Genomic DNA, 84,258 nt, shown 5'->3' on the forward strand with positions numbered 1-84,258 from the left:
ATTTTGTAAGATGTTATCCCTGCGAAAGACAACAGGCTTTTTTTGATGCACATATTCATGGCTTTGCATTTTTCGGGGGAGTATTTCCTGTTTTAATTTATGACAATCTTACAACAGCAGTTCAAAAGTAACCGCTCAATAAACCCCATCTTCAAAACTATAAAAAGACCATTTATAATACAAGCCATAACAACCACAAAAATAAAGGCTTGTAACAATGAAACCAAAATCAAATCGCTCAAATGCAGATTTAAAAAACTTTTGGAAGACCCATATATCAAAATGGGAGATATCCGGTCTGACTCAGGCAGAGTATTGCAGAATAAACAATCTTAAAAATACCAGATTTACTTACTGGAAATTAAAATTTAAAAAAGAAAATCTTCCGCTCTCTGTTGTAGAAATAAGCCAGGCTTCAATAAATAAGGTTTTTAATATTAATAAAAACTCAATCATAACTTTGCATTCAAAATCAGGTTTTCACCTGAATATTCCTGATGATTTTTCCAGCGATACTTTAAAACAAATTCTTTTGGTTTTAAAGGAGGTATAATGCTTGAACTTGCAGCAGTTTTAAGAGTGTACCTGGTTCTTGGGGCAACAGATATGAGAAAATCAATAAATGGCTTAAGTCTTCTGGTGTCAGAGTATTTTAATCTTGACCCGTTTTCAGGGCATATGTTTGTGTTTTCCAATAAAAAGAGAAATATAGTTAAAATTTTATACTGGGATACAAACGGTTTTTGTCTTTGGCATAAAAGACTTGAAAAAGATTTTTTTAAATGGCCGTCTTCAAAAGAAGAAGTAATTTCAGTAGGAAAAAAAGAACTTATCTGGCTTATTCAAGGTTTAAATATTCATCAGACAGATGCCCATAAAAAATTAAAATATAAGGCTGTTTTTTAAACAAAACAGTTGTAATTTCGACTGGTTATGATATATTTTTTTTATGACTGCTACAGATAAAAAACATATAGAAACCGCTGATAGAACAGAAGAATTGATAAAATCTTTTTTGCTTAAAGAAGAGAAATATCTTTCAGAAATTGATCTTTTGAAGGAACAGATAAAACTTCTTAAAGCAGCTCTTTTTGGTAAAAAAAGTGAAAAAAAGCCTGTTGAAAACGACAGGCAGCTCACTTTTTTTGATTCCATAAAAGTTCTGCCTGAAAATATATTATCAGATGATGAAGAAATAGAAATAAAACCGCACACAAGAAAAAAACGTGGTCGTAAACCCATACCTGATAATTTACCAAGAGTGGAAGTAATCCACGATATAGACGAAAAAGATAAAAAATGTGAATGCGGATGTATGAAAAGCTGTATTGGTCGCGAAGAGTCTGAACAGCTGGATATTATTCCTGCAAAAATAAGAGTCATAAAAAATGTCCGTTTAAAATATGCATGCAAAGCCTGTGAAGGTGTTGAAAGTAATGGCCCCACAGTTATTACAGCACAAATGCCTGAGCAGATTATTCAAAAATGTATTGGAACTCCAGGACTTATTGCACATGTTCTTATAGCAAAGTTTGTAGATGCTCTTCCTTTTTATCGACAGGAAAAACAGTTTTCAAGGATTGGAGTAAAAATCCCCAGAGCAACCATGTGCAATTGGGCCCAAAAAATTGCAGACAGTTTTGATCTCTTGCTGGAGATAATGAGAAAAGAAATTTTATCAGGGCCTTTAATCAATATTGACGAAACTACAGTTCAGGTTATTAAAGAACCTGGAAGGTCAAGTCAGACAAAATCATACATGTGGGTATTTCAAGGAGGTCCTCCTGAAAAAACGTGTATAATTTTTGAATATCATCCTACACGTTCAGGCGATGCTGCATCAAAGTTTGTTAAAAATTATAAAGGCGTTGTGCAAACAGATGGATATGCCGGCTATAATTTTTTAGATAAACTTGAACATATTATACATGCAGGCTGTTTTGCACATTCACGCCGTAAATTTTGTGAAGTAATAAAAGCTGCAGGCAAATCTAAAGGCGGAATTAAAAAAAAAGGCTATGCTGACCAGGCTATAAATTACATACGCAAGCTTTATAAAATTGAAAAAGAAGCAAAGCTGGAAAATATTACGGGTGATGCTCTTTATAAATTAAGACAGGAAAAAACAAAACCTGTTCTGTCAGAATTTAAAGAATGGCTTGATGCTGTTTCCAAAATAACTCCGCCCACCGGACTGCTTGGAAAAGCAGTTAATTATACCTTAAATCAGTGGCACCGCCTTATTGCATATGCAGATACAAGCTGTGCTTCTCCTGACAATAATCTTGCAGAAAATGCTGTCCGTCCATTTGTTTTGGGCCGTAAAAACTGGCTTTTTTCCTATACTCCTGAAGGAGCATCTGCAAGTGCTGCATTATACAACATTATTGAAACTGCAAAAGCAAACAATATTGAGCCCTACTGGTATCTTCGCCATCTGCTGGAAAAACTTCCTGATGCACTTCATGAAGAAGATTATAAAGCTCTTCTTCCTCAATACATTAACAAAAATGTATTACCGGATATAAATTCTATTTCATAAATTTTTGGGTTTGAATAGATGGGGTTTATTGAGTGCTTACACCTAAAGTATAAACCTCGCAGGTTCCCAGGCTTTGATTTAGACTCGAACTCGTTGCGGGCTCGTTTCCCAAGCTCCAGCTTGGGAGTATAAGTAGCTGAAATAATAGGTTTATTTGTGCTGACCCATAGGTTTTGGAAAATCAGGCATCAAGGGTGTTAATGATTAAGACTGGAAATTTTTGGATAAATTATTTATAAAATAAAGTAAGTTTGATTAGCTGAAAAATAAGTGCTATTTTTTTTAGCAGTTATTTTCTATAATCTGTTTAAAAAAGATTAGAAAGAAAACAAGATCGTCCATGTCTGATTTGAATATAAAAAAAAGTTTTATCAATGCTGTTCTTGTTTTGTTTGTTTCAGTTGCAGCTCTTGGAATTTCTCTTTTTCTTTATATTTACTGGTTTGTAACAGTAAAACAAGGAATTATCGGTCTTTCTGAAAAATTTAATCTTCATAATGAATATATTTTCGGGCCGGAAACCTGGAGTGTAATTCTTATTCTTTCGCTTCTGGTTGCTTTGATTATTTTTGGACTTTTTGTGATTTATATTTATTTTCAAAAAATGTTTTTGCTTTACAGGCTCCAGAGAAATTTTTTTAGGGGTTTTACCCATGAGCTTAAAACACCTGTTACTTCAATTTCTCTTTATATAGATACATTCTCAAAGCATGAGCTGGATAGAAGCTCTCAACTTAAATATTTGGAATATATGCAAAAAGATGTAAAAAGGCTTTACTCTCAGATTCAAAGAATTTTAAATCTTGCAAGACTTGAAACTAAAATTGACAAACTGAGCTTTGATAGAGTTAATTTAGGTGATTTTATAAAAGAGACATATAATTCATATAGAAATATAAAAATGAACCTTGATCTTAAAGTTGAAGAAAAAGATATTAATATTGATATAGATAAAGGTCTTTTTCAAATGCTTTTAACCAATATTTTTAATAATGCCATAAAATATAATGATAATAAACCTAATTTAAAAGTAAGTTTTAAATTAAAAAAGAAAAAGTTGTTTGTGTTTTTTTCCGACAATGGAAAAGGTTTAAAAAAAAGGGAAAGTAAAAAAATATTCAGGCAGTTTTATCAAGTAGATAAAAATGAAAAAAAACAAGGAACCGGTCTTGGGCTTTATCTTTCGCAAATGATAGCAAAAAGGCATAAAGGAGTTTTATCCGCCAAAAGTGAAGGGCTGAATAAAGGAACAACAATTATTTTGGCTCTTAAGTTGAGGAATTAAAATGAAAAAAATCTTGGTAATTGAAGATGAGGTTCATATTGCAGATGGAATAAAACTTAATCTTGAGCTTTCAGGTTATCAATGTTTTATTGCAGATACAGGTTACCAAGGGTTGAAAATTTTTGAAGTGGAAAAACCTGATCTTGTTATTCTTGATTTGATGCTTCCAGATATTGATGGAATGGAAATTCTAAAATTTTTTAGGATTAAAAACAGGATTATGCCTGTGCTGATTTTATCTGCAAGGGGAGAAGTCGAAGACAGAAAGATCGGATTAAGTTTCGGCTGCGATGATTATATGTCAAAGCCTTTTGACCTTGAAGAACTTGAATTGAGAGTAAAAAGACTTTTATTTAGATACGAGAACACAAAGAATGAACAAAAGAACTTTCAGTTTGGAAAAAACATTATTGATTTTAAAATGAGGCAGGCTGTTACTAAAAACGAGAAAATTTCACTTACTGAACAGGAAATCAGCATTTTAAAATATCTTATTGATAACTCAGGTAAACCTGTAACAAGGGAGGAGATACTTATAAATGCCCTTGGCTATGAGGTTGATGTACAAAGCCGTACAATTGATAATTTTATAGTAAGATTTAGAAAATATTTTGAAAAAAACCCAAAAAAGCCAAGTTTTTTTAAAAGTATAAGGTCTGTTGGATATATGTTTGATCCAGAAGAAAAGAATTAATTATCAAACCTGTTGAGGTAAACAACCATACTTCCGCTTGCCTTCATGGAAATATTCTCCCATTTGTAAGCCAGCACTTTTTTTTCATTAATCATTTCTTTTACCAAATCTTCTGTTAATTGTGGGATAACCGCACCAAATTCAGAATGTTTACCTTTACCTGTTATAATTTTTAATGTGAAATAGCCTTCCTTAAATGAGGATAGAATAAAGTTTTCAAGCTTGAGTTTTGCTTGGATAAAAGTAAACCCATGAAGATCAAGGGTCAGTTCGGGTAGGGGATATCTTGAAAGCCTTTTCTCCAGTGAGATAGGTTTTGATTGAGGTGCTCCTTGTTTTTTTGCATTTAAAAAAGCCCTCTCATTGTCTGCTGGGTGTTTTATTAATTTTTTTTCTTTAGTTGAAATAAAAAAGTCATTTAAGTCAGATGCTTTTCTTATAATCTTAATACCGTGTTTGTTTTTTAAACTTGAGGTAATTGTTTTTTTCTTTTTGATCTTAGGCTTTACAGGAGTTGGCTTGACTTTCTTTTTACCTGTTTGTTGAAATTTAGGGTTTTTGAAAGCTTCTTCCAGGTTTTTTTCGTTATCAATAATAGGAATTTGATTTTTATTTGTCTGGATAGTTTTTTGTTTTTGAATTTTTTTAGGTCTAAAGTGTTTTTCTTTTTTTGGTCCATAATCCTTAGTTTTTTCAGAATTTTTATCTAAAATTAAATTTTCAGATTCTTGAATAAATTCTTTAAATTCTTTGTCTGAAATGATAGGAATTGATGTTTTTAGTAGGTTTTTTTTGTTTTCGTAAGGTTTCATTCCTTTAGAAATAATTTGTTCTTTTTTGTGAAAGGGAAGTTTTTTTCTTATTAATTTAAGTATATTTTTTTTCATAATTATCAAATGCTGTCAAAGTTTCCTGCTAGTATTTCTCTTGGTTTGGATCCCTGGGCAGGGCCTACAATATTATCTCTTTCCATATATTCAATTATTCTGGCAGCTCTGTTAAAGCCAATCCTTAAATGCCTTTGAACAGCTGAGATTGAAGATTGCCTTGTGCTTGTAACAAATTGAACAGCCCGGTCATAAAGGGGGTCGTAATCATCATCTGGGTATGATTCATTTTCAGTTTCAAAGTTTTCGGTCACATCATCAATATATTCAGGTTCCATTTGGCTTTTAAGAAAATCAATAACATTTGTAACTTCTTTTTCAGAAATATATGCTCCGTGGAGCCTTCTGATTCTTGAAGTTCCCGGAGGAAGAAAAATCATATCACCATTTCCAAGAAGGGCTTCAGCTCCGTTTGTGTCAAGGATTGTTCTTGAATCTGTTTTTGAAGAAACCTGAAATGATATTCTTGTGGGAAAGTTTGCTTTTATTACCCCTGTAAGTACATCAACAGAGGGTCTTTGTGTTGCAAGGATAAGATGAATTCCAGAAGCCCTTGCCATCTGGGCAAGTCTTGCAAGTGCAGTTTCAACATCTCTTGAAGACACCATCATCAGATCTGCAAGTTCATCAATTATTATTACAATATAAGGGAGCTTTTCTTCAGAAACAGCATTATATTGAGCTATGTTTCTTACTTTTTCCATTGAAAGGAGATCGTATCTTTGCTCCATTTCGTTTACTGCCCAGTTAAGTGCATTTGTGGCTTTTTTCATATCAGTTACAACTGGGGTGATAAGATGTGGAATGTCATTATAGAGTGAAAGTTCAATTCTTTTTGGATCAATCATTAAAAGCTTAACTTCCTCAGGTGAACATTTGTACAAAAGGCTTGTTATCATTGAGTTTAGACAGACACTTTTACCGGTTCCTGTAGCTCCGGCTATAAGTAAATGGGGCATTTTCGAAAGATCTGAAACAAAAGGATTTCCATCTATATCCTTTCCTAAGCATAAAGGCAGTCCACCCTTGGTTGTTTCAAAAACTTCAGACTCAATAATTTCTCTTATTCTTACTATTTCTCTTTTTTTATTTGGAACTTCAATTCCAATGACATTTTTTCCGGGGATAGGTGCTACTATTCTTACACTTAAAGCACTTAATGCAAGGGCAATATCATTTTCTAGATTAACAATTTTGCTTATTTTTATCCCTGGAGCAGGTTTGTATTCAAAAGTTGTTATTACAGGGCCCGGAGCAATTTCTTTTACTTCCCCTTTAATGGAAAAGTCCTCAAGTTTTTTTTCTAGCTTTCTTGCCTGATCCTTGAGAAATTTTGTATCAATATCTTCAGTTTCTCTTGAGGGAGGAATCAAAAAATCAGCAACTGGTCTTGCTGTATACGAGTTTTTCGATTTTAAGACACTGGGCTTTTGAGCTTTCTTGTCTATTTTCCAACCTTCTTTTTCACTGATTTCTTTTTCTTTTATATGGGTACTTTGAAAAGTTTCTTTTATTGGTGAATCATTTTTTAAAACCAGAGAGTTGTTTTCGTTATTTTTTAAATCTTCATTTTGCTTTTGGCTGATAGGTTCTTCTTTGTCCTTTCTATGGCTTTGTCTTATAAGAGGCTCTTTTTTATCTTTAAACACTATTTTTTCTATGGTGGTATCAGCCAAACTTTCTAGTGAATCAAGTTTTTCTGTTACAGAATCAATAAGGTTTTCATATTTTATTTTAGCTTCTATATATTTTTTTGAAATACTTAAGCCTGCAAGTATGAGAGCAGGCATGGCATTTGATGTGAGGTGACTTTTTGGCATGTTATTAAAAGCACGATTGATTTCTTTTAAAATCATACCCTCAACCTGCTTTGGGTTTTTCACCTTGTCTTCTGCTTTAAATTTATATTTTGAACCAGCTAAGCTTATTTCTATTATTCTATTGTCATCGGAAAGATTGTTGCTTTGCATGTTTAAATTCCCAAACTAAGATTTTAAAGAGTTATTTTTAACATTAAAGAGTAGTTATATCAAGGGTAGAACAGGGTTAGTGAAATCATCAGATTTAAACTATGATTTCCAATTAGAAACTCTTTGCAGATTTTTTATTAAAAGGTATTCTTTTATAAAATATAAAAACTAAAAGGAGAAAAAGTTTTGGCAGAATATAAAAGGATTTATTTAAAGGATTATAAGGCGTTTGAATACGAAATTCCAAGGGTTGATTTATGGATAGATTTTTTTAACGATAAAACAATTGTTAGATCAAGACTTGAAGTTTTTTCAAAAAGCCATGGAAAAGAGCTTCCCCCCCTTGTATTAAAAGGTGAAGAACTTGAAACAATAAGTCTTCTTATTGACTCAAAACCTCCTTTAGCAAAAGAATTTGAAATTAAAGAAAAAGAACTTGTTGTTTATCCTGAAAAAAAGAATTTTACAGTGGAAACTGTTTGTGAAATTCATCCTGAAAAAAACACCTCCCTTGAGGGTATTTATAAATCAGAAGGTTTTTTTTGCAGTCAGTGTGAAGCTGAGGGTTTTAGAAAAATAACCTGGCATCCTGACAGACCTGATGTATTATCTGAGTTTACCTGTACTATTACAGGTGACTTGAAAAAGTTTCCTGTTTTATTATCCAATGGAAATCCTGTGAGCAAAGGATCTTTTTTCGATGGTAGACATTTTGTAAAATGGGAGGATCCTTTTTTAAAGCCATCCTATCTTTTTGCAGTAGTTGCAGGCGATCTTTATTGTGTTGAAGACAATTACAAGACTATCTCAGGGAGAAATGTTTTATTAAAATTTTTTACAGAGCCGGAAAATAAAAACAAGTGTTTTTATTCAATTGATTCCCTAAAAAAAGCAATGAAATGGGATGAAGATGTTTTTTCAAGGGAATATGATCTTGATATTTATATGATTGTAGCAGTGAGAGCTTTTAATATGGGTGCAATGGAAAACAAAGGACTTAATATTTTTAACTCAAATTATGTTCTTGCAGATGAGACTACAGGAACTGACGATGATTTTTATAATATTGAGTCTGTTGTGGCGCATGAATATTTTCATAATTGGACTGGAAATAGAGTTACTTTGGCAAATTGGTTTCAATTATGTCTTAAAGAAGGACTTACTGTTTTCAGGGATCAGCTTTTTTCCTCAGAGCAAGGGCATGGACCTAGTTCAAGAATAAAAGATGTAAGAATGCTTAAATCAAGGCAATTCCCTGAAGATTCAGGTCCTTTTTCACATCCTGTAAGGCCTGAATCCTATTTGGAAATGAATAACTTTTACACTGCTACAGTCTATGAAAAAGGCGCAGAAATAATAAGGATGATTTATCATTGGCTGGGTAGAAAAGAGTTTTTAAAGGGGATGAACCTTTATTTTGAAAAATATGATTTAAAGGCAGTAACCTGTGAAGATTTTATTGATACAATGTCAAAATCTTCAGGCAGGGATCTTTTTGAATTTATGAGATGGTATGAGCAAAGCGGGACACCTTTTGTAAAATTTGATTTTAATTATTTTGAAGATTCTAAAAAATTAAAGATTCATGCTTTCCAGGAAACTAAAGAAACACCTGGACAAAAAGGAAAAAAACTTTTTCCCATACCTGTTAAAACAGCTTTTTTTGATGAAAATGGGAATCAGCTTGAATTTTTGCTTAAAGGGGAAAAGTTTCCAAAAAAGGAAGCTGTTTTTCTTTTAACTAAAAAAAACAATGAATTTGTGGTTGAAGGAATTTGCAAGAAACCGGTGGTATCTGTTTTAAGAGATTTTTCTGCTCCTGTTCGTTTTGATGCTGGATATAACCTTTTGGATGATCTTTTTTTAATGTCCTATGATACAGACCCTTTTAATCGATGGGAAGCATCACAAAGAGCAGTTTTTAAGTTGATGGGAAAAACTTATTTATCTTTTGATAAAAATGAAAAACCTGATTTAGATGAAAAATTCTTTGAAGGCCTTTTATCTATAATAAAAGACAAAGTATCTGACAAATCACTTCTTGGAGAGATTTTGACTTTCCCTTTAGAAGCAGATATTTGTGAGGAGCTCCTAAGCTGGGGTATTAAAATAAAACCTTGGGTGATATCCAAGTCTTATTTGTTTTTTTTAACTGAAATTGCAAAAAAATTTGAAAAAGAATTTTTCAATCTTATCAAGGAAAATATGGGAAAAGCCTATTCTTTTTCAAAAGAAGAAATGTCTAAAAGAAAGCTTAAAAATTCTGCTTTAATTTTTCTTTCAAAGCTCGATTATAGTGATTTTATTTATGAAATGTATAAAAAAGCTGATAATATGACAGATATTATTTCCTGTTTAAAAGCTCTTGCTTCCTATGAAAATGAAAAATCAGATCTTGCCTTAAAAGATTTTTATAAGAAGTGGAAAAATGATCCTGTTGTAATTGATAAATGGTTTTCTGTTCAGGCTGGGAGCTATGGTGAAAACACCTATGAAAAGGTTGTTGAGCTTATAAAACATCCTCTTTTTTCAGTAAAAAATCCAAATAGATTAAGAGCTGTTGTTGGAGTTTATTCAAATAATTTTTCAAAATTTCATAGAAAAGACGGACAAGGGTACAAGTTTGTTACAGATTATATAATAAAACTTTCATCAATAAACCCTCAAATTGCAGCAAGGCTGGTATCTTTTTTAAGTAATTTTAAAAACTTTGAACCTAAGACTTCAGAAAAGATGAAGGAAAATCTTAAAAGAATTTATAAGAAAAAAAATCTTTCAAAAGATGTTTATGAAATGGTCTCTAGGGCTTTGAGTTAAATATTCTATTTGAAATAAAACCTTAGCTGAGTTTAAAACCAGCCTGTTTTTAAAAGATATGGAATTGATAAAATAAACAAATTGCCTGTTATATGAATTGTAGATGGAACAAAAATATTTTTTGTATACTCATAGGAACAAGCAAAAACAACTCCTCCTGTAAACTGGATAATAGGAATTGAGCTCTGGTTTAAATGGAAAAAAGAAAAAATTAAAGAGCTTAGAAATACTGAAACAATTATTTTTCCATTTTGTCTTAAAAAATTGTACAAAATTCCCCTGAACAAAAGTTCTTCTACAATTGGACCTATAAGTCCTCCTGCAGCTAAAAGAAGAATCAGATTTTTAAAGTCAGGACTAAGAGGGGAATTAAATAAATAAAAAATATTAAAATTAAAAAAAAAATTTAAGAAGAAATATATTAGGAAAAACAAAATCCCTAAGAAAAAAGAGAGGTAAACTCCTTTTTTTATACCATCTTGGATGTAGTTTTTTTTCAAAAACCAGTTTACTTTTTTTACTGAATAAAAAAAATATCCAAGGATTAATAAGTCAAGAGCTCTTAAAATTAGGGTAATTGACAGATTGGAAAAATTTTTAACTGCCTGAGGTACAAAAAGTTCAATTAAAAAAAAAAGCCCAAAAATTATTGAAATTTCATAACCATTTATTTTAAAAGAATTTTTTTCCCGTAGTTGTAGGCATACCATTGGACATACCAGTCTTTTATTTTATAATAATCAGAGTTAAGAAATTCAGAGGCCATTTTGTAGTGTTTTTCATAAAAGGGGCTTATTGTCCCTATTCTTTGATAGGCTTTGCATCTTACATTTATATTATCATCCCTTGTTTTTTTTATTATTTTATCAAGGTCTTTAGGGGTTTTTATAGGAAAATTAAGTACTGCCCAATATCTTTCCGCATCATAGGATGAATTTAGGTTTTTGTCGGAGACAGGGAATTTAATCTTGTTTTGATAGATATATTTAAGTGCATTTATTCTTTTAAATTTGTTGGTTGAATTAATTTCTTTTTCAATTGTCAGTTTCTCATTGAAAGAGGAGTTAAAGACAGGAAATAAAACAAGATAAAGTATTAAAATAAATGAAACTGAAGTAGATATTTCAGAGGTTTTATTACTGAATATAAGTTTGAACAAAGTTTTTAAAAAGATTGAAAAACTAAAGATCAGTAAAATTGGAAGAAAAATAACAAATCCAACAATGGTTATTTTAATTAAAAAAGGACTTTGTTGTTTTTCTGCGATTTTAATTATAATTTTATCAGTGTCTGAAAGAAAAGATTTGCAATCAAAGTCAAGTTCAAGGTTTTTAGTTTTGAGATTAACTTTGTTTTTAAATTTGAATATTTTAATATCTTTTTTTACATTTTTATTTTTAAGGTGAAAATAATTATATTTTTCAAGGACTGATTCAAGGTGTTTTTGTTCTGAGTGGTTAAATCCAATCAGCTGAGCTGTTTTAAGCTGTTTTTTTAAGGGTGATTTAATAATTTCAGCTGGATAAAGGGTGAATTTGTAGTAAAAATTATTTATTGCCTTTCCAAAAGAATTTGTTAAAAGGACTTTATCTCTGAAATCTGAAAAAAAACTGTTTCCATTATATAAAAAAGGAATGATAGCCAGGGCAATTATGGGTAAAATATATATTTTGGTAAAATATATATTTGGCTTAAGCTTTATGGTTAAAAAAAAGGATAAAATTCCAATCAAAATATTGGCAAAATAGTCGCCAAGCAAGTATCCAATAAGGATTAAGAGGAAAATATAAAATATTATTAGAAAAGTTTTTAGTTTGTTTTTTGATTTGGAATATAAAAAACCTAAAAAAACACCTGTAAAGGTAAAAAACACCCCAGCGGTAAATGTAAAGAAAACAGCCGAAAAAAATCCAGTGGAAAACATTTCAAGCCCTTTTGCCGCAAGGCCAGCAGGGCTTATTAAAATGTTGTTTTCAATTTTTAGGGCCTTTGATTTTTCTAAAAGTTCCTTGTTTGATAAAAATATAAAAATTGTCCACAATATATGGGCTGTAAAAAGAGAAGGTAGAAAAATTAAAAACAATTTGTTTTTTGTTTTATCTACCTGAGTCAAGGTAGTTGTCCTTTAGAGTTGAATAATATTCTGCTGTTTTTTTTATAAGCTCTAAAATATTTTCATCAAGGCGTTTTTTGATTTTTGCAGGAGCACCTGCTGCAAGTGAAAATTCCTCTATAATTGTGTTTTCAAGAACAATTGCCCCTGCAGCAATTATAGAGCCTTTTTTTATAACAGCATTGTTCATTATTATTGCTCCCATTCCAATTAGAACATCATCCTCAATTGTACAGCCGTGGACCACAGCATTGTGTCCTATAGTTACATTGTTTCCAATTGTGAGAGGAGATTTATGGTCACAATGCAAAACAGAATTGTCTTGAATGTTTGTATTTTCTCCTATGGTGATCTTGTCCATATCAGCTCTTATCACTGTGTTAAACCAGACAGAAGAGTTTTTCCCAATCAATGCATTACCTATAATTACCGAACCTTTAGCTATGAATACATTTTCTTTTATTTCTGGTTTTGTTTTAGCAAATGATAAAATATTCAATCAGATTCTCCTTTAAAATAATTGTTTAAAAAGCTTAAATACTAAGTGTAGAAATTTGTTTGACGAACAGTGTTTGTGGTTGTAAAGTATTTTTATGCATTAGCTGTATTCAATTTTATACCATAAAATAGAGTTGATGATAATTTAAAAATTAAAGAGGCCTCTTTTTCAGGAGGAGTCTTAAATTAAGATATTTATTAAAATTTAAACTTAAGGGGTGTTTAGCTTATGTCAGGAAAACCTGATGCAAGGATTCAGTTATTAGAATTCAAGGCAATCAGCTATGCAATCTCAACCTATGAAGATTTAAGTCTTCTTCATAGACATCTTGTAGAAGGTGTTTGCAGTGCTTTTCGGATCAAGGCATGTTCAATAAAGCTTTACGATGATCGCGAAAAAGAGCTGATCAGGGTTGCAAGTAGTGGATTCAGCCGTAATTATTTAAAAAATGAGCCAATGATTGTTCAGGGAGAAAATCAGGACTGTCTTAATGGTGCGGTTATTTATTATGAGGATTTAAGAACTGATAAAAGACTGATTAACCCTGAAGCAGCTGAAAAAGAAGGGATTGTATCTATGCTTGCTGTCCCTATTCAATATGGGTCGGCAGTACTTGGGATACTTTATATGTGCCATGATAAACCTTGGATTCTTCATGATGATGATCTTGATGCATTTACTGTTTTTACAAGACATCTTGGATTGAGAATTGAATACACAGGTTTAAGAAACTTTTTCGAAACAGTTAAGGCTGCTGCAGGAAACCTTCCTTTAAGAATGATTGGAGAAGTTGTTTAATGACAAAAGTTCATCTGGTGTATGATACCAGTGATTTTTTTGCCATAAAAGCAGGTGATGTTTTAGTCCTGGATGGTAGAGAATTTGAGGTTACAGGAAACGAAAAAGAAAGAAGGTTTGGAGTTGAAGATCCTAAATTCTGGGTAAAAAGAGTTATTGAGACAGAAACAGGTGAAAGGAAACTGGCAAAACTTACTTATTTAGAAAGCTTCATCACTTCAATGGGAGGAGCAAAAATAAAGTGTTTCAGAAATCCGGCAAAAGAAGGTAAAATTATTGAGCTTATAAAAGGGCATCCTTATTTTATGCAGGGAGAAGTTTTCTGGGATACTAAAAATAACAATATCAGAGTCCTTGATATTGTCAGGGGAACTAATTTTTTTGTTTTTATGGAGCAGTATCAGAGGATGCCCCATGAAAAATATTTTAATGAAATTCTTCCTCAAATTCTTGAAAACCTTGTAAAAGCCTTTGATGCAATTAAAATTCTTCATATAAATGGATTCAAGCATGGTGACATAAGAAATGATCATATTATAGTTGAAAGAAAAACAGGAAATTATGTCTGGATAGATTTTGATTATGATTATGATTCTCCTGAAAATCCATTTGGCCTTGATTTGTTCGGTATGGGAAATATTCTTCTTTATGCTGTAGGCAAAGGGTTTCATAATCTTTATATGATAAAAAACGATACATACACTTATGGAGATTTTTTTGGAAAAGTTGAAAGAGGTGATTTTTCTCTTTTAGACAGGAGCAGGTTTGTAAATTTAAGAAAATTATATCCCTATATTCCAAGAATGCTCAATAACATCCTGCTTCACTTTTCCATAGGAGCCCCAATTTATTACGAATTTGTTGATGAAATACTTGAATCCCTTAAGGGATATTTGGAATCCCTGTAAATTAGGAGGAAGTTTTGAAAAATAAAATCCTTGTACCGGTTAACAACTATGAAACTTCCAAGGCAGTTTTAGACTATCTTATCGGGTTAAATCTCTGTCCGGATAAGTCTGAGATTACTCTTTTGCACATCTTACGTATCCCTTCGGGTGGTGAGGAGCTTATGGGTAAAAAATATATGGAAAATGAACCCGAAAAAATTAAAGCCATGATGATTGAATCAAAAGAAGATCTTATTAATGCTGGTTTTTTTGAATCAGCAATTAATAATGAAGTGGTGCTGGGAAAGTTTTCTACGGTTGCAGACGGAATAATTGACTATTTTAAAAATAATCATTATACAATGGTTGTTATTGGAAGAAAAAAATTGTCAAAAGCTGAAGAATTTGTTTTGGGTGATGTGAGTATTAAGCTTGTAAGGGCATTGGAAAACACAGCTGTAGTTGTTGTTAAGACAATTTAATTTGCTGGGAATTAAAAATTTGGGGTTGTTTTTGCTTAAGATTCTAGCTTAAACTTAAAAATTTCCTAAAATTTATTTAGTTAAGCCAGTATTTTCTGTTACTGAAACAAAATTCTGGCTTTTAGTAAACCATCAAGTGTTTTTTTATTGTTAAGCTTTTTATCTTTAATAGATATTTTTTTAAGTTACAGAATTAAATCTTCTATAAAATCAACTAGTTGATTGAGGTTTTGACAGGGTCTTACTTCGTTTACATGTGCCTTGTAGGTATACATTTCACTGTCCCCTGTGTCCCAGCTGTTAAGCGGTTCCGGGTTGAGCCAAATTATCCTTCTGCATTTTGCTCTTATTTCTTCAAGGATTTCGGCGTGTGGATTCATATAGTTGGACCTGGCATCTCCAATAATAATAAGAGTTGTTTTAGAGTTCAGCTCATGCATATGATTTGTTTTAAAATCATCTAAAGTTGTTCCGTAGTCGGTGGGGACATCATATTCAATATCAGCTTCAGACATTATTTTGTCTATGGCATCGTTGACTTCATTATTGTCAAAAATATCTGTAACATCACATACTTCTGCAACAAAAACATAGCTTTTTACTCTTGAGAAACAGTCCTGAAGGGAAAAAAGAATATTTAGCATAAATCTTGCCGCTGACCATACTGAGCCTGAAATATCGCAAAGGGTAACAATTTTTCCTTTTCTCAGGGGCTTGTCTTTAAAATGTATATTAATAGGTATTCCCTGGAATTTATTGGCATCCTTTAAGGTTTTTTTAATATCAAGCGTGCCTTTTTTTCTGGACACAAATCTTCTTGAAGCAATATCTTTTAGTTTTCTAACAAGTTCTTCGATTACATCTCTTGTGAGTTCAACTTCATGAGGACTGAGGTTTGCAAAAGGGATTTCACCAATGTTTTTGTATTTTTTGTCTGTGTTTTTAACGGCTTTAAGGCCTATATTATCAGGCCTTGGTTCCTTTGTTAAAATTTCGTATGCTTTGTCCAGGAGACTTGCAAAATGTTTTTCAACATTTTCTTTTGATTCAGGCTCAGCGTTTTCTCCAAAGCCGTTGACAAGCTCTAAAGTCCTGCTTCTTAACTTGTTTATTTTAAGCATTACTTCAAGTCTTAGTGCAAGCTGTCCCATATTGGATTTCAAGGCTGCCTGATGCTTTTCCATTCTATTGTGAATATCTGTTATTTCTCCAAGATAGTCCTGGGGATCTCCTGATAAAAACTCCATTAAAACATCAAATAAAGGATCTTTTTGATCCAGGGCAAAATCCTTAAGAGATTGAAGTACTTTGTTTTTAATCTCGGTATCTTCATTTTGATCTGAATCTATTTGAATATTCATTTCATGGAAATAAAGATCGTATAAAGCTTCAAATCGAGGACTGTCTCTTTGTGTTTTGACAAAATTAGTTTTTAATACAGTTTTAAAACTAGGTTCGTCTGTAGGATCAATCAGCTTTAAATGCTCAACACAATCAAGGGTTTGAGCTGTGGAAATATAAAAATTTGCCGCCCTGCAGCAGGCAGTGAATTTCAAAATTATTTCAAGCATTATTTTACTAAACTTTCAATGTTTTTTCTTACAAGATCTTCATCTCTTTTATATTTACAAATTACATTAAGAGTATCACTTAACACTTCAGGTGTAATTTCATCTATGCCAAGTGCAAGAAGAGCTTTTGCCCAGTCAAGAGTTTCTGAAATACAGGGCTTTTTCTTAAGGTCCATTTTTCTTAAGTTGCCTATTGTTTCAACAAGCTTATTAAGAAGATCTTTTTTTATTCCTGGCACTTTCATTTCAACAATTTCGCGTTCTGTGTGGAGCTCAGGGTAGTCAATATACAAATGTACACATCTTCTTTTCAGAGCATCACTCATGTCACGATAGTTGTTTGATGTCAAAAAAACAAAAGGTATTGTTTTTGCCTTCATTGTTCCTATTTCAGGGATGGTTATCTGATAATCACTTAAAAGCTCAAGTAGAAAGGCTTCAAACTCAGGGTCTGATTTGTCAACTTCATCAATCAGAAGGACAACAGGGTTGTCAGATGTAATCGCCCTTAAAAGGGGTCTTGGCTGAATAAATTTTTCAGAGAAAAAAGCATCTTCTTGACTTGCTATTTTATCTACGGCTTCACCTATTGTTAAAACATCGGTTATGAGGTGATCTATTTTGTCTTTTACCATTTGGGTGTAAAGAAGCTGCTTTGCGTATTCCCACTCATAAAGAGCTTTTGTTTCATCCAAACCCTCATAACACTGCAATCTTATAAGATCTCTTCCCATGCATCTTGATACTGCTTTTGCAAGTTCAGTTTTTCCAACCCCTGCAGGCCCTTCAACCAAAACTGGTTTTTGAGTTGCCTGGGCCAGAAAAATCACAGTTGAAATTTCTCTTGAGGGTATATAATTTGAAGACTCAAGTCTTTCTTGAACATCTTCAATACTTTTAAAATCCATTTTAACTCCGACTTTTATAAATTTTTAAAAATTACAACCTTCATTATCAGTCATAAAAACAAAGGTAAAGCAATAACTATTATAGATTTGAGACCATTATTTTATTTTAAAAGTTACTCAGCTAAAAAAATTCTTAGTTTAAACAGCGATAACCAGGTTTTTTAACCATAATAATTAACAAAGTTTACTTGTCTTTTTTTAATTAGAGCAACTGACTTTTAGGCAGGTTTGATTTTCATATAGACTTTACCCTGGAGTTTTTGGGATGGACAGTTAAACCTGGTAAGCTTCAGTTTGAATTAAAAAAAGCTGCCATGAAAATAAAAGAGCAGCTTTATAATTTGGGTTATAAATAACTACATTGAAGGAGAGGTAAATAAGGAGCCAACAGGAATTTGTTTTTCTGATTCAATTATCAAAACAGAGGAGGTCTTTTCTCTTGAGTCCACAACAACAAAAGAACCAATGGGAATAAGCTCTGTGAATTTATTTTTTTTATCAATATTTACAATTTGTTCTTCAACTATTGAATAAATTTGACCTCTTTCAACTCCGTCAGATGTGCCCGCATTTATAAAGCCCACAAAATGGTCACCTAGGTAGATTGCCCCTTCTTTTTCCTTGATGATTTTTCCTTTGAGGCCTGCAACGCTTGGCTTAAGGAAGATGTCAGAGGATATTTTATTAAACTCTGTGATAAGGTCGCCGTTTGCAATTGGTCTGTATGAGTTGGTTATAACTGCACGGAGGAGCTTTCCTTCTTTTTTAAGAATTTCAATTGTTCCTGCAAGATTATACTGATAGCCTATGAATATTTTTTTATTACTCGGATCAAAAACTTTTATAGGTTTTTTGTAAATTGCGTATTTCTCTCCAATAAGGAATTTTTCTGAGCTGCTTTCTGCAATGATATATATTTCATCAGTTGTTGAGTACATATCAACAGGTGTTACACCCCTTTGAATGATAGCATCGGGCTTTATTTCTTTTATGGATATATAGGGAAGTTTGTTGATTTTTCTAAAGACAAAGTTTGGTTTTTTTTCTTCTTTTTTTATTTCCTGAATAATTTGTGAAATTTTTTGCTTCTTTTTTTCTTTTATTTCTGCAATGGCATTTTTATTATAGAGTGTTATTTGTTGCCCCGGATATATCCAATGGGGGTTTGCTATATCTGTGTTTTCAGCCCAAAGCCCCGGCCAATACCAGGCAGAATCGAAAAATTTCTGTGAAAGTCCCCAAAGGGTGTCCCCTTTTTGTACAGTGTAAGTTATTGTTGTTTTTTGCTCAACTTCTTGGGCATTCAAGCTTGAAGCAGAAATAAAAACAACTGCTGAAAGAAAAAAAATTGAAAAGAAAAGAAAAGGAATTTGTTTTGCTATTAGGCGGCTCATAAAAAAGTCCTGTATTTTTTTATTTTGGCAAGTTTTGTTTAAAAAATTAAACCATTCTACCTTAAAAAAGTCAACCTTAATTCAGTGTTTTTAAGGAGTGTGGGATGTTTGCAAAAAAGCGTAAAATTTTTAAAGAATATATTTTTTAAATAATTGGACGAAAGCAGGGAATTTGATTAAGTTCAAAGTAAAAATTTAATCTTAAGATTTTTAAAGGTTAAATTTAAAGTCAGAATAAAAATTATAAATTTAAGGGTTTGAAATTATATGGAAAAAATAGCTGGATTAATTTTTGAAGCCAGGCTTTTAAAAAAGCTTCCAAGATCAGGGTACTCGTTTTTGGGTAATGGGAAGGAAACTGTGGCAGAACATTCTTTTATTATCTGCATAGTTTCTTACATTCTTGCTAAAATGTGCCCTGAAGCAGATGAGAAAAAAATTGTTTTCATGTCTCTTTTTCATGATCTTCCAGAGGCTAGAACTGGTGATATTAATTATGTTCAAAAGAAATATGTTACAAAAAATGAAGATAAAGCTGTTGACGATATGGTTTCAGGACTTTTTTTTGGTGAAGATATAAAAAGATTGTTAAAAGAGTTCAATTCAGGAAAGACTCTTGAGTCAAAGCTGGCAAACGATGCTGACCAAATTGCTTTTTTAGCAGACTTGAAAGCTCTTAAAGATAAAGGTGCAAAGGCTTCGTCAAAGTGGATTGAGGCAGTCTTTCAAAGGCTTAAAACCAATGAGGGTAAAAAAGTTGCTGAGGCACTTTTAAACTCTGATTCCGATTCCTGGTGGCTTGAAAATTATGTTGACTGAAGCGAAAAAATAAACAAAAATTGTCTGAATACTTGTTGTTTATATAAAAACTCATTTAGAATAAGATTTAATTTGTTTATTGAAAACTTGTGTTTTTACTTTAGCAAACCCATTTGTTTTTAATTTGTTTGGATCGAGATGCCCAGCCTTTTAATAGATAAATCAGAATATATTATGCTTAAGGATTCACATAAGAAGCTTGATGAAGCAATGAATCAGGTTGGGAATCTTGTTGCAGAAAGAAAAAAATATTCCGCCTTTGCAGAAAGTTTTAAGAAAAAAGCTAAGTCTGACAATTTAGCCGCTTTAGAAACTTTGGAGTTGATATCTTCACTTATTGTAAAAAATGATAGTTTGTATTCCAAAAAAGTAGCTTTTTTTGCTAAATTAGTAGGCGAGGAGTTAAAACTTGGACTTTCTCGGATAAATAAAATTGAAGTTATTTCAAGACTTCATCTTGGAGGCCTTTTATTTGCAGTAAATAAAGGGGATGGCTTGGTTTTTTATCCTGAGAAAGTTGTTTTTATTCTTGAAAAATTTTCAGAGTTAAAAAAAATAGCTAAATATTTTAAGGAGCTTGACGAATGTTTTGATGGAAGCGGGCCAAACTCCAAAACAGGAAGAAATGTTAGTATTGAAATTAGAATTGTAAGGACAGCTGCTTTTTATTACAATTTTTATTATAAAAATTTTACAATAAATCAAATAATTGAAAAACTTAATTTTTTTTCAGGTAAAGCTCTTGATCCCTATTGTGTGTCAATTGTTTTCAAGTTGCTTCAAAAAAAAGATTTGTTTTCAGCAATTAAGGTTAAAGCTGTTAATGTTGATAAGTTAGAGCCTGGAATGGTTTTGAAATCAGCTGTTTTTTCTAAAAGAGGAGCCATGCTCCTTCCTTCAGGTACAAAGCTTGATAGAAAAATTATAGATAAAATTATTTCTTTTGATTTAAGTGAATCTGTTGCTGATACTATATTAATACTCAACAATTGATAGGGGTTTATATGTTTTGTTCAGTTGAGGTTTATATTTTAACTGAATAAATGGAATAAAGGTGAGTTCTTGTACATTAATTAATAATAAATAAATTTCCAGGAGTGTTTTATGGATATTACCTCCATAATCGGAATTGTGGCAGGTTTTTCGGCTATTATCGGAACAATAATGCTTGGAAGCGGTATTGGGCTTTTCATTAATATTCCTTCCATAATGATTGTTTTTGGAGGAACTATTTCTGCTGCACTTGTTGGATACCCTTTGCCTGACTTTATGAAGCTTATTAAGGCAACATCAAGGGTTTTTAAGTTCAAGATTGAAGATCCCCAAAATTTAATTGACAGGCTTATAGAAATTTCCAACAAAGCAAGAAAAGGAGGCCTTTTGTCGATTGAAGGCGATATTAATTCAATTGAAGATCCTTATTTTGCAAGTGCACTTCAAATGACTGTTGATGGAGTTAAAACAGGGGATATTGCCCAGGTTATGCAGAAAAAAATGGCAATGGTTCAACAGGAAAATAAAATTGGAATCAGTATTTTTTCTTCTCTTGGTGCCTATGCCCCAGCTTTTGGTATGGTGGGAACTTTAATAGGCCTTATTCAGATGCTCGCCAGTCTTGATGACCCTTCCTCAATAGGTCCTAAAATGGCTGTCGCCATGATAACTACATTTTATGGCTCCATTTTGGCAAATCTTTTGTTTTTACCTATGGCAGATAAGCTAAGACAGAGAAATACTCAGGAAATTACCAATATGAACCTTTTGTTTGAAGGAGTTATTTCAATTCGTGAAGGTGAACATCCCAGGTTGATGGAAGAAAAACTCAAAGTATATCTTATGAATAAAAAGAACAGTGCTGATTCTGCTGCACAGGCAGGTTAAATAATGGCTGAAAAAGAATCCAGTGAAGAAGAAAAAAGTTTCGGGCTTTCAGAGGGAAGTATAGAAGAGGATGAAGGTTCTGGAGGTTCTCCTGCATGGATGGCTACTTTTGCTGACCTTGTAACCCTTTTAATGTGTTTTTTTGTCCTTCTTTTTGCAATGAGCACAATTCAGGAAGAAACTTTTAAAGAGCTTGTTCAGTCTTTAAGAAGTGCTCTTGGAGTTCAGACCATTCCCGAAGCAGGGACTAGAGAAGGTCTTGTGATGCAAAGTGCCAAACCTGATGACTCAAAACCTGAAAAGCAGGCTGTAGACGAAATGGGGGCAATGATTCAAAAGGAAATTCAAGATATTGTAACTGATGTAAAAGAACTTATTATGTTCAATAAGCTTGCTGGAATGGTGGATGTAAAGGAAACAGAAGAAGGTGCAGTGATAACGATTTCAGATCTTGTCCTTTTCAAAACAGGGCAGGCTCAAATAACAGAAGACGGCCTTGACATTCTTCAAAAAATTGCCGGGGTGCTTAAACAGTTTCAATATCCAATTGAAATTGCGGGGCATACAGATAATATCCCCATAGACACAAATGAGTTCCCTTCAAACTGGGAGCTTTCTTCAAGAAGAGCAACAGAGGTTGTACGATATTTTATTGGTAAGGACCTTAATCCTTATTCCCTTTCAGCAGCTGGTTATTCAAGTTTTTGCCCTGTAGATACCAATGATACTGAAGACGGTAGAGCAAAAAACAGAAGGGTTGAAATAGTGTATAGAAGGCAGGCCATAGAAAATACATTGTACAGATAAATATTTGAAAACCAGGTCTTTTATTGATTTTTTTACTGATTTTTACAAAGGGCAATTTTTTTATTTGATTAGCCAGTTTTTTTGTTTCAGCCTGGATTAAGCCAAGGTCTGGTCAGGTATAATTCAAAAGATTTTGTAAAAGTCGGTATCAATATATCCCTTGATTTTAATAGCACTAAACTATAGCATTATTAAGCTGATTTTAATATGCTGGGCAGTTTATTAGTGGTTGATTCAAGGGTTTCATATTTTTCCATAAAAAAAGATTATAATAGGAAACTTTTCTGGACTTTTAACCAAGGCAAGTTTGTAAATAGAAAGAAACAAAAACAATGAAGCTTCATATTAACGATGCTGCATCGCTTTTAAATCTTCCGGTAAAGACTCTTAAAAGGTGGATCAGACAGGGCCGTATTCCTATTAACAGAGCAGGAGACACCTGTATATTTAAAAAAGAAAAATTGTATGATTGGGCAAAACGCAACAATCTTTCCATTTCAGACAAAAAAAATTTTGATGAAAAAAGTGTTGAAACAAATAATCAAATTTTATCGGATGCTCTGATAAAAGGGGAATTTTTGTATGAAGTCCAGGGACAGACTAAAAAGGAACTTTTTTTGTCTGTGATAAAACAGCTTGGAATTGAAGACAGTGAAAATGAAAAGGAGTTTTTAAAGCGTCTTATTGAAAGAGAAGAACTTTCCTCAACAGGAATAGGCAGGGGCGTTGCTATCCCCCATCCAAGAGAGCCCATGGCCAAGCTTTTTTCTTTTCCCCTTATTGTTGTTGTATTTCCTGAAAAACCAATTGAATTTGGGTCTATTGATAACAAAGATGTTTTTGTACTTTTTTTTATCATATCAAGAAATGTTAAAGAGCATTTAAAACTTCTCTCAAATCTTTCATTTTGCCTGAGGCATGAAAGTTTTATCAGTTTTTTAGAGAAGAAGCCTTCCATGGATGAAGTAATTAGCAAAATAGAAGTTTTTGAAAATCAGCTTTTGGGCCAATAGGAGAGAATTGCTTTGAGAAGGTTGTTTTTAAAAAAGCATGCACAATCAATTATTTTCAGGTTTGATGAAAATTTTCTTTTGCTTATAATGGCAGTTATTGTGGGATTGTTGGGAGGTCTTGCTGCTGTTTTTCTTAATTATTCCCTTGAATTTTGTTATGACCATCTTCATTTTCTCCGCCAATATTGGTGGGCTTTTTTTGTGCCTGGGGTTGGAGCGATTCTATCTTCTGTTTTTTTAAAAAAAATTATAAAAGACGATAAAGGGCATGGGGTTCCAGATGTTATTTATTCTGTTTCAAAAAAAGGCGGTCTTTTAAAGGTAAGAGCTATTTTTTCAAGGCTTATATCCAGTATTCTCACCATAGGAAGCGGGGGCTCAGCAGGTCCTGAAGCTCCTATTTTATATAGTGGTGCCTCAATTGGCTCAAACATCGCCACCCTTTTTTCACTTAATGAAAGGCAGAGGATAACTCTTTTAGGTTGCGGTACTGCAGCAGGAATTTCAGCAATATTTAATGCTCCTGTGGCTGGGATAATTTTTACTCTTGAGGTCATTTTAGCTCAATGGAACACCATTTATCTTGTACCTGTTGCAATAGCTTCAGTTACAGGAACAGAATTGAGTAGATTTTTAAGAGGAAATCAAATCCCCTTTAGTAATAGTGGATTTGATATAGGACTTAACGAGCTTTTTGCTGCTGTTTTTCTTGCTGTTATAACTGCTATTGTTTCAGTGTTTTTTACAAGAGCAATGGAAAAAAGCAATAAGCTGGCCAGTTTTTTTGAAAAAAAATTAAGTCTTCCTTTTTTTGTCAAAGCAGGTATTGGGGGCTGTGTTGTGGGAATAATAGGTTATTTTATTCCAGATGTAATGGGACAAGGGTATCATTCCATAAGAGATCTTATTTCAGGGACATATAGCACAGGGCTTGGAATAGTAGGTCTTGTCCTCCTTGCCAAAGTAATTGCCACATCAATTACTCTTGGCTGGGGGGGCTCAGGCGGAGTCTTTGCCCCTTCTCTTGTGATAGGAAGTTTGACCGGAGTTGTCTTTTACCGATGTTTTACAATGATTTTTCCTGAAACTAATCTGGTAAGTGAAGGATTGTTTGCTTTACTTGGAATGTCGGGTGTGATGGCTGGGGTTTTACAAGCTCCTCTAACAGGTGTTTTTCTTATAGTTGAAATCACAGGGGGCTATGAAGTTATTGTCCCTCTTATTATAGTTTCGTCCTTGTCTTCAGTGATATGCAGATATCTTGAGCCTGCGTCTATTTACTTAAAAGAGCTTGTTGAAAAAGGCACTCTTTTGAGGTCTGGAACAGATGCAAAAGTTCTTTCAGATCTTAAAGTGGAGGAAATTTTAGAAAAAGACTGCCTTGAACTCTATAACGATATGAGACTAAAGGAAGTTATTTATCTGCTTAAGGTTTCCAGAAGAAATTTCTTTCCTGTTCTTGATAGAAAAACCAATGATTTTCTAGGAGTTGTTCACCTTGATGATATAAGGCCCTATCTCCTTGATTCCCTTATGTATGAAACAGTTTTTGTTTATCAGATAATGAATACTGAAACACCGGTAATTTCTCGTGATGTTGAGTTAAGAGATGCCCTTAGAATAATGGATGATTTTGAATTGTTTAGTATTCCTGTTCTTGAGGGGAAAAAGTTTTTGGGAGTAATATCCAAGGCAACTCTTCTTGATCAATACAGAAGGGAACTTATGGTCCAGACTTCAGAAATTTAGAGCTAAAGCATCTTGTGAATAAGGTTTACAGGGGATTTAAGAATTCTTTTTGCCAGATTCCCAAATTGGGGAGTAATATCTGAAACGTAAAACTCTCTTTTTCCACTTGTCCCTATGAGAAGATTTGTGTTTTCATGGGAATTAACAAAGTCTTCAACCTGTTGTGCAATTGCAGTTGAAGAGTCAATTGTTTTCACTCTTTTACCTGCCTTGACTGAAATAAGTTTTTTTAAAATTGGATAGTGTGTACAGCCAAGAATAAGGGTGTCAACCTGTCTTCTTTTTAAAGGCATGAGGTATTTTTTTAAAATTCTTTTTGTTTCCGGGGTGTTAAGCAATCCTTCTTCAATAAGCGGAACAAGTAAGGGAGATGAATTTGAAAAAACTTTTATCTTGGAGTTGATTTTATTTATTTTTTTTTCATAAACAGCACTTGAGATAGTAGCTCTGGTTCCTATTATCCCTATTTTTTGATTTACAGTTGTTTTTACTGCCAACTCAACAGCAGGGGTAATCACTTCAAAAACAGGTACCTCATATCTTTTTCTTAAAAGCTCTGTTGCAGCACTTGAAGCTGTATTACAGGCTATAATGATAATTTTAGCCCCTTTTTCAATTAAAAAATCTGCATTTTCTGCTGAATAACTTTTTATTGTCTCTGGACTTTTAGAGCCGTAGGGGGTTCTTGCTGTATCGCCGAAATAAAGAATGTCTGAATTGGGAAGCCTGTCTGTTATAGCTTTTACAGTTGTCAGCCCTCCGATCCCTGAATCAAAAATACCTATCATTAGTAAAACCTTTTATTTTGCAAATTTTTCAAGTTTGCCTAGTTCTTCTTTGGTTCTGGTTGTTTTAAGAGATTCAAGTATAAAACTATTTAGCTCGGCTCTGCTGCTTTGTTTTTTTATACCGGGGCATGCTTCAGCCATTTGTTCCCAGTTTTCCGGGACTTTGATTACAGCAGGAATAAAAGGCCACTCTCTGCACATTCTGGGTTTTACAGGGTGGATTGAGCAGTTTTTATTAAAAAAGATGCATTTCCCATCTTTGCCACAGGCTATCATATACCTTCCGGTTGAAGAAAGGCAGAGATATTCTTTTTTAAGTTTTTCTATGGTTATATTCAAAAAACTTGCAATTTCTTCTATTTTTTTTTTATCAACATAGGTTCCGCCTTGACCTGAGCAGCAGTCGCCACATTGGGAACATTCAAAAAAATTAGACATTTTTTTATTTGAAATCATATCTTTTTTCCATTGCTCTTTTTAAAGTAACTTGATCAAAATATTTTAAATCTCCACCCATGGGAATTCCAGAGGCTATTCTGGAAATTTTTAGATGGCTAAATATTTTTTTTAAATTTTCTGCTATAAAAGAGGCAGTTGCCTCTCCTTCAACGCTTGTACCCGTAGCTATTATTACCTCATTTATTTTTTCTTCAGGTACCCTTTTGAAAAGCTCTTTGAGTCTTATTTCGTCTGGACCAATTCCGTCCATGGGAGAAAGGGCACCCTGTAAGATATGGTATAATCCGCTATATGAGCTGCTTTTTTCTATGGACGCCATGTCAGCCGGTCTTTCAACAACACAAATAGTTTTTTTATCTCTTTTTTCACTGGAACAAATTTTGCATATATCCTGATCTGTAAGAGCAAAGCACTTTTTACACATTTTTGTATTTTTTTTTAGCCCTGCTATGGCAGCTGCAAGCTTAACAGCTTCATTTTCCGGAGTTTTAAGCAGGTGAAGAACAAGTCTTTCAGCTGTTTTTTCTCCTATGCCGGGAAGTTTTCTAAATTCTTTAATAAGCTTTGCAACAGATTCAGGATAACCGTACATCAAGTCTCCAAAAGCAAACAATTGCTTTTACTTAGTTTTTGGCTAAGTATTTTTTATGTTAATTAAAACGATAAACAAAATAAAGATTTTTAGTTTCATTTTTTTCAAAGAGTCTTTATTTGAATAATTTAGCGCTTGATTTATGTTTAATAAGTTTTACATAAGGCCTGGAATATTCATTCCCCCGGTTACTTCTCCCATTGCCTTTGAAACCATTTCCTGGGATTTGTTAAGCCCGTCATTTACAGCAGCAATAACAAGATCTTCGAGCATTTCAACATCCTCAGGATCCACAGCTTCTTTTTCTATTTTTATGGAAACAATGTTTTGCTTTCCATTGACAACAACTTTAACCATCCCGCCTCCAGAACTTGCCTCAACAGTTTTGCTGGCAACTTCTTCTTGCATTTTAGCCATTTTAGCCTGAAGTTTTTGAGCCTGCTTCATCATTTGGCCCATATTACCGCCCATTCGTTTCATTAATTATCCTCCATAAAAATATTGTTTTTGTGTTTATCGGCAATTTTTTCACTGATAATTTTACCATTAAGCTTATCTTCTATTTCTTTTACAAGCAAATCGGTTTTTGCAAATGATAAAACTTTTTCATCTTCGTAGTTTTTTTTGGATTCAGGATTGTTTTTAATATGATCTTCAATTATTTTTAAACTTATATTTTCATCAAAAATTTTGCTGGATATTTTTTCAACCAGATCTTTTTCCTTCTGAATTCTTTGAATATGATAATTTGTCCCTTTTGCTCTTATTTCCAGAGTATTTTCTTTTTTAGAAACAAAATCTGAACTGTTCTCAAAAAGTGTTCCTCCGGATGGGTTTTCCTTTTTAAGTTGTTTTATGCAAAGCACCCATTTTTCTTTGTCAGAAAGAGTATTTATTGGCTTTGTTTCTGGCATAGGTTTTTTTTCAGAAACAAACCCTGGTTCTTCAGTTTTTTCATTTATTGTTTTTATTTTATGGCTCTGCCTTATCGGGGTTTCAGGCTTTTTTTCCAAAACCTGAAATTTTTCTTTGGGTTCTTTGTTTTTAAGATTTTCCAGTGTTGAAATAAGGGATTCAATTTCTTTTGATTCTGGAATTTCACAAAGTTTGAAAAATATTATTTCAAGAAGGATTCTAATGTTTTCAGTCTGACGGACTCTTATTTCTTCTTTAAGGAGAAGATCTAAAAGTCTTATAAAATATGAAATTTCAAAGCCTGAGCTTATATTTGCAAGTTCAGCCTTGTAATTATCAGGAAGATCACTCAGATCCGCTGATTTGGGGCTTAAATTTATAAGTATTATATGCCTTAAATATTCAATTGTTTTTTGGTAGAAAATTTTAAGGTCAACCCCGGAAAAATAGAGGTCATTTATTGTTGCTGCTATCAATTCTCTGTTTCTTAAAAATAAAGCTTCAATTGTATTTTTTGCAATTGAAAAAGAAGGGGTTCCAAGAATTCTTCTTATTTGCTCTGTTGAAACTTCATTGGTTGAAGATGAAGAGATCAGTTGATCAAGAAGACTTATGGAGTCCCTTACAGAACCTTCTCCTGCTGATGCTATTTCAGCGATTGCCTCATTTGAGGTTTTTATGCTTTCAAGCTCACAGATATTTATTAAATGATTTACAAGAAAGTTAAGAGGCACTCTTTTAAGGTCATGACGTTGGCACCTTGACATTATGGTTACAGGAACTTTGTGAGGCTCTGTGGTGGCAAAAAAGAACATTATATGGGGAGGTGGTTCTTCAAGTGATTTTAAAAGTGCATTAAAAGCTGCGATTGAAAGCATATGAACTTCATCTATTATATAAATTTTGTATTTGGAATAAGACGGTTTATATTGGAGATTATCTCTTATTTCTCTTATTTGCTCAACATTGTTGTTTGATGCTCCGTCTATTTCAATTATGTCAGAAGTTCTTCCTTTAATTATTTCAAGGCATGATCTGCAATTTCCACATGGATTTGAAGTTGGTCCGTTTTCACAGTTCATACATTTGGCAAGTATTCTTGCTATGGAGGTTTTCCCTGTGCCTCTTGGACCTGTGAATATATGGGCATGGGCTACTCTTTCAAGGCTGATTGCATTTTTAAGCGTAGTTGTGACATGCTCCTGGTATACAACAGAATCAAAATCAACGGGACGGTATTTGCGGGCAAGTACAAGATATGCCATAGGTTTGTTTTTAATCCCATAATAAAAAAAGCTGACTTTTTAAATCAGCTTTGATTTGCTAACAAGGTGGCGGAGAGAGAGGGATTCGAACCCTCGGTACCCGTTAGAGTACACACGCTTTCCAGGCGCGCACCTTCAGCCAGCTCGGCCATCTCTCCATAAATCATTTCAACAATCTTGTATAAACTTCACCGGCTGAAATGTCAATATAAAATCTTTTGTTTAAATCAGCTAATATGTTTGAAGGTTAATTCAAAGATAAATATTTTGATTAATAAAGTTTTTGGCTGTTTAAAAAGGTGTTGAAAAAAGATTTATTTTGTTTTAACTGTTTTAGAATACATTTATGGAAATAAAATAATTAATCAGGAAATTTAAATGGTTATTTCATTTGAAGAACCCAAAGGGTTCTCTTTGATTGAACTTGTTGTTTCTTTGTTAATAATCACCATACTTCTTGGAATTGCAGTGCCAGGGTTTAGTTATCTTGTGTCTTGGTACAGGGCAGAATCTGCTGTGGTTGAGTTTTCTTCAGGAATTGAAAAAGCTAAATATCTGGCAGTGAGCAAGGGTTGCACAGTCAAAATTTCTCTTTATATGGATGATGATATTCAAGCTCCTGGTTTTTGTATCTATATTGATAATGATGGGAACAACCTTGTTTCAGAAGCAGATGAAGTTATTTACAGGCACTTTTTTAAGGGTGTGAAAATAAATAAACTTGAAACCACAATAGACGGCAATTCAAAACCCCTTTATTTACATAAATCAGGGTTTGTAAAAGGGGGAACTCTTTGTATTGAAATGCCTTCTGGAAAGACTAGAAAAGTTGTATTGCAAACCCCTTCAGGAAAAATTCGGATAACAACTGAAGGATGATTGGAGTTATAATGAAAAACAAAGGATTTACTCTCATAGAACTTCTCATGGCAATCCTTGTCTTTTCAATAGTATCTGCAGTTATCTCCTCAACTTTTAAAAATGAATTAACTGCATATGTGAATCAAAAAAAATTCTCTGAAATGATGAGTCAATTAAGAATTTTATCCCATTTTATTTCCAATGATTTAAAAACATCAGGTTTTAATCCCATAGATGCTTCTGGTGTTGAAATAGAAGTAGCAGAAAAAGATTATTTTTCTTTTGTAAGGGTAAATGATGAATTTAAAACCTCAGGAGACCTTAAAAGAATTGCCCTTTATAAGTGCGGTGATAAAATTTTGAGGTATGTTGCCAATACAGAAACCGGGTTTGACTGGGAAATGCCAAGTCTTTCCAGCCTATGTTCCTCAGCATCTTACAAATATAGAACTCCGGATGAACTTGCCTTTGGAATCTCTGAACTGGAATTTTTGTATTATAACCGGGATGGGAATTTAATTTCACAGCAAGGGCTTGATAATCAAGATAAAAATTTGTTTTCAAAAATATCTTCAATTGAAGTTTCAATTAAATCAGAAATAAATTATTGGGGTAAAAAACAAAAAACTGAATCATTTCGGTTTTTTGTTCAATGCAGAAACCTGGGGATTTAGGATGAAGGAAATTGTAAAAGAAAAAGGATTTACCCTTATTGAAGTAATGGTGGCCTTAATTATTTTTTCAATAGGGATTATTGCTGTTATCACTCTTCAAATCAGTGCTGTTAAAGCAAATTCCAATTCCTATTATTATGATTTGGCAATCAACTCAATGAATAACAGAATAGAAAAAATTATTGCTCAAAATTATGAAAATCTTGTTTCTCAGCCAAAAGAAATTCCTGATTTTTCAAATCCCCAATTTATGGCATCCTGGAAAGTAACCGGGGATAGTCCTGAGCCGGGAATAAAACAAATAGATATTGTTGTGAAGTGGACAAAGGACTCTAAAAAGCATGAATTAGTTCATAGGTTTTATAAAAAGGAATATTAAATTTAACAGGTAAAGAGATGAGCTGTTTAAAAAATCAAAAGGGTTCAGCAATGCTTATTGTTCTTATGATGCTTGTTCTCATTACTATCATAGGTTTTGCTGCAATAAGCGACTCGTTTTTTAATCTCAAAATTTCTTCTTTTAGGAAAAAGCACTCGTCTGAGATTTATTTGTGTGAAAGTCTTGCCATCCAGGGTGTCTCCTTAATTGAGTCAGAAGAAAAAGACAGACTTAGGGATTGCGTTGTTGACTGGGTTTATCAAAATGATTCTAAAGTCGTTGGAAAGCTTGGACTTAAAGATAAAAAGCCCAAGTATTTCATGGACTCATATCTAAAAAAGTTTTTCTCGCCTTCTTCAAATATTTCCATTGATTATAAAAATACAGATTTTTCTCCTAAAATAAACGGAAAGATAATTGCCTTTTATAATGGACTTTCAGAATCAGGTTCCCAGGATATTGGCTCTAAAGACTGTGTGCATGATTATACGATTGTAGGAAGATACGAAGTTTTTAAGGATAAAAAACAATTGAGTATTGATTCGGTTAAAATGATGGAGATTGGTGTGAGAAGAAAATTTTAAAAGGAGATTTGTTGTGAAAAATAAAATTTTTTTAATTGGAATTTTTTTTCTTGTTTTTTATTCGCAAAACTCAATCTCTGTAGAAATCTCAGATTTCCCCATGATTTCGTCAATAAAAAAACCTCCGGCCCATCTTATGTTTATAATTGATAATTCTGGAAGTATGAATTGGGAAACAATGATGAAAGGAGAAGCTGAAGGAATTTTTAAACCTGAATCAGGTTTTCAGGAATATTATTATATTTTTGAAAAGGGTAATTCTAAATTAAAAGGACTTTCAAAAAGATATATAAAACCAAGGTTTTTTGCTTTTAATAAAATTTATTATAATCCAAAATCTGACTATATTCCCTGGCCTGGAACCAAGAACTATTCTTCCCACTCTGCTGATCTAAGATACCCAAAAATTATCAGGTTTAATGATGATTCTGAAAGTTTTTCAGATATTTTCAATCACTCAAGCTCCATTGATCTTTTCGGAAGTTATTTTGACCTTACAAATGGAAAGTTCAATATAGTTGGAGATGATGGGGATGATGGGGTGGTTAAAAAAGGCAGCTGGAGTGAAAAAGAATATTTTTCGGCCTATAAGTCAAAGTTCAGCATAACTTCAGATCCAGGTGCTTATATGGAAATTTATTTGGAGTTGCCTTCAGATGGGACATATTCTTTTACTGGATACTGGCCTTTTTTAGCTGGGGATTCATCAGGTGAAGTTGAATTTGAGATTTTGGTATACAAAACCGGTGACAATATAAGCAATGGGGTAATACTTAAAAATCAAAATGGAAATGCCGGAGGAAGATTGGGTATAGACGGCGGGCTTGGAAATAAAAACGGCAACCTGGGTGATTTTGCAATTACAAAAGACCAAATAAACAGCAACGGACCTGATATAAAAGTAATTCTAAGAAAACCAAAAAATTCAGATCCAGATTCTTTTGTCAAGGCTGATAGAATTGACGCAGTTTATCAATATGGGGGAACAACCGGATTTACAGGAACAAATGATTTTGTAGCTAAAATAAATAATGCAAATTATTTTACCTGGGACGATATAAATGAAAATAATATTTATGATCAGGGAGAATCTTTGTACCTGGTGAACTTTGTTCTTGATGAATCTGGAGAAGATATTGAGTGGATAGATCCAGGAGGTAAAAAAGGGCAGGGTAAGGTAAGAAGAGAGTATTTTCAGGTTATTGAGAGTAAAGGAAAATTTACAAAAGATTTTTATCTTGATGATGGAATGGGTTTGGGAAGTGGAGAACTTGTTCCTGTACCGGATTTACCTCATCATGCAAAAAGATTTAAGTATTCCAAGGAAAATGGAAGCCTTGTTTATTTGACTGCTAAAGAAGATTTGCAAAATTTTGCAAATTGGTTTGAGTTTTATAGAACCAGACTTTTAGCGGCAAAGTCTGCCATGGCAAGATCTGTTTATGATTTATCAGATGCTGTTGTTGGTCTTTATACAATCAACAAATCTCTTAGCCAGCCAGGTCTTGGAGTAAAAACTTATCTGCCTTCAACCTATATTGCTGATAATGGTGATATTGACCAAGGGAAATATTATGAAGAAAGAGGCGGCTTAAGTTCATGGAAGGATTCTTTTTCATCAATCAGTTATAATGGAAGCTCAAGACAAACCAACGCAGTTGATAAACATTCAGACTATAAAGCTTTTTGGAAGATAAATGATCTTGAAGAATCCGGGGAATTTAAGGTTTATATAAGGTGGTCAAAACATAAAGGGTTTTTTGGAGGATTTTTTGGAGGAATATATTCCTCAGAAATGGATCCCAAAACAAAATATCGTGTTTATAAATACAAGAATGGCAATATTGATAATAAAATTTTGGTAAAAGAGATGACTATTAACCAGAACGGAGGAACAAAAAATCAATTTAAAGATGAAATGCTTCCTGATATCTGGAATTATTTTTGTGATATTGAGCTTTCTGAAGGTGAAAAAGTTTTAGTTGAACTTCAAAGGGGAACTGGAAATAAATATCAGTATACGAGTGCCGATGCAGTCAAAGCTGTTTCAAAAAACAGTTCTTCCAATATAGATAATACCAATGAACTTTTAGATATGATTTATAAGTTTGAAGCAGTTGGAGGTACTCCTCTAAGAAGGGCTTTAAAGGATGTTGGCCAATATTTTAGCACTGAAGAATCACCTCCAGCAAAATCAGGACTTGGCAATAAATCACCTTTTTCAAGTGAAGGTGGTGAATGTCTCCAGGCCTTTGCTGTTTTAATGACAGATGGATACTGGAATGGAAAGAATTTTTCCATTGGAGATTATGATAATGACGGAGTTTCAGATACCCTTGCAGATGTTGCAGCCAAATATTATGGGGATCTTGATCCAGATAAAGAAGGAAAGGTTCCTACAAATAATTGCGATTCAAATAGAGAACAGCATCTTGTTACCTATTCTGTTGCATTCGGAGCCTCAGGAAATATAAATCCCTTAGATTATGATCAATGCAATCTTGCTGATAAAATAACAGGAGCACCGGTCTGGCCTGGTGGTGATAAAAATTTATGGACAAATGAAAAAATAGATGATCTTTTTCATGCTTCAATAAACAGCCGGGGAGCTTTTTATAATGCTTCTGACCCCCAAAAACTATTTGAGGCTCTGACTTCAATAATAAAAGATGTGGAAATAAGATATAACACAGGTTCTGCAGTGTCTTTAAGTTCCCATAAACTCAAGTCAGGAACAAAAGTTTACCAGTCTTTTTATAACACAGGCAATTGGTCCGGCTGGATTGAGGCAAAGGAGATTGAAAAAAATCAGGAAGGAATCTGGGAAGTTTCAGATAAAAGTTTATGGAATACTAATGATTATTTTACCAAGGGCAGGTTTGTTCCCATAGCAAGAAAGATTTTTATTAAAGATCCTTTGGGTGAACCTGTTGAATTTAAATATTCCGAATTTTCAGATTCAATCAAATCAAAAATCAATCCCCTTATTTCAAGCACTGTGGCTGAAATAAGGCAAAAAGCTGAAGAAGATATTAAAAAAACAGTTAATTACATTAGAGGAGAAGATCTGCCCGGTTTCAGGGAAAGAAATATTGTTTTGGGAGATGTTATTAATTCATCACCAATTAAATGGGGAAACACTATTTATTTTGGAGCAAATGATGGAATGCTCCACGCTCTGGATGAAAAAACAGGAAAAGAAAGATTTGCTTTTATTCCTTCTTTTGTGATTGAAAACCTTCCCTTGCTTACTGAGACTAATTACAATCATAAGTATTTTGTTGATCACACTCCTGTTATTGAAAGAATTTCAAAATTCAATGGGGATATTTGTAAAACAGAAGATATTTTGGTAAGCGGGCTTAGAAAAGGAGGAAAGGGTTATTTTGCCTTATCTCTTAAAAATGATAAAATAGATGTAGATAAGATAACCATGTCAACCACTGAAAATCTTTTAGATATTTTTAAATGGGAGTTTCCTTCAATTTCAGATCCTGGCGAGGAAGATTTAAAAGATATGGGATTTAGCTATAGCAACCCTGTAATAGTAAAAAGTAATTTAAAAGAACATCCTTTTATTGTTGTTTTCGGGAATGGCTATAATAGTGAAAATGGTAAATCTGTCTTATTTATTCTTGATGCTTTTACAGGGGAATGTATTAAAAAAATATCTGTGGGAAATCAATTAGAAAATGGAATGAGTACTCCGGCTGTGGTTGATAAAGATAACAATTTTACTGCTGATTATGTGTACGCTGGAGATCTTCAGGGTAATTTATGGAAATTTGATATCACCAGTAAAAATCTTGATGACTGGGGCTGTTTTTATTCTGATGGGAGCGGTAATGGAGTTCCATTGTTTACAGCAGGATATGGTCAAATCAACCAGCCTATAACAACTAAGCCGGATATAGCAAAACATCCGTTATATCAAGGATATATAGTTCTTTTTGGAACAGGCAAGTTTTTGTGCAAAGATGATATGGATGATAAATCAACTCAGTCTGTTTACGGTATCTGGGATTATGGAAATAAAAAGAATCAGTATTTAGGCCAAATTAAAAGGGCTGATTATTTAACAGGTAAAACAGGGACTTCAAATATTTCTGATGTCTATCTTCTTAATCAGTCTGTTGCCCATAGTGATAAAGATTCAGACGTTCAAAGCGAAAGTCAATATGAAAAAGTCGAAACTCTTAGCGATAAAAAAATTTTATGGGAAATTAAAAAATCTGATTCTTCAAAGGATGGATATCAGGAGCTTGCTCCGGGTTCCCATTTTGGGTGGTATTTTGATTTGCCTGATTTGGGTGAAAGAATTGTGGAAGATCCAAAAGTTGTTTCAAATAAATCTGTTTTTATTTCCTATGTACCTGAAGCAGCAGAAAAGATGTGCACTTCAGGAGGATATTCCTGGTTTCATGAACTTGATATATCCAGCGGGTCAAGGCTTTCCTCTCCTGCTTTTGATATAAATCGTGACAATAAAATTAAATCCAATGAAATAAATGAAGATAATGAAGAAAAGCTCAATGATGTTTTAAAAGTTGAAATAGACGGTGAATATAAATATCTTTCTCCTTCAAGACTTAAACTCTCCGGGATGGTATTTGCCCCTGCCATTGTGACCTCAGAAGATAAAGAAGCCAAGATCCTTGGAACAAGTGAAGGTAAAATCAATATTATAAGTGAAAAAAGGCAAAGACTGGGAATGTATTATTGGAGGATTAGATAAAAAATGGAAAGAAGAAGTAAGCTTGTATTTGTTTTGTTTTTTATAGTAACCTGTTTTAGCCCATTGTTTTTATATTCAAACGAAATTGTTTCTCCTGAATATGAGAAGGGTAATTTCTTTTATTATACATCAACAGGAATTATTAACAGCCATACATATAATTATTTTGTTATTTCAGACCAGAATTTCAAAAAAAGCAGGGCTGTTTCCTTTCATGGAATGAAATTCAGGCATATTTCTCCTTCAGAGTTTACAAAAGGGTCTTTTGTTGGCTACAAACTTAACAAAAACATGGAGTTGACAGATATTTATCTGATTAAAAAAAATTAAAGCTCAAATTAAATTAAGCATTATTTGATTTTACATTTTTAAAGCTGCTTTAAAGTAGCTTTTTTCTTTATAAAATCTTGGTTGTATTCAGGATAAAAATTTTAATTCTTTAAATTTCCCCGGAGATTAAATGGAAATCAGCTCAAATTTTTTCAGTCCGAAAAAAATAGCGGAAATTATGGTTAAAAGAAAATTACTTTCAGAAAAGTCTGCAAAATTTTATCTTGAGAACTTTGATTTGGAGTTTAAAAAAATAAGGAAGCAAACCAACTCTTTTTCTTCTGCATTTGAAAAAACCATTGCAGTTGATATCCTTGTTTCTTTTGGTTTTTTTACCCATGATAAATCCGGGAAAAAAATTAATGAAGACATGGTTTATGAAAGTCTTGCCGATTTCTGGGGATATAAGTATTTAAAAGTTGACCCTCTTAAACTTGATATTGGAAAAGTAACATCTTCCATTCCTAAAAATATGGCAATTAGACATCTTATGCTTCCAGTTGAAAAGACAGGGGGGCAATTGATAGTGGCAACTCCCTATCCTTTTAATATGGAGGCTTTTGATGATATCAGCAGAATAAATACTGGTAAAGTCAAGGCGGTTGTAAGCTCAAAATCTGATATTATAAGACTTATTAACGAGTTTTATGGGTTTCAGAAATACATTGATGCTGCTGAAAACCAGTTTGTGGAAGCCCGGGTTGACCTTGGTAATCTTGAACACTATGTAAAACTCAAATCAATGGATGAACTGCCTGCCAATGATCAGCATATAGTAAATGCAGTTAATCATATGATAAGCTATGCTTTTGATCAAAGGGCAAGTGATATTCATATTGAGCCTAAAAGAGAAAAAACAATAATAAGACTTCGTATTGACGGAGTTTTGCACCCTGTATACAAACTTCCTAAAAAAGTACACAATGCAATTATAAGCAGGATTAAGGCGATGTCTGGTCTTGATATGGCAGAAAAAAGAAGGCCCCAGGACGGAAGAATAAAAACTTCAAAAAATAATGTTGAAGTTGAAATGAGAATTTCAACTCTTCCGGTTGCTTTTGGAGAAAAAGTTGTTTTAAGACTCATGGATCCCGATATTCTTTTTCAGGATCTTCCTTCCCTTGGTTTTGATGGCAGAGAGCTTGAGCAGATTGAAAAATTTATTTCAAGTCCACATGGTATAATCCTTGTCTGCGGTCCAACAGGAAGCGGTAAATCAACAACCTTGTATTCTGCCTTAAAAAAAATCTCAAAACCGGAAATAAATATTACAACCATAGAAGATCCAATTGAAATGATTCATGAAGACTTTAATCAGATAGCAGTAAAACCTTCTATTGATATGACATTTGCCAGGGCCTTAAGGCATATTTTAAGGCAGGATCCAGATGTTATAATGATTGGTGAAATGAGGGATCTTGAAACTGCAAAAAATGCTGTTCAGGCTTCACTTACAGGACACTTAGTGCTTTCAACTCTTCATACAAATGATTCCCCATCAACTATTGTAAGACTTCTTGATCTTGGTCTTGAACCGTTTTTGGTTAGATCAACTCTTATAGGCATAGTGTCCCAAAGACTTGTAAGAAAAATATGTGATGAGTGCAAATATTCCTATGAAGAAGATGTAGCAAATCTTGAGTCCGAAGGAATTTTTACAGGGCATAAAATAAAAGCAGTTCTTTATAAGGGAAAAGGATGCTCTAAGTGTAGAGGTACAGGTTATTATGGAAGAACAGGTGTTTATGAAATCATGAAATATTCTAAATCTTTAATGAATCTAACAAGATCAGATGTTTCTCCTTCAGAAATTAAAAAGGCGGCAATTTCAGAAGGGATGACTGAGTTATATAAAAATGCTGTTAAAAAAATGCTTGATGGAAAAACTACAAAAGAAGAGGTTTTAAGGGTTGTAAAGATTTCTTCTGATGAATAATAATTTTAGTTGACTCAAGAATTAAGTTTAGGAGCAGATGAATAATTTATATTAAGTTTTAAAGTTTGTTGTATTTTCAATTTAGTACTTTTATTTTTGCAGTTACAGGGTAGTGATCTCCAGGAGTTTCCTTTATAATTTTAAAAGCTTCAATCTTTATGTCTGGAGAATGAAAAATATAGTCAATTCTTGGTTTAATTGGAAAGCTTATTTTTTTATATGTTCCCGAGGACAGTCTTTTGAAAATAGGGGCGGCATCTGAATAAAATTTTTTTATTGTTCTTACTGAAGAAGAAAAAGAAACAGTGTTAAAATCCCCTGCAATTATAGTTCTTTGTCCAGGTTTTCCTGCTTTTTCAATAAGCTTTTCAGCTTCATGTTTTCTGGGATTTTCACAAGAGACTTCTTTAGCTAAAATTTCTATTATATCTTTAAAACTCAAGCTTACATATCCATTATTATCCCTTGACTTGTTTTTTATGTATTCAAAATGAACGCAGTAAACTTTAAGTTTTTTTTTATCAGGCATTTCAACTTCGGTTTTGAGAGCTCCTGATATATTCTTTGAAAAAACAATCAGTTCATGGCCTGAGAGTTCAAAAGAACTTAAGATTGCAAGGTTTTTAAGGTTTTGGGAGATTTGGGCTGAATGGATTCCGTGTTTATAATCCAGCCTTTTTTTAAGGCTGGAATAATTATTGTAAAAAATTTCCTGGATAATTAAAATATCAGGGTTTTGTCCGTTTTTATTTATGAGAGCCTGGATCTCTGATGCTTTTGGTAGGGAGCGGTCGCTGTCTCCTGTGTTCCAGGTCATTATGGAAAGGGACTGGGCATTGCAAAAGGATGATAGGCTTAAAAAAATAAAAAAGTAAAAAATTTTGAAGTTGTTGATTTTTTGATTTTTAGCCATTTAAAAACTTTATGTTTAATGGTTTTAAAGGTTTAAATACAGGAACTAAAAGAATTAAGCTACTAAGGTAGCAATCTTTACAATACCCAATTAATTAAGTCAGAGTTGCTAAAATATACTTGGTTTTATCTGTTAATTCAGGAGTTTTTATCTTTCAACCAGAATCTCCTATTTAATGCCTTTGTCATCAATTTACCTGTAAATTATTAGATCTTTACTGTTGTTTATATATTTAATTTTAAGAAGTTCAATCTTTTTATCTGTTTTTAAGGGCTAAATAAAAGCTCCTATCCGCCCAGTTTTGCCATGCATTTTACACATAGTCTTGTTTCTGGCATGATTTTAAGCCTTTTTATATTGATTTCTTCTCCGCATTTATCGCAATATCCAAAGTCAGGATCTGAGTCAATTCGTCTTAAGGCAGCCTGGATGTTTTTAATTTTAATTTCTGTTTTTAAAAGGGCTGAGTCATTAATGCTTTTACTTTGAATTGCTTCCATTCTTGTAAGCCTTCCAATTGAGACATCAGGTTCAACTGGCTTTGTAATTGATTTAAGAGCCTTTTTTACTTTCAGATTTTCTTCAAGCTGAGTTTTAAGAATTTTTTTAAGTATAATTATTTTATTTTCAGGCATAAATACTTTTTATTTAAGTGTTAAATAAGTGAAAAGATAAAATTTTTATTTGGTTCAATTGTTAGGTTTGGGCTATTTTAACCCCTTTTAAAAAAGCTTCAATGTTTTTATCCAGAGTTTTTTCTGAGTAATACTTTTTGATTGTATTAGTAAAACTTTGCTGGTTAAATCCCCTGATGATTTTAAATCCCGAAAGAACCCCGGAAATTATGGAGTTTGATAAAAGATGATGACCTTCTTTTATCCCCATTTCTGTAAAATTATCAAAGATAGTTTTTTTTGATAAAAGATTGATTTTTTCTTTAAGAACAGACGTTTCAGGATAATTGATTTCTCCTGAAAGTGCATTTGCAAAAACTAAGGGTTTTGAGTTTGATATTGTTGTTATATTTTTATTTCCATAGATTAAAAGCACTCTTAATGTTTCAACAGGCTCAAGTCCTATTATGATATCAGCTTTTTTTAAAGGAATTACTGGAGAATATATTTTCGAGCTGCCTATTCTCAAATGGCTCATAACAGAACCTCCCCTTTGGGAAGCTCCAAAGGTTTCACCAATGGTTATATATTTATTTTCTTTGATAACAGATTCCCCTATAAGTCTTGAAAGGGTAACATTGCCCTGACCTCCAACTCCAGTAATTACAATATTTAAACTTTTTTCGGGTTTAGAGCTCATTTCCTGCCTCCGTTTTTATTATTGAATTGTGAAAACAGATATCTGCACAAAACCCGCATCCAACACAAAGAGTTGGATCTATTTCAGGTTTTTTTGATTCCATATTTAAAAAAAGAGCAGGGCACTTAAATACTTTTGTGCAAAAATTAAAGCATCCGCAATTGTCACCCACGCATTTTTCATAGTCTATTTTAATTTTAAATTTTTTTTTGTTTTTTCTTTGGGGGCTTAAAGCACAGGGATGTCTTAGGATTATCAGTTTTACACCTTGTTTTGAAATTATTTCAGGTATTTTTTCCTGACATTGTATAAAATCAAAGGGGTCAAGAAGATAAGTGTCTGCACCGCAGGCTTTGGAAATTTCTTCAATTTTCAAAGGGATTCCACTAAAATCAATTGCTGTGCCTTTTTCTCCTGGGTGGGGTTGAAACCCTGTCATTGCAGTACCTGAATTATCTAAAACTACCATTGTCATTTCACTATTATTGTGAACTGCATTTATCAGAGGAGGGATTCCTGAATGGAAAAAAGTTGAATCTCCGCAAACACTTAAAACAGTTTGGGCAAATCCCTGTTTTTTCAATACTCCAAATCCTGAGGCAATTCCTGTTCCTGAGCCCATACTGTGGATTGTTTTTAAAGTTGAATAGCCAGAAGGAAGCATTCCAAGAGTATAGCACCCAATATCACCACAGATAAAACCATCTTTGTCATCAAGTTTTAAGGCATTATTCAAATGAAAAAAAGAGGCTCTGTGGGGACATCCTGGGCAAAATGTCATTTCTCTACCCGGGGTTAAATTTAAAAAAGCTGTTTCAATTACTTTTTTATCATATTCTTCATCTGAGTTTGAATAATTTATATCAAAAATTTTTGTTAAAGCTTCAATAATTATATTAGTATCAGTTTCACCGACACTGGGTATATGTCCTGATTTTTTACCGTAAAACTTAATTTTTTTATCAAGTGATAAATTGTCTGCATAAATAGTTTTTACTCCTTCTTCGATAAAGGGAAGTACTTGTTCAGCAAACATTATACTTTTGGTTTTTAAAAAGATTTCATTTAAAAGATTTTCCGGTAAAGGGTTGGTTGAAACAAGTTTTAAAACTCCGACTTTTTGATGAAGATTCAGTTCTTCAAGAGCTTCCATTGAATATAAAAAATCAACAGAACTTGTGATAATTATAAGTTCTGGATTTTTAGGACCAATATATGTGTTTAAATTTTTTTCTTTGAAAAAAGCCTCACAATTTTCAAGTCGATTTTGCATGAGTTCATGCCTGTAGGTTACAGGGGTACTCATTATGGGTCCTTTTTCCGGATCCAGAATAAATCCGCTATGATGAAAATATGGTGAGATGTTTTTTTTGGAAATAGTTCCGGCTTCTACAATTCCACTGGCATGGGAAAGTCTTGTAAGGCTTCTTATAATTACAATGGTTTTTAGTTTTTCAGACAATTCAAAAGCTGTTTTTACAATATCTTTTGCTTCCTGAAAATCGCCTGGTTCAAGAAGGGGAAGTTCAAGCATTTTTGCAAAATGCCTGGATTCTCCTTCATTAACACTTGAAAGAGCTCCTGGATCATCGCAGACAATAAGTACAAGCCCTCCTCTTGTTCCTGAATAAGAAAGGTGAAGAAGAAAATCAGAGGCAACATTAACCCCATTTTGTTTCATAACACAAACTGCCCTTTGATTTGCAAAGGAAGCGGCTGCAGCTGCTTCTAGAGCTGTTTTTTCATTTACCGACCATTCAACATAAATTCCTGTGGTTGATGAATTTAAGGCAAGAGTTTCAATTATTTCACTTGAAGGAGTGCCAGGATAACCAGAGGCAAAACTTGCTCCTGATTCAATTATTCCCCTTGCAAAAGCCTGGTTTCCCATCATCAGTCTTTTTTCAAAAGGTTTTATTTCAGCTATGGATTCCATTGTTTTATCCTTAAGGCAAGAAATTTATGAAAAGTACAATTTGAGGGCTATTTGTTTTTGATTGATGGTTTTCTTTTTACTTGCTCCCAAAAGATTTAATTTTAAGGTTTGGCTCTGGATAAGTTTTTTAAACCAACTGGCTTACCCTAAAGAAAGCAAACCTTAAAATTATTTAATCAATTGTTTTTATAATGGGTTAATTGGTAAAGCATTTACAATAAGATTTAGATTACCGTTTTCTTCTTTAAGATTAAATGAGGTTATTCCTTTTAAGTAACCAGGATAAGTTTCCTGTTTTTGTTTTATTAGATTTAAAAGAAAGTTTTGAAATATCAGTTTTTTTTCTTTACTCAGCCCTTTAGGTAGTTTTTCTTCAATTTTTCTTTTATAATTTTCATTACTGTCTTCATAAAGAGAAAGATTCCACCCTTCAACAGCAAGAGATATAACAAGATTAAGAAGTCTTTTGTCGTTTTTGGATAATTCAATAAGCCCAGCAGCTAGATCTGATAATGCTTTGGCTACCTGAATATTTGAACATCCCTTGAATCTTACTATTTTTGCTTTGCTCATTTTTAAACCTTGAAATTTTATGAGTTTTATTTGTTTTGGCCTTAATTTTGAAAACTAGACCTTTGGAAGGCCAGACTTGCTCATTTTCTTTATTATTGTTTTAGTTTTGTTTGCACAACTCAAATATTTTATCAACTAATTTACTTATACCTTGATAAACTTGTGCCGGGCCTGTGGAAACCATATATGCAGGAGTTGATACAAGAAGGTTTTTTTCATCGGTTATTATAGAGTCAAATGAACAGTTTTTGTGAACTCCGCCAAATTTTTCTATCATCTGAGCAGTATTAATGTCATTTCCTATGGTTAATTCCGGGTTAAAATTGCCAAGAATGGCTGCTATAAGAAGAGGGGAGATGCAAATTGAACCAATTGGTTTTTTCTTAGAGTGCATTTTTTTTACAAGATTTGAAACATCTTGATTTATTTCAGGGCTGGCTGGGTTGTCAAATATTTTTGAGAAGTTTTTTATAGCCCCGGCACCCCCAGGTAAAATTAAAGCGTCCAATTTATCGGAATCAGCTGATTTTATGTCTTTTATATTGCCTCTTGAAATTCTTGCAGATTCAATTTTAATATTTCTTGATTCAGACATTAATTCCTGATTTGAATGATTTATTACATTGGCTTGATTGATGTCTGGGGCAAAATATGAAATGTCTGCATTTTTTTGATCAAGACATAGCATGGTTATTACAGCTTCGTGAACTTCTGTTCCGTCATTTACTCCGCATCCAGATAGGATAATGCCAATTGATTTCATTTTGACTCCTTTATATTTGCTGATTAAGATTAATGTTCTTATTTTTTATAAGCATACATAAAAATTAGCCAAAAAAAAAGAGCCACGATTTAAAATCAGTGACTCTTGTTGTCTGTTGGCGTCCCCAAGGGGATTTGAACCCCTGTCGCCGGCGTGAAAGGCCGGTGTCCTGGACCGAACTAGACGATGGGGACGCATGGTGGGTCATGTTGGATTCGAACCAACGACTCTCTGCTTAAAAGGCAGATACTCTACCAGCTGAGTTAATGACCCTTTATTTTGGTGGTGGGAGAAGGATTTGAACCTTCGAAGGCTGAGCCGTCAGATTTACAGTCTGATCCCTTTGACCACTCGGGAACCCCACCATGAAAACTTTTTTAAAGAACTTTTATAATAAAATTTATATTTTGTGTTGCCTGGTGCCGAAGGCCGGAATCGAACCGGCACGGGATTTACCCACAGCGCCCTCAACACTGCGTGTCTACCAGTTCCACCACTTCGGCGGCTTTTTAATTTGCTGCCTCGGTATTATCTGTTTTCAAGGGTGCTTCCTGTTTTACCTTGTCCAGAACTGAACTTGAACTGGGTTTTCCTGATATATAAGCCAAAGACATGGAAGTGACCATAAACACTATTGCAAGGCCTGTAGTTATTTTTGTTAAAATATTGCCTGAACCTGCAGGCCCAAACAAAGTCTGATTACTTCCACCTCCAAGTGCTGCACCAAGGCTTGAACCTTTACCTGATTGGAGCAGAACCATGATTACTATCATGATTGAGGCTATTATATGTATGGTAACAAGAAAGATAGTCATAAAATTTATACCATTAAGCTTTAATTATTTCAGTAAAATCTTCTGCCTTGAGGCTTGCTCCGCCTACAAGAGCTCCGTCAACATTTTCAAGAGAAAGAAGTTCTTTTGCATTCCCTGATTTAACGCTGCCACCATACAGTAATTTAATATTATCAGCAACATCTTTATTATAAATTTTTTCAATGAGCTTACGGATATTAAAATGAGCTTCTTCTACCTGATCTGGGGAGGCTGTTTCACCAGTTCCAATTGCCCATACAGGTTCATATGCGATTACAAGCTCGTTACCCATGCTTACGGGAATGCCTTTTAATCCGTTTTGGACTTGTTTGTCAAGGATATTTAAAGTTTTATTTGAATTTCTTTCAGATTTTGTTTCGCCAATGCATAAAATAGGGATTAAACCTGTTGAAATTGCAGAAGAAATCTTTTTATTTATTAATTCGTCTGTTTCATTGAAAATTTGTCTTCTTTCAGAGTGGCCAAGGATTACATACTTACAACCTGAGGCTTTGGCCATTGTTGCAGAAATTTCTCCTGTATACGCTCCTTCTGTCTCAAAATAAATATTTTGGGCACCAAGGGTGATGTTTGTGTTTTTAATGGCTTCATAGACCGGATAAATTGAGGTAAAAGTTGGAGATATCATCACATCTCTTCTTTCAAAATCTTTTTCATCCAGCATTGAAAAAATTTTTAGAGCCTCAGTTACTGACTCCTCCGGGGTTTTGTACATTTTCCAGTTGCCAGCAATCAAGCATTTTCTCTTTTTCATTTTTTTTCTCCGTTTTTTACAAATCCCTGCCAATAAAAGCTGCAAGCTCAATCATTCTTGTTGAATAGCCAGTTTCATTGTCATACCAGGAAAATACTTTAACCATATCATCAATAGCATCTGTTAAAAGACTGTCAACAACAGAAGAAAGTCTTGAGCCATTAAAGTCAATGGATACAAGAGGTTCTTCGCAATATCCTAAAATCCCCTTCATCGTTGTTTCAGAAGCTTTTTTAAGGGCATTGTTTATCTCGTCCCTTGTAAGTCCTTTTTTTTCTGTGTTTATTACAAAATCAATAATTGAAACATTTGGAGTGGGAACTCTCATGGAGAGCCCATTAAGTCTTCCTTTAAGTTCAGGGATTACAATTCCTACAGCTTTAGCTGCTCCAGTTGTAGTAGGTACCATTGAAACTCCTGCTGTTCTTGCCCTTCTTAGATCTTTATGGGGAGAATCAAGTATATTCTGAGCACCTGTGTATGAGTGTACTGTTGTCATAAACCCTTGCTTTATTCCGAAGTTATCTTTTAAAACTTTGGCCACAGGAGCAAGACAATTGGTAGTGCAGGAAGCATTTGAAATGATAAAATGCTTTTTTCTATCATAAACCTCCTCATTTACACCAAGAACAATTGTTACATCAGGATCGTTTGAAGGTGCAGATATTATAACTTTTTTTGCACCTGATTCAAGATGTTTTGATGCATCTTTTTTGTCCTTGAAGATTCCTGTGCATTCTGCAGCTATATCAATTTCAAGCTTTTTCCACGGAAGAAGCGAGGGATCTTTTTCAGAAGAATATGCAATTTTTTTTCCGTTTATTATCAGTGAATTTTTATCTGAACTCACCTCTGCGTTTAAGATACCGTGAACAGAGTCATATTTTATAAGATGGGCCATTGTCTCAACAGGAGCAGGATCATTGATTCCCACAATTTCTACATCTTTTTTTTCAAGGGCGGCCCGAAGCATTGATCTTCCTATTCTGCCAAAACCGTTAATTCCTATTCTAACAGTCATTTATTTCCTCCGGATAAATCTTTAGTCATATTCAGGGCATGAACTCCCTGTCCATAATAGTTTTTTCTTTTACCTACTACTTTAAACCCGTTTTTTTTATAAAAGGATAAAGCTGTTGAATTGTTCTCTCTTACTTCCAAAAGAACCTGGGTAATTTGGGTTTTTAGTTCTTCAATAAGAGAATCTAAAAGAGCTGAACCTATATTTTTTCTTTGAAACTCTTTTAAAATGCAAATTTTTAAAATATGCATTTCTTCAAGTATTAATCTTGAAACTGCAAAGCCGCAAATGCGGCTTTTAAATACTGCTTTTTTTATTCTGCTCCCTGGGTGAATAAGCTCTTCTTTATAGCTTTGTAATGACCAGGGGTTCTCAAAATGATTTATTTCTTCTTTTTGTAAGACTTCAAGGTCATCGTCTAAAACCTTTTCAATGGAAAAAACATCACACACTTCTTGGATTGCCCTTTAGTATACCGCTTGCAAGAGAAATACTTTTTTTCCCAAATGTTTCTATTCTTTGAGCAACTTCTGGCAAGGGCAGTCTTTTTCTAAGTTCTGATGCTCTTATAAGAACAGGCAGATTTATTCCGGACAGAACTTCTGTTTTGCCTTCTTCAAGAAAAGAATAGCTTAAATTTGAAGGGGTGCCGCCGAACATATCAGTAAGGATAATTATTCCTTGATTGTTATCTGCTTTTTTTATGGCTTGTTTAATTTTATCCCGCAAACCGTCAGCATTTTCGTTTACATTAATTGAAACATCTATGCAGTTTTCAATTTTTGAACCTATTATCATTTCGGCTGTTTCAAGAAGTACTTTGCCGAGATTTCCGTGTGTTACTATTATAATTCCTATCATAATACCTCGCATTTCTTTATTACCGGCGGGTTATATCTCTATGCAAGATCCCGGCTTTGGCTGCGTGTCTGCTGATATAGTTAAATAAATATCTGGAAACAGCAACAGATCTATGCCTGCCTCCTGTACAGCCGACTCCCAAGGTTAAATACGCCTTGCCCTCTTTTTTATATAAAGGTATCAAATAGTCAAGGAGATCAGTGAATTTTTTTAAAAACTCTTCTGCTCTCTTGTTATTTAAAACATAGTTTTTTACCTCTTCATCTTCCCCGGTTTTTTCTTTAAGCTCAGCTATAAAGTAGGGATTTCTAAGAAATCTTACATCTATTAAAAGGTCTAAATCTTTTGGTATTCCATACTTAAAACCAAAAGATACAAAGTCTATTCTCATTTCTTTTATTTTTGTATATTCAGAGGCTATTGAAGAAATTTCAGCTTTAAGCTCATGCACTGTATAGGAAGATGTATCTATAACAGTGTCTGATTTAAGCTCTAAGTCAGCTAATAATTGTTTTTCATGCCTGATTCCTTCTAGGAGGTTTGAGTCTTTTGCAAAAGGGTGGTGTCTTCTTGTCTGGCTGTATCTTTTTATAAGAGTTTCTTCAGAAGCTTTAAGAAAAATAATTTTATGGGAATAATTGTTCTCATTTAAAAAATCAAAAACTTCAGGGTAAACATTTATAAATCTTTTTTCTCTTAAGTCCATTCCAAACGCTATTCCGGCTACTTCTTCGGCCTCTTTGCTCAAAGGAAGTTCAAGAAATTTTGGAAGCAGTGCCGCAGGCATATTGTCAACGCAATAGAATCCGCAATCTTCAAAAGCATTCAGAGCAACTGATTTACCGGAGCCTGATTCCCCAGTTATTATAAATATAGGAGTGTTTTTCATTTTATTTTCCCTATTTTAGTGATTAGTCAAAAACCAGTGTTTTGTTTTAGTTCAAGAAAAGATAACAAATTTAACCGCAGGAATACTTTATTGATTTAAGGATTAAATTCTAATCTGACGTTGAAATGGACAAAAAACAGTTTTTTAACTCCTGTTTTAATCATTTGGATCGTTTTCATCTATCAAATCTAGTATTTCTTCAGAAGTTGAAGCCGTTTTAATTTGTTTTCTTATTGAACTGTCTCTTAATATGCTTGAAATTTTTGCAAGAACTTTTAGATGATCTCCTGATGAATCTTCAGGAGTAACAATTGTGAAGAATATAAAAGCTGGTTTATCATCAATTGATTCAAAGCTTACTCCATTTTGGCTGAGGCCGAATCCTATCATGAGTTTTTCAAGGCCCGCAACTTTTCCGTGGGGAATAGCAATGCCTTTTCCTATTCCTGTGCTTCCCAGTCTTTCTCTTTCAAGAAGGATTTTTACAAGGTCGTTGTTTTCTATTCCTGAGTACTTAGAAAGAGGAACGGCTAGTTCTTCAAGCACAGCTTTTTTATCTCTTGATTTCAAATCCATATTTATAAATTCAGGGAGTAAGTAGTCTTTTAGTTTCATTTGATTTAACATATTTCTTTATTTAATAATTTCTGCAATTTAAAACTTGAAATCCAGGCACGATAAACAATCTTTTATCTTCAAATTTTTTACAATTGAAAGCTTTTTTTAACATTTATTGGTTTTATTATCAAGGTTCTAAAGCCTTTATTCTTTTGATTGGGGCTGGAGTTTTTCCCTAGGTTAAAATAAATCAGCCGTTTCCATTTGTTGGAAACGGCTTTAATTTTATACTGATTTAACTTTAATGAGGTTTATTCAATATCAGTTACCGGCTCCTCAGGGAGAAGATCTTCATCTTTGATTCCATTTTTGGAGATAGGCCTTTTTTCATGCATTTTATCCTTTGCTCTTTTGATCTGTCTTTTTACCTTATCAAGAACAAGATCAATGGAAGAGTACATATTATCAGACTCTTCTTTGGCATTTATATGAAGCTTGTCGCTGCTGAGTCTTACTTCTGTGATATGTCTTATTTTTTCTACAGTGAGCACAACTTCAGCTTCTGCAGGTGCGTCTAGTCTTTTCTCAATCTTTTCAAGTTTTTTTTGGACATAGTCTCTTAATGAGTCAGATGGTTCAAGGTTCTTGAAAGACACAGAAATGTTCATACATCCACCTCCTAGTATTGTTTACGTTTGCTTGAGGGGAGAATTTTTAAAGCCTCCCTGTATTTGGCCACTGTCCTTCTTGCGATTTTAATTCCTTGTGATTTAAGGATTTTAGAAATCTTATCATCACTTAAAGGTTTTTTTGAATCCTCTTCTTCAATTATTCTTTTTATTTTATCATGAACGCTGACAGATGCAATGGAATCCCCGTCTTTTTTTGAAATAGAACTGTTAAAAAAGAATTTGAGCTCATAAACTCCCTGGGGAGTGTGAACATATTTGTTTGTAGTTACTCTGCTTATGGTTGAAGCATGCATTTCAATATCTTCAGCAATATCATTTAAAATCATTGGTTTTAAATGTTCAATCCCTTTTTCAAAAAACTCTCTTTGATGTTTTAAAATGGAGTCAGTAACTCTGTAAATAGTTCTTTGACGCTGATAAATACTTTTTATAAGTCCTGATGCAGTTCTTATTCTTTCCCTTAAATAGCTTTTTGTATCTCTGTCTATTTTTTCAGCTGTATTTGCCACAGCCTTTTCGTAATAAGGGTTGATGTGAAGATTGGGGAATCCGTCATCATTTAACACAATTATAAAATCATCTTTTTCTCTGTAAATATAAATATCTGGGGTGATATAGTTTGCAGTTTCATCAAAAAAAATTCTTCCGGGTTTGGGTTCAAGAGTTCTGATAATTTCCACATATTCCATCACAAGATCTGTTGAAATCCCCATTGCCTTTGCAATGTTTTTTATCCTGTTGTTTCCAAGATCAGTTAAATGGTTTTTTATTAGGATTTCAAGTCTTTCATCACTGACATTAAGAAGTTTTAGCTGATTTAGAAGGCATTCCTCAAGGCTTCTTGAGCAAACACCGGGCGGATCAAGGGTTTGGAGCATGGTTTCAAGGATATATTCAATGTCCTCAGGTTTAGATTTTGTAGCGGCTGAAATTTCGTCAATATCAATCTTAAGATAACCGTCATCATCAAGGTTTCCTATTACAGCAGATGCTATCCGCTCCTCTTCCTCTGTTGGGGAAAGCATTTTGAACTGCCATAGAAGATGATCTTCAAGGCTGTCTTTTTTTGCTACAAATGCTTCATACCTTGGCCCTTCTTTGATTTCGGGGTCAAAGTTCATCCTTCCTGGGGTATTATATTCTTCAATATAGTTTTCCCAGTCAGTTTCATCTGGGAACTTGTCTTCTTTGAGCTCCACTGTTTTTTCTTCTGAAGAAGTTTCTTCAGGACTAAGCTCATCAGGGCTGACCTCATCTGAGTCTTTGTCATCGGAAATTCTTTCTTCAAGGGCAGGATTTTCAACAAGCTCTTGTTGGATTGTTTCTATGAGTTCCTGCCTTGAAAGTTGAAGCAGTTTTATCGCCTGCTGCAACTGGGGAGTCATAACAAGCTGCTGTGAAAGTTTTAGTTCCTGTCTTAGTTCAAAAGCCATTTTAAAGTTTCTCTATCTGAGTTAAGCTTAAATTAATAGAAGAAAAAATTGAAAACTTGTCCATTTTGTCTTAAAGTAAAAGTTTCATCGTTTATATTTAAAGTTGTTTTGTTTTTTGAAGAAAGTAAAAATTACAATCTTAAACTAGCTAATAAAATAATCACTAATCCTACATTTTAAAGTTTTTTCCAAGGTATGTTTTTTTTACTATTTCATCGGCTGCAACTTCTTCGGGGGTTCCGCTTTTTATTATTGTTCCGTTGTTTATTATATACGCAGTGTCGCAAACTCCTAGTGTTTCCCTTACATTATGATCTGATATAAGAACTCCTATGTTTTTTTGTGAAAGATAAGAGATGATTTCTTGAAGATCAGATACTGCGATAGGGTCAACTCCTGCAAATGGTTCGTCCAAAAGTACAAAGTCAGGATCTGTTGATAAAACTCTGCAGATTTCCAGCCGTCTTCTTTCTCCGCCTGAAAGGCTCTCAGCTTTTTGGTGTTTGAGCCTTTCAATATTGAACTCGCTTAAAAGGGAATCAATTTTTGATTCTATTTCGTTTTTTTTAAGTTTAGTATGTTCAAGTATTATTTTTAGGTTGTCTGCCACAGAAAGTTTTTTAAAAACAGATGCTTCCTGGGGAAGATATCCTATTCCCTTTTTACCTCTTTTGTATATCTGATAATCTGTTATGTCAAAGTTATCGAGAAGAACCCTGCCTTTGTCAGGGGAAATAAGACCCACAGCCATATTAAAAGTTGTTGTTTTTCCGGCTCCGTTTGGCCCTAAAAGTCCGGTGACTGTTGAGGTGTTAATAGAGATGTTTACTCCTGAAACAACTTTTCTTTTTCCGTATGATTTTTCAAGATCTTTGAGATCTAGGGTTTTCATTTTATTCATTTATAAAGGTTGCTTCCACTTGCGAGTCTGAGTTTTTTTCCACTTCCATTATTCCTGTTTTTATAAAATAGGTTATTGAATCCCCTGAAATTTTGTTTCCTGAGTCAATTATTTCAGGCCGACCTCCAGTAAGAATCAGAATTTCTTTGTCAGAATTAAAAATTGCATTTTCAGCTTTTGCTCTTTTGTCTTCCATCTGGATCCTTACCTTGCCTTTTGCCTCTATGGACTTAAAGGAGTTTCTGTCCGGAGTTGAATTGACTGAGTCAGAGTTTTTGTGGTGAACAATCAGTTTTTCACAATCAATTATTGTTTTTCCCTTTACCACATTAACATTTCCAGAAAAAATTGTTATATTTTCATTTTGAACTACCTTCATTGAATCTGCTCTTATATTTGTAGGCTCTTGTTTTTTTTCATCTGCACCGGCTTGAGTAAGTGATGATATAATTAAGAAAAAAACAATTGTTGTTTTTAAAAATATTAATTTAAATTTCATTTAAAAAGCCTTTTACATTATTTGTAAGTGTTAAGGTATCTTCTTCAATATCAAATTCCCCTTTGTCTGACAAAAACAAAGAAGTTTCAGATTTTATTTTTACATTCCCATCAAGGTATATCATTTTTTTGTTGTTTTTAAAAAAAAGTTTATTGCAGGTGATTTTATATTTGTCATTAAAAGCTCTTATATTTTTATTAAGTTCAAGGTTTTTTTCTTTTGTATCAAGTTTCCCCTTGTCTGCAAAGATTCTAAAATCGGGTTTGCCCTGATTTATAAGAATAACTTCAATTGAGTCAAGAATTAAGGATTTAGAGTGAAAATCTTCCATTGTTCCTGATTTTGCTTTTATTTTATATAAAAGCTTTCCCTTGGAAGAAATGTTATGGGAAAGATTTGAAATGATTATTGAACCCTGATTTGCAGAAACAAAAGATAGGGATGAAGTTGAAATATAAGCAAAAAGAGAAACCAAATAAAAAAGTTTTTTATAACTCAATTGCCTTGCTCCGGGTTGATAAAAGACTCTATGCTTTTTTCCCAAAGCCCTTTTGATTTGAGGATGAGCTCACAAACTTCTCTGACAGCACCTTTACCGCCTTGTTTCTTAGTTATATACATGGCTAGATTTTTTACCTCCTCACAGGAGTCAGGTACAGTAGCAGAGATTCCGCAAATCTGCATTAATGGAATATCAATAAGATCATCTCCCATACAGCAGATATTTTCCTTTTTAATTTTCAATTCTTTTTCTATTATTTCAATTACTTTTCTTTTTTTCTTTATATTTTGGAAAACCGGATTTATTGAAAGTTCCCTGCATCTTCTAGAAACCATTTCAGATTCTCTTGCAGTTACAACAGCTGTTTTTATTCCTGCATTTTGAAGCAGTCTTATCCCAAGTCCGTCTTTGACAGAAAAGCTTTTAAGCTCTTCGCCAGATGAAGTATAGGTTATTGTACCTTCTGTTAAAATACCGTCAACATCAAGAAGAAGGAGTTTAGTTTTTTTAAAAAAAGCAAAAGGTTTAGTCACAGGAAGCCTCTTTGACCCTGAGAAGGGTTTTCACTAGTTTATGAACTTTGTCTAGATAAAGGGAGTTTGGTCCGTCGCAAAGGGCATTGTCAGGATCTGGGTGGATTTCCATAAAAACTCCATTAACTCCGGCTGCAACTGCTGCTTTGGCAAGAACAGGAGCCATTTCTCTTTGGCCTGAGGACGAAGTCCCAAGTCCTCCGGGTATTTGAATGCTGTGGGTTGCGTCAAATACTACAGGGACTCCAAAATCTTTTATTATGGGAATTCCTCTAAAATCTACAACAAGATTGTTGTATCCAAAGGTTGTTCCTCTTTCAGTGATAATTATTTTTTCATTTCCCGTGGATTTTGCCTTGTCAATGATATTTTTGACATCCCAAGGAGCAAGAAATTGTCCTTTTTTGATGTTTACAGGAAGATTTGTTTTTGCTGCCTCGAGTATAAGATCTGTTTGTCTGCAAAGAAAAGCTGGAATCTGAATTATATCAAGAACTTCTTTTACTGCATCAGCATCTTCAGGATGGTGGATGTCTGAGGTTACAGGAAGGCCAAATTTGGTTTTTATTTCTTCAAGGTATTTTAGACCATCATATTTTCCGGGTCCTCTGAAAGATGAGATGGATGTTCGGTTTGCTTTGTCATAAGAGGCTTTGAAAATTATTTCTATTTTTTCCATCTCTTTGATTTTACAAAGTTTTTCTGCAATCTGAAAAAGGATATCCCTTTTTTCAATTACACAAGGTCCTGCAATTATAAATAGTTTTTTTTCATTAAAAAGAGTTTGCATAGTAAATTTTCTCCAAGACTGTTAATTGGTCAAAGTTGCCATCCTCCCCCAAGGTCTATTAATTTTTGTTGTAAAATCTGAGAATGAGCTTCTTTTAAAAAAAACTATTTTAGTTTCTTTTTTCCATAGAGGCAATAAATTAAGCATTTTTGTTTTAGAAAGAAGTTTTATATTTTTAGTTTTACACTGATTTTGCAAGCCAAGAATTTTATTTTATGCAGATCTGCAACAACCTGAAAATTGGCTAAGTTTTTCCAGATTAAAATGTTTTGGTTTAAGCTGAAATTTATCTACTTTAGATTTTATATTGTAAAACTTGGTTCATGAAAAAGTCAATGGGAATAAGAGCAGGCAGGCATTGTACTTTCAACATTCATAACTAATTTGAAGGATTGAGTTTTGGCAAGGCGGGTTTGTTCAATAAAATTTATAGAAAACAGCGTGGATAAATATTTTACCATTTACACTTGATAACTGTTAACCTTGCTGATATTCATAAAAAAATTTTAAAATCTGTAATGGAGGTTGTTGTGGCAAGAAAAAAAATAGGTAATAAAACAAGCAGTGGCTTTAAAAAAATTTGGTTGTTTCTGCTGTTTTTAATATTGATATCTTTTATTGTTTTTGCACTTATTTTCTGGTTTGAAGGAAAAAAGCCAAAAGCTTCGTTAGATGAAGTTCCAACTTCAATAGGCAGCAACACCCAAATTTCAATACCTATAAGTGAAAAGGGAAGGGGACTCAAAGAAATTCGTCTTTATCTGAGTTCAGGTGAAAGGGAAATTCTTTTAGAAGAAAAGACTTTTGAAACAAAAAGTTTTATGCTGGGTACAGGAGTTGAATCCTATGAAATTTCATTAAAGTTTAATCCAAGAGAGCTGGGACTTCCTGACAGTATGGCAACTTTAAAGCTTCTTGTCAGAGACTCTTCGCTTCGTTCTTTTTTTAAGGGAAATAAACTATACCTTCAAAAAGATGTGATGATTGACACAACTCCGCCAAATATTTCTGTTTTGTCAAGACAGCACTATATAACTCCTGGAGGAGCTGGGCTTGTTTGCTACAAGGTTTCAGAGCTTGATTCAAGAGACGGGGTAATGGTTGGGGATGAGTTCTTTCCTGGATACTCAGGGTTTATAAAAGATCCCCACTATAAAATAGCTTTTTTTGCCCTTGATCACAAAACTGAGAATAATAAGCCTTTATATATAATTGCAGTTGACAGGGCAGGGAATGAAAAAAAAGCAGGCTTTCCTTATTATATAAGAAAGGCATGGTTTAAAGAAGACAAGATAGATATTACAGACAATTTTCTTCAATGGAAAATGCCTGAATTTAATGTTCCTGTTGAAGATCCTTCCGATCTTTTAAAAAAGTTTCTTTATATTAATAATGAGTACAGAGAAAAAAATTCCAGGGAAGTTACCAAGGTTGCTGAAAATAGTGTAAATAAAAAATTGTGGGAAGATAGGTTTCTCCAGATGAGGGGTTCTGCAAATAGAGCGGGTTTTGCAGATCATAGAAAATATTATTATAATGATAAAATAATTGACGATTCCTACCACATGGGAATAGACCTTGCTTCTGTAGCCAATGCCGATGTTCCTGCTGCAAACACTGGGATAATTGCTGATGTCAAGTCCATTGGAATCTTTGGGCTTACCATTACAATTGATCATGGTTTCGGTCTTTTCAGTATCTACTCTCATCTAAGTCAGGCTGACGTTAAAAAAGGCGATCATGTTGAAAAAGGTCAGGTTATTGGAAAGACAGGCACCACAGGAATGGCTGTTGGAGATCATCTTCATTTTGGAATGTTTATAAACAATAGATTTGTTAACCCAATAGAATGGCTTGATCCAAACTGGATAAAAAACAATATTACATCAAAACTTGATCTGCTTTTGACCTATCAATAGTCATTACCAAGACCCTGTTTTGTTGTTTTACCAAATAAATTTGAGGTAACCATGACTGATTTTAAAGTAAAAAAAACCTATAAAGAAATAAATGACAAGATTAAATCTGGGCAGGCTGTTGTTGTAACTGCTGAGGAAATGATTGGTATTGTCGAAGAAGAAGGAGAAATCGAGGCTGCAAAAAGAGTTGATGTGGTCACTACAGGAACTTTTGCTCCCATGTGTTCTTCAGGGCTTATGATAAACACAGGACAGGCAGATTTACCCATTAAAGTATCAAAGGCAAGTTTTAATAAAGTGGCAGCATACGCAGGTGTGGCAGCAGTAGACTGTTATCTTGGTGCAACAGAGCCTTCAGAGGAAGATCCTTTAAACAAAGTGTGGCCGGGAAGTTTTAGTTATGGGGGAGGTCATGTTATTGAAGATCTCGTCAATGGTAAAACCGTTAAAATGTGTTGCTCGGGATATGGCACAGATTGTTATCCTAATAAAAGTTTTATAAAGGAAGTAACTTTGGCGGATTTGCCCTATGCTCTTTTATGCAACCCAAGAAATGCCTATCAAAATTATAATTGTGCTGTAAATGTTTCAAATAAGACAATTTATACTTATATGGGAACCTTAAGGCCCAAGCTTGGAAATGCAAATTATTGTTCTGCAGGGCAGCTCAGTCCTCTTTTAAATGATCCTTATTTAAGAACAATAGGAATTGGAACAAGAATTTTTCTTGGGGGAGGAGTAGGCTATGTTTCCTGGCAGGGAACTCAAAGCAAAATTGAAACTTCTAGAAAAGAAAACGGGGTTCCCGATGTTCCTTCAGCAACTCTTTTTGTTATTGGCGATCTCAAGCAGATGTCTGGAAGTTTTTTAAGAGGTGTAAGCATAAGAGGTTATGGATGTTCTCTTTCCGTAGGCCTTGGAATTCCTATCCCTGTTTTAAATGAGGAAATGGCCCGGTTTACATCAGTTAAGGATGAAGATATTTATACTCAGGTAGTTGATTATTCATATGATTATCCCAATGCAACCGGAAAAATTATAAAAAAAGTAAATTATGGAGAACTTAAAAGCGGTGAAATAGAGATTAACGGAAGAAAAGTACCTTCAGTTCCACTTTCCAGCATGGTAAAAGCCAGGGAAATTGCTGATATTTTAAAAAAACAAATAAGCGATGGAAAATTCCTGCTTGGAGAACCTCAGTTTTCTGCAGGGGACAAACTTTATTAACCCCAGGATACTTAAATGAACGAAAATATAAAAGAAAAGAAAAAAAAGGGTGTATTGCGTGAAAATATTGAAGCAATAGTCTTTGCCCTTATACTTGCCCTTATAATAAGGGCTTTTGTTGTTCAGGCCTATAAAATTCCTTCAGGGTCAATGCTTGACACTCTTTTTATCGGTGATCATATTCTTGTAAATAAATTTGTTTATGGTGTGAGAATGCCTTTTACAAACAAGACAATTTTCCCTGTTTCAAAGCCTAAAAGAGGTGATATTGTTGTTTTTAAAGCTCCGGTTGATCCTCCAAAGGATTTTATAAAAAGGGTGATAGGTCTTCCAGGAGAAAAAATTGAGTTAAGAAATAAGCAGCTTTATATAAATAACAAAAAATACACTGATGAAGCTTATGCAAAAAATGAAGATTCCAAAATTTATAAAGGCTTTTTTAACCCTAGAGATAACTTTGGGCCGATTACAGTACCTGAAAACTCTTATTTTATGATGGGGGATAACAGGGACAATTCAACTGACAGCAGGTTTCTTGGCAGTATTGAATATGAAAGGCTTAAGGGGCAGGCTTTTATAATATACTGGTCTTGGAAAAAAGAGGATTTTGGGGTTAGGTGGTCAAGGCTTGGTAAAATTTTAAGATAACGAGTATTGTTATCTATTGGTAATTCACCGAAAACAAAGGCTTTCTTAAGTTAAATTGAAAGGTTTAATCTTTTAAGGGCATTGCTAAGTTTTAAAGATTAAATTTGAATCTGGCTTTAGAATTGTAAAAAGACAGTTTTAGTTTCTCTAATTATTAAAATATTAAACTTTATTGAGAGCATTGCCGGAGATGGAATTTAAAAAAAAAAACATCCTTGATATCAACTCATTATCAGCTGAAGAGATTAAAATAATTCTTGATACAGCAGACTCCATGAAGGAGATAAACGAAAGGCCAGTTAAAAAAGTCCCTGCTTTGAGGGGAAAAACAATAGTACTTTTTTTTCAAGAGCCAAGTACAAGAACAAAGCTTTCCTTTGAGCTGGCGGCGAAAAGACTGAGTGCCGACTCGGTTTCCCTTGCTGTCTCAACAAGTTCAATGAAAAAGGGGGAAACACTTTTAGACACTGCAAGAACAATTGAATCCATGAGCCCTGATGTTCTTGTTATCAGGCATTCAATGTCAGGAGCATCTCATTTTTTATCAAAATTTTTAAAATGTTCAATTTTAAATGCTGGTGATGGAAAACATGCCCATCCAAGTCAGGCTCTTCTTGATATTATGACAATAAGAGAAAAAAAGAAAACAATTACAGGCCAAAATATAGCAATTATTGGAGATATTGCCAATTCAAGGGTGGCAAGATCAAATATGAGAGGTCTTGTCAAGCTTGGAAATAATGTAAGGATTTTTGGCCCGCCTTCAATGATCCCTTTTAAGCTTGAAGAAGAGTTTGGTGTAAAAGTTTTTAAAACAATGGAGGAAGCCATAACAGATGTAGATGCAATAATAATGCTTAGAATCCAAAAGGAAAGGCAGGGGGCAAATCTGTTTTCAAGTGAAAGGGAATATTCAAGGCTTTTTGGCCTTAACAGCCAAATCATTAAGGCAGCAAAAAAAGATGTGATAATAATGCACCCAGGCCCTGTAAACAGAGGAGTGGAAATTACTCCAGAGCTGGCAGACAGTGAAATTTCAGTTATAAACGACCAGGTTAAAAACGGTGTTGCCCTTAGAATGGCCTTGTTTTATCTGGTATCCGGAGGTTTAAGAGATGAGAGTTCTGATTAAAAATGGCACCTGTATTCTTTTTAATAAAGGTGAGACAAAAACAAATGTTTATATAGAAGATGGAGTAATCAAAGAAATTTCAGACTCTGTAAAAGATGCCGATAAAGTTATTGATGCAGACGGAATGTATGTTTTTCCAGGGCTTATAGATATTCATGTTCATTTAAGAGAGCCGGGCCATGAATATAAAGAAACAATAGAATCAGGAGCAAAAGCCGCAGCAAAAGGTGGGTTTACAGATATCTGCTGTATGCCCAATACTGATCCTGTAAATGACAGTCCAGGAGTCACTTCCTTTATAATTGAAAAAGCTCATAAAGCCGGTTTTTCAAATGTTCATCCAGTTGCTTCCCTTACAAAATCTCTCAAAGGGGAAGAAATCTGTGATTACGGAGAACTTAAGGAAACAGGAGCAATAGCGCTTTCAGACGATGGAATGCCAGTAAGCGATTCAGGAGTTATGAGAAGGGCTATTGAGTATGCAAAAGCATTTGATCTCCCTGTTATCTGTCATAGTGAAGAGCTTTCACTTTCAAAAAATGGAGCAATGAATGAAGGCATTGTATCCACAAGGCTTGGCCTTTCAGGTATTCCAGACAGTGCTGAAAGCCTTGGAGTAAAACGTGATATTGAAGTAGCTGCTTTTGTTAACTATCCTGTTCATATTGCCCATGTAAGTGCAGAAAAAACAATTGAAATAATAAGAAATGCAAAAAATAAAAATATAAGGGTAACTGCAGAAACTGCACCCCATTATTTTATACTCACAGAAGATGCTGTTAAGGAGTTTGATGCATACGCAAAAATGAATCCTCCTTTAAGAACTGAAAAAGACAGGCTCGCTGTTATAGCAGGATTAAAAGATGGTACAATTGATTTGATTGCAACTGATCATGCACCCCATTCTGATGAGGAAAAAATTGTTCCTTTTGAAGAAGCAGCTTTTGGAATAACAGGACTTGAAACTTCACTTGCATTAAGCCTTGAACTGGTTTTTTCAGGTGTTCTTACAATGGAAGAGCTTTCAGATAAAATGAGCATTAATCCTGGCAAGGTTGTTGGAATTAATAATTCTATTTTTGAAGGAAATAAGGCAAACCTTACAATAATCAACCCTGATTTTGAGTGGACTATAACAAGAGAGGGTTTTGTATCAAAAAGCAAAAATTCACCTTTTACAGGAAGAAAGGTAAAAGGGATCTGTGAGTATACAATTATAGAAGGAAAAATTATCTGGAGTAGAACCAATTGATTAACTTGTCTGATACACCAAAAAAAATTCTTATAGCTGACGACGAGCAGGGCATAAGAGAGTTTCTTGAAATAATTCTTTCAAGACAAAATTATGAGGTAGAAACCGCAGACAGCGGTATAAATGCTATTCAGGCAATTGACAGTTTTGATTTTGATCTTGTTTTATGTGACATAAGGCTTGGTGATATAAGCGGAATTGAAGTTTTAAAACATGTAAGAAAAAAAAATTCTGATATTACAGTTATAATGATGTCTGCATATGCAACAACTGAAAATGCAGTTGAAGCAATGAACAATGGTGCATACGATTACCTTCCCAAACCTTTTGATAATGATGACCTTTTAAGTGCTCTTTCAAGGGCTCTTGAAATGAGATCTGTGGAAAATGACAGGGAGGATATCAAGAAAACATTAAAGCAGAATATTCATTTTAACAGGATTGTAGGTTCTAGCTTTAAAATGGCGGAGATCTACAATAAAATTGAACAAGTAGCACCTACAAAAACCAATATAATGATAACAGGTGAGTCGGGTACAGGTAAGGAGCTTGTTGCAAGGGCTGTTCACGAGCAAAGTGACAGGGAAGATTTTCCTTTTGTGGTTGTTAATTGCGGGGGAATTCCTGAAAATTTAATGGAAAGTGAGTTTTTTGGTTATGTAAAAGGAGCTTTTACAGGAGCTGAAAAAGATAAAAAAGGTCTTTTTGCAGCTGCTCATAAAGGAACTCTTTTTCTTGATGAAATTTCTGAACTGCCAATAACACTTCAAGTAAAGCTTTTAAGAGCTGTTCAGGAAAGAAAAATAAAACCTGTGGGCGGAAATATTGAGTTTAATATTGATGTGAGAATAGTTTGTGCAACAAATAGAAATCTTGAAAAAGAGGTGATAGAGGGGCGATTCAGGGAAGATCTTTTTTATCGTCTCAATGTGATAGAACTTAAAATCCCTCCTTTAAGAGAAAGAAAGGAAGATATAAAAACCCTTGCCGAGCATTTCATGGATAAGTATGCAAAGGAAACAGGGAAAACAATTTTAAAACTTTCATCCTATGCCCTTGATCTTCTTAAAAAATACGATTTCCCGGGAAATGTTAGAGAGCTTGAAAATATAATTGAACGAAGCGTTGCCCTTTCATCAACAAACATTATTCTTCCTGAAAGTCTTTCCCTTTCATTCCATAAAAGGGAAATCTCAAAAAAATATAAAAATTTTGACCAAAAAATCAGTGGATTTTCCAGTGGCTTTTGTCTTGATCTCAACTCGATTGAGGCTGGAGTAGATCTGGATGGAATATTAGCTGAAACTGAAAAAAACTATCTTTTAAAAGCCCTTGAAATTACCAAAGGAGCCAAGAAAAAAGCTGCTGAGCTTTTAAATATTTCTTTCAGATCTTTCAGATACAGGCTCAAAAAACTCGATATAGAGTAAAGTTATTTAGATATGGATCTAAGATGGATTTTATTGAATACTCACAATTAATGCATAATGCTTTTTTAAGTTTTGATTCGGCCGGGCCTTGAGTTACAAAAAGGTTAGTTAAAAAACCATAAGATTTGAAAATTTTAAATTTTTGAACACGTAATGGAGCTGAATATTTTCTGGGCTAAAAAAGCCTGACCCATATATTATCTTTTAGAAAAACTGATATATTAAACTTAGGTTTGGTAAAAAATTTCTTTAAGATAATAAACTTACTCTCGCAAAATTTCTTCATTCCTGATTTGAATTAAGGGAATAGAATAACCGATTGATTTTCTGCTGTACTGACCGTTTTCTTTAAAAAAAGAAGTTACAGTCCAATGTTGCCATTCTTCTTTGTTGTTTATCAAAACCCTTATTCTGCTTTCAATAAGATTGATTTCTTTATTATCAAGTTTTTTAAAAAGCTTATCAACTCTTGATCTATCTTTTTTAGAAATGGGTAATTTGTATTTGGTTTTTAAAATTGATTCTTTATTTAAAGCAAATTTTTCAAGAAAAAAGTCATTTGCAAAATCCAAATAACCTTCGGAATCATAAGATAAAATATACTTTTTGTTAGATTGATCAATTTCAGATTCGCCAGACATTTCTTCTTTAAGAGATACCACTGAATTAGCGATACATTTCTGTAAAAGGTCAAGCTTTGTAATAAAGTTTTCAGATTCAATAAAAATATTTTTTATTGGAATTTTATTTATTGAAACAAATTTTTCCAAAGAAAGGCTTAAAAAAATATCTAAAAAAAAATTTATATCATTGAGTTTATAAATACTGTTTTCTAAAAAATCTTTTAAATAAGCGTTGTTAAGATCTGAAATGTCGGTCACTATTTTTTTTTCACCGATACCGAAAAAAAGCCAGGTTGGAGAAATGTTTGCTGCCTTGCAAAGCTGTATAAGTTTGGCAGCTCCAGGGAACTGACCTTTTTTCCATCTGCTTTGAATTACAGCTGTTGACCCTAATTTATCATTCCAGAACGACAGAGGGTAATCATCAATAACTTCGTATAATCTATTAAAAAAAGCATCATATTTTATATTCATTAATATATTTCTTTCTTAAAAGTTTAAATTTTTTTACATCAAAAACAAGAAATTTAACATCAAAATTTTTATTTCAATAGTAAATACATCCCATAATAGTAATTTGAAGTTTACTTTTGTAAAAAATTATTGACTATTGTAAAATCTAAGTTTATAAAAAGCAAAATTTTATTTAACAAATTATATTTTTAGAGGATTAAAAAAATGAGGAAAATTAAACTGGGCAGCATGCTTTTTGTTTTTATGGTGTTTATAACTGGTTGTGCAACAAACTACACACCTCTTGATTTAAACTATGTTTCAACAAAAAGCCTTGAAAAAAAAGACGTGAAAGTTGCACTTATAAAGCCAAGTTATTCTCTATCTCAGCAGGCTTTACAGGCAATGTCAGCATCACCTTACTCTGGAATGATGGAAAGCATGATGCCACCAGACTACAAGATAAGAAATAAATATAACAATAATTATGTTATTAATTTAAGAAACGCCATGCAAACTTCAATGGAAAGTATACTTCTTGGCAAAGGCTTTAATGTTATAAGGACTTTTGACTCTCAAGATGAAGTTTCATATTCATACAAAAAAGAAATTGATTTGCTTGTTGAGCCAGAATTTGACTTTGCACCTGTCATCAGAAATAAAAGGACAATAGTTCCGGTAATAGGGCCAATGGATAAAGGAACAATCCAAATGAGCGGAAAAATTAAAATTGTTTTTACAGAACCAATGTCAAGAGAAACTATTTTAATAAAAAATATTGATATCACTTCAGTAGGATTTGAAAGTTCTATTGAATACTCTGATGTAGCAGAAGCAGAAAATGACCTTGTTGTAATGCTAAATCAGATGTACCCAAAACTTATGGATAAAATTGAAAGCGTAATTCATGTTGACGAAGTTATGAATTCTCTTAGCGATATCGATCGACTTAAAGAAAAAGAGCTCTAACTTTCAGACACCTGTAAATTTATCAAACTCTCTGCTTATTTACAGAGAGTTTGATATTTTAAAAAATCTAAAAAGAAAGTTCAGGAAAAGTAATGAATACAAAAAGTTAAGAATTTTCTTTGTTTGATAGGAGTAGTTGCTTTTCTGCTGTCAGCTTGCAGGAATGAAGCTTTATCAGAAAAAGAAATTAAAAATTTGTATCAGCAAGAGATTTTATCAAATGATATTTTAAAAACTAAATTAAAATTAGAATTCAAAGAATTAGACAACGGCTGGAAATTAGTTAAAGCATATAATAATAAATCTTAAATTGATCCTAACTAATTCACTAGCCAAGTTTTATGAAAACATTGAAATCAAAATTAATAGAGACAAACGTGAAATGTTTATAAACCAGTAATTATATCAATTTATATAGTTCTTTTTATTCTTGTAAGTTCAGTTTTCTCCGAGATAAAAAAAGCTGTTGAATTAGGAGATTCTTACAGGATTAAAAAAAATATGAACAATCATTTTGCTAGTATAAAGTAAGTACTCAATTAACTCCATCTATTCAAATCAAAAATTTTATGAAATAGGATTTATATTAGGAAGTGTGCTTTTATCAATGTGTTGAGGATGCAATGCTTTATGTTTTTTCTCATAAAGAGCATCTGGAAGTTACCCCCCCAAAAAAAATATGAAGACACCCATATGGTTTAATATTATTTACTTTTGCAGTTTCAACAATACTGTAGTTTCGTCAATATTGATTAAAGGGCCTGATAAAACCTCTGCTTTTATTGTTTCCATCAAGAGCTCAAAACTGTCTGAAACCTGTCGGCCGAAAGCGTTGAGATTTTTACTCCAATCCTTGAAGGCAGTTTTTTATGGGAGACAAAGGAAGGGTATCTAGAAATTTTTCTGTAAGAAGATGAGCAATAAGAAACTGAATTTGATTTTAATAGTTTTTTCTAAAAAAAAGCCGGAAAATAAAACTTTTTTCCGGCTTTAATTTTTAAATATTAAACTTTAAATTCTAGTTTAATTATTTTTAAATACTTATTTAATCCATTTATTAACAATTTCAGGATTTTTTTCAACCCAGGTAACTGCATTTTTTTCAACTTGGCCATTTTCCATATTCATGGCCATTACTTCACCTATTTCTGAAGGGCCCCAGTAAAAATTATCAAGGATTTTGTAGACTTCAGGCATATCTTTTTTCAGGTCATTTCTTACAATTGTATTTATTGTTTCTGCTTCTCCAAAAACTTTTTTAGGATCTTCAAGGAATTTAAGGTCAAATTTGGCAAATTTCCAATGAGGAACCCAGCCTGTAACAACTACCCATTTGTTGTTTTTGTATCTATTTTGCAATGTTGCAGTCATCATTGGGCCGCTAGAAGATATTAGTTCTATTTTTTTAAGATTGTAATCTACCAAAGCTTGTTCTGCACACCTCATTACTCCTGCACCAGGGTCAATTCCGATTATATCTCCGTCAAATTTTTTATATTCATTGTCAAGCTCTTCAATGGAATTTATTGTTACATATTTTGGAACAACAAGACCAATTTTTGCACCTTCCATATTTGGGCCAAGGTCAACTATTCTGCCTTCAAATCTTTTAACATAATCAGCGTGGGTAACAGGAAGCCATCCTGTTGTTGTTGCATCCTGATCGTTTGTTGCAATGGCTGAATACATTGCAGCAGCAGCAACAGGGGTAAGTTCAACTTTATAATCAGTTGCCTTTTCAATAACAGCTTTCATTACATTTGAACTTGCAGTTGCACAGGCCCATTCAACATAAACAATTTTTACTTTTTTCTTTGCAAATGCATTGGTAGATAGAGTCATAACTATGCAAAAACTTAGCATAATCATTGTAATCAATTTAATTTTTTTCATCTTTTTCTCCTTTATTTCATTAATTTATTCTTCTTTATCAATATCAGCGTGTTTTTGCTTTCCAACCTGCTGCAGAATTCTGTCAAGCAAAATAGCTATTATAACTATGCCTAAACCTGCTTCAAAACCCTTACCACTCTGAAGTCGTTGGATTGCTTTCCATACTTCGCCTCCAAGACCCTTGGCTCCAATCATTGCAGCAATAACAACCATTGAAAGAGCAAGCATAACAGTTTGATTTATTCCTGCCATTATTGTCGGGGTTGCCATTGGAAGCTGGAGTTTAAAAAGTTTTTGTCTTGGGTTTGATCCAAAAGCATCTGCAGCTTCAACAAGGTCAGATGGAACCTGTCTTATACCAAGACAGGTCAGTCGTATTACAGGGGGAACTGAAAATATAACTGTTGAAAATATTGCAGCTACCCTTCCAAGACCGAAAAAAGGTATTGCGGGTATAAGATAAACAAAGGCTGGCATGGTTTGCATAAAATCAAGGACCGGCATTGTTATTTTGTACGCTACCTGGTTTAGTGCAGCAAAAATTCCAAGGGGAAGTCCTATCATCATTGAAAAAAGAGTGGCAATTATAACAAGTGCCAAAGTGCTTAGTGTAGGATCCCATAATCCAAGGTTTAAAATTAGGGACAATCCTGCTAAGGCAAGAATTGCAACTCCCTTTTTTTTGGTCAGATACCAGGAAAGAGCTGTAACTATTATTATAAATATAACAGGGTGAACAAATGTCATTCCTGTAACCATCACATCAATTACAGATTCAACAACCTTTGACATTGCTTTTGTAATAAATGAAAAATTGGAGTCAAGAAAGTCGATGCCTTTTTCAACTCCCTCTCCAATGGGTATTCTTGGAATATTAAAGTCCATTTTAGACTCCTCTTTCAGCAAGTGCACCTAGTAAGGCACCTCTTACTATTACGCCCTTAAGTTTTTTATCTTCATCAACAACTCCAAGGGGATATGGAAGGTTGTACATAATTTCAAAAAGCTCAGATGCCGGAGTGTCTGGGCTTACAGTTATAATCTCTTTTTCAATTATTTGGGTAAGATCCTTGTCTCCTCTTTTCAGAGCTTCCACGGCTTTTTCAGCAGTTACCATGCCCACAAGAGTATTGTCCTGTTTTACAACATAAACTGTGGAAAGGTTATGTCTTTTCATTTTTCTTAAAACAGCTCTTGGGCCGTGATTTTTTAAATGAGCTGTTGATCTTACCTTATTCATTACATGTTGAGCTGTAAGTATTTTTGTTATATCTACATCCTCAACAAATTTTTCAACATATCTTGAGGCTGGATTCATCAAAATATCTTCGGGCGTTCCTATCTGGACAACTTTACCGTCTTTCATAAGAACAATTTTGTCGCCTATTTTAAGGGCTTCATCAAGATCATGGCTGATAAATAAAATTGTTTTTTTAACTTTGGCCTGCAAAGCAATAAGTTCATCTTGCATATCGCTTCTGATAAGTGGATCAAGAGCTGAAAAAGCCTCATCCATTAAAAGAATGTCAGGATCAAGGGCTAGTGCTCTTGCAAGTCCGACTCTTTGCTGCATTCCTCCGCTCAGCTGTGAAGGGTAACTGTCTTCATGGCCTTTGAGGCCAACCTGCTCTAAAACTTCAATTGCTCTTTCTCTTCTTTCTTCAGGTTTAATACCCTTTATTTCAAGGCCGTATTCGGCATTTTCGGCAACAGTTCTGTGGGGAAATAATGCGAAATGCTGGAAAACCATTCCGAATTTTTCCTGCCTTACTCTTCTGAGTTCTGACTCATTTAGTTTCCCTATATCAACTCCGTCTATCAAGATTTGTCCGGCTGATGGTTCGATAAGCCGGTTAACACATCTGACAAGGGTTGATTTCCCACTTCCTGAAAGGCCCATTACAACAAGAATTTCACCTTCTTCAACATTAAAGCTTACACCCCCAACTCCGACTGCATGCTTTGTTTTGTTAAGAAGTTCATCCTTTGTCATTCCTTCTTTAAAAAGCTTAATAGCTTTTTTTGGATTGGGTCCAAAAATTTTGTATACGTCTTTAATTTGTATTTTGGACATTTTTTTTCCTGCGATTAGTAATTTTAGGTTTAATTAGGTTTATATTTAACATTAGATATCTTAGTTAGTATAAGAAAAAAACACTGTTTAATCCAAGCAATTAAATAATTATTTATATGTTTATTTTAAATAAAAAAGACTCTGGGAGTTTGGGGCGGCGAAAAATCTATTATTATACTGATAAGAATTAAATGGATTTTATTTAAGAAGTTTTGTTGATTGTTTTTTATTTGGTGACCTTGAGTTTCGATATTTCCCTCCGTACAAAATATTTATAAAATTCAACTTTTTAATATTAGTATCAATTTACAATATTGTTGATTTGGTATGTTTAATGGCATATCGATTCCAAAAAGTCAAATTGCCAGTAAGATCTTTTATCCTGGATTTTCCCAATCATCATTTAATTCTTTTGGTATATTTTTAGGGTAAACCATGGTAAAGTTCAGTTTTTTCTTTAGCTTGAACAAAGTTTTGTATATTTAAAAAGTGGAGATTTTAATGCAAAAAATAAAATCTGAAATTTTTCGGTTTGAAGATTTTAAAATTCATTTGATTAATGGATATATCCAAAAAACTCCCATCATAGAATATAATGACAAAATACTTTTAATGGACGGAGGCTGCAGACCTGATTCCTTTGCAATCAAAATGTATTTAAAAAAAATTTCAACTAAAGATAAAAAAGCAAAACTTGCAATCGGCTCCCATATTCATCCAGATCATTTAGGCGGGGCAGGGTATCTTAAAAAATTTTTAAATATTCCCCTGGCAGTTCCAAAGGGAATGAACGACTGGTATTCTTCTTTTGGAGGGTTTCTTCAGCATAAAATTGACATTTGTCTTGGCCATTATGTGGCAGTTGCAACAAAGCTCCCCTTCAAATCTTTGTATTATCCAAGAAAAGCTGATTATGATTATATCCTTGAAGACAGGGCAGGGATTCCTTTTTTTAATGACTGGAAAGTTTATTCAGCCAAAGGACACACTCTTCACGATGTTGTTTTTTTCAATGAAAAAGAAAAAATTCTTTATGCAGCTGATGTCCTTTTAAAGGTAAGAAGTAGATTTTTACTTCCCATTCCTGTAACTTTTCCAAAGCTTATGAAAAAAAGTATTGAAATGATCTATGATTTAAAACCTAAACATATTTTTCTTGCCCATGGAGGATATATGAGAGGAGAGATGATGGAAGAAGCTTATTTTACACTTATAAGGCAAGCAAATATGATTACAAAAGAATATATGAAAAATAATTTTATTTATAGACTTGCAACTTTAGGTGCCTCAATGAAAAATTTGTTATGAGGAGAGTTAAAAAAGTTTCTTAGTTTTTAAACTTTATTTATAGTCCCCTGGGTTGCCACAACCAAAATTTCGCCTTTCTCACTTAGAGCAAACACTTTGCATTCGCACACAGCTTGACGTTTACCCGATGATAATACTGTTGAACGGGCAATCAGTTTGTTGCCCATGGCAGGCCGAAGATAATTGATTTTATATTCTGAAGTTAGGCAGTCGCCAAGAACAGAGCCTCCTGAATAAGTAAGGCAGTTATCAGCAAGATAACTCACCACACCTCCGTGAACAAAACTATGCTGTTGTTTTAATTTATCTGAAATTTCTAAAGTAATTTCAGCAGAACCTGCTTTAAAAGAAGTTAATTCTGCCCCTAAAAGATTACTGAATGGCTGTGATTTTAATATTTGCTGTCCTATCTCAAGTAAACTCTCCACGATAAAAGCTTTCTTTATGCAAATTAATGCTTTGGGTAATCGATTGGCAACAAAGCAGAACAAGGTTGCCAATTCGATTGGTTAAGGTAGTTAACTCAAGTTGTTTATTTTGGAACTTTGCTTAGTGAGATACCCAGTGCCTTGGCTATTCCTTCTCCATAGGCTGGGTCGGCTTTTAAGCAATTACCTATATGACGGATTTTGATCATTTCTGGCGCATCGTCCATGGCACGGGCAGTGTTGCCAAATAAAGCCTCTTGTTGTTCTGTATTCATCAAGCGAAAGAGCTTGCCGGGCTGGGTGTAATAGTCACTGTCATCTTCTCTGGCGTCCCAGTGATTTGCTGCACCGCTTAATTCCAGAGGCGGTTCTGAAAAATCTGGCTGTTCCTGCCACTCTCCATAACTATTGGGTTCATAGCCAATGGTAGAGCCATAGTTGCCGTCAACTCTCATTTGACCGTCGCGGTGATAACTATGGAAAGGACAACGGGCCTTGTTTACAGGGATGAGGTGATGGTTGACTCCCAAGCGGTAACGCTGAGCATCCCCATAAGAAAAAAGACGCCCCTGGAGCATTTTGTCAGGTGAAAAACTTATGCCAGGTACCACATTGGCTGGATTAAAAGCCGCCTGCTCAACTTCAGCAAAATAGTTTTCCGGGTTTTTGTTAAGTTCCATTTCTCCCACTTCGATAAGGGGAAAATCTTTTTTGTACCAAACCTTGGTTAGATCAAAAGGATTGTAGGGGAGTTTGGCAGCCTGTTCTTCGGTCATGATCTGAACATAAAGTGTCCATTTTGGGAACTCGCCTTTTTCTATTGAGTAGTAAAGATCACGTTGGTTGCTTTCACGGCATTTGCCTATTACAGCTTCGGCTTCTGAATCAGTAAGGTTTTTTATACCCTGATGAGTAGTGAAGTGGAATTTACACCAGTAGCGTTCGTTTTTGGCGTTGATGAAACTGAAAGTGTGACTGCCAAAACCGTGCATGTTTCTGAAGCTTGCCGGAATGCCCCGATCACTCATTACAATAGTTACCTGATGGAGAGCTTCGGGAAGAGAAGTCCAAAAGTCCCAATTGCTTTTAGCGCTGCGCAGGTTTGTTCTTGGGTCGCGATGAACTACATGGTTGAGGTCTGAAAATTTCAACGGGTCACGGAGAAAAAAGACAGGTGTATTATTGCCCACTAAATCCCAATTACCTTCTTCGGTGTAAAATTTCAGTGCAAAACCGCGAATATCTCTTTCAGCGTCGGCAGCTCCTCGTTCTCCAGCCACAGTTGAAAAACGTGCGAATAGATCGGTTTTTTTACCAATTTCAGAAAAAATCTTTGCTCTGGTGTATTTGGTGATGTCATGGGTAACTGTAAAGGTACCGTAAGCTCCGGATCCCTTGGCGTGCATCCTTCGTTCCGGAATAACTTCGCGGTCGAAATGTGCCATTTTTTCCAAATACCAAACGTCTTGGAGTAATTGTGGTCCGCGAGGGCCGGCAGTCATTACGTTTTGGTTATCTGGTACAGGAGCTCCTGCATTGGTGGTGAGTTTTTTCTTTTCATTTTTCATTGTTGGTTTCCTTTTAGTTTGGATGGCGGGTTGTGTGTTAGTGGAAATTCTAAAACACTTTACTTTTAAGTATATGATTTGATTTGCAAAAAAGCAAGATATTGAATGAGAAATTAAAAGGGTAATCAGATTGAGCCAACAATTGTTTTATTTGTATTTCAAAAGATAATAAATTTATAAAAAGGGCAGAAATTAAATTATTACCTTAAATACTGTTTCAGTGTTTTTCATTTTTGCATCAAATCTGTTTTTGTACTTATAGAAAATCCAGCAGTTATTCTTTTAAACTTTTGCCTAGTTTTTTCCCAAGGTTAAATGCTTTATCCATTATATCCTCTTGTTTTTTTACAGCTCCTTTTTCAAAGGATTTAAAAACAGGGAGAGTCCCGACAATTTCAAAACCCAAAGCTTTCATGGGTACACTCATTGCTTCTATGGCAAATCCCATGTTTTCCAGGCTTTCTTGTTCGCAAACAGCAGAAATAACAACTTTTCTTTTTTGATTTTCAAGTCTAGCCCTCCATTGACGAGGTCTTGTGCTATTATCAAATTCATAAAAACAATATAATCTGTCTATAAAAGCTTTCATCCATGAGGTTATATTATAATTGTGAACTGGGGATGTTAAAATTAATCCCTGGGATTTTAAAATATCAGGATAAATTAGCGACATTCCGTCGTTTAATCCTGTGCAGACTTTATCTGCTCTGCATTTTTCACATCCAATACAGCCTTTGAAATTAAAGTTGCGTAAATTAATGTTTTTAGAGTCAATTTTTTCTTTATCAAGCCCGGCTATAATCTGTTTTGTTATTAGATCTGTATTGCCTCCCTGCCTTGGACTTCCTCCAACAGCTAATATTTTTGGTAATGGATTTTTTATGTTTGTCGCCTTTTTTACAAGTTCTTCAAAATAAAGCATTTTTATTCCTTGGGTTATCAGGTTAAGATTAAGCTTGGTTTTTTATTGGTTTCTAAGTCTTGAAATATAAAAAACCAGCTATTCTAAATAAATCTTATTTAATCACCCCTACCTGCCCCTGGTTTAACTTGTTGACATATTTTCCTTTAATGTTTTGAACAGTGGCAATTCGATTTTTGCAGGAAGGGCAATGGATGTCAGTATGTTCATCAGAGTAGTCATTTATAAATATTCCAGAATAGTCTTTTGCTATCCGATCCCTGTGAACTTTTAATAGTCTTCTTCCAGGACCTTTTTTATATCTCACTAGTTTTTGCCCGCATTTGCAATAAACTGTAAGAGTTTTGTATTTTGTACGTTTTCTCATTATGGATGCCTTTCGTTTTTGGTTCAGCATCAATTCTTTGCTAACAACTAGATTTAGATATTAGAAATGTTATTTTAAATTGTTTTTGTACCAGCATTTATCTAAAATTTAGCGTTTGTTTTGTTGTATTCACTGGTTAGATCCAGTGTTTGTTTTTTACTATTACTCAAAAATACATATATTGAATTTGTTTTCCAATCAATAATTCTTTTTACAACAAGAGCTCAAAGCTTACTATCTTTTTGAGCTGTCAAGCCTTGGAAGTATTTCAATATTTTTGTTTAAAGTATTGAGATGGGGTGAGGAATAACAAAAAAAAGGAAACTCCCTGTCAAATTGTATAAAACTGACAGGAAGTAAGTGTTTGAGTAATAACTAAACTTGGTTATTGTTAGTTTTATTTACTTATTTCTTTTTTCTCCAAGGCTTTAAAGTAGAAATAAACAAGGCAAAAATTACAGTGCCTGTTTGCAGGGTTCCAAAAATTAAGGATTTATTCCTGTTGGCAATGTAAACTGAGTCGTTTAAAGCTTCTACACCTTTAGCTTCTGCAACAGCTGCCATTTCAACTATCCATGGGCCCAGCCAGAAAGTTCCAAATATCATTCCAAACATACAAATGATCCATTTTACAGTAATCCATTTGTGCTTAAACCAACCCCAATTAGTCCAAATTGAATAAACTAGCGCTGTAAGGAAAGTACCTATTGCTCCGGGAACAAGAATTCGATGATCTATGAAATCAAGTGTTGAAAGAAGTCCGTATGTACTGCTGCCGTCGTCTGGGGCAGTAAAAAACTGCATAATAGTTAAAACGGTAGCACAACCCACCCAAACAGCTGCAAAGTATAAATGCAGACATTTGAGCCATCTTTGACCTCTTGCACTAAGTTTTTTCATATTTAAACCTCCGTTAAATTAGTTAATAATTTTGTCTTTTTACTTAATGACTTAAGTTTGAGAGTTTTATTTTAGTAGAATTCTCTTTGTTTCTTACTTTTGACTCTTTGTTTTTTAATTATATGAATATATCTCATATTTAGCTTTATCTTTCCAGTAATTAGTTTGAAGAGTTGTTGATAACTATAAAGCTTCAGACGAGACAGCTTTAAACAGTTCAACTGATGTTGTTTTTACTGCAGCGTCTGATAACATGGATGAAGTTTCTTTTACTGTGAATCCAATAGTGGATCCAAAGGAAGCTTAGGGTAAACGACCCGGGGGTTGATTCGTAGTTTATTCTTGATCTTTATGATTTCGTCTGAATTTTCAATGGTGAAGTTGTTTAGAAAAACAAAAGTTTTAAATCAGCGGAGACGAAAAGTCCTCCGCTGAATGATTTGATTGAGGGAAGTAGTTAGGATTTATTAAAAATCGAATTCAATCAAGGGTTTGACTACACCGTCTTCTTTTGTTTCCATTATATGATAGGCTTTTTCAATTTCATTGAATTTAAAAGTATGACTGGTCATTAAAGTTGGATCAATCTTTTTAAGTTCAAGCAGCCTGAGCAGACGGGAGAGCCTTAAGTGTCCTCCGGGACAAAGTCCTGTAGTAATTGTTTTTCCCGCCATTCCAACTCCCCATCCAACCCTTGGGATTTTAACAAACTCTCCTGAACCATGATAGCCTGTGTTTGAAATAGTGCCTCCGGGCTTAGTCACTTCGACGCATTGTTGAATTATAGCTGATGAGCCTAGCGCGTCAATTGTTGAATCCACACCTTCATTATTAGTAAGTTCGTAGATTTTTTTTACTACGTCTTCTTTTGTAAAATCTATTACAATGTCAGCCCCGTAGTGTTTGGAAAGCTCCTGGCGTTTGGGCACGCTTTCAACCGTAATTATTAGTCCTGCACCTCTAAGACGTGCTCCTGCAGTACACATTAGGCCTACAGGTCCCTGAGCAAAAACAACCACAGTTCCGCCTATGGGGATGTTGGCGTTTTCTGCACCCATGAATCCAGTACTCATCATATCAGTTACATACACAGCAGATTCGTCTGATACATTATTTGGAATTAGGGCAAGGTTGGCATCTGCTTCGTTGACATGTGCAAATTCTGCAAAGGTGCCGTCTTTGATATTGGAGAATTTCCATCCCCCAAGAGGTCCGCCGGACTGAGAGGGATAACCTGACTGAGCAGCATCTGAACCCCAGTCGGGGGTGATTGCTCCAACTATTACCCGATCTCCTTTTTTAAATTTAGTTACATATTCACCAACTTCTTCTACTATACCTGCGACTTCATGGCCAAGTGTAAGGTTTTCTCTTTCTCCAATGGCGCCGTGAACTGTATGAACATCAGATGTACAGAGAAGCCCTTTTGTTGGACGCAGGATTGCGTCTAGAGGCCCACAGCTAGGACGTTCTTTTTCAATTATGCCTACCTTCCCAATGCTCAACATTGCGAATGCCTTCATAGACTCCTCCTTGTTCTTTAAGGTTTTACAAAGTGATTGTTATTTTTATTGATAAACAGCGTTTACATAAAGATTTTATTGGATAATCTTAAGTCTGTCAATTAAATTAATTTCTGACTAAGTTTTTTGTTTGAGCAAGCCCCTTATTAACCATGGCTTTTTTTTAAAAAAAGTGTTTTGCATTAAAGAGTCTATAAAAATTGTTAGAAACCATATTTTAAAAGTGATATTGGTTGTTAAATTTAAAAACTCAGGTAAAAACTAGAAGCTTAAAAGTAAAAGCTAAGAAAAACTAATCTATTTTAAGGATAGTAATTATGAAAATCACATTAAAAAGAAAACTTTTATTGTCTATAGTCAGTTCAACTATTTTACCAATTATACTTATCTGTGTTTTTATTAGTTATACTATTCGTGAAAACTCTATGGAGAGCTTTTTTACTTCAACCGGAAATGAGTTAAATCATATAGAAAAATCTCTTTCTTTATTTCTAGAGGAAATTAAAGCAAACACCAATCTTTTTGCTCAACATTCTGCTGTTAAAGACATGGATCAATCAATGAATTCATTTATAAATGAAACCATTGCCAAGGCCACTCCTGAATTTAAAATTGGGTTTACAGAGCGAAAAATTCAACACCTGATTCAAAGTTTATATAAAACGCATAAAGCTTATGTGGATTTATATGCTGCTTCAAAGTATGGTGGCTTGTCACTGGCCAGTGAGGTTAAAATACCACCAGGCTTTGATCCCAGGACTCGACCCTGGTATAAGCAAGCTATGGATAATCCTGGCAAAGCCACAATTTCCAAGGCCTACCAAACAGCAACAGGAGAAGGAGACGCAGTGTTAACCGTTACACGATCTGTGGAATCAGGAAATGAAATTGTAGGAGTTGTTGGGATTGATGTGAGTCTTAAAGCACTGACAGATTTAATAAAAAGCACTAAAATTGGCAAAACCGGATATCTTATGCTTATTCAGGATGATGGGGTGATTTTGGCTGATCCAAAGACCCCTGAATTTAATTTTAAAAATCTTGGGGAACTTGATATCCCGGCGTTTAACGAAATTAATAAATACAAAGAAGGCAGCTTTGAAGTAGAAATTAATGGTATAGAATATGCCGTCAGCATATATACTTCCCCTTCGTTTAAGTGGAAGCTTGTCGGGTTGATAGAAAAGCAGGAGATAATGGCCAAGGTATATTCCATGCTGCGAATAATTGGAATTTTAGGTGCAGTGATAACAGCTTTTTTTGGCTGTATAGGAATTTTTTTGGCTAACTCTATAGCTAATCCCATAGATTCAGTTACCAAAGCCATAGGAAAAATAACTCAAGGTGATTTAGCCACCAGGCTTACCATAAAATCAAAGGATGAAATCGGTGAAATGGCTTATTCATTCAACTATTTTATTGAAAAGCTTCAAGAAATGGTAAAATTGGTCAGTGAAAACTCCTCCAATGCAGTAACCAGTTCGGAACAGCTTTCCGATATATCTTCCAAATTACTGACTGGTGCTGAAGATATGTCAGCTCGTTCATCCAGTGTTGCAGGATCATCTGAGGAAATGACCTCTAATTTTAACAGGGTTGCTTCAGCCATGGAAGAGTCTTCAACAAAAGCAAGTATGGTAGCTGCTGCTGCAGAGGAGATGAGAGCTACAATTAGCGGTATTTCTCACAATGCTGAAAAAGCAGAGAATGTTTCTTCAAAGGCTGTTGAACAGGCAGGCAATGTTTCTGAACAGATGAAAAATCTTGGCGAAGCTGTCAATAAAATCGGCAGAGTTACGGAAGCCATCACTGAAATTTCAGAACAGACTAATTTGTTGGCACTTAATGCAACAATTGAAGCTGCAAGAGCAGGAGAGTCCGGTAAAGGATTTGCTGTAGTGGCAAATGAAATAAAAGGGCTTGCCCAGCAGACAGCTGATGCCACTTTAGATATTCAAAACTTAATTGATAATGTTCAAATTACCTCAAAATCAACTGAAGAAGGTATTGGTCAGATATCTTCAGTAATCAGGGAGGTAAATAATATAATATCAACCATAACTGTCGCTGTTGAAGAGCAAGCTTCAGCTACAGATGAAATTGCAAGCAATATAGCCGAGGCAAGTAGAGGTATCCAGGAAGTTAGCGAAAATCTAAGCCAAAGTTCTGATGTGGCAGCAGATATAACTTTAGATATTGCTCAGGTTTCAGCAGCCTCTTTGGATATTTCAAGTAGCGGCGGTAGAATCAAACAAAGTTCACAAGATTTACTTGATCAGGCTCAGGAGCTGAATAAAATAGTTGGAAATTTTAAGATATAACAAGTGGTTTCGGCAAGAAAAGTTTAAATTTAGGTATTAGTAATTGTTTGTTTGAAAAGGGGACCCCCATACTTGATTTTAAGGATATATTAAGTATGGGGTCCCCATAGTTTCTTAGCTTTTACAGGTCAAGAAAAACACTGAATAATTGTTTATTCTCCAGCAGGCTCAAGGCTTTCGCTCATTTCCTGTGTTTGTTCAGCCGGTTTTTTTGCAGCTTTTAACTTTTTTATTATTACCACTGCCAGTCCTATTGCTGCTGCTAGCAGAATTATACCCAGTAAAGGACGATAGAAAATCCATCCTATGGCAATGGTTATTAATGAAAGAATTCCTGCCAGCAAAAATGCGATAAGGCCTGTACCCGCACCAACAATGGTCCCAAGTATGGGCAATACATCTGCTAGTACAGACAATGGTTTGAAAACCATATTAAATCCAATAAACATTAAAGCAAACCCAACAGCTCTTAAAAGCCAGGTCATCATCTTATTAGCTGCCTGGGCTTTTTCGATCATTTCCTCTGAACTGTGAGAACCTTTTTGAAGGATTTCCAGTTTTCCTTTAGCTTTAGTTGAATAAGGTGCAAAGGTATTTCCAGTTTGTTTTGCTATAACGCTTACAGTTGTGGGCTTAGTTATCATAAATCTTATCTTTGTATCCCCAATTTCTGGAGATGAAGGGCTGGTGCCGATGTAAATACCTGAAGGCTGTACCTTGGCTGTGGCTCTAATTTCTTCGGGAATAGGAGTTTCATTGTCAATTGGAAGGAGAACATAATTGTTTATTTTTTTTGCAAGGGAGGGAGAAAGGTCAAAGTCTCCAAGTGTTACATTTTCGGCTGCTAGTTCTGCGGCCTCATATGGGAAATAACCCGGGTTTTGATGCCCTTCTGGTTTTCTGAAGCTGGAAGAGCTGATAGGTGTGGAGGACCATCTTTTGCTATAAGTATAGGTTGTTGTAGTTTCTGTTCCTCCTCCTAATTTTTTCTCTGTTTTGCTGGATGAACTTTCCGCCCATTGGAACATCTCCACTTCTCGTTTTATTTTAAGGGCATTTGCAGAAACTCCAAAAATAGGATCTCTGAGTATTTCACCGGTGTCAGCCAGGCCGGTTAAATGAACTAGTTTTCCTTCGTTGCTTTGATCTACATTGTCAGAAGGGATTGAAACTACAATTCCCCCGCCTTCTTTTAAGCTTTTGTATCTATAAACAGATCTTCCTTCATTTTTGAAAAGTACAGGGAATGCAACAATAATCATTATTAAACCAATCACAATTCCTGTTAACGCATCCTTAATACGACTTGACCATGATTTGGTTGTTACTTCTGTAAAACTGTCTTCTGACATCTCTTCCTCCTTTTTCCCTAATAATTGATGTTTTGTATTAGATAGTTGAGAATAAGCTGCCAAAATTAAATTATAATTTTGGAATCTTCATTTAAATGCTATTATTGTTTTCAAGTGTCAAGAGTTATATGTCCTTGTTGTTAGTGTCTTCGCATTGATGAACATTGTTTTACAGTTAACAGGACAAGAATTTTTTAAGTATAAGATGTTTTTTTAATTAATTATTGTATCTCTTTAACTCACGGTTTATACATTGTTTTTAAGCAAATAAATATAGAAGTTGTTTTGTTTTTTTTGATTAAAATCATTCATGGGTCCAGCTGATAATTAAGTGTTCTGTAAAAGAACAAGCAAGGAGGAAGCGTGTGCAAAATTTTTAAACAAGTGTTTTTATCTTTTTTAGGTTATTGTCTGTTTATTTTACCTGTATCTGCCAAGCCAGTATCGTCATTTTTGTTTCCTGCAGAAAATAAAAATTGCCTGTCCTGTCATCAGGGACTGGAAGTGCCACGAAATTCTGATTCCGCCATGATGCAGGAGATTTTTGCAAAGGGCCTAAAATTAGGAGATCCCAATGGATGTGTTGTTTGTCATGGGGGTACTCCTTCAGAAATAAAAGATGAAAATCGTGCTCACAGCGGAGCTCCGGAAAAAAGTTTAATTAAAGAATTTACACCTGTACCAGGAGCCTTGCAGGTAAATGAAAATACCTGCGGACAATGTCATCAGGAACATGTTTATAATGTAAAACGCTCCCATATGAATACAGATGCAGGAAAAATGAAAGCTATTACCTGGAGCTGGGGTATAGGTACTGAAAATTATGATCATATTTATGGAGATCATGATCTAGACGATCCCGATGGAATTATTCCTACCTTTGGTTCTAAAGATTATAAAAAATATATGAAGGAGCTTGCTAAAAGTTTTCCAGGGCAATTTCCTAAAAGCCTTAAACAAATTCCGGATGTAGACTTAAAAAAAATTGAAGAAATGCCCGAGCAGGCTGCTTTTACATATTTACGCAATTGCAATGCCTGTCATTTAAGTGGAAAAGGTTATCAGGACAGAGGACATTTCAGAGGTATGGGATGTTCTGCCTGTCACTCCCTTTATAGTAATGAAGGTTATTATGAGGGAGGGGACAAATCTCTTCCTAAAGATAAGCCAGGCCATCTTATGACTCATTCCATGCAAGGTTCCCGAAAATCAGGACTTAATGTAAATGATTCATCGTTTTCAGGTGTTCAGGTAAATACATGTGCAGCCTGTCATTCTGCAGGACGTCGTATTGGTCATGCTTATCAGGGGCTTATGGCCTATGGACATGGAGCTGACCGAGGGCCTTTTGACAAAGACAGTAATCCCCAAAAAGCAAACAGCGGTTATGTTTTTAAGTTCATCAAGGAAGATGTTCATTATAATATGAAGGATACAAAAGGAAAAAATTCCGGCTTACTTTGCCAGGATTGTCATCTTACCACTTCCATGCACGGAAACGGCAATATAGGAGCTACAACCCTTGCAACTGTTGAAGTTGAGTGTGCAGACTGTCATGGGACCCCTGATAAATTCCCCTGGGAACTTCCTCTTGGTTTTGGAGATGAATTTGGAAAACCATCAGCAGATAAACCACGTGGACTTGCTGATGCTCCAATGGATATTACACGTAAATTTTCCAAAGTATATGACAAAGAAGGCGGATATTTGATTTCAGCTCGAGGCAATCCCTTTGGCAATGTTGTTCGCCGCGGTGATAAGGTTCTTGTTCATTCAGCAAATGGACATGATTTTGAACTGACACCTCTTAAAGCCATAAATCAAAATAAAGAATGGACTAATCCTTCCCAGGCAAAGACTGCCATGGTTGGAATCCCCCAACATATGGAAAAATTGGAATGTTACGCTTGTCATGCCAGCTGGGCTGCCCAGTATTATGGTTATCAATATACAATTGACTATAGAAAACAGTCTGTTGACTGGCTTGATTCTGCTGAAAAAGTACTTCCCGATGGAACAACAGCTGATTATAATAAAAATATGGTTCTTCAGCCCGGAGCCCCGACTTCCTGGGATTACAGCCATGTGCGCTGGGAAAATCCTCCCCTTGGAGTGAATGGAGAAGGGCGGGTTACCCCATTGGTAGGAGTTATTCAGACCATTGGTACTGTTATTGGGCTTGACGGAAAAACTCTTCTCTGGAATAAAGTTGCAAAGACAAAAGACGGTTATTCAGCCATGGAATTGTCACCACTTAATCCCCATACAACAACAAAAGAAACCCGTAATTGTGCAGATTGTCATGGAAATCCTGCTGCAATAGGATATGGAATAGACAATGGCCGTTATGGAGCTGACCCTGATATTTCCCGTTATGCAGATGTTCGTACAGGCGAAGGTGAAAACGTAAGTAAATTTACCAAGGTGCAGATACATGCCATCAAGGAATTGCATGGTGATTTTATGCAGGTTTTACGCCCTGACGGTACTCAGGTTCAGACTTTGGATTCTCACTGGCCAACTTCAATGCCTTTAACTCTTGAACAGCGCGATGCTTTAGAGCGTGGAAACACTTGTGTGGCTTGTCATCAGGATATTCCAAAAGGATCAATTCCCATTGCAATGCTTGGTAAAATAGCCAAAATTGTTGACATTAGTTTTATGTCGGAAAAAGCCCATTCAAAACTTTTAAGAGAAAACAATATACTAATTTCCTGGGCTAAATTTTTAGCTATATTAACTCCTGTTGTTGCATTTCCTTTGTTTTTTCTATTTATATGGAAACGTAAAAAGAAATAATTGGAAAACAAAATGAGCTCATAGAATAGTTTTTGAATGTTTTTTAAAAAAAATGAAGCGGTCAAGGTTGATACCTTGGCCTCTTATTATTTGAAAGTGAAAAATTTATATATAAATTAAAAAGCAGGAAGATCTGTCGCTCTTTTGTTTGAGTTAAAAAGAAGTTGTTCAGTTTTTAGTTTAAAAACTACCCTGATTTATTTACTTTTGGGTCTTAAATTCAGACCTTATTATTTCCATGGCTGGTTTGCCGTTGGATTGGTTGACTCCTTCAAGCCAGACTTCAACAATGTCTAAGTTTGCAGCTATCCAGTCCCGGGCAACTTTTTCTGGTTCTATATCTTCGTATCCAAAGGAATAGATCCACTCACTTTCTGTTTTAGCAGAGACCTGGAATTTTTGAAGAAATTTATAAGCTTCAGGAAATTGTTTTGAGAAATCTTTATTAACAACAGTGTAAATATAGGACTGGTTTACGAAACTTTCTGTTCCAGGTACACCCTCCAGGTATTTGATTTTATGGATAGTATTCATCCAGTGTGGTGCCCAGCAGCCGAAAACCACCCATTTTTTTTGTTTTATTTGTGAACCTACTTCCATCATCATGGCTGCTAAAGTACTTCCCATTTGTTCCCAGTTCTTTAAGCCAGCGACATTTGCGTCGATGATTCTTTCCATTTCAGTATTCATTCCTGAGCCAGCTTCAAGATTGTAAATGGTTTTATTGAACTTGTCTGCATTGGGCTCAAGATCATTAAAAGAACGAACTCCAGCATCCCATACATAATCAGGAACACAAAGACTGGCTATGGAATCATCCTGGTTTGCAGTGACTCTGTCAATTTTTCCAGCTTTAACCAAAGGATCAACAAGATCATTATGGTGAGGAACCCAGGCTGCAAGCATAACTTCTACTTCACCATTGATCATTCCATTGTAAATTATGGCAGGGCCAACATCCAATTGCTTTGTTTTGTATCCAAGGGTTTCCAAAATTTCAGTAACTACTGCTGTTTTAACTGTTACACCGGGCCAGGGCGGAACCCCGAATCTGATTGCTTGGCCAGCTTGAACAGCAGATGATAAACAAACAAAAGCTATTAATACTAAAATAGTTTTTTTCAAGTGTTTTCCCTTATTTAATAGAAAATTAAAATTATATTATAATTTAAGTATAATTGCCATTTTTTTAGTGAAAATTTTTAGCCCCAGTCTTTTAGGAAATCTTAATATCTGAATTACTTTGGTATGCTTTTGTTTTCTTTTTGGGAATTTAGATATTCATACAAAAGTCAAGTTTCCAAAGATTTGCTAAATCTTGTTGTCTGAACCTTATTGTCCGGCTACTCTATAATAAAAGCCACAGGCTTTTGGAGAAATTTGAAACTTTTTGATTTTTTTGAATTAGTTTAATTTAGGAGGCTATTTTTTCATTTAAATATTATATCATTGTTAGTATGAAAGTCAACTTCAAACTGGTGGAAGGGGTTTTTGTATTTCTAAACCAAGCCTTTATACCTCTTGCTGGTTTCTGAGCTTATATTGTGCAATCCCTGTTTTAAATAAAAAAACGTCTGCTGAGTAACCAGTTCCTACCATGATTTGGTGAAAGTTAACCTTGTTATTTCTTATAGTTATATTTTTAAGTTGGAGTTTAAAAACGAGTCTGAAAGATGTGGTAAGGGGCAGAGCTTTTGCTTGGCAATCCTATTTTTAAGAGAAGGGAAAAGTTAATTGCTGCGGTGCATTTATTTCAACTGAATTAAGCAGGGTGTAAATAAAAACGTAACCGCTCAATAAACCCCACCTTACAACTATAAAAAGACCATTTATAATACAAGCCATAATAACCAACAAATAAAGGCTTGTAAAAATGAAACCAAATTCAGATTTAAAAAATTTTTGGAAGACCCATATATCAAAATGGGAGGTATCCTGTCTGACTCAGGCAGAGTATTGCAGAATAAACAATCTTAAAAATACCAGATTTACCTACTGGAAGATAAAACTGCAAAAAGAAAATTTGCCGCTTTTAGTTGTAGAAATCAGCCAGGCTTCAATAAATCAGGTTTTTGGAATAAATAAAAATTCATCCATAACCCTGCATTCAAAATCTGGCTTTCATCTTGATATTCCTGATAATTTTTCTTCTGCTGCCTTAAAGCAGATCCTTCTGGTTTTAAAGGAGATATGATACCTGAGCAGATTATTCAAAAATGTATTGGAACTCCAGGACTTATTGCACATGTTCTTATAGCAAAGTTTGTAGATGCTCTTCCTTTTTATCGACAGGAAAAACAGTTTTCAAGAATTGGAGTAAAAATCCCCAGAGCAACCATGTGCGGCTGGGCTCAGAAAATTTCAGAAAGTTTAGAGCTTGTATTAGAAGCAATGAAAAAAGAAATTTTATCAGGCCCTTTAATCAATATTGACGAAACCACTGTTCAGGTTATCAAAGAACCAGGAAGGTCAAGCCAGACAAAATCATATATGTGGGTTTTTAGAGGAGGCACCTCTGAAAAACCGTGTATAATTTTTGAATATCATCCAACTCGTTCAGGAGATGCTGCATCAAGGTTTATTAAAGATTATAAAGGTGTTGTGCAAACAGACGGATATAGCGGCTATGATTTTATAGACAAGCTCGAAAATGTTTTGCATGTGGGATGCATTGCACATTCACGCCGAAAGTTTTGTGATGTAATAAAAGCCACGGGTAAATCAAAAGACGGAAGTAAAAAAACAGGT

The 84,258-nt window shown here is 34.1% G+C and carries 79 protein-coding genes, 5 tRNA genes and 1 pseudogene; 35 read left to right on the top strand and 50 right to left on the bottom strand.

Features of this window, described 5'->3' with window-relative positions; translation table 11 throughout:
• Positions 1–217: 217 nt before the first annotated feature.
• The 5 genes from RBR53_09365 to RBR53_09385 all read left to right on the top strand — a co-directional run bounded on the left by RBR53_09365 (position 218) and on the right by RBR53_09385 (position 4,521).
• Positions 218–553, top strand: coding sequence for an IS66 family insertion sequence element accessory protein TnpB (locus RBR53_09365; GenBank protein ID MDY0132867.1), 336 nt, complete (start codon positions 218–220; stop codon positions 551–553).
• On the top strand, positions 553–906 hold the full coding sequence (gene tnpB, locus RBR53_09370; GenBank protein MDY0132868.1) for an IS66 family insertion sequence element accessory protein TnpB: 354 nt from the start codon (positions 553–555) through the stop codon (positions 904–906). The genes RBR53_09365 and tnpB overlap by 1 nt, the downstream gene beginning before the upstream one ends.
• Positions 907–949: 43 nt before the next feature.
• Positions 950–2,542 carry an IS66 family transposase gene (locus RBR53_09375; GenBank protein ID MDY0132869.1) on the top strand — a complete coding sequence of 531 codons (1,593 nt, stop codon included), beginning with the start codon at positions 950–952 and terminating at the stop codon, positions 2,540–2,542.
• Positions 2,543–2,882: 340 nt separating this feature from the next.
• The gene (locus RBR53_09380) at positions 2,883–3,827 is read left to right on the top strand and encodes a HAMP domain-containing sensor histidine kinase (GenBank protein ID MDY0132870.1); all 945 of its coding nucleotides are present in this window, start codon (positions 2,883–2,885) and stop codon (positions 3,825–3,827) included.
• A gap of 1 nt (position 3,828) precedes the next feature.
• Positions 3,829–4,521, top strand: coding sequence for a response regulator transcription factor (locus RBR53_09385; GenBank protein ID MDY0132871.1), 693 nt, complete (start codon positions 3,829–3,831; stop codon positions 4,519–4,521).
• On the opposite strand, the gene RBR53_09390 is transcribed toward RBR53_09385, so the two are convergent.
• The gene (locus RBR53_09390) at positions 4,518–5,408 is read right to left on the bottom strand and encodes a Smr/MutS family protein (protein ID MDY0132872.1); all 891 of its coding nucleotides are present in this window, start codon (positions 5,406–5,408) and stop codon (positions 4,518–4,520) included. The genes RBR53_09385 and RBR53_09390 overlap by 4 nt on opposite strands.
• 5 nt (positions 5,409–5,413) lie before the next feature.
• Positions 5,414–7,378, bottom strand: a complete 1,965-nt coding sequence (locus RBR53_09395) for a DNA translocase FtsK (GenBank protein ID MDY0132873.1) — start codon at positions 7,376–7,378, stop codon at positions 5,414–5,416.
• Positions 7,379–7,564: 186 nt separating this feature from the next.
• On the opposite strand from RBR53_09395, the gene pepN reads away from it, so the two are divergent.
• Positions 7,565–10,195, top strand: coding sequence for an aminopeptidase N (gene pepN / locus RBR53_09400; GenBank protein MDY0132874.1), 2,631 nt, complete (start codon positions 7,565–7,567; stop codon positions 10,193–10,195).
• Positions 10,196–10,227: 32 nt separating this feature from the next.
• Here the strand turns inward: pepN and RBR53_09405 are convergent, their stop codons facing one another.
• Genes RBR53_09405 through RBR53_09415 form a run of 3 tightly spaced genes read right to left on the bottom strand, consistent with a single transcriptional unit; the run spans position 10,228 to position 12,807 of the window.
• Positions 10,228–10,905 (bottom strand): type II CAAX endopeptidase family protein, encoded by a 678-nt coding sequence (locus RBR53_09405; GenBank protein MDY0132875.1) that lies wholly within the window; start codon positions 10,903–10,905, stop codon positions 10,228–10,230.
• On the bottom strand, positions 10,863–12,308 hold the full coding sequence (locus tag RBR53_09410; GenBank protein MDY0132876.1) for a hypothetical protein: 1,446 nt from the start codon (positions 12,306–12,308) through the stop codon (positions 10,863–10,865). Before RBR53_09410 ends, RBR53_09405 begins: the two co-directional genes overlap by 43 nt.
• Positions 12,292–12,807: a gamma carbonic anhydrase family protein gene (locus RBR53_09415; protein MDY0132877.1), complete on the bottom strand. Its 516-nt coding sequence runs from the start codon at positions 12,805–12,807 to the stop codon at positions 12,292–12,294. Before RBR53_09415 ends, RBR53_09410 begins: the two co-directional genes overlap by 17 nt.
• A gap of 228 nt (positions 12,808–13,035) precedes the next feature.
• On the opposite strand from RBR53_09415, the gene RBR53_09420 reads away from it, so the two are divergent.
• The 3 genes from RBR53_09420 to RBR53_09430 are packed head-to-tail and all read left to right on the top strand — an operon-like array spanning position 13,036 to position 14,974.
• Positions 13,036–13,605 carry a GAF domain-containing protein gene (locus tag RBR53_09420; protein ID MDY0132878.1) on the top strand — a complete coding sequence of 190 codons (570 nt, stop codon included), beginning with the start codon at positions 13,036–13,038 and terminating at the stop codon, positions 13,603–13,605.
• Positions 13,605–14,513, top strand: a complete 909-nt coding sequence (locus RBR53_09425; protein ID MDY0132879.1) for a protein kinase — start codon at positions 13,605–13,607, stop codon at positions 14,511–14,513. The genes RBR53_09420 and RBR53_09425 overlap by 1 nt, the downstream gene beginning before the upstream one ends.
• Before the next feature lie 14 nt (positions 14,514–14,527).
• On the top strand, positions 14,528–14,974 hold the full coding sequence (locus RBR53_09430; GenBank protein ID MDY0132880.1) for a universal stress protein: 447 nt from the start codon (positions 14,528–14,530) through the stop codon (positions 14,972–14,974).
• Between the two features lie 185 nt (positions 14,975–15,159).
• Here RBR53_09430 and RBR53_09435 read toward each other — a convergent pair whose 3' ends face one another.
• The 3 genes from RBR53_09435 to RBR53_09445 form a co-directional block, all read right to left on the bottom strand.
• The gene (locus tag RBR53_09435; protein MDY0132881.1) at positions 15,160–16,545 is read right to left on the bottom strand and encodes a VWA domain-containing protein; all 1,386 of its coding nucleotides are present in this window, start codon (positions 16,543–16,545) and stop codon (positions 15,160–15,162) included.
• Positions 16,545–17,453, bottom strand: coding sequence for a MoxR family ATPase (locus RBR53_09440; protein MDY0132882.1), 909 nt, complete (start codon positions 17,451–17,453; stop codon positions 16,545–16,547). Before RBR53_09440 ends, RBR53_09435 begins: the two co-directional genes overlap by 1 nt.
• A 356-nt stretch (positions 17,454–17,809) precedes the next feature.
• On the bottom strand, positions 17,810–18,847 hold the full coding sequence (locus RBR53_09445; protein ID MDY0132883.1) for a LysM domain-containing protein: 1,038 nt from the start codon (positions 18,845–18,847) through the stop codon (positions 17,810–17,812).
• Between the two features lie 267 nt (positions 18,848–19,114).
• Here RBR53_09445 and RBR53_09450 point away from each other — a divergent pair, with 267 nt between their 5' ends.
• The 6 genes from RBR53_09450 to RBR53_09475 all read left to right on the top strand — a co-directional run bounded on the left by RBR53_09450 (position 19,115) and on the right by RBR53_09475 (position 25,116).
• Complete coding sequence (locus RBR53_09450) at positions 19,115–19,666, top strand: HD domain-containing protein (protein MDY0132884.1); 552 nt, start codon at positions 19,115–19,117, stop codon at positions 19,664–19,666.
• 138 nt (positions 19,667–19,804) lie between these two features.
• Positions 19,805–20,659, top strand: coding sequence for a hypothetical protein (locus RBR53_09455; protein MDY0132885.1), 855 nt, complete (start codon positions 19,805–19,807; stop codon positions 20,657–20,659).
• 111 nt (positions 20,660–20,770) lie between these two features.
• Entirely contained in the window at positions 20,771–21,547 is a 777-nt protein-coding gene (locus tag RBR53_09460; GenBank protein MDY0132886.1) for a motility protein A, read from the top strand.
• 3 nt (positions 21,548–21,550) lie between these two features.
• On the top strand, positions 21,551–22,354 hold the full coding sequence (locus tag RBR53_09465) for a flagellar motor protein MotB (GenBank protein MDY0132887.1): 804 nt from the start codon (positions 21,551–21,553) through the stop codon (positions 22,352–22,354).
• A 332-nt stretch (positions 22,355–22,686) separates the two neighbouring features.
• Entirely contained in the window at positions 22,687–23,367 is a 681-nt protein-coding gene (locus tag RBR53_09470; protein MDY0132888.1) for a PTS sugar transporter subunit IIA, read from the top strand.
• Positions 23,368–23,379: 12 nt separating this feature from the next.
• Positions 23,380–25,116 (top strand): chloride channel protein, encoded by a 1,737-nt coding sequence (locus RBR53_09475; protein ID MDY0132889.1) that lies wholly within the window; start codon positions 23,380–23,382, stop codon positions 25,114–25,116.
• 2 nt (positions 25,117–25,118) lie between these two features.
• On the opposite strand, the gene murI is transcribed toward RBR53_09475, so the two are convergent.
• The 6 genes from murI to RBR53_09505 form a co-directional block, all read right to left on the bottom strand.
• Positions 25,119–25,904 carry a glutamate racemase gene (gene murI, locus RBR53_09480; GenBank protein MDY0132890.1) on the bottom strand — a complete coding sequence of 262 codons (786 nt, stop codon included), beginning with the start codon at positions 25,902–25,904 and terminating at the stop codon, positions 25,119–25,121.
• Positions 25,905–25,916: 12 nt separating this feature from the next.
• Positions 25,917–26,360 carry a YkgJ family cysteine cluster protein gene (locus tag RBR53_09485; GenBank protein ID MDY0132891.1) on the bottom strand — a complete coding sequence of 148 codons (444 nt, stop codon included), beginning with the start codon at positions 26,358–26,360 and terminating at the stop codon, positions 25,917–25,919.
• Positions 26,347–26,955: a recombination mediator RecR gene (gene recR, locus RBR53_09490; protein MDY0132892.1), complete on the bottom strand. Its 609-nt coding sequence runs from the start codon at positions 26,953–26,955 to the stop codon at positions 26,347–26,349. Before recR ends, RBR53_09485 begins: the two co-directional genes overlap by 14 nt.
• 156 nt (positions 26,956–27,111) lie before the next feature.
• Positions 27,112–27,435, bottom strand: coding sequence for a YbaB/EbfC family nucleoid-associated protein (locus RBR53_09495; GenBank protein MDY0132893.1), 324 nt, complete (start codon positions 27,433–27,435; stop codon positions 27,112–27,114).
• Positions 27,435–29,135 carry a DNA polymerase III subunit gamma/tau gene (gene dnaX, locus RBR53_09500; GenBank protein MDY0132894.1) on the bottom strand — a complete coding sequence of 567 codons (1,701 nt, stop codon included), beginning with the start codon at positions 29,133–29,135 and terminating at the stop codon, positions 27,435–27,437. The genes RBR53_09495 and dnaX overlap by 1 nt, the downstream gene beginning before the upstream one ends.
• A 67-nt stretch (positions 29,136–29,202) precedes the next feature.
• Positions 29,203–29,293: transfer RNA gene (locus tag RBR53_09505), tRNA-Ser, on the bottom strand.
• 220 nt (positions 29,294–29,513) lie between these two features.
• On the opposite strand from RBR53_09505, the gene RBR53_09510 reads away from it, so the two are divergent.
• From RBR53_09510 to RBR53_09540, 7 genes are all read left to right on the top strand, one after another.
• Positions 29,514–30,014: a prepilin-type N-terminal cleavage/methylation domain-containing protein gene (locus tag RBR53_09510; protein ID MDY0132895.1), complete on the top strand. Its 501-nt coding sequence runs from the start codon at positions 29,514–29,516 to the stop codon at positions 30,012–30,014.
• Between the two features lie 11 nt (positions 30,015–30,025).
• A complete protein-coding gene (locus RBR53_09515) occupies positions 30,026–30,670 on the top strand; it encodes a type II secretion system protein (GenBank protein MDY0132896.1) in 645 nt (214 codons plus the stop codon).
• A gap of 1 nt (position 30,671) precedes the next feature.
• On the top strand, positions 30,672–31,049 hold the full coding sequence (locus RBR53_09520; GenBank protein ID MDY0132897.1) for a prepilin-type N-terminal cleavage/methylation domain-containing protein: 378 nt from the start codon (positions 30,672–30,674) through the stop codon (positions 31,047–31,049).
• 17 nt (positions 31,050–31,066) lie between these two features.
• Positions 31,067–31,633 carry a hypothetical protein gene (locus RBR53_09525; GenBank protein ID MDY0132898.1) on the top strand — a complete coding sequence of 189 codons (567 nt, stop codon included), beginning with the start codon at positions 31,067–31,069 and terminating at the stop codon, positions 31,631–31,633.
• 13 nt (positions 31,634–31,646) lie between these two features.
• Positions 31,647–36,368 carry a PilC/PilY family type IV pilus protein gene (locus RBR53_09530; GenBank protein ID MDY0132899.1) on the top strand — a complete coding sequence of 1,574 codons (4,722 nt, stop codon included), beginning with the start codon at positions 31,647–31,649 and terminating at the stop codon, positions 36,366–36,368.
• A 3-nt stretch (positions 36,369–36,371) separates the two neighbouring features.
• Positions 36,372–36,698 carry a hypothetical protein gene (locus tag RBR53_09535; protein MDY0132900.1) on the top strand — a complete coding sequence of 109 codons (327 nt, stop codon included), beginning with the start codon at positions 36,372–36,374 and terminating at the stop codon, positions 36,696–36,698.
• Between the two features lie 130 nt (positions 36,699–36,828).
• Entirely contained in the window at positions 36,829–38,634 is a 1,806-nt protein-coding gene (locus RBR53_09540; protein MDY0132901.1) for a GspE/PulE family protein, read from the top strand.
• A 76-nt stretch (positions 38,635–38,710) separates the two neighbouring features.
• Here the strand turns inward: RBR53_09540 and RBR53_09545 are convergent, their stop codons facing one another.
• The 24 genes from RBR53_09545 to kdsA form a co-directional block, all read right to left on the bottom strand.
• A complete protein-coding gene (locus tag RBR53_09545; protein MDY0132902.1) occupies positions 38,711–39,547 on the bottom strand; it encodes an endonuclease/exonuclease/phosphatase family protein in 837 nt (278 codons plus the stop codon).
• Between the two features lie 287 nt (positions 39,548–39,834).
• On the bottom strand, positions 39,835–40,182 hold the full coding sequence (locus RBR53_09550; GenBank protein MDY0132903.1) for a TraR/DksA C4-type zinc finger protein: 348 nt from the start codon (positions 40,180–40,182) through the stop codon (positions 39,835–39,837).
• A gap of 61 nt (positions 40,183–40,243) precedes the next feature.
• Positions 40,244–40,861 carry a 2-oxoacid:acceptor oxidoreductase family protein gene (locus RBR53_09555; protein MDY0132904.1) on the bottom strand — a complete coding sequence of 206 codons (618 nt, stop codon included), beginning with the start codon at positions 40,859–40,861 and terminating at the stop codon, positions 40,244–40,246.
• Positions 40,851–42,797 carry an indolepyruvate ferredoxin oxidoreductase subunit alpha gene (locus tag RBR53_09560; GenBank protein MDY0132905.1) on the bottom strand — a complete coding sequence of 649 codons (1,947 nt, stop codon included), beginning with the start codon at positions 42,795–42,797 and terminating at the stop codon, positions 40,851–40,853. Before RBR53_09560 ends, RBR53_09555 begins: the two co-directional genes overlap by 11 nt.
• Before the next feature lie 186 nt (positions 42,798–42,983).
• Entirely contained in the window at positions 42,984–43,370 is a 387-nt protein-coding gene (locus tag RBR53_09565; protein MDY0132906.1) for a hypothetical protein, read from the bottom strand.
• 100 nt (positions 43,371–43,470) lie between these two features.
• Positions 43,471–44,133, bottom strand: coding sequence for an isoprenoid biosynthesis glyoxalase ElbB (elbB, locus tag RBR53_09570; GenBank protein ID MDY0132907.1), 663 nt, complete (start codon positions 44,131–44,133; stop codon positions 43,471–43,473).
• 116 nt (positions 44,134–44,249) lie between these two features.
• Positions 44,250–44,327 (bottom strand) — tRNA-Glu (locus RBR53_09575).
• 3 nt (positions 44,328–44,330) lie between these two features.
• Positions 44,331–44,406 (bottom strand) — tRNA-Lys (locus tag RBR53_09580).
• A 7-nt stretch (positions 44,407–44,413) separates the two neighbouring features.
• Positions 44,414–44,498, bottom strand: a tRNA-Tyr gene (locus RBR53_09585).
• 52 nt (positions 44,499–44,550) lie between these two features.
• A tRNA-Leu gene (locus RBR53_09590) sits at positions 44,551–44,636 on the bottom strand.
• 6 nt (positions 44,637–44,642) lie between these two features.
• The gene (secG, locus tag RBR53_09595; protein ID MDY0132908.1) at positions 44,643–44,948 is read right to left on the bottom strand and encodes a preprotein translocase subunit SecG; all 306 of its coding nucleotides are present in this window, start codon (positions 44,946–44,948) and stop codon (positions 44,643–44,645) included.
• A 13-nt stretch (positions 44,949–44,961) separates the two neighbouring features.
• Entirely contained in the window at positions 44,962–45,723 is a 762-nt protein-coding gene (gene tpiA, locus RBR53_09600) for a triose-phosphate isomerase (GenBank protein MDY0132909.1), read from the bottom strand.
• A gap of 16 nt (positions 45,724–45,739) precedes the next feature.
• Positions 45,740–46,744, bottom strand: coding sequence for a type I glyceraldehyde-3-phosphate dehydrogenase (gap, locus tag RBR53_09605; protein MDY0132910.1), 1,005 nt, complete (start codon positions 46,742–46,744; stop codon positions 45,740–45,742).
• On the bottom strand, positions 46,741–47,196 hold the full coding sequence (gene rimI / locus RBR53_09610; protein ID MDY0132911.1) for a ribosomal protein S18-alanine N-acetyltransferase: 456 nt from the start codon (positions 47,194–47,196) through the stop codon (positions 46,741–46,743). Before rimI ends, gap begins: the two co-directional genes overlap by 4 nt.
• Complete coding sequence (locus RBR53_09615; GenBank protein MDY0132912.1) at positions 47,189–47,617, bottom strand: PTS sugar transporter subunit IIA; 429 nt, start codon at positions 47,615–47,617, stop codon at positions 47,189–47,191. The genes rimI and RBR53_09615 overlap by 8 nt, the downstream gene beginning before the upstream one ends.
• Positions 47,618–47,624: 7 nt before the next feature.
• On the bottom strand, positions 47,625–48,494 hold the full coding sequence (rapZ, locus tag RBR53_09620; protein MDY0132913.1) for an RNase adapter RapZ: 870 nt from the start codon (positions 48,492–48,494) through the stop codon (positions 47,625–47,627).
• Positions 48,495–48,650: 156 nt separating this feature from the next.
• Entirely contained in the window at positions 48,651–49,109 is a 459-nt protein-coding gene (locus tag RBR53_09625; protein ID MDY0132914.1) for a PTS sugar transporter subunit IIA, read from the bottom strand.
• A 254-nt stretch (positions 49,110–49,363) separates the two neighbouring features.
• Entirely contained in the window at positions 49,364–49,720 is a 357-nt protein-coding gene (gene raiA, locus RBR53_09630) for a ribosome-associated translation inhibitor RaiA (protein MDY0132915.1), read from the bottom strand.
• Between the two features lie 11 nt (positions 49,721–49,731).
• Positions 49,732–51,177: an RNA polymerase factor sigma-54 gene (gene rpoN, locus RBR53_09635; protein ID MDY0132916.1), complete on the bottom strand. Its 1,446-nt coding sequence runs from the start codon at positions 51,175–51,177 to the stop codon at positions 49,732–49,734.
• Positions 51,178–51,346: 169 nt separating this feature from the next.
• On the bottom strand, positions 51,347–52,069 hold the full coding sequence (gene lptB / locus RBR53_09640; protein MDY0132917.1) for an LPS export ABC transporter ATP-binding protein: 723 nt from the start codon (positions 52,067–52,069) through the stop codon (positions 51,347–51,349).
• A 1-nt stretch (position 52,070) separates the two neighbouring features.
• Positions 52,071–52,577 (bottom strand): lipopolysaccharide transport periplasmic protein LptA, encoded by a 507-nt coding sequence (gene lptA / locus RBR53_09645; protein ID MDY0132918.1) that lies wholly within the window; start codon positions 52,575–52,577, stop codon positions 52,071–52,073.
• The gene (gene lptC, locus RBR53_09650; protein ID MDY0132919.1) at positions 52,567–53,076 is read right to left on the bottom strand and encodes an LPS export ABC transporter periplasmic protein LptC; all 510 of its coding nucleotides are present in this window, start codon (positions 53,074–53,076) and stop codon (positions 52,567–52,569) included. The genes lptA and lptC overlap by 11 nt, the downstream gene beginning before the upstream one ends.
• Positions 53,073–53,612, bottom strand: coding sequence for an HAD-IIIA family hydrolase (locus tag RBR53_09655; GenBank protein MDY0132920.1), 540 nt, complete (start codon positions 53,610–53,612; stop codon positions 53,073–53,075). The genes lptC and RBR53_09655 overlap by 4 nt, the downstream gene beginning before the upstream one ends.
• The gene (gene kdsA / locus RBR53_09660) at positions 53,605–54,402 is read right to left on the bottom strand and encodes a 3-deoxy-8-phosphooctulonate synthase (GenBank protein MDY0132921.1); all 798 of its coding nucleotides are present in this window, start codon (positions 54,400–54,402) and stop codon (positions 53,605–53,607) included. Before kdsA ends, RBR53_09655 begins: the two co-directional genes overlap by 8 nt.
• Before the next feature lie 530 nt (positions 54,403–54,932).
• Between kdsA and RBR53_09665 the strand changes: the two genes are divergently transcribed.
• The 6 genes from RBR53_09665 (at position 54,933) to RBR53_09690 (ending at position 62,010) form a co-directional block, all read left to right on the top strand.
• On the top strand, positions 54,933–56,321 hold the full coding sequence (locus RBR53_09665; protein ID MDY0132922.1) for a M23 family metallopeptidase: 1,389 nt from the start codon (positions 54,933–54,935) through the stop codon (positions 56,319–56,321).
• A gap of 51 nt (positions 56,322–56,372) precedes the next feature.
• On the top strand, positions 56,373–57,548 hold the full coding sequence (locus RBR53_09670; protein ID MDY0132923.1) for a homocysteine biosynthesis protein: 1,176 nt from the start codon (positions 56,373–56,375) through the stop codon (positions 57,546–57,548).
• A gap of 15 nt (positions 57,549–57,563) precedes the next feature.
• Positions 57,564–58,196 carry a signal peptidase I gene (gene lepB, locus RBR53_09675; GenBank protein ID MDY0132924.1) on the top strand — a complete coding sequence of 211 codons (633 nt, stop codon included), beginning with the start codon at positions 57,564–57,566 and terminating at the stop codon, positions 58,194–58,196.
• 190 nt (positions 58,197–58,386) lie between these two features.
• Positions 58,387–59,328 (top strand): aspartate carbamoyltransferase catalytic subunit, encoded by a 942-nt coding sequence (locus RBR53_09680; GenBank protein ID MDY0132925.1) that lies wholly within the window; start codon positions 58,387–58,389, stop codon positions 59,326–59,328.
• Complete coding sequence (locus RBR53_09685; GenBank protein MDY0132926.1) at positions 59,312–60,580, top strand: dihydroorotase; 1,269 nt, start codon at positions 59,312–59,314, stop codon at positions 60,578–60,580. Before RBR53_09680 ends, RBR53_09685 begins: the two co-directional genes overlap by 17 nt.
• On the top strand, positions 60,577–62,010 hold the full coding sequence (locus RBR53_09690) for a sigma-54 dependent transcriptional regulator (GenBank protein ID MDY0132927.1): 1,434 nt from the start codon (positions 60,577–60,579) through the stop codon (positions 62,008–62,010). The genes RBR53_09685 and RBR53_09690 overlap by 4 nt, the downstream gene beginning before the upstream one ends.
• Before the next feature lie 263 nt (positions 62,011–62,273).
• On the opposite strand, the gene RBR53_09695 is transcribed toward RBR53_09690, so the two are convergent.
• Complete coding sequence (locus RBR53_09695; protein ID MDY0132928.1) at positions 62,274–63,107, bottom strand: hypothetical protein; 834 nt, start codon at positions 63,105–63,107, stop codon at positions 62,274–62,276.
• Between the two features lie 204 nt (positions 63,108–63,311).
• On the opposite strand from RBR53_09695, the gene RBR53_09700 reads away from it, so the two are divergent.
• Positions 63,312–64,055: a hypothetical protein gene (locus tag RBR53_09700; GenBank protein MDY0132929.1), complete on the top strand. Its 744-nt coding sequence runs from the start codon at positions 63,312–63,314 to the stop codon at positions 64,053–64,055.
• A 123-nt stretch (positions 64,056–64,178) separates the two neighbouring features.
• A complete protein-coding gene (locus RBR53_09705) occupies positions 64,179–64,364 on the top strand; it encodes a hypothetical protein (protein ID MDY0132930.1) in 186 nt (61 codons plus the stop codon).
• A 732-nt stretch (positions 64,365–65,096) separates the two neighbouring features.
• Here RBR53_09705 and RBR53_09710 read toward each other — a convergent pair.
• From RBR53_09710 to RBR53_09720, 3 genes are read right to left on the bottom strand one after another with little or no spacing between them, the layout of a single operon-like run.
• Entirely contained in the window at positions 65,097–65,948 is an 852-nt protein-coding gene (locus tag RBR53_09710) for a glycine betaine ABC transporter substrate-binding protein (GenBank protein MDY0132931.1), read from the bottom strand.
• Between the two features lie 24 nt (positions 65,949–65,972).
• Positions 65,973–66,833 carry a proline/glycine betaine ABC transporter permease gene (locus RBR53_09715; GenBank protein ID MDY0132932.1) on the bottom strand — a complete coding sequence of 287 codons (861 nt, stop codon included), beginning with the start codon at positions 66,831–66,833 and terminating at the stop codon, positions 65,973–65,975.
• A gap of 1 nt (position 66,834) precedes the next feature.
• A complete protein-coding gene (locus tag RBR53_09720) occupies positions 66,835–68,022 on the bottom strand; it encodes a glycine betaine/L-proline ABC transporter ATP-binding protein (GenBank protein MDY0132933.1) in 1,188 nt (395 codons plus the stop codon).
• Positions 68,023–68,523: 501 nt separating this feature from the next.
• Here RBR53_09720 and RBR53_09725 point away from each other — a divergent pair.
• The gene (locus RBR53_09725) at positions 68,524–69,330 is read left to right on the top strand and encodes an MBL fold metallo-hydrolase (GenBank protein ID MDY0132934.1); all 807 of its coding nucleotides are present in this window, start codon (positions 68,524–68,526) and stop codon (positions 69,328–69,330) included.
• Between the two features lie 26 nt (positions 69,331–69,356).
• Here the strand turns inward: RBR53_09725 and RBR53_09730 are convergent, their stop codons facing one another.
• The 6 genes from RBR53_09730 to RBR53_09755 form a co-directional block, all read right to left on the bottom strand.
• Entirely contained in the window at positions 69,357–69,758 is a 402-nt protein-coding gene (locus RBR53_09730; GenBank protein ID MDY0132935.1) for a PaaI family thioesterase, read from the bottom strand.
• A 104-nt stretch (positions 69,759–69,862) separates the two neighbouring features.
• Positions 69,863–71,326 (bottom strand): catalase, encoded by a 1,464-nt coding sequence (locus RBR53_09735; protein ID MDY0132936.1) that lies wholly within the window; start codon positions 71,324–71,326, stop codon positions 69,863–69,865.
• 274 nt (positions 71,327–71,600) lie between these two features.
• A complete protein-coding gene (locus tag RBR53_09740; protein MDY0132937.1) occupies positions 71,601–72,248 on the bottom strand; it encodes a flavodoxin family protein in 648 nt (215 codons plus the stop codon).
• A gap of 94 nt (positions 72,249–72,342) precedes the next feature.
• On the bottom strand, positions 72,343–72,615 hold the full coding sequence (locus RBR53_09745; GenBank protein MDY0132938.1) for a hypothetical protein: 273 nt from the start codon (positions 72,613–72,615) through the stop codon (positions 72,343–72,345).
• A 405-nt stretch (positions 72,616–73,020) separates the two neighbouring features.
• Positions 73,021–73,515 carry a hypothetical protein gene (locus RBR53_09750; GenBank protein ID MDY0132939.1) on the bottom strand — a complete coding sequence of 165 codons (495 nt, stop codon included), beginning with the start codon at positions 73,513–73,515 and terminating at the stop codon, positions 73,021–73,023.
• Positions 73,516–73,982: 467 nt separating this feature from the next.
• Positions 73,983–75,038 (bottom strand): NAD(P)-dependent alcohol dehydrogenase, encoded by a 1,056-nt coding sequence (locus RBR53_09755; GenBank protein ID MDY0132940.1) that lies wholly within the window; start codon positions 75,036–75,038, stop codon positions 73,983–73,985.
• Between the two features lie 317 nt (positions 75,039–75,355).
• Here RBR53_09755 and RBR53_09760 point away from each other — a divergent pair, with 317 nt between their 5' ends.
• Positions 75,356–77,359 carry a methyl-accepting chemotaxis protein gene (locus RBR53_09760; protein MDY0132941.1) on the top strand — a complete coding sequence of 668 codons (2,004 nt, stop codon included), beginning with the start codon at positions 75,356–75,358 and terminating at the stop codon, positions 77,357–77,359.
• 152 nt (positions 77,360–77,511) lie between these two features.
• Here RBR53_09760 and RBR53_09765 read toward each other — a convergent pair whose 3' ends face one another.
• The gene (locus RBR53_09765; GenBank protein ID MDY0132942.1) at positions 77,512–78,711 is read right to left on the bottom strand and encodes a TMEM43 family protein; all 1,200 of its coding nucleotides are present in this window, start codon (positions 78,709–78,711) and stop codon (positions 77,512–77,514) included.
• Positions 78,712–79,074: 363 nt separating this feature from the next.
• On the opposite strand from RBR53_09765, the gene RBR53_09770 reads away from it, so the two are divergent.
• Positions 79,075–81,510 (top strand): hypothetical protein, encoded by a 2,436-nt coding sequence (locus tag RBR53_09770; protein MDY0132943.1) that lies wholly within the window; start codon positions 79,075–79,077, stop codon positions 81,508–81,510.
• Positions 81,511–81,711: 201 nt separating this feature from the next.
• Here RBR53_09770 and RBR53_09775 read toward each other — a convergent pair whose 3' ends face one another.
• Positions 81,712–82,635 carry a glycine betaine ABC transporter substrate-binding protein gene (locus RBR53_09775; GenBank protein MDY0132944.1) on the bottom strand — a complete coding sequence of 308 codons (924 nt, stop codon included), beginning with the start codon at positions 82,633–82,635 and terminating at the stop codon, positions 81,712–81,714.
• Positions 82,636–83,383: 748 nt separating this feature from the next.
• Between RBR53_09775 and RBR53_09780 the strand changes: the two genes are divergently transcribed.
• Entirely contained in the window at positions 83,384–83,704 is a 321-nt protein-coding gene (locus RBR53_09780; protein ID MDY0132945.1) for an IS66 family insertion sequence element accessory protein TnpB, read from the top strand.
• A 2-nt stretch (positions 83,705–83,706) separates the two neighbouring features.
• Positions 83,707–84,258: pseudogene (locus RBR53_09785) on the top strand (IS66 family transposase).

This window comes from Desulforegulaceae bacterium (genome assembly GCA_034006035.1).
Lineage (GTDB): Bacteria > Desulfobacterota > Desulfobacteria > Desulfobacterales > JACKCP01 > JACKCP01.

What these genes read in the sequence shown, in the direction of transcription:
- RBR53_09460 (MDY0132886.1), top strand. Translation starts at nt 20,771, where the DNA reads ATGGATATTACCTCCATAATCGGAATTGTGGCAGGTTTTTCGGCTATT.
- lptB (MDY0132917.1), bottom strand. Translation starts at nt 52,069, where the DNA reads ATGAAAACCCTAGATCTCAAAGATCTTGAAAAATCATACGGAAAAAGA.
- rapZ (MDY0132913.1), bottom strand. Translation starts at nt 48,494, where the DNA reads ATGAAAAACACTCCTATATTTATAATAACTGGGGAATCAGGCTCCGGT.
- RBR53_09715 (MDY0132932.1), bottom strand. Translation starts at nt 66,833, where the DNA reads ATGGACTTTAATATTCCAAGAATACCCATTGGAGAGGGAGTTGAAAAA.
- RBR53_09745 (MDY0132938.1), bottom strand. Translation starts at nt 72,615, where the DNA reads ATGAGAAAACGTACAAAATACAAAACTCTTACAGTTTATTGCAAATGC.
- gap (MDY0132910.1), bottom strand. Translation starts at nt 46,744, where the DNA reads ATGACTGTTAGAATAGGAATTAACGGTTTTGGCAGAATAGGAAGATCA.
- RBR53_09540 (MDY0132901.1), top strand. Translation starts at nt 36,829, where the DNA reads ATGGAAATCAGCTCAAATTTTTTCAGTCCGAAAAAAATAGCGGAAATT.
- tpiA (MDY0132909.1), bottom strand. Translation starts at nt 45,723, where the DNA reads ATGAAAAAGAGAAAATGCTTGATTGCTGGCAACTGGAAAATGTACAAA.
- RBR53_09725 (MDY0132934.1), top strand. Translation starts at nt 68,524, where the DNA reads ATGCAAAAAATAAAATCTGAAATTTTTCGGTTTGAAGATTTTAAAATT.
- RBR53_09435 (MDY0132881.1), bottom strand. Translation starts at nt 16,545, where the DNA reads ATGCTTGAAATAATTTTGAAATTCACTGCCTGCTGCAGGGCGGCAAAT.
- RBR53_09525 (MDY0132898.1), top strand. Translation starts at nt 31,067, where the DNA reads ATGAGCTGTTTAAAAAATCAAAAGGGTTCAGCAATGCTTATTGTTCTT.
- RBR53_09465 (MDY0132887.1), top strand. Translation starts at nt 21,551, where the DNA reads ATGGCTGAAAAAGAATCCAGTGAAGAAGAAAAAAGTTTCGGGCTTTCA.
- RBR53_09680 (MDY0132925.1), top strand. Translation starts at nt 58,387, where the DNA reads ATGGAATTTAAAAAAAAAAACATCCTTGATATCAACTCATTATCAGCT.
- RBR53_09510 (MDY0132895.1), top strand. Translation starts at nt 29,514, where the DNA reads ATGGTTATTTCATTTGAAGAACCCAAAGGGTTCTCTTTGATTGAACTT.
- RBR53_09755 (MDY0132940.1), bottom strand. Translation starts at nt 75,038, where the DNA reads ATGAAGGCATTCGCAATGTTGAGCATTGGGAAGGTAGGCATAATTGAA.
- RBR53_09555 (MDY0132904.1), bottom strand. Translation starts at nt 40,861, where the DNA reads ATGAGCTCTAAACCCGAAAAAAGTTTAAATATTGTAATTACTGGAGTT.
- RBR53_09550 (MDY0132903.1), bottom strand. Translation starts at nt 40,182, where the DNA reads ATGCCTGAAAATAAAATAATTATACTTAAAAAAATTCTTAAAACTCAG.
- RBR53_09455 (MDY0132885.1), top strand. Translation starts at nt 19,805, where the DNA reads ATGCCCAGCCTTTTAATAGATAAATCAGAATATATTATGCTTAAGGAT.
- RBR53_09545 (MDY0132902.1), bottom strand. Translation starts at nt 39,547, where the DNA reads ATGGCTAAAAATCAAAAAATCAACAACTTCAAAATTTTTTACTTTTTT.
- dnaX (MDY0132894.1), bottom strand. Translation starts at nt 29,135, where the DNA reads ATGGCATATCTTGTACTTGCCCGCAAATACCGTCCCGTTGATTTTGAT.
- RBR53_09740 (MDY0132937.1), bottom strand. Translation starts at nt 72,248, where the DNA reads ATGCTTTATTTTGAAGAACTTGTAAAAAAGGCGACAAACATAAAAAAT.
- RBR53_09700 (MDY0132929.1), top strand. Translation starts at nt 63,312, where the DNA reads ATGAGGAAAATTAAACTGGGCAGCATGCTTTTTGTTTTTATGGTGTTT.
- RBR53_09365 (MDY0132867.1), top strand. Translation starts at nt 218, where the DNA reads ATGAAACCAAAATCAAATCGCTCAAATGCAGATTTAAAAAACTTTTGG.
- recR (MDY0132892.1), bottom strand. Translation starts at nt 26,955, where the DNA reads ATGTACGGTTATCCTGAATCTGTTGCAAAGCTTATTAAAGAATTTAGA.
- raiA (MDY0132915.1), bottom strand. Translation starts at nt 49,720, where the DNA reads ATGAACATTTCTGTGTCTTTCAAGAACCTTGAACCATCTGACTCATTA.
- lptA (MDY0132918.1), bottom strand. Translation starts at nt 52,577, where the DNA reads ATGAAATTTAAATTAATATTTTTAAAAACAACAATTGTTTTTTTCTTA.
- RBR53_09520 (MDY0132897.1), top strand. Translation starts at nt 30,672, where the DNA reads ATGAAGGAAATTGTAAAAGAAAAAGGATTTACCCTTATTGAAGTAATG.
- RBR53_09380 (MDY0132870.1), top strand. Translation starts at nt 2,883, where the DNA reads ATGTCTGATTTGAATATAAAAAAAAGTTTTATCAATGCTGTTCTTGTT.
- RBR53_09445 (MDY0132883.1), bottom strand. Translation starts at nt 18,847, where the DNA reads ATGAGCCGCCTAATAGCAAAACAAATTCCTTTTCTTTTCTTTTCAATT.
- RBR53_09485 (MDY0132891.1), bottom strand. Translation starts at nt 26,360, where the DNA reads ATGATTTCAAATAAAAAAATGTCTAATTTTTTTGAATGTTCCCAATGT.
- secG (MDY0132908.1), bottom strand. Translation starts at nt 44,948, where the DNA reads ATGACTATCTTTCTTGTTACCATACATATAATAGCCTCAATCATGATA.
- RBR53_09450 (MDY0132884.1), top strand. Translation starts at nt 19,115, where the DNA reads ATGGAAAAAATAGCTGGATTAATTTTTGAAGCCAGGCTTTTAAAAAAG.
- RBR53_09615 (MDY0132912.1), bottom strand. Translation starts at nt 47,617, where the DNA reads ATGCGAGGTATTATGATAGGAATTATAATAGTAACACACGGAAATCTC.
- RBR53_09780 (MDY0132945.1), top strand. Translation starts at nt 83,384, where the DNA reads ATGAAACCAAATTCAGATTTAAAAAATTTTTGGAAGACCCATATATCA.
- tnpB (MDY0132868.1), top strand. Translation starts at nt 553, where the DNA reads ATGCTTGAACTTGCAGCAGTTTTAAGAGTGTACCTGGTTCTTGGGGCA.
- RBR53_09765 (MDY0132942.1), bottom strand. Translation starts at nt 78,711, where the DNA reads ATGTCAGAAGACAGTTTTACAGAAGTAACAACCAAATCATGGTCAAGT.
- RBR53_09470 (MDY0132888.1), top strand. Translation starts at nt 22,687, where the DNA reads ATGAAGCTTCATATTAACGATGCTGCATCGCTTTTAAATCTTCCGGTA.
- RBR53_09535 (MDY0132900.1), top strand. Translation starts at nt 36,372, where the DNA reads ATGGAAAGAAGAAGTAAGCTTGTATTTGTTTTGTTTTTTATAGTAACC.
- RBR53_09720 (MDY0132933.1), bottom strand. Translation starts at nt 68,022, where the DNA reads ATGTCCAAAATACAAATTAAAGACGTATACAAAATTTTTGGACCCAAT.
- rpoN (MDY0132916.1), bottom strand. Translation starts at nt 51,177, where the DNA reads ATGGCTTTTGAACTAAGACAGGAACTAAAACTTTCACAGCAGCTTGTT.
- RBR53_09385 (MDY0132871.1), top strand. Translation starts at nt 3,829, where the DNA reads ATGAAAAAAATCTTGGTAATTGAAGATGAGGTTCATATTGCAGATGGA.
- elbB (MDY0132907.1), bottom strand. Translation starts at nt 44,133, where the DNA reads ATGAAATCAATTGGCATTATCCTATCTGGATGCGGAGTAAATGACGGA.
- RBR53_09440 (MDY0132882.1), bottom strand. Translation starts at nt 17,453, where the DNA reads ATGGATTTTAAAAGTATTGAAGATGTTCAAGAAAGACTTGAGTCTTCA.
- kdsA (MDY0132921.1), bottom strand. Translation starts at nt 54,402, where the DNA reads ATGCAAACTCTTTTTAATGAAAAAAAACTATTTATAATTGCAGGACCT.
- murI (MDY0132890.1), bottom strand. Translation starts at nt 25,904, where the DNA reads ATGATAGGTATTTTTGATTCAGGGATCGGAGGGCTGACAACTGTAAAA.
- RBR53_09390 (MDY0132872.1), bottom strand. Translation starts at nt 5,408, where the DNA reads ATGAAAAAAAATATACTTAAATTAATAAGAAAAAAACTTCCCTTTCAC.
- RBR53_09560 (MDY0132905.1), bottom strand. Translation starts at nt 42,797, where the DNA reads ATGGAATCCATAGCTGAAATAAAACCTTTTGAAAAAAGACTGATGATG.
- RBR53_09495 (MDY0132893.1), bottom strand. Translation starts at nt 27,435, where the DNA reads ATGAAACGAATGGGCGGTAATATGGGCCAAATGATGAAGCAGGCTCAA.
- RBR53_09760 (MDY0132941.1), top strand. Translation starts at nt 75,356, where the DNA reads ATGAAAATCACATTAAAAAGAAAACTTTTATTGTCTATAGTCAGTTCA.
- RBR53_09395 (MDY0132873.1), bottom strand. Translation starts at nt 7,378, where the DNA reads ATGCAAAGCAACAATCTTTCCGATGACAATAGAATAATAGAAATAAGC.
- lepB (MDY0132924.1), top strand. Translation starts at nt 57,564, where the DNA reads ATGAACGAAAATATAAAAGAAAAGAAAAAAAAGGGTGTATTGCGTGAA.
- RBR53_09695 (MDY0132928.1), bottom strand. Translation starts at nt 63,107, where the DNA reads ATGAATATAAAATATGATGCTTTTTTTAATAGATTATACGAAGTTATT.
- RBR53_09420 (MDY0132878.1), top strand. Translation starts at nt 13,036, where the DNA reads ATGTCAGGAAAACCTGATGCAAGGATTCAGTTATTAGAATTCAAGGCA.
- RBR53_09750 (MDY0132939.1), bottom strand. Translation starts at nt 73,515, where the DNA reads ATGAAAAAACTTAGTGCAAGAGGTCAAAGATGGCTCAAATGTCTGCAT.
- RBR53_09425 (MDY0132879.1), top strand. Translation starts at nt 13,605, where the DNA reads ATGACAAAAGTTCATCTGGTGTATGATACCAGTGATTTTTTTGCCATA.
- RBR53_09735 (MDY0132936.1), bottom strand. Translation starts at nt 71,326, where the DNA reads ATGAAAAATGAAAAGAAAAAACTCACCACCAATGCAGGAGCTCCTGTA.
- RBR53_09710 (MDY0132931.1), bottom strand. Translation starts at nt 65,948, where the DNA reads ATGAAAAAAATTAAATTGATTACAATGATTATGCTAAGTTTTTGCATA.
- RBR53_09670 (MDY0132923.1), top strand. Translation starts at nt 56,373, where the DNA reads ATGACTGATTTTAAAGTAAAAAAAACCTATAAAGAAATAAATGACAAG.
- RBR53_09685 (MDY0132926.1), top strand. Translation starts at nt 59,312, where the DNA reads ATGAGAGTTCTGATTAAAAATGGCACCTGTATTCTTTTTAATAAAGGT.
- RBR53_09565 (MDY0132906.1), bottom strand. Translation starts at nt 43,370, where the DNA reads ATGAGCAAAGCAAAAATAGTAAGATTCAAGGGATGTTCAAATATTCAG.
- RBR53_09625 (MDY0132914.1), bottom strand. Translation starts at nt 49,109, where the DNA reads ATGAAACTAAAAGACTACTTACTCCCTGAATTTATAAATATGGATTTG.
- RBR53_09375 (MDY0132869.1), top strand. Translation starts at nt 950, where the DNA reads ATGACTGCTACAGATAAAAAACATATAGAAACCGCTGATAGAACAGAA.
- RBR53_09405 (MDY0132875.1), bottom strand. Translation starts at nt 10,905, where the DNA reads ATGGTATGCCTACAACTACGGGAAAAAAATTCTTTTAAAATAAATGGT.
- RBR53_09515 (MDY0132896.1), top strand. Translation starts at nt 30,026, where the DNA reads ATGAAAAACAAAGGATTTACTCTCATAGAACTTCTCATGGCAATCCTT.